General features: G+C 60.5%; 110 protein-coding genes, 2 tRNA genes and 10 pseudogenes (2 of these 122 cut by a window edge). 51 read left to right on the forward strand and 71 right to left on the reverse strand.

Annotation, left to right across the window (positions count from 1 at the left end; genetic code table 11):
* The 4 genes from H2O14_RS10385 to H2O14_RS10395 form a co-directional block, all read right to left on the reverse strand.
* Positions 1-350, reverse strand: the 5' portion of a protein-coding gene (locus tag H2O14_RS10385; RefSeq protein ID WP_182827591.1) for a pseudoazurin. Its footprint begins 97 nt before the window's first position; only the first 350 of its 447 coding nucleotides appear in the window; its start codon is at positions 348-350; the stop codon falls past the left edge of the window.
* A gap of 97 nt (positions 351-447) precedes the next feature.
* Positions 448-2,370: a PAS domain-containing sensor histidine kinase gene (locus tag H2O14_RS10390; RefSeq protein WP_182827592.1), complete on the reverse strand. Its 1,923-nt coding sequence runs from the start codon at positions 2,368-2,370 to the stop codon at positions 448-450.
* 17 nt (positions 2,371-2,387) lie between these two features.
* The gene (locus H2O14_RS27335; protein ID WP_246697576.1) at positions 2,388-2,609 is read right to left on the reverse strand and encodes a helix-turn-helix domain-containing protein; all 222 of its coding nucleotides are present in this window, start codon (positions 2,607-2,609) and stop codon (positions 2,388-2,390) included.
* A 17-nt stretch (positions 2,610-2,626) separates the two neighbouring features.
* Positions 2,627-3,133, reverse strand: a complete 507-nt coding sequence (locus tag H2O14_RS10395; protein ID WP_246697351.1) for a Crp/Fnr family transcriptional regulator — start codon at positions 3,131-3,133, stop codon at positions 2,627-2,629.
* Positions 3,134-3,262: 129 nt separating this feature from the next.
* On the opposite strand from H2O14_RS10395, the gene H2O14_RS10400 reads away from it, so the two are divergent.
* Positions 3,263-3,991, forward strand: coding sequence for a response regulator (locus H2O14_RS10400; protein ID WP_182827593.1), 729 nt, complete (start codon positions 3,263-3,265; stop codon positions 3,989-3,991).
* Positions 3,992-3,996: 5 nt separating this feature from the next.
* Here the strand turns inward: H2O14_RS10400 and H2O14_RS10405 are convergent, their stop codons facing one another.
* From H2O14_RS10405 to H2O14_RS10415, 3 genes are all read right to left on the reverse strand, one after another.
* Positions 3,997-4,446, reverse strand: coding sequence for a hypothetical protein (locus H2O14_RS10405; RefSeq protein WP_182827594.1), 450 nt, complete (start codon positions 4,444-4,446; stop codon positions 3,997-3,999).
* Positions 4,447-4,561: 115 nt separating this feature from the next.
* Positions 4,562-6,298, reverse strand: coding sequence for an EAL domain-containing protein (locus H2O14_RS10410; protein ID WP_182827595.1), 1,737 nt, complete (start codon positions 6,296-6,298; stop codon positions 4,562-4,564).
* A 72-nt stretch (positions 6,299-6,370) separates the two neighbouring features.
* On the reverse strand, positions 6,371-7,417 hold the full coding sequence (locus tag H2O14_RS10415; protein WP_182827596.1) for a zinc-dependent alcohol dehydrogenase family protein: 1,047 nt from the start codon (positions 7,415-7,417) through the stop codon (positions 6,371-6,373).
* A gap of 151 nt (positions 7,418-7,568) precedes the next feature.
* Between H2O14_RS10415 and H2O14_RS10420 the strand changes: the two genes are divergently transcribed.
* From H2O14_RS10420 to H2O14_RS10430, 3 genes are all read left to right on the forward strand, one after another.
* On the forward strand, positions 7,569-7,742 hold the full coding sequence (locus H2O14_RS10420) for a hypothetical protein (RefSeq protein WP_182827597.1): 174 nt from the start codon (positions 7,569-7,571) through the stop codon (positions 7,740-7,742).
* A gap of 10 nt (positions 7,743-7,752) precedes the next feature.
* On the forward strand, positions 7,753-7,944 hold the full coding sequence (locus H2O14_RS10425; RefSeq protein ID WP_182827598.1) for a hypothetical protein: 192 nt from the start codon (positions 7,753-7,755) through the stop codon (positions 7,942-7,944).
* A 65-nt stretch (positions 7,945-8,009) separates the two neighbouring features.
* Entirely contained in the window at positions 8,010-8,270 is a 261-nt protein-coding gene (locus H2O14_RS10430; protein WP_182827599.1) for a hypothetical protein, read from the forward strand.
* Between the two features lie 60 nt (positions 8,271-8,330).
* Here the strand turns inward: H2O14_RS10430 and H2O14_RS10435 are convergent, their stop codons facing one another.
* Entirely contained in the window at positions 8,331-9,668 is a 1,338-nt protein-coding gene (locus H2O14_RS10435; RefSeq protein ID WP_182827600.1) for a dicarboxylate/amino acid:cation symporter, read from the reverse strand.
* Between the two features lie 244 nt (positions 9,669-9,912).
* On the opposite strand from H2O14_RS10435, the gene H2O14_RS10440 reads away from it, so the two are divergent.
* Both H2O14_RS10440 and H2O14_RS10445 read left to right on the forward strand, forming a co-directional pair.
* A complete protein-coding gene (locus H2O14_RS10440) occupies positions 9,913-11,769 on the forward strand; it encodes an ATP-binding protein (protein ID WP_182827601.1) in 1,857 nt (618 codons plus the stop codon).
* Entirely contained in the window at positions 11,766-13,106 is a 1,341-nt protein-coding gene (locus H2O14_RS10445; RefSeq protein WP_182827602.1) for a sigma-54 dependent transcriptional regulator, read from the forward strand. Before H2O14_RS10440 ends, H2O14_RS10445 begins: the two co-directional genes overlap by 4 nt.
* A gap of 3 nt (positions 13,107-13,109) precedes the next feature.
* On the opposite strand, the gene H2O14_RS10450 is transcribed toward H2O14_RS10445, so the two are convergent.
* The 3 genes and pseudogenes from H2O14_RS10450 to H2O14_RS10460 all read right to left on the reverse strand — a co-directional run bounded on the left by H2O14_RS10450 (position 13,110) and on the right by H2O14_RS10460 (position 15,405).
* Entirely contained in the window at positions 13,110-13,871 is a 762-nt protein-coding gene (locus tag H2O14_RS10450; RefSeq protein WP_182827603.1) for an amino acid ABC transporter ATP-binding protein, read from the reverse strand.
* A pseudogene (locus tag H2O14_RS10455) lies at positions 13,868-14,547 on the reverse strand (amino acid ABC transporter permease). The gene H2O14_RS10450 and the pseudogene H2O14_RS10455 overlap by 4 nt, the downstream one beginning before the upstream one ends.
* Positions 14,548-14,631: 84 nt before the next feature.
* Positions 14,632-15,405 (reverse strand): amino acid ABC transporter substrate-binding protein, encoded by a 774-nt coding sequence (locus H2O14_RS10460; protein WP_182827604.1) that lies wholly within the window; start codon positions 15,403-15,405, stop codon positions 14,632-14,634.
* A 320-nt stretch (positions 15,406-15,725) separates the two neighbouring features.
* On the opposite strand from H2O14_RS10460, the gene H2O14_RS10465 reads away from it, so the two are divergent.
* The 5 genes from H2O14_RS10465 (at position 15,726) to H2O14_RS10485 (ending at position 20,993) form a co-directional block, all read left to right on the forward strand.
* Positions 15,726-16,487: an SDR family NAD(P)-dependent oxidoreductase gene (locus H2O14_RS10465; RefSeq protein ID WP_182827605.1), complete on the forward strand. Its 762-nt coding sequence runs from the start codon at positions 15,726-15,728 to the stop codon at positions 16,485-16,487.
* 97 nt (positions 16,488-16,584) lie between these two features.
* Positions 16,585-17,907, forward strand: coding sequence for a histidinol dehydrogenase (hisD, locus tag H2O14_RS10470; RefSeq protein ID WP_182827606.1), 1,323 nt, complete (start codon positions 16,585-16,587; stop codon positions 17,905-17,907).
* A 7-nt stretch (positions 17,908-17,914) separates the two neighbouring features.
* Positions 17,915-18,943 (forward strand): zinc-binding dehydrogenase, encoded by a 1,029-nt coding sequence (locus H2O14_RS10475; RefSeq protein WP_182827607.1) that lies wholly within the window; start codon positions 17,915-17,917, stop codon positions 18,941-18,943.
* Positions 18,936-19,664 carry a histidine utilization repressor gene (gene hutC / locus H2O14_RS10480; protein WP_182827608.1) on the forward strand — a complete coding sequence of 243 codons (729 nt, stop codon included), beginning with the start codon at positions 18,936-18,938 and terminating at the stop codon, positions 19,662-19,664. The genes H2O14_RS10475 and hutC overlap by 8 nt, the downstream gene beginning before the upstream one ends.
* 39 nt (positions 19,665-19,703) lie before the next feature.
* Positions 19,704-20,993, forward strand: coding sequence for a hypothetical protein (locus H2O14_RS10485; RefSeq protein ID WP_182829333.1), 1,290 nt, complete (start codon positions 19,704-19,706; stop codon positions 20,991-20,993).
* Positions 20,994-21,016: 23 nt separating this feature from the next.
* Here the strand turns inward: H2O14_RS10485 and H2O14_RS10490 are convergent, their stop codons facing one another.
* Entirely contained in the window at positions 21,017-21,283 is a 267-nt protein-coding gene (locus H2O14_RS10490; RefSeq protein WP_182827609.1) for a PilZ domain-containing protein, read from the reverse strand.
* A gap of 367 nt (positions 21,284-21,650) precedes the next feature.
* Here H2O14_RS10490 and H2O14_RS10495 point away from each other — a divergent pair, with 367 nt between their 5' ends.
* The 5 genes from H2O14_RS10495 (at position 21,651) to H2O14_RS10515 (ending at position 25,643) form a co-directional block, all read left to right on the forward strand.
* Entirely contained in the window at positions 21,651-21,941 is a 291-nt protein-coding gene (locus H2O14_RS10495) for an Arm DNA-binding domain-containing protein (RefSeq protein WP_182827610.1), read from the forward strand.
* Between the two features lie 282 nt (positions 21,942-22,223).
* Positions 22,224-22,853 carry a site-specific integrase gene (locus H2O14_RS10500; protein ID WP_182827611.1) on the forward strand — a complete coding sequence of 210 codons (630 nt, stop codon included), beginning with the start codon at positions 22,224-22,226 and terminating at the stop codon, positions 22,851-22,853.
* A gap of 437 nt (positions 22,854-23,290) precedes the next feature.
* Complete coding sequence (locus H2O14_RS29380; protein WP_182827612.1) at positions 23,291-23,635, forward strand: helix-turn-helix domain-containing protein; 345 nt, start codon at positions 23,291-23,293, stop codon at positions 23,633-23,635.
* Positions 23,636-23,647: 12 nt separating this feature from the next.
* Positions 23,648-24,649: a hypothetical protein gene (locus H2O14_RS10510; protein ID WP_182827613.1), complete on the forward strand. Its 1,002-nt coding sequence runs from the start codon at positions 23,648-23,650 to the stop codon at positions 24,647-24,649.
* A 124-nt stretch (positions 24,650-24,773) separates the two neighbouring features.
* Positions 24,774-25,643, forward strand: a complete 870-nt coding sequence (locus tag H2O14_RS10515; protein ID WP_182827614.1) for a hypothetical protein — start codon at positions 24,774-24,776, stop codon at positions 25,641-25,643.
* A gap of 186 nt (positions 25,644-25,829) precedes the next feature.
* On the opposite strand, the pseudogene H2O14_RS10520 reads toward H2O14_RS10515, so the two are convergent.
* A pseudogene (locus H2O14_RS10520) lies at positions 25,830-26,265 on the reverse strand (transposase); the annotation flags it as partial.
* Between the two features lie 192 nt (positions 26,266-26,457).
* On the opposite strand from H2O14_RS10520, the gene H2O14_RS10525 reads away from it, so the two are divergent.
* Entirely contained in the window at positions 26,458-26,688 is a 231-nt protein-coding gene (locus H2O14_RS10525; protein ID WP_182827615.1) for a hypothetical protein, read from the forward strand.
* 21 nt (positions 26,689-26,709) lie between these two features.
* Here H2O14_RS10525 and H2O14_RS10530 read toward each other — a convergent pair whose 3' ends face one another.
* Both H2O14_RS10530 and H2O14_RS10535 read right to left on the reverse strand, forming a co-directional pair.
* Positions 26,710-27,051, reverse strand: a complete 342-nt coding sequence (locus tag H2O14_RS10530; protein ID WP_182827616.1) for a hypothetical protein — start codon at positions 27,049-27,051, stop codon at positions 26,710-26,712.
* 69 nt (positions 27,052-27,120) lie between these two features.
* Positions 27,121-27,687: a hypothetical protein gene (locus H2O14_RS10535; protein WP_182827617.1), complete on the reverse strand. Its 567-nt coding sequence runs from the start codon at positions 27,685-27,687 to the stop codon at positions 27,121-27,123.
* A 149-nt stretch (positions 27,688-27,836) separates the two neighbouring features.
* On the opposite strand from H2O14_RS10535, the gene H2O14_RS10540 reads away from it, so the two are divergent.
* The 4 genes and pseudogenes from H2O14_RS10540 (at position 27,837) to H2O14_RS10555 (ending at position 30,682) form a co-directional block, all read left to right on the forward strand.
* Entirely contained in the window at positions 27,837-28,121 is a 285-nt protein-coding gene (locus H2O14_RS10540; protein ID WP_182827618.1) for a helix-turn-helix domain-containing protein, read from the forward strand.
* Positions 28,122-28,220: 99 nt separating this feature from the next.
* A pseudogene (locus H2O14_RS10545) lies at positions 28,221-28,316 on the forward strand (IS5/IS1182 family transposase); the annotation flags it as partial.
* Positions 28,317-28,740: 424 nt separating this feature from the next.
* On the forward strand, positions 28,741-30,111 hold the full coding sequence (locus H2O14_RS10550) for a calcium-binding protein (RefSeq protein WP_182827619.1): 1,371 nt from the start codon (positions 28,741-28,743) through the stop codon (positions 30,109-30,111).
* Between the two features lie 67 nt (positions 30,112-30,178).
* Positions 30,179-30,682 carry a hypothetical protein gene (locus H2O14_RS10555; RefSeq protein WP_182827620.1) on the forward strand — a complete coding sequence of 168 codons (504 nt, stop codon included), beginning with the start codon at positions 30,179-30,181 and terminating at the stop codon, positions 30,680-30,682.
* Between the two features lie 510 nt (positions 30,683-31,192).
* Here the strand turns inward: H2O14_RS10555 and H2O14_RS10565 are convergent.
* A pseudogene (locus H2O14_RS10565) lies at positions 31,193-31,411 on the reverse strand (IS630 family transposase); the annotation flags it as partial.
* A gap of 208 nt (positions 31,412-31,619) precedes the next feature.
* On the opposite strand from H2O14_RS10565, the gene H2O14_RS10570 reads away from it, so the two are divergent.
* Together H2O14_RS10570 and H2O14_RS10575 are read left to right on the forward strand one after the other, a co-directional pair.
* Positions 31,620-32,513: a DUF262 domain-containing protein gene (locus H2O14_RS10570; RefSeq protein WP_182827621.1), complete on the forward strand. Its 894-nt coding sequence runs from the start codon at positions 31,620-31,622 to the stop codon at positions 32,511-32,513.
* Positions 32,514-32,545: 32 nt separating this feature from the next.
* A complete protein-coding gene (locus tag H2O14_RS10575; RefSeq protein ID WP_182827622.1) occupies positions 32,546-33,937 on the forward strand; it encodes an HNH endonuclease family protein in 1,392 nt (463 codons plus the stop codon).
* Here H2O14_RS10575 and H2O14_RS10580 read toward each other — a convergent pair whose 3' ends face one another.
* The 10 genes from H2O14_RS10580 to H2O14_RS10620 form a co-directional block, all read right to left on the reverse strand.
* Entirely contained in the window at positions 33,938-34,783 is an 846-nt protein-coding gene (locus tag H2O14_RS10580; RefSeq protein ID WP_182827623.1) for a phosphoadenosine phosphosulfate reductase family protein, read from the reverse strand. It abuts the gene before it with no gap.
* Positions 34,780-38,115: an ATP-binding protein gene (locus H2O14_RS10585; protein ID WP_182827624.1), complete on the reverse strand. Its 3,336-nt coding sequence runs from the start codon at positions 38,113-38,115 to the stop codon at positions 34,780-34,782. Before H2O14_RS10585 ends, H2O14_RS10580 begins: the two co-directional genes overlap by 4 nt.
* A complete protein-coding gene (locus tag H2O14_RS28450) occupies positions 38,112-38,606 on the reverse strand; it encodes a DUF4007 family protein (RefSeq protein WP_210275439.1) in 495 nt (164 codons plus the stop codon). The genes H2O14_RS10585 and H2O14_RS28450 overlap by 4 nt, the downstream gene beginning before the upstream one ends.
* Positions 38,548-39,039, reverse strand: coding sequence for a DUF4007 family protein (locus H2O14_RS28455; protein ID WP_210275440.1), 492 nt, complete (start codon positions 39,037-39,039; stop codon positions 38,548-38,550). Before H2O14_RS28455 ends, H2O14_RS28450 begins: the two co-directional genes overlap by 59 nt.
* Positions 39,040-39,078: 39 nt before the next feature.
* Complete coding sequence (locus tag H2O14_RS10595; RefSeq protein ID WP_182827625.1) at positions 39,079-40,233, reverse strand: cysteine desulfurase family protein; 1,155 nt, start codon at positions 40,231-40,233, stop codon at positions 39,079-39,081.
* 111 nt (positions 40,234-40,344) lie between these two features.
* A complete protein-coding gene (locus tag H2O14_RS10600; RefSeq protein WP_182827626.1) occupies positions 40,345-40,923 on the reverse strand; it encodes a hypothetical protein in 579 nt (192 codons plus the stop codon).
* Positions 40,924-40,933: 10 nt separating this feature from the next.
* On the reverse strand, positions 40,934-41,314 hold the full coding sequence (locus H2O14_RS10605) for a DUF3768 domain-containing protein (protein WP_182827627.1): 381 nt from the start codon (positions 41,312-41,314) through the stop codon (positions 40,934-40,936).
* 15 nt (positions 41,315-41,329) lie between these two features.
* The gene (locus tag H2O14_RS10610; RefSeq protein WP_182827628.1) at positions 41,330-41,953 is read right to left on the reverse strand and encodes a tyrosine-type recombinase/integrase; all 624 of its coding nucleotides are present in this window, start codon (positions 41,951-41,953) and stop codon (positions 41,330-41,332) included.
* Positions 41,954-42,291: 338 nt separating this feature from the next.
* A tRNA-Thr gene (locus tag H2O14_RS10615) sits at positions 42,292-42,367 on the reverse strand.
* A gap of 109 nt (positions 42,368-42,476) precedes the next feature.
* Complete coding sequence (locus H2O14_RS10620; RefSeq protein WP_182827629.1) at positions 42,477-43,436, reverse strand: nitronate monooxygenase family protein; 960 nt, start codon at positions 43,434-43,436, stop codon at positions 42,477-42,479.
* A 214-nt stretch (positions 43,437-43,650) separates the two neighbouring features.
* Between H2O14_RS10620 and H2O14_RS29385 the strand changes: the two genes are divergently transcribed.
* Positions 43,651-44,340, forward strand: a complete 690-nt coding sequence (locus H2O14_RS29385; protein WP_182827630.1) for a hypothetical protein — start codon at positions 43,651-43,653, stop codon at positions 44,338-44,340.
* Entirely contained in the window at positions 44,337-44,900 is a 564-nt protein-coding gene (locus H2O14_RS10630) for a hypothetical protein (protein WP_182827631.1), read from the forward strand. The genes H2O14_RS29385 and H2O14_RS10630 overlap by 4 nt, the downstream gene beginning before the upstream one ends.
* Before the next feature lie 71 nt (positions 44,901-44,971).
* Here H2O14_RS10630 and phoB read toward each other — a convergent pair whose 3' ends face one another.
* The 7 genes from phoB to phoR form a co-directional block, all read right to left on the reverse strand.
* Complete coding sequence (gene phoB / locus H2O14_RS10635; protein ID WP_137155448.1) at positions 44,972-45,655, reverse strand: phosphate regulon transcriptional regulator PhoB; 684 nt, start codon at positions 45,653-45,655, stop codon at positions 44,972-44,974.
* A gap of 63 nt (positions 45,656-45,718) precedes the next feature.
* Positions 45,719-46,435: a phosphate signaling complex protein PhoU gene (phoU, locus tag H2O14_RS10640; protein WP_182827632.1), complete on the reverse strand. Its 717-nt coding sequence runs from the start codon at positions 46,433-46,435 to the stop codon at positions 45,719-45,721.
* A 39-nt stretch (positions 46,436-46,474) separates the two neighbouring features.
* On the reverse strand, positions 46,475-47,293 hold the full coding sequence (gene pstB / locus H2O14_RS10645; protein WP_182827633.1) for a phosphate ABC transporter ATP-binding protein PstB: 819 nt from the start codon (positions 47,291-47,293) through the stop codon (positions 46,475-46,477).
* 77 nt (positions 47,294-47,370) lie between these two features.
* Positions 47,371-48,627, reverse strand: a complete 1,257-nt coding sequence (locus tag H2O14_RS10650) for a PstA family ABC transporter permease (RefSeq protein ID WP_409526915.1) — start codon at positions 48,625-48,627, stop codon at positions 47,371-47,373.
* On the reverse strand, positions 48,624-50,108 hold the full coding sequence (gene pstC / locus H2O14_RS10655; protein WP_182827634.1) for a phosphate ABC transporter permease subunit PstC: 1,485 nt from the start codon (positions 50,106-50,108) through the stop codon (positions 48,624-48,626). The genes H2O14_RS10650 and pstC overlap by 4 nt, the downstream gene beginning before the upstream one ends.
* An 86-nt stretch (positions 50,109-50,194) precedes the next feature.
* Entirely contained in the window at positions 50,195-51,208 is a 1,014-nt protein-coding gene (locus tag H2O14_RS10660) for a PstS family phosphate ABC transporter substrate-binding protein (RefSeq protein ID WP_409526951.1), read from the reverse strand.
* A 214-nt stretch (positions 51,209-51,422) separates the two neighbouring features.
* Positions 51,423-52,658: a phosphate regulon sensor histidine kinase PhoR gene (gene phoR / locus H2O14_RS10665; protein ID WP_409526916.1), complete on the reverse strand. Its 1,236-nt coding sequence runs from the start codon at positions 52,656-52,658 to the stop codon at positions 51,423-51,425.
* A gap of 224 nt (positions 52,659-52,882) precedes the next feature.
* Between phoR and ppk2 the strand changes: the two genes are divergently transcribed.
* Positions 52,883-53,761 (forward strand): polyphosphate kinase 2, encoded by an 879-nt coding sequence (gene ppk2, locus H2O14_RS10670; RefSeq protein ID WP_182827636.1) that lies wholly within the window; start codon positions 52,883-52,885, stop codon positions 53,759-53,761.
* A gap of 66 nt (positions 53,762-53,827) precedes the next feature.
* Here the strand turns inward: ppk2 and H2O14_RS10675 are convergent, their stop codons facing one another.
* The gene (locus H2O14_RS10675; RefSeq protein WP_182827637.1) at positions 53,828-54,376 is read right to left on the reverse strand and encodes a GcrA family cell cycle regulator; all 549 of its coding nucleotides are present in this window, start codon (positions 54,374-54,376) and stop codon (positions 53,828-53,830) included.
* 400 nt (positions 54,377-54,776) lie between these two features.
* Between H2O14_RS10675 and H2O14_RS10680 the strand changes: the two genes are divergently transcribed.
* From H2O14_RS10680 to H2O14_RS10690, 3 genes are all read left to right on the forward strand, one after another.
* The gene (locus tag H2O14_RS10680; protein ID WP_182827638.1) at positions 54,777-55,964 is read left to right on the forward strand and encodes an aspartate aminotransferase family protein; all 1,188 of its coding nucleotides are present in this window, start codon (positions 54,777-54,779) and stop codon (positions 55,962-55,964) included.
* Between the two features lie 63 nt (positions 55,965-56,027).
* Positions 56,028-56,945 carry an ornithine carbamoyltransferase gene (argF, locus tag H2O14_RS10685; RefSeq protein ID WP_182827639.1) on the forward strand — a complete coding sequence of 306 codons (918 nt, stop codon included), beginning with the start codon at positions 56,028-56,030 and terminating at the stop codon, positions 56,943-56,945.
* Between the two features lie 104 nt (positions 56,946-57,049).
* Positions 57,050-58,021, forward strand: coding sequence for an Hsp33 family molecular chaperone (locus tag H2O14_RS10690; protein WP_182829335.1), 972 nt, complete (start codon positions 57,050-57,052; stop codon positions 58,019-58,021).
* Between the two features lie 51 nt (positions 58,022-58,072).
* Here the strand turns inward: H2O14_RS10690 and apaG are convergent, their stop codons facing one another.
* The 9 genes and pseudogenes from apaG to H2O14_RS10735 all read right to left on the reverse strand — a co-directional run bounded on the left by apaG (position 58,073) and on the right by H2O14_RS10735 (position 67,239).
* Positions 58,073-58,465 (reverse strand): Co2+/Mg2+ efflux protein ApaG, encoded by a 393-nt coding sequence (gene apaG, locus H2O14_RS10695; protein ID WP_182827640.1) that lies wholly within the window; start codon positions 58,463-58,465, stop codon positions 58,073-58,075.
* Between the two features lie 125 nt (positions 58,466-58,590).
* Positions 58,591-59,287 (reverse strand): annotated as a pseudogene (locus H2O14_RS10700) (orotate phosphoribosyltransferase).
* A 70-nt stretch (positions 59,288-59,357) separates the two neighbouring features.
* Positions 59,358-60,239 (reverse strand): LysR substrate-binding domain-containing protein, encoded by an 882-nt coding sequence (locus H2O14_RS10705; protein ID WP_182827641.1) that lies wholly within the window; start codon positions 60,237-60,239, stop codon positions 59,358-59,360.
* A gap of 187 nt (positions 60,240-60,426) precedes the next feature.
* Positions 60,427-60,783 (reverse strand): DUF805 domain-containing protein, encoded by a 357-nt coding sequence (locus tag H2O14_RS10710; protein ID WP_182827642.1) that lies wholly within the window; start codon positions 60,781-60,783, stop codon positions 60,427-60,429.
* Positions 60,784-60,897: 114 nt separating this feature from the next.
* Positions 60,898-62,318 (reverse strand): annotated as a pseudogene (sthA, locus tag H2O14_RS10715) (Si-specific NAD(P)(+) transhydrogenase).
* Between the two features lie 208 nt (positions 62,319-62,526).
* Complete coding sequence (locus tag H2O14_RS10720; protein WP_246697352.1) at positions 62,527-63,543, reverse strand: esterase-like activity of phytase family protein; 1,017 nt, start codon at positions 63,541-63,543, stop codon at positions 62,527-62,529.
* A gap of 36 nt (positions 63,544-63,579) precedes the next feature.
* Entirely contained in the window at positions 63,580-65,478 is a 1,899-nt protein-coding gene (cobT, locus tag H2O14_RS10725; protein WP_182827643.1) for a cobaltochelatase subunit CobT, read from the reverse strand.
* Positions 65,479-65,488: 10 nt separating this feature from the next.
* A pseudogene (cobS, locus tag H2O14_RS10730) lies at positions 65,489-66,477 on the reverse strand (cobaltochelatase subunit CobS).
* 147 nt (positions 66,478-66,624) lie between these two features.
* Positions 66,625-67,239 carry a J domain-containing protein gene (locus H2O14_RS10735; RefSeq protein ID WP_182827644.1) on the reverse strand — a complete coding sequence of 205 codons (615 nt, stop codon included), beginning with the start codon at positions 67,237-67,239 and terminating at the stop codon, positions 66,625-66,627.
* A 92-nt stretch (positions 67,240-67,331) separates the two neighbouring features.
* On the opposite strand from H2O14_RS10735, the gene H2O14_RS10740 reads away from it, so the two are divergent.
* From H2O14_RS10740 to H2O14_RS10750, 3 genes are read left to right on the forward strand one after another with little or no spacing between them, the layout of a single operon-like run.
* Positions 67,332-67,595, forward strand: a complete 264-nt coding sequence (locus H2O14_RS10740) for a BolA family protein (protein WP_182827645.1) — start codon at positions 67,332-67,334, stop codon at positions 67,593-67,595.
* Positions 67,596-67,654: 59 nt separating this feature from the next.
* A complete protein-coding gene (locus tag H2O14_RS10745; RefSeq protein WP_182827646.1) occupies positions 67,655-67,894 on the forward strand; it encodes a type II toxin-antitoxin system VapB family antitoxin in 240 nt (79 codons plus the stop codon).
* Between the two features lie 3 nt (positions 67,895-67,897).
* A complete protein-coding gene (locus H2O14_RS10750) occupies positions 67,898-68,299 on the forward strand; it encodes a type II toxin-antitoxin system VapC family toxin (protein WP_246697353.1) in 402 nt (133 codons plus the stop codon).
* A gap of 8 nt (positions 68,300-68,307) precedes the next feature.
* On the opposite strand, the gene H2O14_RS10755 is transcribed toward H2O14_RS10750, so the two are convergent.
* The 6 genes from H2O14_RS10755 to H2O14_RS10780 form a co-directional block, all read right to left on the reverse strand.
* Positions 68,308-68,718, reverse strand: a complete 411-nt coding sequence (locus H2O14_RS10755; RefSeq protein ID WP_182827647.1) for a DUF2442 domain-containing protein — start codon at positions 68,716-68,718, stop codon at positions 68,308-68,310.
* Positions 68,711-68,938, reverse strand: coding sequence for a DUF4160 domain-containing protein (locus tag H2O14_RS10760; protein ID WP_182827648.1), 228 nt, complete (start codon positions 68,936-68,938; stop codon positions 68,711-68,713). Before H2O14_RS10760 ends, H2O14_RS10755 begins: the two co-directional genes overlap by 8 nt.
* Before the next feature lie 64 nt (positions 68,939-69,002).
* On the reverse strand, positions 69,003-70,043 hold the full coding sequence (gene pyrC / locus H2O14_RS10765; protein WP_182827649.1) for a dihydroorotase: 1,041 nt from the start codon (positions 70,041-70,043) through the stop codon (positions 69,003-69,005).
* Between the two features lie 144 nt (positions 70,044-70,187).
* Complete coding sequence (locus H2O14_RS10770) at positions 70,188-70,970, reverse strand: ATP-binding cassette domain-containing protein (protein WP_182827650.1); 783 nt, start codon at positions 70,968-70,970, stop codon at positions 70,188-70,190.
* On the reverse strand, positions 70,970-72,052 hold the full coding sequence (locus H2O14_RS10775) for an ABC transporter permease (protein ID WP_182827651.1): 1,083 nt from the start codon (positions 72,050-72,052) through the stop codon (positions 70,970-70,972). Before H2O14_RS10775 ends, H2O14_RS10770 begins: the two co-directional genes overlap by 1 nt.
* Positions 72,053-72,307: 255 nt before the next feature.
* Entirely contained in the window at positions 72,308-73,333 is a 1,026-nt protein-coding gene (locus H2O14_RS10780; RefSeq protein ID WP_182827652.1) for a sugar ABC transporter substrate-binding protein, read from the reverse strand.
* 226 nt (positions 73,334-73,559) lie between these two features.
* On the opposite strand from H2O14_RS10780, the gene H2O14_RS10785 reads away from it, so the two are divergent.
* The 3 genes from H2O14_RS10785 to H2O14_RS10795 all read left to right on the forward strand — a co-directional run bounded on the left by H2O14_RS10785 (position 73,560) and on the right by H2O14_RS10795 (position 75,879).
* On the forward strand, positions 73,560-74,792 hold the full coding sequence (locus H2O14_RS10785) for an ROK family transcriptional regulator (protein WP_182827653.1): 1,233 nt from the start codon (positions 73,560-73,562) through the stop codon (positions 74,790-74,792).
* Positions 74,792-75,220 carry an RbsD/FucU family protein gene (locus H2O14_RS10790; protein ID WP_182827654.1) on the forward strand — a complete coding sequence of 143 codons (429 nt, stop codon included), beginning with the start codon at positions 74,792-74,794 and terminating at the stop codon, positions 75,218-75,220. The genes H2O14_RS10785 and H2O14_RS10790 overlap by 1 nt, the downstream gene beginning before the upstream one ends.
* Positions 75,221-75,615: 395 nt before the next feature.
* Positions 75,616-75,879, forward strand: a complete 264-nt coding sequence (locus H2O14_RS10795; protein WP_182827655.1) for a hypothetical protein — start codon at positions 75,616-75,618, stop codon at positions 75,877-75,879.
* 120 nt (positions 75,880-75,999) lie between these two features.
* Here the strand turns inward: H2O14_RS10795 and H2O14_RS10800 are convergent, their stop codons facing one another.
* The 3 genes from H2O14_RS10800 to H2O14_RS10810 form a co-directional block, all read right to left on the reverse strand.
* On the reverse strand, positions 76,000-76,326 hold the full coding sequence (locus H2O14_RS10800) for a hypothetical protein (protein WP_182827656.1): 327 nt from the start codon (positions 76,324-76,326) through the stop codon (positions 76,000-76,002).
* Complete coding sequence (locus H2O14_RS10805) at positions 76,323-76,595, reverse strand: hypothetical protein (RefSeq protein ID WP_182827657.1); 273 nt, start codon at positions 76,593-76,595, stop codon at positions 76,323-76,325. The genes H2O14_RS10800 and H2O14_RS10805 overlap by 4 nt, the downstream gene beginning before the upstream one ends.
* 68 nt (positions 76,596-76,663) lie before the next feature.
* Positions 76,664-77,095, reverse strand: coding sequence for a MarR family winged helix-turn-helix transcriptional regulator (locus H2O14_RS10810; RefSeq protein ID WP_182827658.1), 432 nt, complete (start codon positions 77,093-77,095; stop codon positions 76,664-76,666).
* 287 nt (positions 77,096-77,382) lie between these two features.
* Between H2O14_RS10810 and H2O14_RS10815 the strand changes: the two genes are divergently transcribed.
* The 3 genes from H2O14_RS10815 (at position 77,383) to H2O14_RS10825 (ending at position 80,256) form a co-directional block, all read left to right on the forward strand.
* Positions 77,383-77,775 (forward strand): hypothetical protein, encoded by a 393-nt coding sequence (locus tag H2O14_RS10815; protein ID WP_182827659.1) that lies wholly within the window; start codon positions 77,383-77,385, stop codon positions 77,773-77,775.
* A 5-nt stretch (positions 77,776-77,780) separates the two neighbouring features.
* On the forward strand, positions 77,781-78,569 hold the full coding sequence (locus H2O14_RS10820; RefSeq protein ID WP_312858665.1) for a polysaccharide biosynthesis/export family protein: 789 nt from the start codon (positions 77,781-77,783) through the stop codon (positions 78,567-78,569).
* An 85-nt stretch (positions 78,570-78,654) separates the two neighbouring features.
* Positions 78,655-80,256: an MFS transporter gene (locus H2O14_RS10825; RefSeq protein ID WP_246697354.1), complete on the forward strand. Its 1,602-nt coding sequence runs from the start codon at positions 78,655-78,657 to the stop codon at positions 80,254-80,256.
* Here H2O14_RS10825 and betI read toward each other — a convergent pair.
* Positions 80,220-80,808 (reverse strand): annotated as a pseudogene (betI, locus tag H2O14_RS10830) (choline-responsive transcriptional repressor BetI). The gene H2O14_RS10825 and the pseudogene betI sit on opposite strands and share 37 nt — an antisense overlap.
* A gap of 99 nt (positions 80,809-80,907) precedes the next feature.
* Here betI and choX point away from each other — a divergent pair.
* On the forward strand, positions 80,908-81,846 hold the full coding sequence (gene choX / locus H2O14_RS10835) for a choline ABC transporter substrate-binding protein (protein ID WP_182827662.1): 939 nt from the start codon (positions 80,908-80,910) through the stop codon (positions 81,844-81,846).
* Positions 81,843-82,673: an alpha/beta hydrolase gene (locus H2O14_RS10840; RefSeq protein WP_312858587.1), complete on the forward strand. Its 831-nt coding sequence runs from the start codon at positions 81,843-81,845 to the stop codon at positions 82,671-82,673. The genes choX and H2O14_RS10840 overlap by 4 nt, the downstream gene beginning before the upstream one ends.
* 27 nt (positions 82,674-82,700) lie before the next feature.
* Here H2O14_RS10840 and H2O14_RS10845 read toward each other — a convergent pair whose 3' ends face one another.
* Both H2O14_RS10845 and argB read right to left on the reverse strand, forming a co-directional pair.
* Positions 82,701-83,435 (reverse strand): glycoside hydrolase family 16 protein, encoded by a 735-nt coding sequence (locus H2O14_RS10845; protein ID WP_182827663.1) that lies wholly within the window; start codon positions 83,433-83,435, stop codon positions 82,701-82,703.
* 60 nt (positions 83,436-83,495) lie between these two features.
* Positions 83,496-84,383, reverse strand: a complete 888-nt coding sequence (gene argB / locus H2O14_RS10850; protein WP_182827664.1) for an acetylglutamate kinase — start codon at positions 84,381-84,383, stop codon at positions 83,496-83,498.
* 144 nt (positions 84,384-84,527) lie between these two features.
* Here argB and H2O14_RS10855 point away from each other — a divergent pair, with 144 nt between their 5' ends.
* The 3 genes from H2O14_RS10855 to H2O14_RS29395 are packed head-to-tail and all read left to right on the forward strand — an operon-like array spanning position 84,528 to position 85,746.
* Complete coding sequence (locus tag H2O14_RS10855) at positions 84,528-85,061, forward strand: sigma-70 family RNA polymerase sigma factor (RefSeq protein ID WP_246697355.1); 534 nt, start codon at positions 84,528-84,530, stop codon at positions 85,059-85,061.
* Positions 85,058-85,462: a hypothetical protein gene (locus tag H2O14_RS29390; RefSeq protein ID WP_409526917.1), complete on the forward strand. Its 405-nt coding sequence runs from the start codon at positions 85,058-85,060 to the stop codon at positions 85,460-85,462. Before H2O14_RS10855 ends, H2O14_RS29390 begins: the two co-directional genes overlap by 4 nt.
* Positions 85,450-85,746: an anti-sigma factor domain-containing protein gene (locus tag H2O14_RS29395; protein WP_409526918.1), complete on the forward strand. Its 297-nt coding sequence runs from the start codon at positions 85,450-85,452 to the stop codon at positions 85,744-85,746. Before H2O14_RS29390 ends, H2O14_RS29395 begins: the two co-directional genes overlap by 13 nt.
* Before the next feature lie 18 nt (positions 85,747-85,764).
* Here H2O14_RS29395 and H2O14_RS10865 read toward each other — a convergent pair whose 3' ends face one another.
* Positions 85,765-86,991 carry an EAL domain-containing protein gene (locus H2O14_RS10865; RefSeq protein WP_182827666.1) on the reverse strand — a complete coding sequence of 409 codons (1,227 nt, stop codon included), beginning with the start codon at positions 86,989-86,991 and terminating at the stop codon, positions 85,765-85,767.
* Between the two features lie 394 nt (positions 86,992-87,385).
* Here H2O14_RS10865 and H2O14_RS10870 point away from each other — a divergent pair, with 394 nt between their 5' ends.
* Entirely contained in the window at positions 87,386-87,946 is a 561-nt protein-coding gene (locus H2O14_RS10870) for a fasciclin domain-containing protein (protein WP_182827667.1), read from the forward strand.
* A gap of 100 nt (positions 87,947-88,046) precedes the next feature.
* On the opposite strand, the pseudogene yihA reads toward H2O14_RS10870, so the two are convergent.
* From yihA to rpmH, 5 genes and pseudogenes are all read right to left on the reverse strand, one after another.
* Positions 88,047-88,702, reverse strand: a pseudogene (gene yihA / locus H2O14_RS10875) (ribosome biogenesis GTP-binding protein YihA/YsxC).
* A gap of 55 nt (positions 88,703-88,757) precedes the next feature.
* A complete protein-coding gene (locus H2O14_RS10880) occupies positions 88,758-89,714 on the reverse strand; it encodes a DMT family transporter (RefSeq protein WP_246697356.1) in 957 nt (318 codons plus the stop codon).
* 118 nt (positions 89,715-89,832) lie between these two features.
* Positions 89,833-91,616: pseudogene (gene yidC, locus H2O14_RS10885) on the reverse strand (membrane protein insertase YidC).
* Positions 91,600-91,995 carry a ribonuclease P protein component gene (gene rnpA, locus H2O14_RS10890; protein WP_182827669.1) on the reverse strand — a complete coding sequence of 132 codons (396 nt, stop codon included), beginning with the start codon at positions 91,993-91,995 and terminating at the stop codon, positions 91,600-91,602. The pseudogene yidC and the gene rnpA overlap by 17 nt, the downstream one beginning before the upstream one ends.
* A 21-nt stretch (positions 91,996-92,016) precedes the next feature.
* Positions 92,017-92,157 carry a 50S ribosomal protein L34 gene (gene rpmH, locus H2O14_RS10895; RefSeq protein WP_182827670.1) on the reverse strand — a complete coding sequence of 47 codons (141 nt, stop codon included), beginning with the start codon at positions 92,155-92,157 and terminating at the stop codon, positions 92,017-92,019.
* A gap of 381 nt (positions 92,158-92,538) precedes the next feature.
* On the opposite strand from rpmH, the gene H2O14_RS10900 reads away from it, so the two are divergent.
* The 3 genes from H2O14_RS10900 to H2O14_RS10910 all read left to right on the forward strand — a co-directional run bounded on the left by H2O14_RS10900 (position 92,539) and on the right by H2O14_RS10910 (position 95,997).
* Complete coding sequence (locus H2O14_RS10900) at positions 92,539-93,873, forward strand: sensor histidine kinase (RefSeq protein WP_182829340.1); 1,335 nt, start codon at positions 92,539-92,541, stop codon at positions 93,871-93,873.
* Between the two features lie 143 nt (positions 93,874-94,016).
* Positions 94,017-94,093, forward strand: a tRNA-Arg gene (locus H2O14_RS10905).
* A 101-nt stretch (positions 94,094-94,194) separates the two neighbouring features.
* Positions 94,195-95,997: a site-specific integrase gene (locus tag H2O14_RS10910; RefSeq protein ID WP_182827671.1), complete on the forward strand. Its 1,803-nt coding sequence runs from the start codon at positions 94,195-94,197 to the stop codon at positions 95,995-95,997.
* Between the two features lie 951 nt (positions 95,998-96,948).
* Here H2O14_RS10910 and H2O14_RS10915 read toward each other — a convergent pair.
* Complete coding sequence (locus H2O14_RS10915; protein ID WP_182827672.1) at positions 96,949-97,596, reverse strand: recombinase family protein; 648 nt, start codon at positions 97,594-97,596, stop codon at positions 96,949-96,951.
* An 869-nt stretch (positions 97,597-98,465) separates the two neighbouring features.
* Between H2O14_RS10915 and H2O14_RS10920 the strand changes: the two genes are divergently transcribed.
* The 3 genes from H2O14_RS10920 (at position 98,466) to H2O14_RS10930 (ending at position 100,251) form a co-directional block, all read left to right on the forward strand.
* Positions 98,466-98,714 carry a hypothetical protein gene (locus H2O14_RS10920; protein ID WP_182827673.1) on the forward strand — a complete coding sequence of 83 codons (249 nt, stop codon included), beginning with the start codon at positions 98,466-98,468 and terminating at the stop codon, positions 98,712-98,714.
* A 640-nt stretch (positions 98,715-99,354) separates the two neighbouring features.
* Positions 99,355-99,882, forward strand: a complete 528-nt coding sequence (locus tag H2O14_RS10925; RefSeq protein ID WP_182827674.1) for a hypothetical protein — start codon at positions 99,355-99,357, stop codon at positions 99,880-99,882.
* 21 nt (positions 99,883-99,903) lie between these two features.
* Complete coding sequence (locus tag H2O14_RS10930) at positions 99,904-100,251, forward strand: hypothetical protein (protein WP_182827675.1); 348 nt, start codon at positions 99,904-99,906, stop codon at positions 100,249-100,251.
* A 1,049-nt stretch (positions 100,252-101,300) separates the two neighbouring features.
* Here H2O14_RS10930 and H2O14_RS10935 read toward each other — a convergent pair.
* Positions 101,301-103,394 (reverse strand): hypothetical protein, encoded by a 2,094-nt coding sequence (locus H2O14_RS10935; protein WP_182827676.1) that lies wholly within the window; start codon positions 103,392-103,394, stop codon positions 101,301-101,303.
* A 422-nt stretch (positions 103,395-103,816) separates the two neighbouring features.
* On the opposite strand from H2O14_RS10935, the gene H2O14_RS10940 reads away from it, so the two are divergent.
* On the forward strand, positions 103,817-104,134 hold the full coding sequence (locus H2O14_RS10940; protein WP_182827677.1) for a hypothetical protein: 318 nt from the start codon (positions 103,817-103,819) through the stop codon (positions 104,132-104,134).
* Here the strand turns inward: H2O14_RS10940 and H2O14_RS10945 are convergent.
* The 8 genes from H2O14_RS10945 to H2O14_RS10980 all read right to left on the reverse strand — a co-directional run.
* Positions 104,115-105,008, reverse strand: a complete 894-nt coding sequence (locus H2O14_RS10945) for a hypothetical protein (RefSeq protein WP_182827678.1) — start codon at positions 105,006-105,008, stop codon at positions 104,115-104,117. The genes H2O14_RS10940 and H2O14_RS10945 overlap by 20 nt on opposite strands.
* 127 nt (positions 105,009-105,135) lie before the next feature.
* Positions 105,136-105,942, reverse strand: coding sequence for a hypothetical protein (locus tag H2O14_RS10950; protein WP_182827679.1), 807 nt, complete (start codon positions 105,940-105,942; stop codon positions 105,136-105,138).
* Positions 105,936-107,537 (reverse strand): hypothetical protein, encoded by a 1,602-nt coding sequence (locus tag H2O14_RS10955; RefSeq protein ID WP_182827680.1) that lies wholly within the window; start codon positions 107,535-107,537, stop codon positions 105,936-105,938. The genes H2O14_RS10950 and H2O14_RS10955 overlap by 7 nt, the downstream gene beginning before the upstream one ends.
* Positions 107,537-108,022: a hypothetical protein gene (locus H2O14_RS10960; RefSeq protein WP_182827681.1), complete on the reverse strand. Its 486-nt coding sequence runs from the start codon at positions 108,020-108,022 to the stop codon at positions 107,537-107,539. Before H2O14_RS10960 ends, H2O14_RS10955 begins: the two co-directional genes overlap by 1 nt.
* Before the next feature lie 502 nt (positions 108,023-108,524).
* Positions 108,525-109,442: a hypothetical protein gene (locus H2O14_RS10965; RefSeq protein ID WP_182827682.1), complete on the reverse strand. Its 918-nt coding sequence runs from the start codon at positions 109,440-109,442 to the stop codon at positions 108,525-108,527.
* 395 nt (positions 109,443-109,837) lie between these two features.
* A complete protein-coding gene (locus tag H2O14_RS10970; protein ID WP_182827683.1) occupies positions 109,838-110,407 on the reverse strand; it encodes a hypothetical protein in 570 nt (189 codons plus the stop codon).
* A gap of 422 nt (positions 110,408-110,829) precedes the next feature.
* On the reverse strand, positions 110,830-111,483 hold the full coding sequence (locus tag H2O14_RS10975) for a hypothetical protein (protein ID WP_182827684.1): 654 nt from the start codon (positions 111,481-111,483) through the stop codon (positions 110,830-110,832).
* Positions 111,480-111,986 carry the 3' portion of a hypothetical protein gene (locus H2O14_RS10980; RefSeq protein ID WP_182827685.1) on the reverse strand. The gene runs 66 nt beyond the window's last position, so the window shows 507 of its 573 coding nt (coding positions 67-573); the start codon falls outside the window, past its right edge — the gene reads right to left on this strand; it ends in the stop codon at positions 111,480-111,482. Before H2O14_RS10980 ends, H2O14_RS10975 begins: the two co-directional genes overlap by 4 nt.

The following is a 111,986-nucleotide window of genomic DNA, read 5'->3' on the forward strand; positions in this document are numbered from 1 at the left end:
CCGACGACCACCAAAGCCACCATGCCCATCCCGACATGCGGCATGCATTTGACGGCATAGGCGCCGGGTGCGGTGAAGGTCACCGTGATGGGCTGGTTGGTCTTGCCCTTGAACGGTTCGGCTCCGACCGGGATCATGTCCTTGATGCTCTCGGCATTGTGGCTCTTGTCGGTCGGTACGAAGGTGATGCTGTCGCCGGGCGCGACTTTCACGAAGCCGGGCTCGAACACCATGGCGCCGTCCTTGCCCTTGTTGAGCATATGGACCTCGACATCGGCGGCGAGAGCGGAGCCCGCCATCAAAGCGGCGAACATGGCCGCGCCGGCGGCGGCTTTGACGAATGCATGCATTTCCAGTTCCTTTCAGCAGATTGTCAAGGCACTGACTATGCAGGAGAACCAGGCTGCGCCTTGACATGGCGCAAAGGGCCGCCGGCGGCTGAGACGATCAATCGAGGAGCTGGCGCAGGCGAAGGGCGAGTTCCGTGGCGGTGTAGGGCTTCTTGAGCCAGGTCTCTTCGTTGACCATTTCGCGCCCCGCGATGCTGGGCTCGGCGTAACCGGAGGTGAACAGCACCTTCAGGTCCGGGCGAAGCTTGCGCGCCACATCGGCGAGTTCGCCGCCATGCATGCCGCCGGGCATGACGATGTCGGTGAACAGCAGATTGATGTCCGGATGTGTTTCGAGGATCTCTATGGCCTCGGGGCCGTTGCCGGCTTCGACCACGTCATAGCCGGCCGACACCAGGCGGCCGACGGTCACCCGCCGGACCCGCGGATCGTCCTCCACCACCAGGATCGTCTCATAGCCGCGCGGCGCGGCCTGAGGCTCGTCGTCGTGCGGGCGTTCATCCTCGACCGGCCCTTCGGCCGCCACGCCCACCACCGGCAGAAACAGCCTGACGCTCGCGCCGAGACCCGGTTCGCTGTAGATCTGAATATGGCCGCCCGATTGTTTGACGAAACCGTAGACCATGCTGAGGCCGAGGCCGGAGCCGGAGCCGACCTGCTTGGTGGTGAAGAAGGGTTCGAAGGCCTTGGCCTTGACCTCTTCGCTCATGCCGACGCCGTTGTCGGTCACCGAGATCGCGACATAATCGCCGGTGCGCACTTCCGGATACATCTGGGCGTAATCGACGTCCAGCCGCAAGCGGGCGATTTCGAGCGTCAGCAGGCCGCCGCGCGGCATGGCGTCGCGCGCATTGAGCGCCAGATTGAGCAGCGCGTTTTGAAGTTGCGAGCCGTCGACCAGCGTCTGGTTCGGGCCGCCCTTGATGACCAGCCGCAGCTCGACGCTTTCGCCCACCGCACGGCGTAGGAGATCGGCGAAACCTGAGACGAGCTGGCCGATATCGGCGAGTTTGGGGCTGAGCGGCTGGCGGCGCCCGAAGGCCAGAAGCTGGCCGGTGAGCTTGGCGCCGTCCTCGGCCGCCTCCTGCGCCTCTCTCAACAGGCTGCGCTGGCCGGGATCGGACAGTCGCGCATCGAGCATTTCGAGATTGCCGCTGATCACCGTCAAGAGATTGTTGAAATCGTGGGCGATACCGCCGGTCAATTGTCCGACCGCCTCCATCTTCTGCGCCTGGCGAAGTTCTTCCTCGATCTTGTGACGGCTGGTGAGGTCGCGGATGAAACCGGTGAAGATGCGGCGATCATTGGCGAGCGCCTCGCCGATGGCCAGCTCCATCGGGAAGGTGGTGCCATCCTTGCGCTGGCCGGTGACCACCCGTCCGAAGCCGATGATGCGGCGTTCGCCCGTCCTGAGATAATTGGAAATATAGCCGTCATGGGCGTCGCGATGCGGATTGGGCATCAGCATGCGAACGTTCCGCCCCTCGACCTCCTCGGCCGCATAGCCGAACAGGCGCTCCGCGGCGGAACTGAAGGAGGTGATGCGGCCGACCTCGTCGATCACCACCATGGCTTCCGGCACGGTGTCGAGGATCGAGCGCAGATGCGCCTCGCGCGCGGCGAGATCGACCTGAATGTCCTTGATCTCGTTGATTTCTGTGTTGATCTGGATGACGAGCGGTTCGCTTTCGCCGTCGACGCTGATCGCGATCAGCTGGCTCGACACCGGCGCCTGCGACTTGTCCCGACGCCTGTGGACCAGCTCGCCGGCCCAGACGCCGTTCTCCTGGAGAGCGGCGCGGATGACGTCGCGCGGTTTGGACAGGACGGTTTGGAGCAAGGTCTGGACTTCCAGGCCGATCGCATCCTGCTCGGTCCAGCCGAACAGGCGCTCGGCGCCCGACGACCAGCGCCGGATTACCCCCTGCATCGTATGGACGATGACGCTCGATTGATCGAGCAGCCGCATCATTTCTTCCAATGCCGCCTCGGTGGTGGGCGAATGCGGGGCTGGCGACATCGACGTCCTTTCAGGCTTCAGGCGGGCCAAACGGCCTGGCGCGCATAGGATTCGCCAGTTCCGTTGCCCCTCATGTCATCGCCGTCGCCGGCCAGGCGCGCGAGCATGGAATATTTGTTGATGCGCATATCGTGCCGACCGCGCTGGGAGATGACGCCACGACCGATCAGGCTGGTGATCGTGCGCGACACGGTCTCGATGGTTAGGCCGAGATAGTCGGCCATGTCCAGCCGCGTCATGGGCACGTCGATCTCCATTATGTCGGAGCGCCCCCCGGCCTCCTGTCCGCCAGGCGCATCAGGAAGGTGCAAATGCGCTCTTCGGCGTTCTTGCGCGATAACATCACCATTTGTTCCTGCGCGCCAGCCATTTCGTCGCAGAGCTTGGCAAAAAATTGCGGTCTCAGCTCAGGCGACAGATTGATGGCCTGCTGGAAGGAGGCTGCGGAGAAACGGCGCACTTTCACCGAGTTGACGGCTTCGGCGCTGTAGAGATAGCGATCGCGAATGGATACGCCCAGGATGTCGCCGGGATAGAGAAAGCCGGTGATGGCGCGCCGGCCATCGCCGATGATGCGGAACACCCGCAGAACGCCTTCGACGACCTCGAACACGTGACTGGCGGGATCGCCCTCCCAGACCAGGCCGCATCCCGCCGCGAAGGATTCGGCCGGGCGATCGGAAAAGATCGACGACAAGGTGACTTCGGGCGCCATGGACGCGGCGTTCAGGGGACGGCAAAAGGAAGCGGCTTCCGACAACATGTGAATTCTCCTCGTCTGTTGTCGTCAATATCCACTCGCCGCGTTACACACGGACGATTTGTCTGTTATGAAACGTGCAATCGTGTGACAGTTTGTAACAAGCCGAATCCAGCGGAAAGTGATGACAGAATGACCGGGGCGTCCAGTCAGAAGGAGCACATTCTCGTTGTCGACGACGACCAGCGCATCCGACAGATGCTGGCGCGCTATTTCGAGGATGAGGGCTATCGCGTGACCGCCGTCGCCGATGGCGCCGCCATGCGCGACGCGCTGAGAAGCGACGCTTTCGACATCGTCCTGCTTGACCTGATGCTGCCCGGCGAAAGCGGGCTCGAGCTGGCGCGGGATATCAGGGCGCGATTCGAGACTCCCATCATCATGCTGACGGGCAAGGACGACGTGCTCGACCGCATCGTCGGACTCGAACTCGGCGCCGACGATTATATGAGCAAGCCCTTCCATCTCCGGGAAGTGCTGGCGCGGATCCGCACCGTGCTGCGCCGGCGCGCGCCGCCGCGTCAGGAAGCGCCGGTCGAGGCCGATCAGGTGATCTTCGAAGGCTGGACGCTGGATCTGTCCCGGCGCTCGCTCACCCGCGCCGACGGGCAGATGGTGGATCTCACCACCGGCGAATTCGACATGCTCGCAGTGATGGCGCGCAATGCCGGCCGCGTGCTGAGCCGGGACCGGCTGATGGACCTGACCCGGGGCCGCAACCTGGAGGCTTTCGACCGCACCATCGACGCCCAGATCGCCCGCTTGAGAAAGAAGATCGAAGACGATCCGGGCAATCCGCAGATCATCAAATCGGTTCGCGGAATAGGCTATGTCTTCACGTCGCGGCTGGAGCCTTCCTGACGCGGTCAGACAATGACATTGACGCAGAGACCGGCGAAGGTGATCGCGCCCTCGGCTTTTTCGGCGACGCGTCGCCACGCTTCGCCTCCCGGCGACCAGATCCGCATCTGTCTGCAGTTCGAGACACGGGCGCGCTCGGACAATTTGCCGAGGAGGGCTGCGATCACGCCGTCCTCATCGGCGGCGCTGGCGGTCAGGAACACCGGCGCATCGAGCGTGCGGCCGAAAAGCATGCTCTGGATGGCCTGCGACACGACGAGGCCCTTGACGACGCCGCGTTGATCCACGGCCACATGCACCTCGTCATGCAGGCCGGTGGCGCCGCGCCATTCGATGATTCGGCGCACGAAGACACGCCACTCCTCGGCGGCGATCCCGACGCCGCCGCCCTCGACAAGCACCTGGCATGGGAGGATGTCGGCTTCCATGATGGGTCGAACTGAATAGGCTTCCATGCCTGCTCCCGAACATAGGCTGAAGACATCAACGGCCGCAGACGATGCGCGACGTCACGGCATTTTGAGGCGCCATGACGCTTTCTTGTTTGATCAATCTCAAATACAGCAAAAATCAGGCATGGAAAAAGGAGGATTTCGGCACGGTCGTCAGGATGTCGGTCTGGCGGCGCGAGACGAGTTCGGGCAGATGCTCGGCCGCGACCGGACGGCCATAGAGGAATCCCTGGCCCACAGCGCATCCCATTTCGGTCAGCATATCGTGCTGTCCCGGCGTTTCTATGCCCTCGGCCACGCTTTCGAGGCCGAGATCGCGGGCGAGCGCGATCATGGATTTGGTGATCACGGCGTCGCTGTGGTTGCTCTGGATATTCTGGATGAAACTGCGATCCAGCTTGAGCGTCGTCAGCGGAAATTGCTGCAGCGAGCTGAGCGAGGCGTAACCGGTGCCGAAATCGTCGAAGGCGATTCGGACGCCGAGATCGGCCAGACAGCGCAGCGAGCGCAGGCCGCATTCGTCGTTGAGCAACGCGATGGTTTCGGTGACTTCGAGCTCGATCATCTCGGGGGCGAGATTGTTGACCGACAAGGCGTGCAACACGCGCCGCACCAGCGCGTCGGAACGATACTGGGCGGTGAAGAGGTTGACGCTGACCCGTTCGAGCGGCACGCCCTGGCGGCGCCACGCGGCGAGCTGGCCCGCCGCCTCGTCGAGAATCCACCAGCCGAGCGGCAGGGCGAAGCCGTTTTCCTCGACGTCGATCAGGAAGGACTTCGGCAGCAAAAGCCCCCGTTGCGGATCGCTCCAGCGCACGAGAGCCTCCACGGCATGCGCCTTGCCGGTGTCCATCGACACCTGCGGCTGATAATGCAGCAGGAATTCGCCGCGATCGAGCGCGCGCGCCAGATCCGCCTGGGTATTGCGGCCAGCGGCCGGCCGCACGAAGGACATCGTGTCGGACGGCGCAGCGAGGACCGAAGCGGGCTGAAGAAAGGCGATCATGCCGGCGCCGTCCGGGGCGGCCCAGGACTGAACGGATATTTCGACCGCCCGTTCGCCGCCGCCGCCGAGATTGGCGGTGCGGAACAGCGGCTTGCTGACATGGGAATCGCGCCCATGCGCGTAGACCGACATCAATGTTTCGCAACCGGCGTTGAGCGGTCCCGGCGCAATCACCGTATCGAAGGCCAGTCCGCAGATCTCGGCCTGTTCGCGCCCGAGAAGTCCGGCGGCCGAGACATTGGCGTATTCGATGGCGCCGGCGGCGTTGACCGCCAGCATGGGCCGCGTCTCCGTCTCGAAACAATCCAGGGCGCTCGCGCGGCTCCAGGCGTCGCGCAAGGCGCAGATCCGGTCCATCGCCAAGGTCGCCAGAGCTCGGAGCGCGGCCTTTTGATGATCCGTGATGTCCGCGCGCGGCTTGGGGTCGAGCACGCAGAGCGCGCCGACGCGATGTCCTTCGGGGCTCACCAGAGGCGCGCCGGCGTAAAAGCGCATGCGCGGCTGGGCGTCGACGATCGGGCGATCGGCGAAACGAAGATCGGCGGCGCCGTCGGGAACGACCAGGACATCGTCGGAGAGAATGGTCGTCGCGCAGAACGATCCTCTGCGCGGCATGTCCTGCCGGCGCAGACCATGCTGCACGATGAAAATCACACGATCGCGATCGACGAGCGTCAACGCGGCGACCGTGACATCGAACAAGGCCGCAAGCGCGGTGACGACGCCCTGGAGGGCGACATCGTCGCGAAGGCCGAGCGAGAGCAAGCCCCGGACGCCCTCGACCCGCTTCGCTTCGTCCTCGGCGCTCATCGGCGGCGTCATCTGCTGGAACTCAAGCAACTTGCCCATCACTCCCACCCAAATCGGATCATGTCTCACATAAGCATGCCGCCGGTCCCGGTCTTTGCTCTATGTCAATTTTCATAGCTCGAAACGCTCGATGACCTGAATGCCCCTGTCGGCGAAGCGGTCCATCCCGACCAGCGCGGGGACGGCTTCGCTCAGCGACAGGCGGGCGCCGATCAGCGCCGAGGGATCGAGCCGGCCGGACAGGATCATTTCCAGCATATCCTCATAGCGCCAGGCTTGCATGCCATGGCTGCCGTAGATCTCCAGTTCATGCGAAATCACCTGCGCCATCGGGATCATCGGGAGGGCGTGATCGGCCAGCATCAGACCGACCTGGACGTGGCGGCCGCGACGACGGAGATTGGAAATCGAATTGAAGCAGGTCTGCGGATGGCCGAGCGCGTCGATCGAGACATGCGCGCCGCCTTGAGTCAGATCCTTCACGGCCGAGGGGATATCGTCGATCTCCCGGCTGTTCAGCGTCACCGATGCGCCGAGGCGGCGGGCATAATCTAGCTTATCCTTGGCGATGTCGATGGCGACGACATTGGCGCCCATCGCCGCGCCGATCATGATGGCGGACAGGCCGACGCCGCCGCTGCCATGCACTGCCAGCCATTCGCCGCCCCGGATGCGGCCCTGATCGACCACGGCGCGGAAGGAGGTGGCGAAACGGCAGCCGAGGCTGGCGGCCGTGGCGAAATCGATGCGATCGTCGAGGCGAACCAGATTGCTCTCGGCGTAATCGATCGCCACATATTCGGCGAAGCATCCCCAATGGGTGAAGCCGGGCTGGAACTGCTCCTCGCAGACCTGCTGATTGCCGGACCGGCATTCCCGGCAACGGCCGCAGCCGGAGACGAAGGGAACGGTGACGCGGTCGCCGGGGCTGAAGGCCTTCACATCCGCGCCGACGGCGGCGACGACGCCGGCGAATTCGTGGCCGGGCACATGCGGCAGACGGATGTCCGGGTCATGGCCTTTCCAGCCGTGCCAGTCGCTGCGACAGAGGCCGGCGGCCTTGACGTCTATCACGACGCCCGATCGCGACGGGGCGGGATCGGCGACCGCCCGGATTTCGGGCGTCTCGCCGAAGCGTTCGTAATACATTGCGCGCATGCAGTTTCAAATCCTGGAACTTACGAAGCAGTCGTAACACAACGCCGCCGCATTCCAAAGTCTTTCGGACGACGAGAACGCGCCGCAGAAAGATACTGGGAACGCCAGGGCGTCTCGCGGGTTAGTTGGCGACAGATAAAAGGAGCGAGCGATGCAGAATGAACGTGGATCAAACCGGGCATTATGGTTTTTTTTCGCCGCCGTGGTGGTGGTTGTCGTGCTGGTCGCACTGTTTTCGAGCAACGATCTCTTCCATTCGCAAAATGCGGCCCCGACGCAGCCCACCCCGCACGCAATCGACCAAAGCCCCGGCGACGCGACTTGAGGATGCGAATATGTTGTTGAAGATACGAGGATTTTTCAAGCAGTTCGCGGCCGAGATCGTCGGAAGCCAGCCTCTGCAGGAAGAGGGCCGGCGCGAGGTGATGACCGACCGGCTGGCTGAGCGCGGCATTCCGCCCGTCGACAAACAAACCGAAGAGGTCGTTCATATCGAGCGATCGCCGGACGCCAGGACGGATCTCTGACGGCGGCGAGCGCGGCGCAAGCTCGCTTTCGCAAGATGCCCCTTTCACGACCATGCGAGGGGCGCATGCATTTCCAGATCATTCAGGGCGGGCTAGCCGGCCGACCGCAACAGACCTCTTCCCGAACCATCGTCGAAGAGGCGCGCCGGCGCATTTCGGCGCTCGGCTACGACGTCTACAGGGCGCGAATGCTGGCGACCGGCGAACCCATTCCTAAAACCATCGAACGGCTCAGGTTGCAGATCGAATTCGTCGCGCTGAAGCTGTCTGCGCTTTCCGCGCCGCCTCCGGATTTCACCGACGACGGCTATTGGCCGCAGCCCTGAACAAGGAAGGCGGCCTCCGGGGAGACCGCCTTCGGCTGCCGCGTCTTGGGAGAGTTGAGATCACTCGGCAGGAACGGGGCGCGCGTCGATGAAGTCATGCGCCGGCTGCGGGTTGCCAGCGAGGGCCGCGTTGAACGTCTCGACGTCGAGCTCGTTTTCCCAGCGCGCCACCACGACGGTGGCCACCGCATTGCCGATGAAGTTGGTGATCGCGCGGCATTCCGACATGAAGCGGTCGATGCCGAGGATCAGCGCCATGCCGGCCACCGGCACGGTCGGGACGACCGACAGCGTGGCGGCGAGCGTGATGAAGCCCGCGCCGGTGATGCCGGCCGCGCCCTTGGAGCTCAGCATCGCCACCAGCAGCAGCAACACCTGGTCGCCGAGCGACAGAGGCGTGTCGGTCGCCTGGGCGATGAACAGGGCGGCCAGCGTCATGTAGATGTTGGTGCCGTCGAGATTGAAGGAATAGCCCGTCGGAATGACCAGGCCCACGACCGAGCGCTTGCAGCCGGCGCGCTCCATCTTGTTCATCAGGCCCGGCAGCGCCGCTTCCGACGAGGATGTGCCGAGCACCAGCAACAGTTCTTCCTTGATGTAGCGCAGCAGCGCCAGGAGCGAGAAGCCGTTATAGCGGGCGACCGCGCCAAGGATCACCGCCACGAACAGGAAAGACGTGACGTAGAAAGTACCCATCAGCATCGCGAGATTGGCGATCGAGCCGATGCCGTATTTGCCGATGGTGAAGGCCATGGCGCCGAAGGCGCCGATCGGGGCCGCCTTCATCAGGATCGCCACCAGCTTGAACATCGGCGCCATGACGGCCTGCAGGAAATCGGTGACGGGCTTGGCCTTGTCGCCGACCATGGCGAGCGAAACGCCGAACAGGATGGAGAAGAACAGAACCTGCAGGATGTCGCCTTCGGCGAAGGCGCCGACAATGGTCTTGGGAATGACGCCCATCAGGAAGCCGATAATCGTCTGGTCATGGGCCTTCTCCGTGTAATCATGCACCGCCTTGGCGTCGAGCGAGGCTGGATCGATATGCATGCCCGAGCCCGGCTGGACGATATTGGAGACGATCAAGCCGACGATCAGCGCCAGCGTCGAAAAGGTCAGGAAGTAGATCATCGCCTTGCCCGCGACGCGTCCGACCTTCTTCAGATCCGACATGCCGGCGATTCCGGTGGCGACGGTCAGGAAGATCACCGGGGCGATGATCATCTTCACCAGCTTGATGAAGGCGTCGCCCAGCGGCTTCAGGCTGGCGCCGAGCTCCGGGTAGAAATGACCGAGCAGGATGCCGGCGGCGATGGCCGCGAGAACCTGGACATAGAGTTGGCGATAGAACGGCCGCTTGGCGACCGGCTCTTCAGCCGATGCGAAAGATGCATGCATGTGCGTATCCTCCAGCGCGCCCCAACCGCTTCGAGCGGCCTCCCGGGGCGGAGACGTTGACGGGTCGACGGCCTTCCGGGCGTCCGTCGGAGGTTTTGCAAGGGTCGTGCCATACGGCGCATCCTTCATTACATCATTGTTTTATATAATTTATTTTTCCGTCTGCGTGTCAGGGTCGGCTTCGAAGTGTGAAAACTCGCACAGGCAAGGTTGATTTTCGTGTGGATTTACGCACAAATCGGCCATGGCAGAGAAGGACCCGGACATCGATCGTCAGCCGCGGGCAGAGGCGCGCGCCGCCCGGCGGGCGCTGAGCCTGCTGGCCATAGCCGGCCTGATCGCGCTGATCGGCGCCATATATGCGGCCGGCGTCTATGGGCGGTTCACCGCGACCCAGGACTTGAAGCGCCAGGGAATGACGGAAGCCAATCTGAAGGTGGCGTTGTTGCGGGCCGTGCTCGAACGTCCGCGCGCGCTGCCGCTGGTGCTCTCGCAGGATCGAGACATTTTGGACATGCTCGTCGCGCCCGCCCCGCCCGCCATCGACCGGGTCAATCGCAAGCTCGAAAGCCTGGTGGGCGGCAGCCAGGTGTCGGTGATCTATGTCATCGCGCCATCGGGACAGACGATCGCGTCGAGCAACTGGCGCCAGCCCGATTCCTTCGTCGGCAGCAATTACGCATTCCGCGATTACTTCCGCGAGGCGATGGCGACGGGCGTGGCCGAGCAATTCGCGCTCGGCAATGTGTCGCGACGACCGGGTCTCTATATTTCGCGTCGGGTCGACGGGGCGGGGCGGTCGCTCGGCGTGGTCGTGGTCAAGATGGAGTTCGACCGGCTGGAAGCCGACTGGCGCGACAGCGGCCGGCCGGCGCTGGTGGTCGACAATCGCGGCGTGGCGCTGATCACCACCGTCGCCGACTGGCGCTTCCACACCATGGCGCGCCTGCCGGAGAACCGCATCGCCGCCATTCGCGAAAGCCTGCAATTCGGCGACGCGCCGCTGACGCCCCTGCCCTTCCGCCAGGACGACGACGTCACCGGCGACGACGCCGAGATCCGCGTAGACTTGCCGGACGGGCGCCAAGGCTCGTTTCTCAGGCTGAGGGCGCAGGCTCCGACGACGCCCTGGGTGCTGGAATATCTGGTGTCGACCGATCCCGTGCCGGCTGCGGCGCGGCAGAATATGCTGGCCGCCTTCGCGCTGTTTGCGCCGCTGATCGCGCTGGCGGCCGTGGTTTTGGAACGCCGGCGCCGGATCGCGGCGCGGCTTGCGGCGGCGCAGGCGCAGCAAGCCGCGCTCGAGGCGCGGGTCGAAGCCCGCACCCGCGACTTGACCTTGGCGCGCGACCGGCTGGAGGCCGAGATCACCGGACATCGCGACACCGAAAAGCGGCTGCAGGTGGTGCAGCAGGATCTGGTGGCCGCCAACCGGCTGGCGATCCTGGGACAGGTCGCGGCCGGCGTGGCGCATGAGATCAACCAGCCCGTCGCCACGATCCGCGCTTACGCGGACAATGCCCGCGTCTTCCTCGACCGCGGCAATCTGGAGAAAGCCAACGGCAATATGGAGGCGATCGCCGGCCTGACCGAACGCATCGGCGCGATTACCGAGGATCTCAAGGCGCTGGCGCGCAAGGGGCGCGGGCCGGCAGAGGCGGTGAGCCTGAGCGAGGCGATGGAGGGCGCGCTGATGCTGCTGAAGAGCCGCTTTTCCCACCGGCTGGACGCGCTGACGCTGGAAAGGCCCGAGCCCGACATCCGCCTCAAGGTGGACCGCATACGGCTCGAACAGGTGCTGATCAACCTGATGCAGAATGCGCTCGAGGCGATCGAACATACGCCCGCGCCGCGCGTCGCCGTGCGGGCGGAAGATCGCGGCGAACGCGTCGCCGTCCTGGTGTCCGACAACGGGCCCGGCGTCGCGCCCGACATTCTCGAACAGCTGTTCACGCCCTTCAACACGTCGAAGCCGCGCGGACTGGGACTGGGACTGGTGATCTCCAAGGAGATCCTCGGTGATTATAGCGGCGAGATCTCCGTTCAGACTGGCCCGACGGGAAGCTGCTTCACCATATTGCTGCCGAAGGATCAGCCATGACTGCGACCCGCTCCGTCATCCTCTGCGACGACGACGCCGATTTGCGCGCGGCGCTGACGCAGACGCTCGAACTGGCCGGTCTCGACATATCGGCTTTTGCAGCAGCCGCGCCGGCGCTCGCCGCGATCGGTCCCGATTTCGCCGGCGTGGTGGTCAGCGACATCCGCATGCCCGGCATGGACGGGTTGCAACTGCACGCCGCGATCAAGGCGCGCGATCCCGATCTGCCGGTGATCCTGATGACCGGGCATGGCGACATCCCGATGGCGGTGGCGGCGCTGCAGAACGGCGTCTACGATTTCATCGCCAAGCCTTTTGCGGCGGACAGGCTGGTGCAGAGCCTGATGCGGGCGCTGGAAAAACGGGCGCTCATTCTGGAAAATCGCGCGCTGCGACGCAGCCTCGACGACAGCGCCGACGACCTGCCGCTGATCGGCCAGACGCCGGCCATGGAGCGATTGCGCGGAACCATCCGCCAGATCGCCGACACCGATGTCGACGTGCTGGTGCGCGGCGAGACCGGCAGCGGCAAGGAAGTGGTGGCGAGCCTGCTGCATCGCTGGAGCAAGCGCCGGCGCGGCCAGTTTGTGGCGCTGAATTGCGGCGCGCTGCCGGACAGCGTGATCGAGAGCGAATTGTTCGGCCATGAGCCCGGCGCCTTCACCGGCGCGCAGAAGCGCCGCGTCGGGCGGATCGAATATTCGAGCGGCGGCACGCTGTTTCTCGACGAAATCGAAAGCATGCCTTTGGCCACCCAGGTGAAGATGCTGCGCGTTCTGGAAATGCGGGAAATCTCGCCGCTCGGCGTCAACGAGGTCAGGCCGGTGGATCTGCGCGTGGTGGCGGCGGCGAAGGTGGATCTCGGCGATCCCGCCGCGCGCAGGGATTTTCGCGAGGATCTCTATTATCGGCTGAATGTGGTGACGTTGTCGATCCCGCCGCTGCGCGAACGCGCCGAGGACATTCCGCTGCTGTTTTCGCATTTCGTCGCCAAGGCGGCGGCTCGCTTCGGGCGGGAGACGCCGGAAGTCCCCGCCGGGCTGACGGCCGATCTCAAGACGCGTCCCTGGCCGGGCAATGTCCGCGAGCTTCATCACTTTGCGGAGCGCTTCGTGCTGGGGCTGGAGCCGGCGCAGCCCATGATCGTCGCAGCGCCGCCTCGGGAGGCGCGCAGCCTGCCGGAACGGCTGGAACGATTTGAGGCGGAGCAGTTGCGCCAGGCGCTCGCCGATCACGACGGCGATGTCCGGCGAACCATCGAGGCGCTCGGCATCCCCCGAAAGACCTTCTACGACAAGCTGACGCGGCACGGGATCAACCGCGCCGACTATGCCTGAACTTCAGATCGAATAGTCGCCGCCGCCGATAATGGCGGAGACGAAGCGACGGGTGCGCTCATGGCTCGCCGCATCGAAGATCGTCCGGGCGTCGCCGGTTTCCACGACATTGCCCGCTTCCAGGAACACGACCTTGTCGGCGATCTTGGAGGCGAGGCGGAGATCATGGGTCGCCATGACCATGGTCGTGCCTTCCTTGGCGAGCCGTCCCAGCACATCCACCACTTCGGCGGCGAGTTCGGGATCGAGCGCCGAGGTCGGCTCGTCGCAGAGCAGGACTTTCGGCGAGGGCGCGAGCGCGCGGGCGATGGCGACGCGCTGCTGCTGGCCGCCCGAGAGCGTGGCCGGCCAGGCGTCGGCTTTCGCCGCCATGCCGACCTTGGCGAGCAGCTCAGCGGCGCGGGCGCGAGCCTTTTCTTTCGGCCATTTCAGCACCGTCATCAGCCCTTCCATGACATTCTCGATCGCGGTTCGATGCGGAAACAGCTGGAAATTCTGAAACACCATGCCGGTCTGGCGACGGATCTTCTGGATGTCCTGGCGGCTCGGGCGCTTGTCGGGCGCAAAAGTGATTTCGTCCGAGCCGATCCGCACCGAGCCGGATGTCGGCTGCTCGAGCAGATTGATCGAGCGCAGCAGCGTGCTCTTGCCGCCGCCCGAAGGGCCGATCAGCGCGGTCACCCCGCCTTCCGGCGCGCTCAGACTGACATTCTTCAGGATGACGGCGTCGCCGAAGCGCTTTTCGATGTTGCGGAGCTCGATCATCGGGCGGCCTCCATCATGCCGCCATAGCGGGCGAATCGTGTTTCGAGCCGCGCCTGCAACGCCGACAAAGCCGAGCTCAGCACGAGATAGATCAGCGCCGCCTCGATATAGAGGATCAGCGGCTCGTAGGTGGCGGCGACGATGCGCTGGGCGGCCTGGAACATTTCCGGCACGGTGATGGCGGCGGCGAGCGAGGTGTCCTTGACCAGCGAAATGAAGGTGTTAGAGAGCGGCGGCACGGCGACGCGGGACGCCTGCGGCAGGATGGTGCGGGTCATCGCCTGGCGCCAGCTCATGCCGATCGAATAGGCCGCCTCCCATTGTCCCTTGGGCACCGAGGAGATGGCGGCGCGGATGATCTCGGAGCTGTAGGCGCCGATGTTGAGCGTGAAGCCGATCAGCGCCGCCGGAAAGGCGTCGAGCAGGATGCCGACGCTGGGCAGTCCGTAGAAGATCACGAAGAGCTGGACGAGCAGCGGCGTGCCGCGGATGATCCAGACATAGAAACGGGCGACGGCTCGAGCGGCGCGGGCCCGAACAGCCGCGCCACCGCCGTGGCCAGCCCCAGCGTCAGGCCGAACGCGAAGGACAGAAGCGTGAGCGGGATGGTGAAGATCAGGCCGGCCCAGAGCAGGGTCGGCAGCGATTCGGCCATCAGTTGCAGCCAGTGCGGCACGGTCTCATCCTCGTGAAACAGCGCCCGGCGGGATGGCCGGGGGCTTCTTGACTATATTGCGTTCGCAGAATGCGTCTAAAGGAATTACTTCGACACGTCCTGGCCGAAATAGGTGTCGGCAATCTTCTGATAAGTGCCGTCGGCCTTGATGTCGGCCAGCGCCTTGTTGATCGCCGCGAGCAGTTCCGGTTCGCCCTTGCGGATGATGACGCCCGAATAATCGGCGTCCTTCTGCTCGGCGACGACGGTCACCGGCGCATCGGGCTTGTGCTTCTTGAAGTCGAGGAAGGACAGGCTGTCATTGATGGTGGCGTCGGCGCGGCCGGTCAGCACGAGCTGGATCGACTGGTCGAAACCATCGGTGCCGACGAGTTCGGCGCCGTTCTGCTCGGCGATCTTGCCGAAATTCGAGGTCAGCGACTGCGCCGACTTCTTGCCCTTGAGGTCGGCGAAGCCCTTGATGTCTGCATTGCCGTCCTTGACGATCAGCACCGCCTTGGAGGCGATGTAGGGCTCGGAGAAATCATACTTCTGCTTGCGGGCTTCGGTGATGCCGACCTGGTTGATGACGGCGTCGTAGCGGTTGGCGTCGAGGCCGGCGATCAGGCCGTCCCACTTGCCTTCGACGAATTCGGCCTTCACGCCGAGCTTTTCGGCGATGGCCTGGCCGATTTCGACGTCGAAGCCGACGAGCTTGTTGCTCGCGTCATGATAGGTGAAGGGCGCATAGGTGCCTTCGGTGCCGATGCGGAGTACGCCTGCGGATTTCACGGCGTCGAGATTCTCCCCGGCCTGCGCGCCCGCAAAAAGAGCAGCCTGCAAGAGGGCCGCCGTGGCGATTGTTTTCAACCAGTTCATCTCATGCTCCAGAAATTGCGTTACGGCGACGTTGTCGCATGGACGAGGGAAAAAGAGAGCGGATGATCCCGCTGCATTTCTGGGCAAATGCAAAATATTTTATCACTTTTACCAGAGAATGCGGTCTTTCCATCCGTCCGATCAGAAAACACGCGTGCGAGCCAAAGGTTTCCCCCGTCGCTGCGCGACCGCGTGAACACAGGTTGCGCGAGCGGCGCCGCATCATTTTCACAACGGCGCTTGTATAGACATGTACGGCGCACGCTTGCAGAATGGCGCACGCTGATCTAGCCTGATCGTCGTCCAGACAGGAGCCCGCGATGACGCTGAAGCAATTCGATCTCTCCGGCCGCAAGGCAGTCGTGACAGGCGCCAGTCGCGGCATCGGCCAAGCCATTGCGATCGGTCTCGCCGAAGCGGGGGCCGATGTTGCAGTCACCGCCCGCGACATCCAATCGCTTGCCGCGACCGTGGCGGCCGTCGAGGCGGCCGGGCGCAGGGCTGCGGCGGTGGCGCTCGACGTGCGGGACACTTCCGCCTGCGCCCGCGCCGTCGATACTGCGGTGGAGGCGTTGGATGGGCTCGACATCCTCGTCAACAATGCCGGCTATGAGGAAATCCGCCCCTCGCTCGATGTCGACGAGGCGCTGTGGGACAGGATCGTCGACACCAATCTCAAAGGCGCTTTCTTCATGGCCCAGGCAGCGGCGCGACGCATGGACAAAGGCGGGGCGATCGTCAATCTCTGCTCGCTCACCTCCTATGTCGGCGTGCCCACAGCCATACCCTATGGCTCGTCGAAATCGGGGCTGATGGGCATGACGCATGCGCTCGCAACGGAATGGGCCGGGCTCGGCATCCGCGTCAACGCCATCGCGCCCGGCTATTTCCGCACCGCCATGACCGACGTTTTCTATGAAAACGACGACTGGGCCGCGTCCATGCTGCAGAAGATCCCGCAGCGCCGCTTCGGCGCGATGGAGGATGTGGCCGGCAGCGTCGTCTTCCTCGCCAGCGACGCATCGCGTTATGTGACGGGCGTCTGCATTCCCATCGACGGCGGCTACCTCGCCTCGATCTGATCAATCCGCAGGCAGGGTGCAATATTAGGCATTTCGTTTGACGCCCTGCCGGCACATGTATAGACATCTTACTCGAAACGTCTGCAAGAGCGCTCCCATGACCAAGGTTTCCTTCCACGAACTCGCCACACTCGACGCCAGCCAGCGCGCCGCTCTCCTCCGCCGCTCCGAAACCGATCTCTCCAGCTTCATGGACAGAGCGCGGCCGATCATCGAAGCCGTCCGCACGGAAGGCGACGCGGCGCTCGCCCGTTTCGGCCGCGAACTCGATCGCGCTGATATCACTGAAGACCGCCTCAAGGCCACCGAGGCCGAATTCGACGCCGCCTTCGATCTCGTCGACAAGGACGTGATCGGGGCGATCCGCTTCGGCATCGACAATATCCGCCGCTTCCACGAGGAGCAGAAGCCCGAGGCGATGTGGCTCAAAGAAATGCGGCCCGGCGCCTTCGCCGGCGACCGCTTCACGCCGATCAAGTCGGTGGCGCTCTATATTCCGCGCGGCAAGGGCGCGTTTCCCTCCGTGACAATGATGACCGCCGTGCCGGCCGTGGTGGCGGGCGTGCCGGATCTCGCAATCTTCACGCCGCCCTCGCCCGACGGCTCCGTGGATGCCGCCACGCTGGTCGCCGCCCGGCTCGCCGGCGTCGAAACTATCTATAAATGCGGCGGCGCCCAGGCCGTGGCCGCAGCCGCCTATGGCACCGAGACCATCAAGCCGGCGCTCAAGATCGTCGGACCGGGCAGCCCCTGGGTGGTGGCCGCCAAGCGCCTGCTCTCCGGCGTCATCGATCCCGGCCTGCCGGCCGGCCCGTCCGAAGCCGTCATCTTCGCCGACGACACTGTGCATGGCGGTCTCGCCGCGCTCGACCTGCTGATCGAGGCGGAACATGGCCCGGACTCCTCCGCCTATCTCGTCACCCATTCGCGCCGCGTGGCCGAAGAAGCGCTGGCGGCGCTGCCCGAGCATTGGGCGCGCATGACCGAACAGCGCGTGGCCTTTTCCTCCGCCGTGCTCGGCGGCGCCTATGGCGGCGTGGTGCTGACGCCGTCGCTGGAAGAGAGCTATCGCTTCGTCAATGATTACGCGCCGGAACATCTGGAAATCCTGTCGACCGATCCCTTCGCCCATCTCGGCAAGATCACCGAAGCGGCCGAAATCCTGATGGGGCCGCATACGCCGGTCTCGATCGGCAATTTCGGTCTCGGCCCCAACGCTGTTCTTCCCACCAGCCGCTGGGCGCGCACCTATGGGCCGCTGTCGGTGACGGACTTCGTCAAGCGCTCGTCGATCGGCTATGTCACGGCCTCCGCCTATCCGGAATTCGCCCATAACGCCCGGCTGCTGGCGCGGTACGAAGGCTTCTCCTCACACGAGCATGCGGTGTCTTCCGTCCGCGACGCCTATCTGCCGAAGTGAGGCCGACATGAAGACGGTCAGGCTCCATCAAGCAGGCGACCTGCGCGTCGAAGATATCGCGACGCCCGGGCCGCTCGCGTCAGGCTCGGTGCGGATCGCAGTGAAGGCCGCCGGCATCTGCGGCTCAGACCTGCACAATTATCGCACCGGCCAATGGATCAGCCGATCGCCTTCGGTGGCCGGCCATGAATTTGCGGGCGTGATCACCGAAATCGCATCCGATGTCGTGGGCCTCGAACCCGGCGATCTCGTCGCCGCCGACAGCCGCTACTGGTGCGGCGACTGCGCCGCCTGTCGCTCCGGCCGCCGCAATGTCTGCGAAAAGCTCGGCTTTGTCGGCGAAGTCTGCGACGGCGGTTTCGCCGAGGAATGCGTGCTGCCAGCCCGACTGGTGACGCTTTGCCCTGGCGATCTCTCGCCCGAGATCGCCGCCATGGCCGAACCGCTCGCGGTGGCGCTGCACGCCATCAAGCGCCTGCGCCCGCCCGCCGGCGAGCCGGTGCTGGTGGCGGGCTGCGGCCCGATCGGCGGGCTTGCGGCGCTGCTGCTGTCCCGGCTGCATGACGGGCCGATCCTGATCGCCGAGCGCAATGCGGCGCGGGCGGCCCTCGTCAGCGATGTCGCGGGCGCCCGGCGCGTCGATCTCGACGCCGGCTCCCTCGCGGCGGCGCTGGATGGACAGCCTCTGCGCCATGCGCTGGACGCCACGGGCAGTATCGACGCACTGGAAGCGCTGGTTGACTTGCTCTCCGGCGGCGGCGCGCTGGCGCTGGTCGGCATTTCGCATGGCAAGCTGTCGCTCGATCCCAACCTGCTGGTCGAACGCGAGATCGCCTTGATCGGCTGCCACGCTTTCGAAGACGAACTGCCGGAGGCGGTGGCGATGATGCCGGCGCTGTCCGAGAAACTCGGCAGGCTGATCGAGGCGCGCATCACGCTCGACGACACGCCCGCCGCCTATGAGAGGTTGCTGGAGGGTCGCGCCGCCGGCCTGAAAACCATCATCGTCCCACAACAGGGAGGCGGTCATGGCTAACCTGCCCGAAACGGCCGGGCCGCTCTACGAGAAGGTCAAGGATTATATTCTCGACCATATCGGCAGCGGCGCCTGGGGCAAGGATCAGCGCGTTCCCTCCGAACACGAGCTGGTTTCGATGCTCGGCGTGTCGCGCATGACCGTGCATCGGGCGCTGCGCGAACTCACGAGTGACGGCCATCTCGTGCGCATCCAGGGGGTCGGCACCTTCGTCGCCCCGCCGAAACCCTATTCGACGCTGATCGAGATCGTCGATATCGCCAGCGAGATCCGCGCACGCGGCGCGCGCTACAGGGCCGATATCCTGCTGCTCGAAAGCCTGCAGCCGAGCCAGGAACTGCTGGCCGCCTTCGACTTCGCCACCCGCAGGCCGGTCGGCCATTCGGTGATCCTGCATCATGAAAACGACATGCCTGTCATGATCGAAGAGCGTTTCGTCAATTCCGACCTCGCGCCCGATTACGACAAGCAGGATTTCTCCGCCGTGACCACCTACGACTTCCTGCAGAAGAGCACGCCGCTCACCGAAGTCGAACAGGTGATCGCCGCCATCACCGCCGACGAGGAGACCGCCCGCATGCTGGCGCTGGAGGCCGGGGCGCCGTGTCTGCTTCTGCATCGCCGCACCTGGACCGGCTCGACCGTCGCCACCGTCAACCGCTTCACTTATAGCAGCCGCTATACACTCGGCAGCCGCTATACGCCCGGCTCCATCCGTTGAGCCGTCGCTGTCCACACATGCCCGAAGGAGCGGATCATGATTGAAACGCCGAAGAGCCGCACCGCCGAAATCCGCGCGCTGGCCCGCACGGACGAGCCCCGCGCCCTTGCTCAACTCTCGACGCTCCTGTCCGAGCTGTTCTCTATTTCGCCCAAAAATCTCGCCATCAATCACGACCAATACAGCCTGAATTCGCTGAACGGCTTCTTCGAGGCGGATGGCAAGGCTTACTTCTTCAAATTCCATCAGGAAGAGGGCGAGGAGGCGATGACCGGCGAATATTATCGCGCCGACATTCTCGCCCGCGCCGGATTGCCGGTCGATCAGCCGGTGATGATGTCGGTTCTGCCGGGCGAGCAGATCCTGGTCTATGCCCGGCGCTCCGATCCGCGTTTTTCCGACGTGCTGCGCGGCTTGGATCTCCAATCCGACGCCGAAGCCCAAGCGGAGGCCGTGGCGGCCGAAGCCGAGTTGAACGACCGTCTTCTGGCCGTCTATCGCGAGACCCTGCATCCGATCACCGCCGATCAGGCCCGGGCCGAGCCGATCAACCGGCTGTTCTTCGAGCGAATGATCGAGCCCGCCACGCGCCGGCCGCCCGGCGGGCGCTATCGCGATTTCTATATCGGCCAGAGTTTCCGGTTCCCCGGCGTCAGCCTCGACTGGGAGAGGTTCTCGACCGCACGGGTGAGCATCAACGGCCAGGCCTATCGCGACACGTTCGGCGCGCTGTTCACCCGCGCCGCGGAACGGCTGAACCCGATCCATCTCGCGTCCGCCGGCGGCGTGGTCGCCCATGGCGACGCGCACAACGCCAATGTGTGGTTCGCGCGGCGGGCGGAGGGCGGCGCGGCGCTGTCCTTCTTCGACCCGGCCTTTGCAGGCGAGCATGTGCCGGCGCTGCTCGCCGAAGCCAAGGCGACGTTCCACAACATCTTCGCACACCCTTTCTGGCTCTACGATCCAAGGGAGGCTGCGCAGCGTTACTCGGCGAGCGCCGTCTATCGCGACGGCGTGCTCTTGCTCGAGACCGATTGGGACCTGAGCCCCGTCCGGCAGGCGCTGCTGGAGACCAAGGCCGAACGGCTGTGGCGGCCGCTTCTGGCGCTGCTAAAGAGCCGGAACATGCTGCCGGAGGACTGGCGCGAGACGCTGAAACTGGCGCTCTCCCTCTGCCCCACACTGGTGATGAATCTCCGCGCCGGCGCCGCCTCGCACAACGAGATCTCCTCGGCCATCGCTTTTTCCGTCGCCATGCAGATGGGCTCGGAGCCGCTCGGAGACGGCGACCGGTTGAGCCGTTTTCTCGATGCGGTCACGCCTGGCTGAGGCGATCTGCGCGCCTTCAGGGTTTAGGCGTCGTCGAAACTGACGCCCAATTCCGTCAGCTTGCGCCAACGCACGGTGCAGGGCCGTATCGCGCCATCCTGAAACTGCAGGCCGAACGTGTCAGGCGCGAGCAGCGCCTGCTCCATCGCAAGCTTTGCGCCGGTCTCCGAAAGATTGCGGATCATGCAGTCGAGCGTCGATCCGCCATGATGAAACACGATCCGCCCCGCCTTCAGCGAGCGTAATCTCGGCGCGATACGTTTGTTCTCACCCTGCACCGGATCCACCATCGCATTCCCTATCAACCGCGCTGCGCATAGCGCAGTAAAGAGGTTGTAGCGGCATAAAATTAAGGTAACTTGAGAAATTGGGTGCAAATTTGCGCGATTGGGGAGCGCAAGCGTGACGAGGCAGGTTCTGCGACCTTCCTGTTTCTATTGATGCTCAGCAGAGAGGAAAAATGGTGCCGCTTACGTGACTCGAACACGTGACCCCATCATTACGAATGTTACGGTCTAGTATCTCTGCCGATCTCTTTCGACACAATTTCCACTGATTTTAAACGATATTTTTTGAGCGACCGGTTTCAAGACTTGTGATTTCTCGCAATTCTGAGTACTGTTTGAGTACTGCATAATTGCCCGAGACGCCATCGACATGAAAATTACCAAGCGTTTTCTCGACCAACTCGCACCCTCGTCAAGAGACAACTTCTACTTCGACGAAGGTTTGACCGGGTTCGGCGTTAAGGTGACGAAAGGCGGCAAGAAGAACTTTATTGTCCAAGCGCGCATTGAGGGAGTTGCGAGACGGTTTACCATTGGCGAGTATGGCCGGCCGTGGTCTTTGGATCAGGCTAAGGACGCAGCGGTCCAACTGCTTGCCGAGGTGAGTAAAGGTAATGATCCGCGAACCGCCAAAAAGCCCGGCAAGAAGCGATCCTCCTGAACCATCTCATTGAAGACTATCTCGAGCGGGGCACTTCACAAAAAAGCAATCAACGATCGATTTTGAAAACGGCCTCATAAAACGGCATATTGCCCCCTCTTAGGTAAATCAAAGGTTATCGACCTCACTCGGGCAGATATCCAGAAATTTCAGGTTTCCATCGCAAAGGGAAAGACCGCAGCAGATGTAAAGACGCGGCCTCGAGGGCGGGCAATCGTCACAGGGGGCAAAGGGGCTGCAAACCGCACCCTAGCATTGTTGTCGTCCATTCTAACGTTTGCGGTGAACGAGGGACATCGAACGGACAATCCCGCCAAGGGCATTAAGCACTACAAGCTTGAGAAGCACGAACGCTACCTTACCGCCTCTGAATTGGATCGTCTCGGAACTGCTCTCTCGAATGCAGAAAAAGCCGGTGTAAGTCCATACGTCGTGGCTGCTATTCGGTTTCTGATTTTGACCGGATGCAGGCGTCATGAAGCACTGACTCTGCGTTGGGAATGGCTCGACTTCGATCACAACCTAGCAAAATTGCCAGATAGCAAGACCGGCAAGAAGGTTCTTCTCCTAGGATCCGCAGCCATGGAACTTCTGAAGCTGTTGCCCAAAGTGTCTGGCTCCGAGTTGGTCTTTCCATCGGCCGCCGGGGGGATGACACCCATTAGCATCCAGAAGGCATGGGCCAAGATAAGGGAGGCAGCGGAACTGACTGATCTCCGGCTGCACGACCTCCGCCATAATTTCGCCAGCTCTGCTGTTTCGTCGGGAAACAGTCTCTATATCGTGGGCAAATTGTTAGGTCATACACAAACGCAGACCACCCAACGCTATGCCCATTTGGCGGCCGACCCGCTGCATGATACCGCCGATTCTGTGTCATCAAAACTGAATGAACATCTGAAAAAGCCTTAAACGGCTCGCCTATCTTTACAACCGTCCGACTTGGTAAATTCACTCGGCAGCAGCGATTCGGCGTTTTTTCCGCAAAGTTCTATATTCGTGTATAGGCTGTGAACTTTTTTTGGCACGCATATGTACACCATTGTTTTTATTGATTTTTTTAGCTCGCCCGTTCTCATTTTTTTCTGGCACAAGTAATTGTTTTAAGTTGGAAAACAGCTGCGTTGAAAAAAGGCCCTTATAAGCCTTTGAATCTCATTTCCTTTCTTTTCGATTTTACGACGTTTGAGATTTGGAAAAATCGAGACATCTCGCGAATGACAGAAGTCGCGAAATTTGCTATAACTTTTCTGCACTAAACAACTGAATAACAAAAGAAAATCTAAGATCCGGAGAAAAAATACTCACTTCCGGAGAGGCCGATCTGTGACCAAAAAAGGAGAACTTACATGAAAAAACTAAGAGGGAAGGCGTCCCTACGACGGCGCCAGAAAGTGGTGCAAGCATTACTCCGGATAGCAAGCTCTCTGGATCTCGAACTAGATGACCCGGTTCTGACGGACGTCCTGATCAGCCGCCTACCGAATGGCACCGCCGAACAAGTCGTATTCGGGGCAAATGATGCAGCGAAATACCTCGGCGTCGCGCCCAAAACTTTGGCGATGTGGAGATGGAAGGGCACTGGTGGCCCTCCGTTTCAGAAACATGGTTCCAAGGTGGTCTACCGTCGCTCGGATTTGACCTCTTTTCTGCAAGCCACCCAAAGAACATCCACCTCTCAGCGACCCGCCTGATTGGAGTAATTCATGAATAGCATCTATCCGCGAAACCGATCGGTCGAAGTCCTCGACAATACGGGCCGTCTGGTTCACACTTTAGATCTGGAAGCGCCTACGAGAAGCCATCTATTCACACGCCATCATCAGTTGTTTAAACCGCGCGAGGCGGTCCGGTTGCACCCGGCGCTATTGCGCACAATTCAACTTCACGGCCTACCAGACCATGTTTCCGACGCGAACGCGGCCGCATGGGCAGGCGACGTCATGTCGTTCTTGGACGACTTCTGTATCCCCTGCCCTTCAGGATACCTGTCGGAATACCTTCCACATGTTGGCCCTTCAGATGGAGCTTTGGAATCACAATTGGCGACCCTCATGAGCGAGGCCCTGACGTTCCCAACAGTTCAGCACATCAGAAACTTCGCAGACACCGTGGATACTGGCTATCGGACTTCGATCTACGTCATTCTTCAAAAGCTCTACACCATCGCTGAAGCGTGGCGGGTTGATGAGATTCAATGGGGATTGTTCACATCAGCCCCAGACTGGGAAGGCAGAAAGAATCCTCCAAGCTATGAAAACCCTGAACGAGCCCTGCACTACCTAATCAGGTTCGTTTACGGCATGGTCACAACTGAAGGCAACCAACGTGCTAACAAATACTCAAGGGCCTTGAGTCCGCTATTCAACGCGCACGTGCCGGCAGCGAGCTTAATCGCTCAGATTGAGGCGCGTGGTGGGCTTGAGGCGATGTCTAGACACCGGCCTGAAGATTTTGATGCGGCACCGCCAGACGACAATGCCGCTGGTCCCTTGGACCACACGACGGATCGTGAAGTTAGCTCATCTATCTCACATGGTCATCGGCGTGATGAAGAAGGCCCGTTCCTAGCAACAAGCATGGCTGTCCCACGCCATCTGATCGATAAGCTTTCTTCACTGATTGGAAGGAACGCCGTTGCAGAAATCAGCGTAGATGGCTCAGTTGGGCTTGGAATACAAATCAAGCTTATCGAAGTTTCAGGATGATGTTTTTATCCTTAAATACATAATATCCCTCCTGATACCTAACATATCCCATACTCAATACCCCACTACACTCATAACCACATACTTTTCTAACATAGGTATGTGGTTATGACATGGAGAAACTATGTCCAAGAGAAAACCAATTCGAGATATCAATGAGTATATACGCATTCACAATAACTTCCGTGCTATGATGATCGCCTATTTTCACACGAAACGAGGAAGAACGGTGGATCGTAGCGTTAAGTCGATCGTATTCGACAATCGACCATCGTTGCTTTACGCAACGAACATGGCGGCACGTAAAGCCGTCGCAATAGCCTCCACCGAGGTTCTTAAACCGATATTTGTACCGAAAAAGCAAGCTTGCTATTTCGTGACAGTCGCGTTTTCAAACCACGTTACGAGTATAAAAGATGGCCCGGAATTTGACACTAAACGCATCCGAGATTGGGCGGCAGACACTTTCTCGTGTTTCGATTTTCTTGGAACCATCGAAGCCGGCTACTTTACCAACATGCGAGCCATCAACGCGGCAGATTCCAACATGCTGTCTTGGCACTGCCACGCTATTGTTTGGGGTATCGGGCGTGACGCCTTACGTGACATCAGAGCTGCAACGAACGGACATCACACTACGTTGCGCCCCGACGGTAAGCCATTCCATTTCAAGAAAGTCGGGGGCGAAACGATCATTGAACAGGTTGTGTATATGTTGAAGCACGCAGTCAATAGCTATCGCATAGTCCCATGTAAGGCTGATGTCGTCGACAGCGAAACTGGCGAAATTGGCCGGCTTCCCACTGGAAAGACGTTGGTCAAGAAGCGGGCCGTTCGGCAAGGTGAAGCTGTCGAGATTCACAAAGCATTCGGCGAGAGGACCATTGACGAATTGATGATCGCAGGGGGCCGAGGCAAAAAGCTAAGAAAGGCGATCCTAAAGCGAGCACGCAACTTGCTCACGGCAAACGATTTGATGCCAACTGGTGTATAGGTGGCGGTACGGCTGCGGAATTGGCGATACCGCCCGGCCTCGCTGGAATACGCAGCCCGAAGGTTAGCGGTGACCGTCCGATAGTCACTGCAAGAGTTTTGCCTTGATGCGCGCGATGAGTTCTTCAGAGGTGGCTCGGTTTGTCTAAAAGTTCGGAGCGTTTTGCTAAGTGGATTTCCGCCTCGATTATGCCGCCACCCTCATTGGTGGCAGCGCGTTCAATTAGCGCCTGATCCGGCGTCTGCCGGTCAAGCGATGAATGCGGGTGTCTGGTGTTGTAAAAGGTTAGATAGCGCCCGATGCTTGTGCGGGCCTCGGACACGGTTTGGTAGCCGTGAAGGTAGATCTCCTCGTATTTGCTCGACCGCCAGAGCCGCTAGACGAAGACATAGCCCCGCTATGCACCCTTGCCGTCCATTGAGATGTTGCGCAGCCGTCTTTAGCACGGTCGTGAAGTCAATGGAGTTGAACTGTGAGCCCTGATCGGTGTTGAAGATCTCGGGTTTGCAATAGCAAGCCAGAGCGTCCTCGACCGCCTCGATGCAGAAAGTCGCCTCCATCGCGATCGAGAGCCGCACGACAAGACCCGACGGCTGAACCAGTCCACGACAGCGAAGAGATACCGCCGATATCAGCGACCTGCTGCCCTTCAACTTCGCCAAAGAAAACGCTGGCTGATATAAGCGACCTCAAGAAAAGCCCATCCGGTCAAGCCGACCGCGTCAAGGCGCATGGAAATGAGCACTTACGATAATCCAATGTTTAGTGCTGAGTCAAAAAGGCGATACTTCTTCGTCCGCGATACGGTGCTCGTTTGCCGTCGGCAAAAGATATTGCGGTTGCGGTGCTGCCGATGCAGTCTACTCCGCGTGGGCGGATTTGCTTAATAGATGAAGTCTCCGGCGACGGAGACACCAAACTGCTCAATCATGGCGCGATCAGTTTCGTGTTCGCTCATAACGACAGCGACGATGCCGCCCTAAGGCAAAAAGAGACTTCTTCAACAGCCTGCTGGTCGGTCAGGATGACCATCAAAAAAGTATGAGAGAGACCATCACGTGAACGATCAACTCTCTGGCGGTTCTTTCTTGTTGGTGTCCGCATTTTCAGCCAACGTTTGAGAACTTGGTGTGATCCAGTCCAACACCATTACTGTGGCGAACAACGCGGCAAAAGTTGGCAGGTAAACAAGGACTTCATACAAGCCCCGCCACGATGCTGGATTATCGAGCCACAATGCGAATGAGCCTCTTGTGTGCGGACTTCCTCTCATCACCCTTTTCAAAACGTCAATGACAGAGAGATACGTCCAAACTCCGTTTTGGAGATACCAGACAATCTGCAGCACCAACACCATAGCGCCGCCAACAAGTAACAAACCCTTCAGTAGCTTTACCATACCCGTCATTCCGGCACGCCTTTTGTAACTCAGATGAGTCTGCAATGTATTGGAATGAAAAAGCCAGACTATCTGAACCTACTCCTCCAAAATTTCGTTCGCGCATTGAAACCGCAGGACTGTCGTATGATAGACCAATATCGCTTCTGCGGTTATGGGAGGGAGTTCTTCATTATTTTGATTTCCTTGAGACAGACCTTGAAATAACATTCCAATGGTCAGCATTTTAAACGCCCTAGGACCTTGTGTTCGGATACTCCGCTCCACGTCAAAGCATATTTTCTCTCGTTCAAGACCATCCTTTAACATAAATGCCATTTTATCTAATACGATCGCACCGTCGGCCTTTGATATCGGATAATCCCGATAATTATCAGCTGGAATTTCATCCAATTTATCTAGATAAACTTTCAACATGTCAATTGCTTTTGCTTCTGTTGGATCGGTTGGAGGATACGACTTTCCGGAAATTTGAGCCATCCGAACTAGTTCTTCAAAAACGACACTATCGGCCTTTGCAGGCATCGCCAAAGAGAGGGTCACCAACATCGACACCCAAACAAGATAGCGATGCCTGTATTGCGACCACCTAAAACGGGGAGAAAACTGAGCTATGCTCCGCTTTGCGTTGAGATAGGCACTCAAAATAGACCTCCTAAATTTCACCATCAGTAAACCTACACGTTGTTACGCCGAATAAACCCAGAGTAATTCCCGCGCCCGATCATGCTCTCAATTTAATATGGGCGTATTGCACGGTCGATTGTCAAGGCTGCAATACGTTTCTTGGCGGCATGGATGCCAAGAAAATCATTGGGTGGAATCTACGGAAACTGAGGGTGCCAAAAGGGTGGTCGCAGGAGCGGCTAGCTTTGGAAGCGAACGTTGACCGGACATATATCGGCAAGGTCGAACGTGGGTCGGAGAATGTGACGATCTCAACGTTGGAGATTATTGCCAAAGCCCTCGGAGTGCCGTTAGCCACCCTTTTGATAGAACCCGAGAAAGATGAACCACCGCCACCGCCGATGAGGGCGGGACGAAAGTGGAAGCACCGAAATTCGCTTGACAAGGAATGACAGTAGGGACCGGTCATAATTGACTTCGCGAAGTCTAAGAGGCTGCCCCAAAAAGAAATCGGTAATTTAAAGAGGTTTGGATTACTTCGGATCTGCAGAGACGTCGAGCGATCCATCGCATCAGCCGAAGCGTGGATCATGATCGCCCATATTCGCCTCATCACCAGAAGGCTCGCAAGATATCTATATCGTTGACGTCCTTTCGAATCAGTCTTTAAGTGCTCGACTCGAAACTCAAAGGCGTTGAAAAACTGGCGATTTCGGCTCGAAAAATTGGGCGCATGAAATCTCAATAGAATCGTAAAATTGCGTGACGAAGACTATCTCGGCGATATGACGGCAATTTATTGTATAATTTCTATGACATATTCTCGGTCAGGCTCTAATTCCGAAGTCGAACGACATGTTTGGGCGGCGCGGTGTATCACCTGTGTTTAATTTTTGTCGGTCTTAAATTAGGTATTGAACTGTTCATGGGGCGCCGGTCCAAAGATCGGCGAGGATGGCGGAACGGACCGAAATGCAATTGATTGATAAACCTAATTTGCAGACCAAACTTAAACATTGAGTTTTCAAACCATTGCGTTAATTTTCGACCGGGGCAACGGAGAGAATTTTTATGTCTTTGACTGGAGAACTGAAGCAGAACTTTAAGGAAATGCTTTCGAACATTGAATTTAGAGGATATTCATCGGCGGAGCAAAAATACATAATAAAAGAAATGGAAGTATGCTACGAAAAATCCACCACTGCGCGAGCGATGCTGGATACCATATGGAGCCGCTCGCAACCAGTTAAGATTGTTAACTCTGAAGACATGGCCGTGAAGAATGGTGTACTTCGGGTAGGGGTAGATTACCTGAAGAAATATGTCGAGATTGACAATACTGGAAAGGCGGTCGAAATCAGCTTCCGCGTCGCTCTTCTGCACGAGTTTTCGCACTTGTTGAACCGTCTTAAGGATCGTGACGAGGCGTCAGTTTCTGTAGGCGACTATTTGGGAGATAATGTCCGTGCAGAAAATCAGTTTCGGTTGGAGTTGGGTGTGGATGCCCGCGTGTCCTACGATAGCATCGTCACGAGAAAGTTTGCCAACGAGTTCGGTAACATTTTCAGTCGGGACTCGCAGTTTGACTTGATACTTGCGATTGGCGAGAAGCCTAGTTATCTCCACGACGTCGATACGCAACAGATGGGCAACTCTCGCGAACTAATTATTGACGGGGCTAACAAGAACAATACTTATCACACCGGTGGTGGGAATGACGTTATCCAAGCTCGTGGCGGAAAAGACACGGTGTTTGGTGGTGACGGTGACGATAAGGTCTACGCCGGCAGGGATGTCGACAGAATTTATGGCGGTTCAGGGAATGACAGGCTCTACGGCGCTGAAGGTGGCGACTTTATCTGGGCTGGTACGAAGTTCAACGACAGCCAAGACACAGGTTCAAACTTTGCTGACGGTAACGTAGGGAACGACTTTCTCTACGGCAGCTACGCGGCTGACACTTTAATCGGAAGCCAAGGCTCTGATACTATTCAGGGCGGGAATGGTGATGACTGGATCTACGGTGACTATAATGTCAGCCAATGGGTTGCGGGAAATGACCAAGCGTGGCGGTGGGTTTTTCACACCAAATACTATATTCGCGATGGAGACTACGGCTATGCCTACCTGCGTGATGGAAAATGGAAAGATAGTGAGTATTTCAAAGCCGCCGACGGTGGAGGCGATTACCTCAGGGGTGATGCCGGAAATGACATATTGTACGGAGACTTCGGGAGCGACACGCTTTACGGCGGCGGAGATAACGATAATCTAGTAGGCGGCTCTGGTAACGATTACCTTGATGGTGGTGATGGCATTGACATCATGTATGGCGGCACTGGCCGTGATACGCTGGTTGGCGGAGCAGGCGGGGACCGCTACGTAGACTTCGGCACAAAGGGCGAAGATCGGATCATGAGAGACGGCCGAAGGTGGAGGTGACAGTCTTATCACCGCCAGAAAAGGCAGATTCGATAACATCAAAGACTATGCGAACATTGAGAGCTTCATGTTTCTGGGACTCGATACGTTCAACTTCACATACCAAGTTTCCGATATGAGTCGGAACAGTATTGCGGTCGGAGGCGCTGACGCGACTATCCGTATAACAACGTTGGACGCGAGCGGTAGATACTACATACCCGATATCCGCCTTGGAGCTGGCAAAGACCTATTGATATACGACGTTGTCCCAGAAGGTCGTGACATATACGGATTTGGCATCTACGATGTCGATCGAACCCGCGACAAAGTAGACCTTAAATCATTAGACGTCGATTTGACCTTTGACACACTCGAAGAGTTTGAGGCTTGGCGCGATTCCCCTACCGGAACGGACCGACAGCAGGTTTTATATTACGGAGAATACGGCGGCGTTAGCTTTGCTGATGTAAGTTTTTATACGGATGGCGATGAGATACGCTCCACGACGGAAGCATCGGCCCACATAGGTACGTTTTACGACAAAGGTCTGAACCAGATAAAAAGTGACTTCAGTTTCTTTGTTCTGTGAGGGGTTTTATGCTTAAGCGCCGTTTTGACCCCACCTTCCGGATCAGCGTGCGATTGTTGATGTTGTGGCCGAACGAGGATCCGACATATGACGATTACAGGGTTTACGCATAGTACCAGTGTGGACGTGCCGGTGCAACGGTTTGAGGTCTTCCACGGGAGCGGGCCGGCGGTGCGACTGGAGCGACGAGGAGAAGGACCAAATCCTCGCCGAGAGCTATAGCGGCGAGATGTCGGTGAGTGCCGTTGCGCGGCGGCGAGCTCGAAGAAGCGCCTGCGCACATGGCTCCAGCAAAATGCCAAATACACGCCGTTGCCCGCGGCGCTTTGCTCTGACATGGCGGTTGCACCTGCTTGTCGAGGCGGTGCCATGGCTCGGCTGATCGACGCTTTTGCCGCGGCGACCTCTACAGAAGGGGTTTGTCGGTACTTCATGAAGAGTCTCATCCTGATTGACGCTGAATCTCGCCTTGATTGTCGCTGCGCACCATTTCGATGGGATTGAAATTGGGGCGGCCGTAAAGGTGGTCGTCTTCCAATGCCCATGCGGCAGGGACGCCCGGTATCGATCGCCATTCGGGCTGCGGCCACGAAGCCGTGCCATCTTCGTCGAGGCAGCCGTTTCATCGATGAAGATCAGTTTGGCGGGGTCGAGGTCAGGCTGGTTATCGAACCAGTCGCTGCGGGCACGCAGGACATCACCGCGTTGCTGCTCGCTGGCATGCGCGGTATGTGCGTTGCATCGGCAAACTCATGGCATTTGGCGAATTTTGTCACGAGTGCGGCTCCGGAACCCTAATCTTTTGAATGAACTTGGGATAATTGTTAAGGCGCAAAAGGCCGTGGACTGCATCGTTGTCTATGCAGCCGTTTCGACTAACATCAGTGCTTGTGAACGAATCGGTGTCTGGAATGAGCAGCGCCAAGGGAAGAAGTGAATGACCGTCCAGATCGACCAGATTTTTACAGCTCGTGCCGAGAGCGTTTGGCAATTTTTGCATGCTGCTGGGCAGGGTTGCTACATCCCCGCCTATCAGCGCCCATATGCTTGGGACGACGAAAACGTTGATCGCTTGATCGATGATGTCCTCAACGGACTCAATCATCTTGAAGACCGTAGCAGTGCTATTAGTTTCCTCGGAACAATTATTGCAATTCACGATACGAATCTCGTAACTGTGAAGCCGGTTTACCAGTCAGAAGTCGCGCAAAGGGTGATGACGCTGATAGATGGCCAGCAGCGAATTAGCACTTCGGTGATGATGAACATTGCTCTTCATCACCATCTCAGTAGCTTGCTGCGCCGGATTGAAAAGTCAGCAGGTGAAGCATTCGAATGGATGCGTGAGCAGGCGCAGCGGTCGCTGGCGGATCTCTGGACAACATTCGCACTCGATCAAACTATTGGTAATCCGCCGGTCTATCGCTATTACCCTCGCGTAATCCGGGCCTTTGATGACGTATGGTCTAAGAAAGGGACTCAAGCACTTTACCAATCGCCCATATCGCGACTGATATGGAACTATATTAATTATGTGGAAGAAAAGAAGGTTGAGCCTTTCAAATATCGCGTTGTGGATGAAGATGGCGCGGCTGATCCAAGACACGAATCGATAGTCAGCGTCTTTCAATACATCCAAAGTGAGATTAATTCTCTTACTGGCAAGAAAGTAGATCAGTACCACATCCCGGATGTCCAGCAAGTTATCCAAAACGACGAATTCATGAAGGCATTATGGGCTTTTGTTCCGCCGGAATCGGTCGTCACTTTCGTGACGACGCAGTCAGATCAGAAGAACTACAACTTTTTTGCGCCCTTCTCCGGACCTTGATATTTCAGAAGTACTTCAATACACGAATGGCGTTGACCATCGTAACGACTCGGTCGGAAGATGACGCTTTCGATATGTTTGAAGCGCTAAATACTACAGGCGAGCCGCTGACAGCCTTCGAGACCTTTAAGCCAAAGGTCATCGAGGCAGAAGGCTTGGACAATTACCAAGCCTCTTCGTCTTACAAAGGTGTTATCCGAATTGAGGACTATCTTGACACTTTCAAGAAAGCGGATGATCGGCAGCGCGCCACCTCTGAGCTGCTTATACCGTTTGCTCTCGCCGAGACTGGTGACAAGTTGCAGAAAAATCTGAGTGATCAACGTCGGTATCTGCGCGACTATTTCGACAAGCTTCCGTCGCTCGATGATAAGCGTGCCGTTGTTAGCTCGCTCGCCAATCTTTCTGCTTTTGTTCGCACCGGTTGGATGGCGCAGGACGATGAACCTAGCTTGGAGGGTTTCGGAAAGTTCGACGACGAGACTGGGTTTTGCTTTCAATCACTACGCGCACTTAAACATAGCGTCGCGGTCGGTGCGCTGTCTCGATTTTACGATGAGTTTCGTCGCAGTGACGAGCCAGAACGCCAACAGCGTAAGAAGGATTTGATCGACGCCGTGAAGGCATCGACGGCGTTTTCTATGCTCTGGCGAGGAGGTTTCGGGGGCACCGAGAACATCGACACCATTTATCGTAATGTAATGCGAGATGGATCGCCGGCTGACTCGATCTTGCCTTTGGCGAAGCGTCCAAAGGGTGCTTTGGGCGCTGTATCGCTGAGCGGTTACAAACGAATGCTTTGGTCCAAGTTGATCGAGAAGTTTCCGGACAAAGACGCTTGGGTCAAGGCTGCCGCCCGCGTACCCATCTATAGTCATTCATCGACAGTGGCGAAGTTCTTGCTTCTGGCCGCAAGCGATGATGCCACTCTCGACACCCAGTATGAAGGGCTAATTATTCGCGGTAGCAAGGGCCTATCTCCTACTGTGAAGGCAAGCGCATGGGGCGCTGACGTCCACTTTTCCGTAGAGCATATTGCCCCGCAGGCCAGCAAAGCTAACGGTTGGAGCGAAGACCTGTACGAAGATCCACAAACTGTCGACAGGCTTGGCAATCTGACTCTCTTGCCGTCGGCGGCAAACAGCTACGTGGGCAAGCGTCCTTGGTTGCAAAAGCGCCTTGTGTACAAGTATTTTTGCTCCGAGACGCCAGCTGAAGCAGACGCAACCTATAACTCATTTGCTACAGCTGGCCTGACAGTTAGCGCAAGCGGCGAAGCTGTGTTGGGAAAAGCGACCTACATGCCGATGTGCAAAGCGCTCAGCCGTTTTCAAAACGACTGGGGAATTGATATAGTAGATCGGCGATCAACTCGCATAGCTGAGCTTGCTTATGAACGCATAGTCGGTTGGCTGAAGCCTTAGCTATTTGTGACACACAACGCAGCCGGCAGAAGCCTCGTCGATGCCGTAGTAGTCATCAACGGTTAGGGTTTTCTCGCCAGCCAAAGGATTGACGCGACGACGAGCTAGGAGGCGCGCCCGCCGTTGCTCAAACTCCCGTTCGACGGCGTCAACGCGCTCGGGCTGCTCCAGATCAATAAGGCTTTCGCCCTGACTCCACGTAAAGGGTGAGCCGTGCTCTATTGCTGTCTTCTCATATCGTTTAGCATCCTCATAAGCGTCGGGATGTTCTCGCTTCAGTCTTACCCATTCGATCTTTTGCTGGAAGAAGCAAAATGTGCAGCCAGAACGCGTTCGCCATTGATAATACTCTGGCTCGCCAACGCCGGCGCTGTCGAGTAAATCGATAACACCCGCGCGATCGATTCCGGCTTCGCGGAGCGGAAAGTGAACTACCATGTTTCCGTTTGTTGACTGGTAGCCCTCACGGCTCGGTTCATCGGCTCGGATCGCAACGTAGGAGTGAACGACAACGCCGGCCTCGAGGTCATCCTTAAGCCAATGCTCTAAAGGACGCAATTTGAGCTGACGCGTACACCATCGAGTGCGAGGGGATGGAAGAAAGTGCTTGTATTCTTTAAGCCAGAAATCAAAATCGCGATCAGGATTCAACCGCGTGATCGGGCGGCCAAGAAAACCCTCAAGACGATCGAGGAATACATAGACCTCTGCCAACTCCTTGCCGGTATCCGTAAAGAAGTACTCCAAATCTAGATCGGGACGTGTTTGACGCATATGAACAGCCAAGGCGGCACTGTCTCTGCCGCCCGAAATGCCCAGAATATGACGCTCGCGCTTTGTGCTCATATTACCTCCACCGACTCTTCGGTTGAGAGACGTTCAACGATTCTCGCCAGTGCAGCAAGCTCGACAGTCGATCGCAAATTACGTCCACGCATGCTTAGCATGAATTCGTCAGCTAATTTTTCTGCCTGCTCGAGTTCCTTATCTGTAACTTCAAACGTGTGGAAAACCGGCTGTTCTTTTGGATTTAGGCCGACCATTACCGAAATGGCCTGCGAGGTTGGCGCTCTGCCCTTCACCCCCGCAAAGGTCTCTGCTTCTCGGAAACGGCGCGAGAGCTTGGCAAGTTCGAACAGCGCCTGCTCGTGCTCTCGATCCGACCAACTACGCGGTGGCTTATGTACCAATAAGCTTGCCAAACCCTCGATGTCCCCTGCTTCGCCTTCAAAGGCACCTGCTCGCATAGCGAATGCATCTAAACGAAGGTCGGCTGTCACGCCCGCAGCTGTGACAGCCCTGCTGCCCAATCCCTCAAACGTCTCCTTATCAACGCCAAGGTGATCGGCAACAGCACACTTAAGTGTCTCAAGCATTGCTGGATATGCTGTCTCACAGGTTGCAAGTGCCTTAGCGACCGTGGCAGCGGGATCGATGTCGTCTTTTAGAATCTCAACTAGGTCGGAGAATAGCAACGCTTCCGGATCCTTGGCTCTCAAAATAGCGTCCCGTACTCTTGTAACGCCGAGCGGCAATTTCAGGGTCCTCTGGCTCCAAAGAGGAAGTGCGTGAAAGCGCTGGTAAAGTGCTGAAGCCACTGGCAGTGCTTCGGCTTCTACCTTTACCGAATCTTGTGATAGTAACGTGGCAAGTCTCAGTACGAATGCGTCGTCTTTCTTTGACCGCACAACACGGCGGAATTCAACTGCCTTAGGTTCCTGCAGCATTCGATCCACAAACACATCGTCAATCAGAGCCTCGTACAGGCCATCCACATAAACAGCAATCGTGGCACGGTGTGTGATGAGAAATGCCAAAGCCAAGATCGGCATAACACCGCGCTTCATACCATATGGACGTTTGCTCCATTTGTCGTAGAGTTCATCGAGTGCCAGCCGACGGGCGGTGGATGGTACCTTCCATGCGGAGTGGAGGCTCTTTCCAGCAGTGTCGTCATTCGGATCATGGAAGCGCCACGCTCCGGATGCATCCTGACGATGGAGACTCAATGCCCTCAAAATTGTTAGATAGAGGCCTCGTTCCGCAGGAAATCCGGTTATGCCAAGGTCGGCTTCTGTGGTCCGCTGAACCATAGCGTGCATCAAGGCGCGCAGGCCAGCCATAGCACTGCTTGATGGCCGGTCCCGGTTCAGCAATTCACTTTGGATAACAGGAGCGTCATAAAAGGCGGCGTTCGATACTACTGAAGCCACGACGCTTAGAGAACGACCGTCCAAATCTTTATCACGCTCACCAAGCTGCCACCATTTCGCTGTAGAAAATGCATCGAGCAACTCTTTCCGAACAGCATCTGTTATCATCGATCGTCGCGCCGACAGCTCGCGGCGAGCAATTCGGTCACCCTCCAACTGGGGATGAGACGCTTCTATTCGATCGACTGCATAAAGATCAGTAGCGTGTTCTCTTAACATAAAAATGTTCTTTGCAATAGCTACGGCAGCGAGAACCCCAGCATCTTCAAGTGCTTTTCCAAGGACTTGCGCTGCGTGTTCTGGCTTGGCTTCAAAAGTATAAGCATCTGGCAACAATAATATCAGTGCGCCGCTTGTACGCTGCTTTCTCTTTGATAATGCATTTGCGATCGATCTTGCCCAGTCTTCACACTCCTTCGGAACATGCTCGCCGAATTGCAAGAGTACATCAAAGGTTCGAAGTGCACCCGTCTGAAAATAATGTCGTTTTGCGGCAATTGGTCCGATACCCAGTCGACCCGGTAAATCTGTTAGGGCATCGGCTTCGAGCTTCTCACTAGCCAAGCGCATAGCTTCATCAAGATCAAAGTCACTACCGGCAAAGAGAGCGTAACCGCCCAACCGAGGCTGTTTGATCAAGATCGCTCGCGAGACTAGTTCCGATAGGGCGGCATCAACTTCGAGCGCAGAGGTAGTAGGCATACACAAACGTAGAAAATCGTCCGAAACTGCAAGACCGGAGCCATTTCGGAAGAATTCGATAAGTGCAGCGGCTTTTGTTAATCTAGCGCATAGCTCATTTCGAAGTGCAGCACGTTCGATGGCTTCCATGGCGAGCGTCATTCGCGCGCCATCTGGGCCAACTGACAATGCCGAGCCGAAGTTGGCAACTAGATAATCCCATAACTGATCGGGACGGAACAATGTTTCCGCTGCTCCAAGCTCGGTTGCCATCAAATGCGCTTGAAAGCCGTAGGGCTCTGCCGACGAAAGGAAGCCGAATACGCTCCGCTCGTTTTGTGCAAAACGTTGCCGAGACACCGGCCCAAGGAGAAGCGCTGTGATGGGATGAAGAGGCCACGCCTGTCGTAAAGTGTCGGCCAAACTATCGGGATCTACAGGACGGCGAGCCGCCACTGCTTCCGCCGTCTTTCGGGCCAAATCATCCGCGAAAGACGGAATTTTGTCAACGGTGATAGCGCGTGCCAATAGGGCCGCGACTTCGTCTGCTTGGGCGACGAAAGGAACATTCTGAAAGCGACCCTGCACTTTCGCCCATTCGTCCCGAGCGGTGCGATTGAGCTTGCTAGCGTATTGCTCGAATGATTGGTGCAATACGCCAATGATTACGAGCTTACCGCCTGACCGGTTGGCGCGCTCAGCCAAATCTTGTAGCATATGAAGATCGCCCGCTTCGGCGATTGCATGCTCGAAGAATTTACCCAATTCATCAATGATCAGCAGAAGGCCGCCACGTCTTTTCGCTTCGGTTTCAAGCTGGGAGATCAAAGAACGATCGTCTGACTCAGCTTCCGAGCGTGTGGCCTTCGGCCAATTGAAAGCATTTGCGGCGGCCATTGCCAAGTCTTTAGCGAGATTAGCTCGCCGGCCTGTCAAAGCCAGAACGGCCCAATTTCCATCTTCTTCGGTAAAGGCACGACCGAATTGTGAGGTAAGTTCCGGGCCAGCGATCGTGCGAGCGATAACACGTTGCTCAGGCGCCCCTGCCACTAGATTGGCAACAAGAAGTGCGGCGCACGATTTGCCACCGCCATACGGGCCAGTCCAAGTGAATGCCCGCTGTCCGCCGTCATAGATACTGGCAACCATAGTCTCCAGCGACTTTCTAACGCTCGGCTGAAGGACATATCCAGTCAAAGGCGGGGTGCCTGACAAGTCGGAATCGAGGCGAGCGGACAGAGCGAACCGGCGCTCGACACGAACAACATCCGCAAGTGTCTTCATGCGACCCTCCGGTAGGGGTAGCTATTGGTGATAAGCGCCACTTCATCTATTGTTGAAAGTTGACGGGCCAAAGAGACCTGACGGAGTCCGGCGGTGTCTGTCCACACAATGGCGCCACTCGTCGCTTCGCCGATCTTAGCCAAGCGCGCCATTACACTGTCCTCATCAAGCTTAAAGACTTGGCCGGGCGAGCCAGCGCCGTAACTCGCCTGTTCCGCCGACAGCGTTGGAGCATTAGGGTGCCATCGCTCCCAGAATCGCTTGAGTACCAGCGCAAAGACGCCATTCTGAAGGCTGGGTTTTGGACCCCGCACAAATTCAAACTGTCCCGAAAGTCGAGATTCGCGAATTAGGGCAAGTTCGGCCAACAAAGGCTCGGCCGCATCTTCTCCGAGATCGCCGTGGCGTGGGGCATAACTGCGAAGGAAGACCTCAACGTCTCGCTTTACGGTTTCTACCGTCCCACGCGCGCCGCACCGTCGCAAGATCATAGATCGCCTCTACCAGAAGTCCGCGATCGAAAATTGATTGGTTCAACATGCTGAACGCGAAGAAAAAAGTTGTCGACAGTTCGGGTGTCGCCGCTAAGGCTGCATGAACAAGCCATAGCGTGCTCGGATCCTCCAAGAAGGGATCCAATCCTCTCTCGTTGTCCAAAAGCAACCAAGCCATGGAAGTTGGGACCATAACACCTTCCCTGTCCTCCAATATGCCGGCCGCATATGCCCAATGACGCATAGACAGCGCCATGTTTTTCCCGACACCAAATTGAGCGATCGCTGACTGTTCTTGAAATGTTCTACGTTCTGCGCCATAATACGCAACGGCGTCGAATGCCTTCTTCAGCCACAAGAGACGAAGCGGGAAAGTTTCGTGACCTGCGAATTGCAGGCGCAGGTCGGGATCATTGAGGGCATCTTTCATGCCGCTACCTTACTGGAGGAGCTGTCCAGTGCGCAAGACCTATTTTTTGCACGCTTCCGCAATCGCATTCACCGCGTAATCAATTTCTGCGATGCTATTGTATCTTCCGCAATATATACGGACAGTTTCATCAATCTCAGATTTCGATAAACCAATTGATGAAAGAACATATGATGGCTGTATTTGCCCACTTGAGCATGCGGATCCTTCCGAGATGCAAACGTCATTAGAAATAACATTGACAAAGGAGGCGGAATCTATGCCATCAAAGCCTAAGCTCAAACTTCCCGGCAACTGATTCAAATTTTCAACATTTCTCCTGAAGCGAACCTGATGCGCCTCCAGTCCTGCGACTAAGCGATCTGCTAGTGTACGGCAATGGACTTCGTCCTGTCCCAATCTTCCAACTGCAAGTTTGGCCGCAGCACCAAAGCCCGCAATCAACGGAGTCGGCAAAGTTCCCGGACGGAGACCAGCCTCCTGCCCGCCTCCATAAAAAAGGGGTCTAGGCCGGTATTGAGCGGCTGCAGATACAAAAAGGGCGCCGATACCCATCGGGCCATAGAGCTTATGAGATGACACGCTTGCGTAGTCGTAATCAGCAAATTCAACCGGCAACTTTCCGGCGATTTGGGCTGCGTCAACATGAATCATGGCGCCCACAGTGCGGATAATCGGTAATAACGCAGCAATTGGCTGGACAGTCCCGATCTCATTGTTCGCTGCCATAACGGAAACGAGGAGTGTTCGCTCTGATAGCATTTGTTCAAAGGTTGAGACATCGATTAGTCCGTCGCGCCTGACCGGACAAACATGAATGCTGAAACCCCGCGCCTTAAGGCTTTTTGCGGCGCTGAATACGCTCTTGTGTTCAATGGCGGAAATAATGAGTTCCCGACGCGGGTCATGCGCGGCTTCGGCTGCTGCGGCCACACCTAGAATGGCGATGTTGTTGGATTCTGTCGCCCCGGAGGTGAACACAAACTCCTGCGGTGATGCACCAAATAAGGTTGCGAGATTGGCGCGTGCCTCTTCTACTGAGGCAGCGGCAGCAATTCCACGGCGGTGAGGAGAATTGGGGTTGGCCGCATTGCGATGCCACCAAGGGGACATTGCATCCTCTGCCTCTGGCGCAAGTGGCGTTGTAGCATGGCCGTCCAGATAAATAGGTAGATTAAAACTGCCGTCCGACATCGGAAAAAGTCCACTGGCTTCACAAAGAATCGCGCGCTTGGCTGGACGTTATAGTGACTACATCGAAGTAGGTCTGCATCAAAGGAAGTTAGTCAACGCCAAATCGGAGTCCTATCGGGACATACCCGGATGCCACTGCACAGGGCATCGAGCAATCGCTAGGTGAGGTTGGCATTGCACAATCTTTGCCGACTTCATCTGATCGCTATCAAAGAGCACCAAGCGGTTGCCTTTGGTGCAACTCAATACCGACCAATGGCTCTGAACGTTTTTATCGATGTGGAGAATGACTGCAATTGATGTCACTGCTGCCGCGTCAGCGAACCATTTTGCGGGGTCTCGGCTAAGCGGCCCTAGCCCAAGCCGGCTTGGCCGGACCAGTCGAAAGTTATGACCGATGCGGCGCATATGGCGAATTGCGGCTTTGGCGACGTAGTCGAGTTCAACGCCGTCCATTCCCTCGTGAACGAGTTCTTCCGGAGCACAGATGCGCGCAGCAGTCCTCATCATCGTGCGGACAAGGCGTAGAGTGCCTTCCGCATCATCGAAGGCTTCAGGTTTGATCTTAAGCATGGCATTGGCGATGGAGTAAAAGCCGCAATATGCGTCGAGCGATCCCTGCCGAAACGGGCGGGCGGACCGGCTTACGGCGGCCGTTTCAACGACTTCCGGGTGTTTTCCCAACGTCACTACATTGCCCTCAGTATTCGTCAGAAAGCATAATAGTCATGATCCGCGTCGTAACCGCAGGGTCGGCAGGATTGGGCGAGCTAAAGCTCTCAGAGAGATCGTAGTAATCGATCTTGAACATGATACTGGTGGTGTCGATCTCGACCTCTCCGAAGTCATGCTCGCCATAGGGGTCGTTGTCCGGAGTGAAGGCAGAGTAGCTTTTTATGGCGTCAAATAACTGTTGCCGACGCTCGTCGGAAAGCGATTGCACGCCTGCCGTGAACAGTATTCGACCACCGCTCCCATGAATGCGAAGACGATCATTCAGCTCGCTGATACGGGCGCGCTCGGGCACATCGACGGCAAAATTGTTCTTGTTTTGTTCTTCCGCAAAATTCGCTGATCGCATAGTCAGTCTCCCTCTTCACATCATTCGGATTAGCCGGCGCTGGATGTCGTGATCGCCGTCGATGTAGGCTTGTGTGGTCTCAATCGACCGGTGACCAGCAAGCTGTTGTACGTCACGGAGCGAGCCACCCGCTTTCGAGATCAAGCGCACGGCTCGTGTCACAAACGTTCGCCGTCCCGAATGAGACGAACAACCTTCCAAATTGGCTTTGCGGCATGCTTGCGTGAACCAATTCACGATCGATTTCGGCGTCATTGGGAGTGGCGCTATAGGCTCACTCACCAATCCGTCAAATTGTGTTTCAACAGGCCCTCTTTCGCTGACAATCACCGGACCCTTCCGCATGTTCCGGCTTCTGAGTTTGGCAAGTGAGCGCTTCAGCTCGCTATGTATGGGGAGGCGGCGTGCGAGGCCGTACTTGGTGACCACACCGGGAAGCGTGATTACATTTGCCACATTGCCTCTCCCGTCCGTAACCATGGACCAGTCCAGCAATGCGATTTCGGAGGCGCGCAATCCCGCGCGGACACTCAATTGGACGATTGCCGAATTGCGAAGGGGATGCCGCGATTCAGTGGCGACCTTCAGGAGTCGCCTGATATCCGCGTCGGATAGGATTTTTGCCTGACCGCCGGCCATTTGATCCTCGGATGGGGGTGTGTTTGCACACCCATTGAATCACAGCAAAGCCATGCTCTCAAGTATAAAAAAACAACAATATCAGATATTTATGAAATTTTCCGGTCGCGGTTTTATCCGCGCCGCGAGTAACTCCTCCCCCACCGGCATAATCTCTATGAGGGCCGCGAGTTGCCCCCCGGCGGCACGGATAAACCATGACCGGAAAATAAGGAAGCACACAGGAAGTTCTCTGCAGTTCTCTCCCAAGTGAGTACTGCGTGAGTACTGGCAAAAACTCACCGAGAAATGCCTTCAGAGTGTTTCTCGTCCAAACCCCTGAATATATTTGGGAAAAATGGTGCCGCTTACGTGACTCGAACACGTGACCCCATCATTACGAATGATGTGCTCTACCGACTGAGCTAAAGCGGCCCGGCGAAGCGCCGTCATCGCCTGTTCGGGCGATGACGGGCTGATACAATCAAAGTTTCAGGAATGCAAGACGCGAGGGTCCGCTTTTCGCGGAAAAAGCGAGGGCGTCTCAGCCGCAGATCCGCGCGCGGGCGGCCTTGTATTCGCGTTCGAAGCGATCGACGAGCTCGGCGACGGGAACGACGGATTTCACCGCGCTGATGCCCTGGCCGCAGCCCCAGATCTCCTTCCAAGCCTTGGGGCCTTCTGTCGCCTTCTCGAAATCCATCTTGGAGGGCTCGGCGTCCGGCAGATGATCGGGGTCCAGGCCGACGGCGCGGACCGAGCCCTTGAGATAGTTGCCGTGGATGCCGGTAAAATAGTTGGAATAGACGATGTCGTCGGCCGCACTTTCGACGATCATCTGCTTGTAGGCGTCGACGGCGCGGGCCTCGGGCGTGGCGATGAAGGGCGAACCGATATAGGCCATGTCGGCCCCCATGGCCTGGGCGGCGAGGATGGCGCCGCCATTGGCGATCGCGCCCGACAACAGCAGAGGCCCGTCGAACCATTCGCGGATTTCCTGGACCAGCGCGAAGGGCGACAGCTTGCCGGCATGCCCTCCCGCCCCGGTCGCCACCGCGATCAGCCCATCGGCGCCCTTGCGGATGGCGGAATTGGCGTGGCGATTGTTGATCACGTCATGCAGCACCACGCCGCCATAGGAATGGATCGCCTGGTTGACCTCGGGCACCGCGCCCAGCGAGGAAATGACGATCGGAACCTTGTATTTCACGCACATCGTCAGGTCGTGTTCCAGCCGCTTGTTGGTCGTATGCACGATCTGGTTCACCGCAAAGGGCGCTGCCTTGCGGGTGGGATTGGCGGCGTCATGGGCGGCGAGCGTTTCGGTGATTTCGGCCAGCCATTCGTCGAGTTGGCTTGCGGGACGGGCGTTCAGCGCCGGAAAGGAACCGACGACGCCCGCCTTGCATTGGGCGATCACCAGCTCGGGATGGGAAATGATGAACAATGGCGAGGCGACGACCGGCAAACGGAGATTGTCGGTGAGAATGGACGGCAGGCTCATAGTCACTCCCAGGATGGACCAATTTCGCCGCCATGATAAACAAAGCCGGCGGAATTGTTCAACCTTGAATTTTCTACGGGACGGCCGCGTCGCCCTTTTTGGCTGCATTGCCGGTGTTTGCCGGGGATCGCACCCTCATGCGCGCTTGCAAGTGTGGCGGGGAATGTTTACCGAAATGCACGGTTTTTGAAACGAGCACGGGATTGAAACGACAGTGAGCGGTCTCGAACACGCTATCCGCAACGCGCTCGAACGCGCCGATCGCGCCGACCCGGAGATCCGCGCCCGGATCTATCAATCCGCACGGCACGCGCTCGACGCCGGCCTCGCCAAGCAGGAAGTCGAGGACGAGGAGGTGATCGCCCGGCAGCGCCAGCGGCTCGACGCCACGATCCAGGCGATCGAGGAGGAAGAGCGCGAAAGGCTGCGGTCCATGGCGCGGCTGGAAAAAGTGCTGATCGAGCGCGAGCCGGAGCCCGAACCGGCCGTCGCGCCGGAACCGCGTCTCGCCGCGCCGGATCGGGACGAGGATTTTTCCGTGACTGCGCCCGTTCGCGACAACGCCCATGGCGACGCGCGGACAGCCCCGAGCATCGAACTCGATCGCGGTGATCGGGCCGGCGGGGCGCGAAATGGCGCTGGATCGCTGGACGACATCGCTCCGCGCAACGACGAGGCTCTGGCGCGGCTCGTGGCGGACGATCGCCGCGCGCCCGCAGCCGCGCCGACGGCTGCGCCTATGGGTGAGATCCGAAAGACCAAAGGCGCCAGGCGCAAGTCCCGAGCCGAAAAGCCCCCAGAAAACGGCGCGGCTTCGTCTCCTTCCTCGTATCGCTGTTCGTCTATGCATGCTTTCTCGGGGCGGTCGGCTTCGGGATCTGGTGGGTCTACGCCACCGGCATGATCGATGTCGCACTCAAAGGCGAAGGCAATTTCGACCTCGTGCCCAAGGAATTGCAGACCGCCGCGCCGGCTGCGGCGCAATCCGAACCGCTCGATCCGCTGCGCCGCTTCTCCGGCGATTGGGTCAGCGTCTATAACGGCAAGGAGCCGAATGCGGTGTCGCCGCGCGGCCAGGCCCTGGTGACGCCCTTCAGCGACAGCGACGGCGAAGGCGCGACGATCGCCTCCAACGCGCCCGGCAAAGACGGCGAGGCGACGGTCGAGACACCCGAAGAGCTGTTGCAGACGCTCGCCGGCAAGACCGCGACGATCGCGTTGACCGTCAAGGCCGATGGCGATGTCCCGACGCAGATCTATGTTGAATGCGCCTTCGGCGCGATGGGCGGATGCGGTCGTCACCGCTTCACCGTCGGCAACGAGCGCAGCGACGAACTGATCCATGTGACGTTCGACGGCAAGATGGCCCCGTCCGAGGCGGGGCAGATCGTCATCAACAGCGACGTCATGGGCAAAGGCCGCAAGCTCAAGCTCTACGGCGTCCGCGTCCTGCCGGGATCCTGATTTCCCGAGCCCTCAAATAGAAAAGCGCCGGTTGCCGCCGGCGCTTCGACAGATCTTCGAGCCAGAATTGATCAGGCTTCCATCGCATAGCCCGCGCCGCGCACGGTGCGAATGACATCCGGCATGTTGGTGAGGTTCAGCGCCTTGCGCAGGCGTCCGACATGGACGTCGACGGTGCGTTCGTCGACATAGATGTCGTGGCCCCAGACGCCGTCGAGCAGTTGCGAGCGCGAAAACACCCGGCCCGGCGAAGACATGAAGAATTCCAAAAGCTTGAATTCGGTCGGCCCGAGCCGGACTTCGCGCGAGCGGCGGTGAACGCGATAGGTCTCGCGATCGAGTTCGACGTCGCCGCATTTCAGCACGGAGGAAATGGCGTTGGGCCGCACGCGGCGGAGCATGGCCTTGACGCGGGCCATCAGCTCCGGCGTGGAGAAGGGCTTGACGACATAGTCGTCGGCGCCGGTCGACAGTCCCCGCACGCGCTCGCTTTCCTCGCCGCGCGCGGTCAGCATGATCACCGGCAGACGCTCGGTTTCGGGCCGCATGCGCAGGCGGCGACACAGCTCGATGCCGGACACGCCGGGCAGCATCCAGTCGAGCAGCAGAAGATCGGGCACGCGCTCCTGAAGGCGGATGTCGGCTTCGTCGCCGCGGGCGATGACCTCCACGTCATAGCCTTCGGCTTCGAGATTGTAGCTAAGCAGGGTGCCGAGCGCTTCTTCGTCTTCGACCACCATGATACGGGGCTGCATGCGTTCTTACTCCATTCGCAAGCGAGCGGCGCCCGGCTCGACGCCGGGCGCTCAAGTCTCAGGTCACCCGGCGGGCTGCTGCACGACGGTGGCGGTGTTGTCGTCCTTGGGACGTTCGCCGACCGGCTGGGCGCCCGTGGTCATGTAGTAGATCGATTCCGCGATATTGGTCGCGTGATCGCCGATACGCTCGATGTTCTTGGCGCAGAACAACAGATGCGTGCAGGGCGTGATGTTGCGCGGATCTTCCATCATGTAAGTCAGCATCTCGCGGAAGAGCGAAGTGTACATCGCATCGATCTCCTCGTCGCGGAGACGGATGGCTTCGGCCTTTTCGGCCGACCGCGTCGCATAGACGTCGAGCACGTCCTGGAGCTGGGTCAGCGCCAGTTCGGAAAGATGCTCGATGCCGCGGGCGAGCGTGCGGGGAATGCCAGTGCTCTGCACCGCGATGACGCGCTTGGCGTTGGACTTGCCGAGATCGCCGACGCGTTCGAGATCGGAGGCGATGCGGAGCGAGCCGATGATTTCGCGCAGGTCGGCTGCGACCGGCTGGCGCTTGGCGATCATCAGCACGGCGCGTTCGCCGATCTCACGCTCGGCCTCGTCCATCACCACGTCCTGGGAGATGACGCGCTGGGCCAACGCCGCATCGGCGTTGACCAGGGCGCGGACGGCGTCGGACACCATCTGTTCGGCCATGCCGCCCATTTCCGCGATGCGGCGGGCGAGATATTTCAGCTCTTCGTCGAAGACGGAGTAGATATGGGATGCGCCCATGAATTTTTCCTCCAGCCGGCTATGCCAGCGTCACAAGTATCAGCCGAAGCGGCCCATGATGTAATCCTGGGTGCGCTGGTCATCCGGATTGGTGAAGATCTTGTCCGTATCGTTCTCCTCGACCAGATAGCCGAGATGGAACATGGCGGTGCGTTGCGACACGCGGGCGGCCTGCTGCATCGAGTGCGTCACGATCACGATGGTGAAGTTCTCGCGCAGTTCGTGGATCAGCTCCTCGACCTTGGCGGTGGCGATCGGGTCGAGCGCCGAGCAGGGCTCGTCCATCAGGATGACTTCCGGGCTGACGGCGACGGCGCGGGCGATGCAGAGACGCTGCTGCTGGCCGCCCGACAGGCCCGTGCCGGCTTCCAGCAGGCGATCCTTGACTTCGGTCCACAGGCCGGCGCGCTGCAGGCTCTGTTCGACGATCGTGTCGAGCTGCTGCTTGGTGCGGGCCAGGCCGTGGATGCGCGGGCCGTAGGCGACGTTTTCATAGATCGACTTCGGGAAGGGGTTCGGCTTCTGGAACACCATGCCGACGCGGGCGCGCAGCTCGACCACGTCGAGATGCGGGGCGTAGACGTCCTGACCGTCGAGCGTGATCTTGCCGGTGACGCGGCAACCGTCGATCGTGTCGTTCATGCGGTTGAGCGAACGCAGGAAGGTGGACTTGCCGCAACCGGAAGGGCCGATCAGCGCCGTCACCGTATTCTTGCGGATGTTGAGGTTGACGTCGAACAGGGCCCGCTTCTCGCCGTAATAGACGGAAACATCCTTACCGATCATCTTGAGGTCAGGCGTATCGCTCATCGGTTTTACCAGCGCTTTTTCAACTTCGATATCTGTCAGCATATTCATGGTCTCGGCTCCTCACCAGCGGCGTTCAAAGCGCCGACGCAACAGAATTGCGCCCAGATTCATCAGGATCAGGAAGATCAGCAGGATGATGATCGCCCCGGAGGTGCGCTCCACGAAGGCGCGCTCGGCTTCATTGGCCCACATATAAATCTGCACCGGCAGAGCCGTCGCGGGATCGAAGGGGTGGCGGGGAAATCCACCACGAAGGCGACCATGCCGATCAAGAGCAGCGGCGCAGTTTCGCCGAGCGCGTTGGCCAGGCCGATGATGGTGCCGGTCAGGATGCCGGGCATGGCGAGCGGCAGGACGTGATGGAACACGGTCTGCATCTTGGAGGCGCCGAGGCCGAGCGCCGCGGCGCGGATGGACGGCGGCACCGCCTTCAGCGCGGCGCGCGTGGCAATGATGATGGTCGGCAGTGTCATTAGCGCCAGCACCAGGCCGCCGACGACCGAAGCCGAACGCGGCATGCCGAGCATGTTGATGAAGATGGCCAGGCCGAGCAGACCGTAGACGATCGACGGCACGGCGGCGAGATTGTTGATGTTGACCTCGATGAGGTCTGTCCAGCGATTCTTAGGCGCGAATTCCTCGAGATAGATCGAGGCGGCGACGCCGATGGGCAGCGCCAGCGCCAGCACGATCACCATGGTGAAGATCGAGCCGATGATCGCCACGCCGAGACCGGCGGCCTCGGGACGCGAGGAGGCGCCCGTGGTGAAGAAATCGGGATTGAACTTCAGCTGCATAGCGCCGTCGGCCTTCAGCTTGTCCATGATGGCGATCTGGCTGTCCTTCACCTTGCGGTCGGCTTCCGGCACCGTCAGATCGATCTGGCCCTTATAGGCGGAGTCGATATCGGCGGCGGCGAGGAAGGTGACCGGCACGGTCTTGCCGATGACCTGCGGATTGGCGGCGACGACGTCGCGAAGCTGCACGCGCACGCTGTCGGACACCAGCGCCTTGATCGCCGACATCGCCTTGCGATCGGTCGTATCGACGCCTGCGACCTTGGCGACCGCATTGCGGGCGAGCAAGGGATAATTGGCCGTCACCAGAACCTGCGGATTCGTCGCGCGCTCATTGCTCGGGTCGATGACCTTTTCGGAGAATTCGACCGGCACGGTGATCATGGTCTGGAAGAAGGATGTATAGCCCTTCGACACGATGCTGACCAGCAGCATGACCAGGAAGAACAGGCCGAGCGAGATGGCGATGACGCCGTAGGCGCGGAAGCGGGCTTCGGCTGCGCGGCGCTTCTTGATGCCGATGTCGCGCGGGCCGGAGGCGACGGCGGCGCTGGCGCCGCCCTGGGTCAGGATCGCGTCGGTCATTCGTACTGCTCCCGGTATTTGCGCACGATGTAGAGCGCGTAGACATTGAGCGCCAGCGTCAGCACGAACAGCGTGATGCCGAGCGCGAAGGCCACCAGCGTCTGCGGCGAGGTGAATTCGAGGTCGCCCGTCAGCTGGTTGACGATCTTGACGGTGATGGTGGTCATCGGCTGGAAGGGCGAGAACTGCAGGTTGGCGGCGACGCCTGCGGCCAGCACCACAATCATGGTTTCACCGATGGCGCGGGAAGAGGTCAGCAGCAGGGCGCCGACGATGCCCGGCAGCGCCGCCGGCAGGATGACCTTCTTCATCGTCTCGGAACGGGTGGCGCCGAGGCCGAGCGAACCGTCGCGCATGGCGCGGGGCACGGCGGTGATGATGTCGTCGGACAACGAGGAGACGAAGGGGATGAGGCGGATGCTCATCACGAAACCCGCGGTCAGCACGCTCTGCGCCTCGATGAACGGCACGTCATTGCCGGTCAGCGCGCCCCACAGGGCGGCCGAGAAGTCGCGCAGGCCGGGACCCACCGACACCAGCGCGAAGAAGCCGTAGACGATGGTCGGGATGCCGGCCAGGATTTCCAACAGCGGCTTGACGGTGGAGCGCACCCGGTTGGACGCATATTCCGCCATGTAGATGGCGGCGAAGAGGCCGATCGGCACGGCGATCAGCATGGCGACCAGCGCGATGTAGAGCGTGCCGAGCAGCAGCGGGATCAGGCCGAACTGGCCGGCGGAATTGGCGTCGCCGGCGGCGGAGAAGCGCGGATCCCACACGGTGCCGAAGAAGAAATCCATCGGCGGCACGACGGTGAAGAAGTGGATGGTCTCGGTGATCAGCGAGCCGATGATGCCGAAGGTCGTCAGGATGGCGATCATCGACGACAGGATCAACGCGCCCAACACCACCATTTCGACCTGGTTGCGCGCGCGGAAGGCCAGCGACACGCGAGACAGGAAAAAAGCGGCGCCGGCGACCGAGGCGAGAATGGCGAGAAGCCCGACGATCGTCGCAGTCCGGCCGGCCGAAGCCCCATAGGCATAGGCCGCGTCGATCATGTAGGGCTGCGGAGCCTGGGCGAGCGGAACGCCCTTGGAGCCGAGGATCTGCTTGGCGCTGTCGATATTCGCGGTGATCTGCGCGGCTTCCTCGGGCGTCAGGCGCGACAGGCCGCCGGCGATGCCGGTGATCATGTGATACACGACATTCTGTTCCGGGGCCGTCAGGGCCTGAACGTCGGACGGCAAGGCGGCGTAAGTGGAGCGCTCGACGATATTGCCGCCGATCACGACGCCTGCGACATAAATCAACAAAGCCGGCAAAATAGCGAAAATCGCGGCATGGGCGCCGAAATAGCCCGGCCGCGAGTGCAATTTGGATTCATCACCCGCAGCAATGGTCAGCGCGCGGGACCTGCCCAGAAAATACGCGGCTGCACCGATGAGCAGGATGATCAGGAGAGTTAAGGCGCTACCCATTGTCATTCCTAACCGAGTTCAGGGCCTTATGCCCCCGTGACTTCAGGCGGAACGACCGGCGGCTTTCGCCGCCGGTCGAAACTCGATTACATGTTCTTCCATTCCTTGACGATGGCGCGAACGGCTTCGCGCTCGGCGTCCGGAGCCGGGATCAGGCCGTATTCGGCGAGCGGCGAGTCCGGGCCGATCATCTGGTCGGAGGTGAAGAATTCGACATATTCCTTCAGGCCCGGGACGGAGTCGAGGTGAGCCTTCTTCACGTAGAAGAACAGCGGACGCGACACCGGATATTCGCCCTTGGCGACGGTTTCGACGGTCGGCTGAACGCCGTTGATCGTGGAAACCTTCAGCTTGTCGGCGTTGTTTTCATAGAAGGACAGGCCGAACACGCCGACGGCGGTCTTGTTGGCGTCGATGCGGGCCAACGTTTCGGTGTAGTCGCCGTCGATGTCGACGGCCTTGCCATCCTTACGAACGGCCTTGCACTTCTTCTCGGCGTCCTTTTCGTCCATGCCGCCCTTCACCATCGCTTCGAGAGCGCCGGCTTCCTTGCAGCCTGCGATCAGAACCTTCTCTTCGAAGACTTCGCGGGTGCCGTGCTTTTCGCCGGGGATGAAAGCCTGAACGGCGGCGTCGGAGAAGGAGGCGTTGACCTGCTTCCACGTGGTGTTCGTGTTGGCGGCCAGCTTGCCGTCGACCGGAATTTCAGCGGCGAGAGCGAGGTAGACGTCCTTGGGGGTCAGGGGCATGTCGGCGGCCGACTTGTCGGTGGCGAAGACGATGCCGTCATAACCGATGCGAACTTCGGTGATGTCCTTGACGCCGTTGGCGGCGCAGGTCTCGATTTCGGACTTCTTGATCGCGCGCGACGCGTTGGCGATGTCGATGGTCTCCGGGCCGGCGCCCTTGCAGAATTCCTTCAGGCCTGCGGAGGAACCGCCGGACTCGACGACCGGAGCCTTGAAGTCGGGATAGGTTTCGGCGAAGTTTTCAGCGACGATCTTCGCATAGGGAAGAACGGTCGAAGAGCCGGCGACGTGGATCTGGTCGGCGGCGAAAGACGCGCCTGCGAAAGCGACGGAGGCGACCAGCGCCGCCATGGTGGTGTGTGCGAGTTTCATAGTGGTTCTCCCGTTCGGGCTTGATGGATCGCGCCTGGCGCGGCGCCCTCGGCCTTTTCGTGTCCGGCCGAGTTCTGATTAGACCCCGGACACCACCGCTTTTATGTCAATTCGGTGAAAGATTTATGACAGCGCAACCCACTGTAAAACAATGATAATATCGACCCCGGGCGTCAACGCTCCGGCTATTGTGTCAAAAGCGCACGGTAAAGGCGCTGCCTTTGCCCAATTCCGACTTGATCACCAGGCGGGCGCGATGGCGGGTGAGAATATGCTTGACGATCGCCAATCCCAGACCCGTGCCTTTTTTGGAGCGACTGCTTTCGACATTGGCGCGGTAGAAGCGCTCCGTCAGGCGCGGCACATGCTCTTCGGCGATGCCGGGCCCATAGTCGGCCACCGTGACATGGGCCGCCTGCCCCTTGGCCGCCGGCTCCAGCTTGATATCGACGGCCTTGCCTTCCTGTCCGTATTTGCAGGCGTTTTCGATGAGGTTCTCGAACACCTGGGTGAGTTCGTCTCGATCGCCCATCACCAGCACGGGCTCCTCGGGAAGATGGAGCCTGATCTCGACTCCGAGATCGCCGGCCAGCGGCGCCAGAGCATCGGCCACCGAGCCCAAAAGCGGAACCAGATCCACCTCGTCGCCGGGAGCCAGCCGGGCCTTGAGCTCCAGCCGGGACAGCGACATGAGATCGTCGACCAGCCGGCTCATGCGGGTCACCTGCTCGAGCATGATGTTGAGGAAGCGCTCCTGCGCCTTGACGTCGTTCTTGGCGGGGCCGAGCAGCGTTTCGATGAAGCCGCGCAGCGAGGCGAGCGGCGTGCGCAATTCATGCGAGGCGTTGGCGACGAAATCGGAACGCATGCGGTCGATGCGGCGCGCCTCGGAGATATCGCGGAAGATCAAGACGTAGAAGGCTCCCGCGCCGTCGATCGGTTCGGCCCGGACCATGCGCACGAGATACACGCTTTCGGACGGCACGGTCGCGGCGAATTCCACTTGCCCGTTGCGGCCGCTCGCCAGTGCATCGCGGATCATGTCGGCCACGACCGGCATCCGCACTTTCACCGAAATATGCTGCCCCGGATCGACGGGGCCGAAAATATGCTGGGCGGAAGGGTTCTGGTAGAGGACGTTGGCCTTGAGATCGAGAACATAGACGGGGCTGTCGAAACCGGCGAAGGCGGCCTTGACCTCACGGAGCGGATCGATGGCGGCCGGCGTTTCGTCCGCCGCCGGCGCGGGCGCCGGGACGGGAGCGCGCGCGGCCAGGCTCGGCAAGACGGCGAGCGTCATCACGGCGACCGCCACCCAGGAATTTGTTCCGGCCGCAATCAGCGCCGCAACGCCGGCGGCGGCCATCAACAGACTGAAAAAGTGGCGCGCCATCCATTCTCTCACCGCTTTTCCCACCTGTCTTGCCATGCCGTGATCTCATCCTCCCGAGGCGGTGCATTGCGTCGAACCGACGACCGCATGCATCATGCGCGTCGCCGCCGCGTCGAGCGCTGACCAGAATCGCCACCTGGCTTAGAGCCGGTCTCCCTTCCTAACGCTGGATTGTGACAGGTTTTTTCATGGCGAACTTGAAATCGCAAGTCGCTTATGTCCAGTTTGATATTTCAGGCGCTTTGCATGGAGGAAGCCGCATGGCCGAAGACGAAGTACATACGCCCGTCCCGCTCGATATAGGCGGGGAAAGACGCGTATTCGATATCGAAAACCCGACTTTGCCCGATTGGATCGAGGCGGAAGCGCTATCGTCGGGCGGCTATCCCTACAAGAAGAAGCTGGACGAGGTCGAATACGCCAAGACGCTCGAGGAGTTGCAGGAGGAACTGGTCAAGGTTCAGTTCTGGCAGCAGGACACGGGCGCCCGGGTGAGCTGCCTGTTCGAAGGCCGCGACGCCGCCGGCAAAGGCGGCGCGATCCAGGCGCTGATGTCCTATATGAACCCCCGCAATGCGCGCGTGGTGGCGCTGACCAAGCCGACCGAGACCGAAAAAGGCCAGTGGTATTTCCAGCGCTACATTTCGACGTTCCCGACCCGCGGTGAATTCGTGAATTTCGACCGCTCCTGGTACAATCGCGCCGGCGTCGAGCCGGTCATGGGCTTCTGCTCGCCTGAAGACTACGAGCATTTTCTCGAAAGCGCGCCGCGGCTCGAAAAGTTGATCACCGGCGACGGCATCCATTTCTTCAAATTCTACATCGACATCGGCCGAGAGATGCAGCTCAAGCGCTTCCACGACCGCCGGCACAGCAAGCTGAAATGCTGGAAACTGTCGCCGATGGATATCGCCGCGCTGAGCAAATGGGACGATTACACGCAAAAGCGCGATCGCATGCTCAAGGAGACGCATACCGATCACGCGCCATGGACGGTGGTGCGCGGCAACGACAAGCGGCGGGCGCGGCTCAACATCATCCGCTCGGTGCTGGGCGCGCTCGATTACAAAGGCAAGGACAAGAAGGCGATCGGCGAGATCGACGACAAGATTCTCGGCGGCCCCAAGATCCTGAAGTGACGGCGGCCCGAAACGACGAAAGCGGCCCCCGGGCCGCTTTCTCATATCTGTCTCCGCCCTATCCGTTCAGCGAACGCGGCGACGCTCCGCAGAAGGCTGGTAAGCCAGCCGCTGGTGGAAGGTGCAGTAGGGTGAGGTGTCCGGGGAGTCGTTGCCGCAGAAGCAGAAGTCTTCCTTCAGCGGATCGCCGAGCGGCCATTTGCAGGTCCGCTCGGTGAGACGGATGAGCGGCACGCGACGGAAGATCGGCACGACCACATTGTCCGACGAGGTCTCGACGACCTCCATCGCATCCATTTCGACTTCTTCCTTCAGCATGGTCGCGCCGGCGGGGCGCGCCACGGTGCGGGTGACCGGACGTTGCTGCGCGAAGGTGGCCTGCGCAGGACGCGCCGCCGTCGGCTGCGCGGCAGCCGGACGCTTGGGAGCGCGCGACGGAGCGGCGCCGCCCGACTTGGCGCGACCGGGCAGATTGAGACGGTGAACCTTGCCGATGACCGCATTGCGGCTGACGCCGCCCAACTGGGCTGCGATCTGGCTGGCGCTCAGTCCTTCGGACCAAAGCTTTTTCAGCCTCTCGACGCGTTCGTCAGTCCAGTTTACGCTATTTTCCATTGGGGCGTTCCTTCTGCGGAATCCCTCACCGAGGCCCGGCGTCGCCGAAGCTCGAAACGCTCTACATTTCCGGTGACTAGTTCCGCCGCATGCAGGTCTAGTAATCTGTTCTTAAGGTAGTGACCCGGTGACTCCGTGACAAGGCCATGGCGATTCCGGGGGAATCGTTTTTCGAGTTATCCCCAAGATTGATTTGTCAATCAGATTCGCGATGGCCCGTTTCGAGACGTTCCGGCGCCGTTCGGCGCCGCTCCGATCTCTCCCAATTGAGGGTTTTTGTTGACGGAACCACGGGAAATGTGCAATTTGCCCGCGCCGCCCTATAGGGCGGCATTTTTCGTTTTCGCTTGTGGAAAACACGAGCGCCGCCTGCCTGAAACATGACGGAAGGATGACTGCCATGGCCGCTACCTCGCCCCTTTACGAGACATACGCCCGCGCGCCCCTCCGTTTCGAGCGAGGCGAAGGCGTCTGGCTGATCACCGAAGGCGGCGAGCGCTATCTCGATTTCGCCGCAGGCGTCGCGGTCAACGTGCTCGGCCATAGCCATCCGCATCTGGTCGAGGCGTTGAAGGCCCAGGCCGAGAAATTGTGGCATACCTCCAATCTCTACCAGGCCCCGGGGCAGGAAAAGCTCGGCGAGCGCTTGATCGAGAACACCTTCGCCGACAAGGTGTTCTTCACCAATTCCGGCGCCGAAGCGTTGGAATGCGCGATCAAGACGGCGCGCCGCTATCACTATTCAAAGGGACAGCCCGACCGCTACCACATCATCACCTTCGAAGGCGCCTTCCATGGCCGCACCATCGCGACCATCGCCGCCGGCGGCCAGCAGAAATATATCGACGGCTTCGGCCCCAAGGCGCCCGGCTTCGACCAAGTCCCCTTCGAGGATCTCGACGCCGTCAAGGCCGCGATCACCGACGCCACCGCCGGCATTCTGCTCGAGCCCGTGCAGGGCGAAGGCGGCCTTCGCACCTTCTCGCCGGAATTCCTCAAAGAGATACGCGCGCTGTGCGACGAGCACGGCATCCTGCTGATCTTCGACGAAGTGCAATGCGGCGTGGGGCGCACCGGCACGCTGTTCGCCTATATGCAGATGGGCGTGACGCCCGACATCATGGCGGTCGCCAAGGGCATCGGCGGCGGCTTTCCGATGGGCGCCTGCCTGGCTACCGCGGACGCCGCGTCCGGCATGGTCGCCGGCACGCATGGTTCCACCTATGGCGGCAATCCGCTCGCCATGGCGGTCGGCAACGCCGTGCTCGACGTCGTGCTGTCGGACGGTTTCCTGCAGCATGTGAAAGATCTCGGCCTACAGTTTCGCCAGGGGCTCGAAGGGCTGAAGGACCGTTTCCCCGACGTGATCGAAGAGATCCGCGGCCGCGGGCTGATGATCGGCGTCAAGGCCAAGGTTCCCGCCGCTGATCTTCTGCAGGCGCTTCGGTCCGAACATGTGCTGACGGTGATGGCGGGCGACAATGTCGTGCGCGTGTTGCCGCCGCTGATCACCACGGCGGAGGAAGCCCGCGAGGGCCTGGCGCGGCTGGAAAAGGCTGCCGAGACGCTGCGCGCGGAAAAGCTGTGATGAGGCTTGGTCGCCTCCCGCTTTCCCGCTAGTCTCTCACTTCAGCAGTCCAAGGAACTTATGATGACGTCCCATCGGCATTTTCTCGATCTTTCCGCAGTGTCCGCCGACGATCTCCGGCATATCCTCGACGACGCCAAGACCCGCAAGGCTTCGACGCGCGACGGCACGGCCGGCAAGCCGCTGGCCGGCAAGATGCTGGCGATGATCTTCGAGAAGCCGTCCACCCGCACCCGCGTGTCCTTCGATGTCGGCATGCGCCAGCTCGGCGGCGAAACGCTGTTTCTGTCGGGCACCGAAATGCAACTCGGCCGCGCCGAAACGATCGGCGACACCGCCAAGGTGCTGTCGCGCTATGTCGACGCCATCATGATCCGCACCACGGATCACAACCGGCTGCTCGAACTCGCCGAGCACGCCACGGTGCCCGTCATCAACGGCCTGACCGACGCGACGCATCCCTGCCAGATCATGGCCGACATCCTCACTTACGAAGAGCATCGCGGCTCCGTGAAGGGCAAGACGATCGCCTGGACGGGCGACGGCAACAATGTGCTGCATTCGCTCGTCGAGGGCTCGGCCCGCTTCGGCTACCGCATGAACATGGCCGTTCCGCTCGGCTCGGAGCCCGACGACAAATATCTCAACTGGGCGCGCAACAACGGCGGCGAGATCATGCTCTGCCATGACGCCGACCGGGCCGTGGACGGCGTCGACTGCGTGGTCACCGACACCTGGGTGTCGATGAACCAGGAGCACAAGGCGCGCGGCCACAATGTCTTCATGCCGTTCCAGGTCAATGCCGAGCTGATGAAGAAGGCCGATCCCAAGGCGCTGTTCATGCATTGCCTGCCGGCCCATCGCGGCGAAGAGGTGACCGACGAGGTGATCGACGGGCCGCAGTCGGTGGTGTTCGACGAAGCCGAAAACCGCCTTCATGCGCAGAAGTCGGTCCTGGCCTGGTGCCTCGGCGCCATCTGAACACCTTGAATCGGCCTGGTGATCGCCTATTTACCTCCCTTCAAACGAAGGGCATGACATCGCATGCCGCAAGACCGAGACCATCATGACAGTGGACATTACCAATCCCGGGGCCACGCCCCTTCGCCGGCGATGACCGGGTCGTGCCGTTCCAGGTGGAAGGGCTCGATGTGCGCGGCCGCGCCGTCACGCTCGGCCCGCTGACCGACGCCATCCTGTCGCGCCACAATTACCCCGCCCCCGTCGCCCGGCTTCTCTCCGAGACGATCGCGCTGACGGTGCTGCTCGGCACCTCGCTGAAATTCGAGGGCAAGCTGATCGTGCAGACCCAGACGGACGGACCGGTGAATTTCCTCGTTGCGGATTTCGCCGCGCCCGACGCCGTGCGCGCCTATGCCCGCTTCGACGACGACGCGCTCGCCGCAGCCGTCAAGGCCGGGCAGACGGAACCGCATCAATTGTTGGGCAAGGGCGTGCTCGCCTTCACCATCGATCAGGGTGAGCACACGCAGCGCTATCAGGGCATCGTGGCTCTGGACGGCGAAACGCTGGAGGAAGCGGCTGCCGCCTATTTCCGCCAGTCCGAGCAGATCCCGACCAAGGTGAAGCTCGCCTCAGCCGAACTGTTCGATCGCGACGCCGACGGAAAGATGCGCCACAGCTATCGCGCCGGCGGTCTCGTCGTGCAGTTCCTGCCCGAAGCGCCCGAGCGCATGCGGCAACGCGATCTTCATGGCGGCGACGGCGACAACGGCCATGACTTCGAGGAAGACGACACCTGGTCGGAAGCCCAGATGCTGGCCTCCACGGCCGGGCCCGAAGAATTGACGGACCCCGATCTCGGCGTCGAGCGGCTGTTGTTCCGGCTGTTTCACGAACGCGGCGTGCGCGTCTACGACGCCCAACCGGTGTTTGACCGTTGCAGCTGTTCGGAAGACAAGATCCGCGGCGTGCTGCAGGGGTTTACGGCCGAAGAGATCGCCTCGACCATCGAGGACGGCGAGATCCAGGTGACCTGCGAATTCTGCTCGACGCGCTATCGTTTCAAGCAGGAAGAGTTCATCGTCCCCAATTGATCAGGAACGCGCGTCGCGAAACAAGGCGCGCGTTTTTCGTGACGTCGAGGTTCAGTTCAGCGTGCGCTGCAGGCCCGGCGCATCCAATGAGAAGGCCGGAATGGCCACGTCGAACATTTCGCCCGTATCCGCCAGCATCTGGTAGTGGCCGAACATCATCCCCGAGGGCGTGTCGAGCGGGCAGCCGGAATTATATTCATAGGTGTCGCCCGGACCGAGCACGGGCTGTTCGCCGACCACGCCGGGACCGGTGACCTCGTCGATCTGGCCGTTTTCGTCGGTGATGTGCCAGTATCTGTTCATCAACTTGACGCCCGTCGCCGAGTTGTTGGCGATGACGATCCTGTAACCCCAAACATAACGGCTGTCGGCCGGATCCGATTGCTCGGCCAGATAATAAGGCTCGACAGTGACTTCAATGCCCCTGGTCGTCGCTTGATACATACCGCTCATCCGAGTTCTGCAAATTTCATGGTATAAATTTCCTAACGTCTTTGTCCGGCAAAGGTCAATATTCGGTGGGGCCATCTCGGCCCCGTCCATTACGAATGCAGAGAAATGCGGCAAATTCAGGCGGTTGGCAATTCGGAAACGCCGCCATGGGCCGCCGACCAGGACAAGGGGTCGTTGAGGAAGGTTTCGACGGAAGCGAGTGTGTCTTTATCGAACAGGTCCTGCTCCCGCGCCGCCGCCAGCACGTCCCGCCAGGTGGCGATATGGTGCAGTTGCACGCCGCCATTGGAAAAGCGGGCTTCGGCCTCCCCGAAGATGCCGTAGAAGAACAGCGCCATGCCGTGATCGACCACGCCGCCCGCCTTGCGCACCGCCTCGATGAAGGTGAACATCGAGCCCCCGGCGGTGGTCAGATCCTCAATCACCAGCACGCGCGCGCCGGGCTTCATCTCGCCCTCGATCTGCGATGTGCGGCCATGGCCCTTGGGCTGCTTGCGGACATAGATCATCGGCAGCGACAGCCGGTCGGCGAGGAGGGCCGCGAAGGGAATGCCCGCCGTCTCGCCGCCCGCGATGCAATCGAAGGCCTCGAAGCCGGCCTCGGCGGTGATCGTCCGCGGCGAAATCCATGATCGCCGAGCGGATGCGCGGATAGGAGAGAAGCTTGCGACAATCGATATAGACCGGGCTGCGCATGCCCGAAGCGAGCTTGTAAGGATCGTCCGCCCGGAAATGCACCGCCTTGATTTCCCAGAGCATCCGCGCCATCAGGCGGGCATTGACGGACTTGTCGTTGAAGGCGTTGGAAAACATCGGCGGACTCCTGCGCGGGTGGACTGATCGCGCTTAGCAGGAACGACGGCGCGATGGAAGCCGAACCGGGTCAATCTACGGCAAAGGCCGCCTCGATCCAGTCGGAGAAGGCGCGCGCGGCGGGAGACGGTGCTCCGAAAGACCGCGCAACGAGGAAGTAGCACCCGCAATCGACTTCGGCGCCGAACGGCGCGACGAGTGCGCCCGAGGCCAGTTCGCCGTCGATCATCCGGGGATCGAAGAGCGCCGCGCCATGACCGCGCAGCGCCGCCTGAAGCGCCAGGCCGCCATCTGCAAACACCGTGCCCTTCTCCGCCGGCGGCTCGACGCCGACGCTTCTGAACCAATCGCTCCAGCCGCTGCGGTTTTCCTCATGCAGCAATGGAACATTCGCGAGATCCCCCGCACAGGCCAGGCGATGGTCCGCGGCGAAGGCCGGGCTCATTACCGGCCGACAATGGGTTCGCAACAGCAACCGCGCCTCCACCCGAGGCCAGGACGTCGCTCCCCGGCTGTGGCGAACAGCGAGATCGACGGCGCCGCCGCGAAATTCAACGAGACGAGGATCGGCGTCGATTTCCACGTCGATCTCGGGCCGCAGATGCCTAAACTCCTGGATATGGGGCGCAAGCCAGAGCGCGGCGAAACCGGGTTCGGCGCTGACTTTCACCGCGCCCGACGGCTGCCGGCCGGCTTCGCCCAGCGCCGCGTCGATCCGGTCGAAACTCAGCGTCGCCTCGGCGAGCAGCGCCCGGCCCTTCTCCGTCAGTTCGACGCCGCGATGCACGCGAGTGAAGAGCGGTTTGCCGACCAGGCTTTCGAGCTCGCGGATCTGTCGGCTGATCGCCGCCTGCGACACATGGAGCTCTTCGGCGGCCTTGGAGAAGCCGCCGAGCCGGCCGGCGGCTTCGAAGGCGCGCAAAGCGGTCAGAGGCAGGCGGGCGCGCTTCATTTCTTTTATAACCTCAGGTTATCCGAAGGCCCGACTATAGTCGTTTGAACCCGCGCCGCAACCGGCGGATAACACTGGCGAAAGGAGAACCGCCATGTCGAACGCCATTTACGAGGTTCTGATGGAGACGATGCGCCTGCTCACCTTCACCGCTTGCCCGCCGCAAGACCGGAGGCGCGAGCAGACGTCACGCCAGGGGTTCCGGCCCAAAGCGGTTTTCCCCGCTCGCACCGGGCGTCGCGAACAGATAGATCAGGATCAGCCAGCCGACCAGCGGCACGAAGCCGATCAGCAGCCACCAGCCCGACATGTCGCGGTCGTGCAGACGGCGCACGCCGACCGCGATGCCGGGGATCAGGGTCGCGAGCGCGAAGACGCCGCCTAGAAGCCCCATGCCGATCACCATTTCATCGATCAGCCCGAGAACCAGAGACGCGATAAAGACGAACAGCACATACCACCAATATTCCGAACGCCGCGCGCGGCCGGAAAAATTGGCGTAGTTGGTGGTCAGAACAGATTTGACTGCGTCCTGAAATGTCATGGCGTCCCCCTGTGGCGCCGATTGCTATCGAGGCGATAAACGGATCGGCGGTCGCCATTATTCATATCCTGCGCGCCGAAACACGCAAGATTAGCGAGACTTGAAACGACAAGATCACTGCGCTGCTTCGACGATATGCTCGTGCAATTCGCCCATCCGGTTCCAGGCGTCGAGGCCGGAAATCTTGTAGGCTTCGGCGAGCGTCGGATAGTTGAAGGTGTTTTCGACGAAGTAGTCCACCGTGCCCTTCAGGTTCAGGACCGCCTGGCCGATATGGATCAGTTCGGTGGCTCCTTCGCCGACGATATGGACGCCGAGCAGGCGGCGCGTCTTCAGCGAGAAGATCATCTTTAGCATGCCGTTGTCGAGGCCCATGATATGGCCGCGCGAGGTCTCGCGGAAGCGGGCGATGCCGCATTCATAGGGAATGTGGCGCGCCTTGACCTCTTCCTCGGTCAGGCCGCAGGTCGAAATTTCCGGCACGGCGTAGATGCCATAGGGAAAGAATTGCGGCGGATCCGACGCCGGCGCGCCGACCGCGTGACGGGCGGCGATGCGGCCCTGCTCCATCGAGGTGGAGGCGAGGCTCGGAAAACCGACGATGTCGCCGGCGGCGTAGATGTTCGGCACGTCGGTCTGGAAGGTTTCCGGATTGACCTTGATGCGGCCGCGCGAATCCGGCTTCAGGCCGACCGCATCGAGATTGAGCTGAGCGGTTGCGCCGGAGCGACCGGCGGCGTAGAGCACCATGTCGGCATGCAGCGAGCGACCGCTCGCCAGCGTCACCTTGCATTTGCCGTTCGGCTCGCGCTCGACCTTCTCGGCGGTCTCGCCGAACAACAGTTTCATGTTGCGGTCGCGGAGTTGGTAGGAGAAATCCTCGACGATTTCCTTGTCGATGAAATCCAGCATGCTGGCGCGCGGCTCGATCACGGTGACCATCGTATCGAGCGTGCTGTAAATCGTGGCGTATTCGATGCCGATGACGCCGGCGCCGATGACGATCATCGAACGGGGATCTCCTGGATTTCCAGCAATTCGTCGCTGTCGATGATCTTCTCGCCGTCGAAGGGGATGCTGTCGGGACGATAGGGCCGCGTGCCGATGGCGAGCAGGATCGAGGTCGCCGTCACCCGCACCACTTCGCCGTCGTTCTTTTCGATCGACAGCGTGTTGCGATCGACGAATTCGGCGCGGCCGCGCAGGTGATGGACGCGGTTGCGGGCGAATTGATGCTCCAGCACCTCGACTTCATGATCGAGCGTGATGAGCAGTCGGCGGCGCAGATCGTCGGCGCTGATCTCCTGCTTGACGCGATAGGAGCGGCCATAGAAGCCGCGTTCGCGCCAGCCGGTGAGGTTGAGCGCGGTCTCGCGCAGGGTCTTGGAGGGGATGGTGCCGGTATGGACGGAGACGCCGCCGACGCGGCTGCCCTTCTCGACGACCAGAACCTTCTTGCCGAGTTTCGCCGCCTGGATCGCCGCCCGGCGTCCCGCCGGTCCGCTGCCGATCACGATCAGGTCATAATTCATCATCTTGCCGCCCCGATTTTTCGAATCTTGCTGCGCTGCGAGAGCGCAGGCCGTTGTGCAAGCTTAGCAACGCAATGTTACCGAATGATAGACGCGCGCCGGAGCGCGGGCCTTACGCTGCAGGCGAAGCGCCTGCGGAGGTCAGCATAGACCTTTTCCCGCAATGCGGCATCCAGAATTTCGCAAACGCAAAGAAACCGCTGGCCGCAGCTTATGGCATCAGCTTGAATTCCAGCATCAGATTGCGTTCGAGCAGATTGTGATTGTCGTCGGAGACGACGATCAGCCGGGTCGAACCATCTTCGGCCTTATAGGCGTCGATGCCTTCCATATTGTCGATCTGGGCGGGAAAGACGCCTTCCATCACGACATCGCCTTTCACCAGCGCGCCGGGCCTGACGTCGTCCAGCATGAAGCGCCGGATACGCATGCCGATGCCTGCCTGGAGCCCGAACTTTCGTTCGAGAAGCACGAAGCTGCCGTCGTCCAGCGCCACGCCGTCGGTCACATCATAAGGCGCGGCGCGTTCGACCGTAAAGTTTCCCTTACGCGGTCCGGATTGCACGCCGGCGATGAAATTGCCGGCGGCGTCGTAGCTGCGCTCCGCCACATAGAACAGCGCGCCGCCAAGGGCGCTGTCGTCGGGAGCCTTCAGCAAGGCCTCCATGCCGCCATTGTTCTTGAGCCGCTCTGCGGCGAGCACGGGACGTTCGGTCGAAACCGGCGTGGATGTTTCGAAACCGGGACGCGGATAGGCGTCGATCCGGTGATCGCCCTCATAGCTGACATAGACACGGCTCTCATCGAGCGCCATGCCTTCCGCATCCATATGGCGCTTGTCGCCGGGGCGGCCGTCGCGGCCGAGCATGTCGTAGATGCGGTAGTCGGAAATCCCCGAAAGAGCGCCGTCGGCGTCGCGCTCGATCGCGCCGGTCGCCCAGTGGCCGGTGTCCATCACCGAGATGAAACGTTTTCCGCCGTCGGTCAGGCGGATGGAGGAAACGGCGCCCATTTCGCCCTTGGGGGTCGCGAGCGACAATCCGCCCATGAATTCCAATCGACCGAACAGCCTGCCTGCGCCCGGGCGAAATTCCGAGATCGCCATGGCCTTGACCGGCAATTCGGCGCCGGCTTCGGCCGGGCGTCCGCCGAAGGCCATGGGAAAGCCCAGGCCGGCGACGACGAAGGGAAGATAAGCCACGAGCGAGAGCAGTTTTTTCGACGCCAAGGCGGCTTCCTATCCGTAAGGGTTCAGGGCCGGCTGTTACCGGCTCTTGCGCTTTGCGCCGCGCGCCTGTTCCGCCTCGTCGGCGAATAGCGCCGCCAATTGCTCGGTCATCGCGCCGGCCAGTTCATCCGCATCGATGATGGTGACCGCCTTGCGATAATAGCGGGTGACGTCGTGGCCGATGCCGATGGCCAGAAGCTCGACCGGCGATTTGGTCTCGATTTCCTCGATCACCGCGCGCAGATGCCGCTCGAGATAATTGCCCGGATTGACCGACAGAGTGGAATCGTCGACCGGGGCGCCATCGGAGATCATCATCATGATCTTGCGCTGTTCGGGCCGGCCGAGCAGTCGGTTATGCGCCCAGATCAGCGCTTCGCCGTCGATGTTTTCCTTGAGCAGGCCTTCGCGCATCATCAGGCCGAGATTGCGCTTGGCGCGGCGCCAGGGAGCGTCCGCCGATTTATAGACGATGTGACGGAGGTCGTTGAGGCGGCCGGGCTGCGGCGGCTTGCCGCTCGCGAGCCACTTCTCGCGGCTCTGGCCGCCCTTCCAGGCCTTGGTGGTGAAGCCGAGGATCTCGACCTTCACGCCGCAGCGCTCCAGCGTGCGGGCGAGAATATCGGCGCAGGTGGCGGCGACCGTGATCGGGCGGCCGCGCATCGAGCCGGAATTGTCGATGACCAGGCTGACGACCGTGTCGCGGAATTTGGTGTCGCGCTCCATCTTGAACGACAGCGGCTGCATCGGGTCGATGACCATGCGCACGAGACGGGCGCTGTCGAGATAGCCTTCTTCGAGATCGAAATCCCACGAGCGGTTCTGCTGCGCCATCAGCCGGCGCTGCAGCTTGTTGGCCAGACGGCCGACCGCGCCCTGGAGATGGGCGAGCTGCTTGTCGAGAAACGCCCGGAGACGATCGAGCTCGGCTTCGTCGCAGAGTTCGTCGGCCGAAATTTCCTCGTCGAATTCCTGGGTGAAAACGGTGTAGTCGACCTTTTCGTTAAGATCGGACAGCGGATTGTTGGGCCGCTTGACCTCGCCGGGCGTCTCGGAATCCTCGTCGGACTCCTCCATGAGGTCGTCTTCGGAAATCTCGGCGCCGTCGGTCTCGCCCTGTTCGAGCTGTTCGTCGGCGGCTTCGTTCTCCTCGGCGGGAGCCTCTTCGGTTCCGGCCTCGTCCTCGTTTTCTTCCTCGTTCTGCTCCTGGCTGCGCGGCTGTTCTTCCTCGGAGGTCGACTCATCCTCGTCGGGCTCGGCGGTCTCGTTGGAGATGTCTTCGGCGAGCTGCATCGAGGCCAGCATCGACCTGATGACGCGGGCGAAGCCTTCCTGGTCGTCGATGACGGTCTTCAGCGAGCCGACTTCGCGCTCGGCCGTCTCGTGGAAGAAGTCGCGCCAGAGATCGAGAACGGGGCCCGCGCTTTCCGGCGGCCTTTCGCCGGTCAGGGCCTCGCGGACATAGAGCGACATCGCCTCTTCGATCGGGGCGTCCTGGCGCTGGGAGACGCCGCGGAAATTGGCGCGGGCGTATTTGTCCGTCAGCATGGAGGAGAGATTGGCGGCCATGCCGGCCATGCGGCTCGCGCCGAGCGCTTCGACGCGCGCCTGCTCGACCGCGTCATAGATGGCGCGCGCGTCCTGCCCCTGCGGCGCAAACTGCGTGTGCAGCCGCTCGTCATGGCAGGCCTTGCGCAGCGCCATGGAATCGCCGAGGCCGCGCACGATTGCGAGTTCCTGCGCGGTCGGACGCTTGGAAAGCTCCGGCAGCCGCATGCGATCGCCGGCGAATCCCGGGCGGTCATTGGCGAAGGCCACCTCGACCTCGGCCGATTCCGCCACCGAGCGGATGCAGCCCGTCAGCGCCCGGCGGAAGGGTTCGAGATCGACGGCCGCGCCCGGCCTCGCCTTGGAATTGTCGCCCGGTCCAGCCATCGGATCGACCTCAGGCGCTCAGGACCAGATTGGCCGCGCTTTCCTTGAGCTCGACGCCGAAGACGCGCTGATACTGTTCGGCCACCAGCGCGCGTTCGAGATCGTCGCATTGTTGAGGAAGGTCACGCGGAAGGCGAAGGCCACGTCGCCGAAGATCGCGGCGTTCTCGGCCCAGCTGATCACGGTGCGCGGGCTCATGACGGTCGAGAGATCGCCATTGATGAAGGCGGCGCGGGTCAGTTCGGCGACGCGCACCATCTTGGCGATCGTGTCGCGGCCCTTGCCGGCTTCCAACTGCTTCACCTTGGCGGTGACGATGTTCACTTCATGCTCGAAGGGCAGATAGTTGAGCGTGGTGACGATCGACCAGCGGTCCATCTGCGCCTGATTGATCTGCTGCGTGCCATGATAGAGGCCGGTCGTGTCGCCGAGGCCGACGGTGTTGGCGGTGGCGAACAGGCGGAAGGCCGGGTGAGGACGGATGACGCGGCTCTGGTCGAGCAGCGTCAGGCGGCCGGAGGATTCCAGAACGCGCTGAATGACGAACATCACATCCGGGCGGCCGGCGTCATATTCGTCGAACACCAGCGCGACATTGTGCTGATAGGCCCAGGGCAGGATGCCGTCCTTGAATTCGGTGATCTGCTTGCCGTCCTTCAGCACGATCGCATCCTTGCCGACCAGATCGATGCGGCTGACGTGACTGTCGAGGTTGATGCGGATGCAGGGCCAGTTGAGGCGGGCGGCGACCTGTTCGATATGAGTCGACTTGCCGGTGCCGTGATAGCCCGAGACCATCACGCGGCGGTTATGGGCGAAGCCGGCCAGGATCGCCAGCGTCGTGTCGCGGTCGAACAGGTAATCCGGATCGAGATCCGGCACATGGGCGTCGGTTTCGCTATAGGCCGGCACGCGAATATCGGAATCGATGCCGAAAACGTCCCGCACGGAAACGGTGGTGTCGGGAAGCTTCACAATATCTACGTCAATCTTGCTCATCATCTCTCCAGCGCGGCCGTCGGGGAGTTCGGCCTGCAAAATTCCTCGGGCATTGTCCTAGGCCGAGGCGACGAATTAATCAATGCTCGCGCGCGCCTGAAAAAGCGTCGCGACGACGCCGCGCCTTATATGCGCCCGTCACCGAGGTCAGGAGCAGAAACCTGCCTGTTTGAGCAATTGATAGGCCTGAACGACCGACCGGAAGCGCTCTTCCGAGCCGCGATCGCCTCCATTTGCGTCAGGATGGTGTTTCTTCACCAGTTCCTTGTAGCGCGACTTGATGTCGCTCGACGTGGCGTTGCTGGCGAGCCCCAGCGTTTCGAAGGCCTTGCCTTCGAGCGGCTTCAGCTTGCGCTCGCGCGGCTCGGGCTTGCTCTGGCGCCAGGCGGAAAAGCCGAAGGGATCGCGCATCCGGGCGGCGCTGGCGCGCGCCTCGTTCGTGGTCGGAGACCATTTGGCGTTCTTGTTGACGCCGATGGTCCAGGTCGGGCGGTTTCCGGTCACCGCCTCCTTCTGATAGCGGGCGACCTCGCTGTCGGAGAGGCCCGAGAAGTAATTATAGCCCTTGTTGTATTCCTTGACGTGCTCGAAGCAGAACATGAAATACTTGCCCTCTGCGTTCCTGCCCACGGGGGCGCGATGCACGCCGGGCGCCTCGCAACCATCCCACTGACAGGTCGGCTTGTCGGGTTTTTCCTCGACCCGCGCACCCTTTGAGCGCTTGGACCGGATCGAGTCGAAGTATTTTGAGTCGAGTTTCATCCGCTCATTATGGGTCTTCGACCCATCCGCTTTCAAGAATTGACAAATCGGAAAGTTCTTGGCTTTGTGGGACTATTTTTCGCGAGTTCGCCATGACCCTCCAGGACAAGATCGAAGCGGCGCTTCAGGCCGAGTTTTCTCCCTCACAGTTGGAGGTCGTCAACGAGAGCCGCATGCATGCCGGCCACAACCCGGAAGCCGCCGCCACCGGCCAGACCCATTTCCGCATCCGCATCACCGCCGAGACGCTTACCGGCATGAGCCGCGTCGACCAGCACCGCGCCATCAACGCCGCCCTCGCCTTCGGATTTGACGAGGGGCTGCATGCGCTGGCGATCGAGGTCGGCAAGGGGTAATTCTTGGCCCACGCGTCGATATCTGCTAGCATCCTCGCAGCCCCCTGGAGATGCAGGCCATGACGCTCTTGCTCGAAGATGAAGACGTCGTTCAACTCGCAACGAGATTGGCCGAGCGGCGTCAGGTGAGCCCGACTCAGGTCCTTCGCGACGCTTTGAAGCGCGAATGGAGCCGCGAGATGGGCGACACGTCCATGATCGACGCCGTGAAAGTAATTCAGTCGAAGGTTCGGGCGCTGTCCGACCCGCAGAAAGCGCGTCCGGCCGACAAAGATTTCATCGACAGCCTCTACGAGTAGGCCATGTTTCTCGACGCCTCCGCGATTTGCGCGATCATGATCAAAGAGGATGACGCCGAGATCCTGCTGAACAAGATCCTATCGGCCGAGATGAAACTCACTTCTCCGATGGCGATCTGGGAAGCGACGCTCGCCGTCAGCCGCGCGTCGGGCATCGACATCGTCGAGACGGAACGCTTGGTGTCAGAGTTCTTGACCGCCATCGGCGCGGACAGCGTCTCCATCACCGCCGAACTCACCCCGGTCGCCATCGCCGCCCATCGCGATTTCGGCAAAGGGCGGCATCCGGCGGCGTTGAATTTCGGCGATTGCTTCGCCTTATGCCTGCGCGCGCCATCACGGTTTGCCGCTGCTGTTCAAGGGCGAGGATTTCAGCCGGACGGATATCGAGCGCGCCTGATCTAGAGCGTATCTCAGTTGATCTTGCGGGGACGGCCGCCCTTGGCGCCATTCGCCCGGCTCGCCTCAACCTTCGCCGCCGAGCGCGACTGGCCGCCGCGGCGTTGCGCCTCCATGAACTTGGCTGTCCCGAAGACGCCGTTCATCAGGCCCGCGATCGTGAAATCGACATCCAGGCTCTCCCAGTGCAGGCCCGTTTCGCCCAGAAGCTCGACCTCCGCCAATTGCGCATCCGTGGCCGTCTCGAGGCCTTGAAGGGCGCGCGCGGGAGCCATGAAGCAGGCGCCGTTGGAGAAATCGACGATGATGCGGCCAGACGCCGCATCGAAGCGGACCGAGGATGGTATGGGCGTGTTGGCGCGCTGCGCCTCGCCCGCGCGCGTCGCCTCGCGAAATTCTTGATCATCCGGAACGGCGTCAGCCATGAATGCGTCTCCATTGCGCGATCAGGTTGGCTTGATGATCCTCCACAAGAGCCAGCGCCCGGCTGAGCTCCCTCTTCGTCATCCCACGATTGGTCAGAACGCGAATAGTGAAAATGTCAATGCGCGCCTCGCCATCTCCATAAACATGCACATGGGCGGGCTCACGGTCATCCGTGTAGATGACAAAGCGTATGCCAGCTTCACGAAAAACAGTGACCATGCCGAAGCATAACCCAACTTGTTGGGTTATTCAAGCAGCGGACAATATATGCCTTTCACCCTGATCAGGGCGTCACTTCCCAGAAGAGGTCGAACATCGGGTCGAACACAGTCACCGGCCCAGCGCCCGTTTCGATCCTGGTGGGAAACTCTACCTTCTCGGCGCGCTTGACCATCGTGATGCGCTCCTCGTTGGGGGCCAGCCCGTACCAGGCCGGACCGTTGAGCGAGGCGAAGGCTTCGAGCCTGTCGAGCGCATTTTCCTGTTCGAAGACATGGGCGAGGCAACTCATCGTGTTGATCGATGTGAAGCAGCCGGCGCAGCCGCAGGCGCATTCCTTGAGCGGATCGACATGCGGGGCGGAATCGGTGCCCAGGAAGAACCTGGCGTCGCCGGAGGTCGCCGCCTTGCGCAGCGCCTGGCGATGGTTTTCGCGCTTGGCGACCGGCAGGCAGTAATAATGAGGCCGGATGCCGCCGGCGAGGATGGCGTTACGGTTGATGATCAGGTGGTGGGTGGTGATCGAGCCGGCCAGATTGGCCTTGGAGGCGGCGATATAGTCGACGCCGTCCTTGGTGGTCACATGCTCCATCGTCACTTTCAGCTCCGGCAGTCGGGCGCGCAGCGGATCGAGCACCGTTTCGATGAATACGGCTTCGCGGTCGAAAATATCGACATCCGAGGAGGTCACCTCGCCATGCACGCAGAGCGGCAGGCCGATCTTCGCCATGCGCTCGAACACCGGCATGGCCTTGTCCATGTCGCGCACGCCGGAATGGGAATTGGTGGTGGCGCCAGCCGGATAGAGCTTGGCGGCCGTGACGAGGCCGGAGCGATGCGCTTCTTCGAGATCGTCGGGATCGGTTCCCTCGGTGAGATAGAGCGTCATCAGCGGTTCGAAGTGGTGATGGTCCGGTTTGGCCGCCAGGATGCGGTCGCGATAGGCGCGGGCGTCAGCGGTGGTGACCACGGGCGGAACCAGATTGGGCATGATGATGGCGCGGGCGAAATGCCTGGACGTGTAAGGCAGCACGGCCTTCAGCATCTCGCCGTCGCGCAGGTGCAGATGCCAGTCGTCGGGGCGGCGCAGGGTGATCTCGGTCATCGATAGAGGTTCCGAACAAGAGAAGGGATGGACACGGCCATAACGCGACGCCGTAGAGCGCGCAACGCCTGAGACGACGAGAAGTTCGGCCCAAAAAGAAACGCCCGCTGTGGAGGCGGGCGTTCGAAACTCCTTGGAAGGAAATCAGGCGGCCATCGCGGCTTCCGGCGGCGCTTTCGCGCCGGTCATGAAGGCCACGGCGTCCGACATGGTGTAGTCTTTTGGGTTGATCACGCAGAGGCGTCTGCCGAGCCGATGAATATGAATGCGGTCCGCCACTTCGAAGACATGCGGCATATTGTGCGAGATGAGCACGATCGGCAGGCCCCGCGCCTTCACATCCTGGATCAGTTCCAGCACCCGACGCGATTCCTTGACGCCGAGCGCGGCCGTCGGCTCGTCGAGAATGATCACCTTGGAGCCGAAGGCTGCGGCGCGCGCCACCGCCACGCCCTGGCGCTGGCCGCCAGAGAGCGTTTCCACCGCCTGGTTGATGTTCTGGATGGTCAGCAGGCCGAGTTCGGAGAGCTTGTCGCGCGCCACTTTTTCCATCGCCTTGCGGTCGAGCATGCGAAACACGGAGCCGAGAGGGCCCGGTTTGCGGATCTCGCGGCCGAGGAACATGTTGTCGGCGATCGACAGCGCCGGCGACAGCGCAAGGTTCTGATAGACCGTTTCGATGCCGGATTTGCGCGCCTCGATCGGCGAACGGAAACGGACAGGCTGGCCGTCCAGGCGGATCTCGCCGTCGTCGGGGGTCACGGCGCCCGAAAGCGCCTTGATCAACGAAGACTTGCCGGCGCCGTTGTCGCCGATCACGGCGAGGATTTCGCCCGGATAGAGGTCGAAATCGGCATTGTCGAGAGCGGTCACCTTGCCATAGCGCTTGACGAGGCCGCGTGCGGTGAGAATGGGTTCGCGAGACATCAGCCGGCCACCTTTCTGATCCACTGGTCGATCGCAACGGCGGTGATGATCAACACGCCGATGAGGAGATAGGTCCATTGCGGGTCGGTGCCGATCAGGCGCAGGCCCAGCGAGAAGACGCCGACGATCAGGCCGCCGAACAGCATGCCCATGATCGAACCGCGTCCGCCGAACAGCGAGATGCCGCCGATCACCACCGCGGTGATGGATTCGATATTGGCGAACTGACCCGCAGTCGGCGAGACCGAGCCGATGCGGCCGATCAGCGCCCAGCCTGCGAAGGCGCAGATCAGGCCCGACAGCGTATAGACGGTGGTCAGCATGCGCTTGACGTTGACGCCGGCGAGTTCGGCCGCATCGGGATCGTCGCCCACCGCATAGAGATGGCGGCCCCAGGCGGTGCGGTTGAGCACATACCAGAGCAGCGCCGTCAGCAGCACCATGGCGATGACGCCATAGGTGAAGACCGCGCCGCCGAAGCGAATGTTTTCGCCGAAGAACTGCAGAATCGGCGCATTCTGCTCGATGTCCTGGCCGCGGATCGTCTCGTTGGCCGAATACAGGAAGTTCGAGGCGAGCACGATCTGCCACATGCCGAGCGTGACGATGAAGGGCGGCAGCTTCATGCGCGAGACCAGCAGGCCGTTGATGAAGCCGCAGGCCGCGCCGACGGCGAGGCCGCAGATCACGGCGAATGTCGGCGGCAGGCCGTAGCGAAAGGTGAACTGGCCCATGACCACCGAGGACAGGACCATGATCGCCCCGACTGACAGGTCGATGCCGGCGGTGAGGATGACCAGCGTCTGGGCCGCGCCGACGATGCCGACGATGGCCACCTGCTGGAGAATGAGGGTGAGCGAGAAGGCCGAGAAGAACTTGCCGCCGAGAATCGCTCCGAAAATGGCCAGCGACAGAACCAGCACGATCAGCGGCACGGCCGCCGGGCTCGAATGCAGGTAGTGCTGCAGTCTCTGCAGCGGCGTCTTGTCATGCGTGTCGAAACTCGCAAGCTGCGTGGAGCTTTGCGACAGGACTTTCTCGAATTCCTGAGACGGCTGTGAGGCAGCGCGCGGCTCACTCATCTTCCTTCCTCCCGTTGTTCTGGTTGCGCAACCTGTCCGACGGCGGCCGGACTTCGTTGCGATTCACATACGCCCTGAAGGCTTCCCACCGGCACCCCTCGCGTCCGGTCGGGAGAGCGGCGCCGACGGGCGCTGCTCGGATCATGTTTCGCCTCGCTTGTGGGCGTCGATGTCCGCGAAATCGATCGGATCGATCGGGAAACAGATCTTTTCGGAGGCGGTCCGGGCGCGAAGCCCGGACCGCCGGATGTCACATCAGCCCCAGCACTTGTCCATGCCGGTCTTGACGTCGATCGATTCCACGCCTGCAGCGGGCTTGTCCGTCACCAGCGCCACGCCGGTGTCGAAGAAGGTCTTGCCTTCGGTCGGCTTCGGCTTTTCGCCGGTGTCGGCGAACTTCTTGATCGCTTCGACGCCGAGAGCGGCCATCATCAGCGGATACTGCTGCGAGGTCGCGCCGATGATGCCGTCCTGAACGTTCTTCACGCCCGGGCAACCGCCGTCGACGGAAACGATCAACACGTCCTTCTCGCGGCCGACGGCCTTCAGCGCTTCATAGGCGCCGGCGGCGGCCGGTTCGTTGATGGTGTGGACGACGTTGATTTCCGGGTCCTTCTGGAGAAGGTTTTCCATGGCGGTGCGGCCGCCTTCTTCGTTGCCGTTGGTCACGTCATGGCCGACGATGCGGGCGTCGTCCTCGTCGCCGATCTTGTTGGGATCCTTCGGGTCGATGCCGAAGCCGATCATGAAGCCCTGGTCGCGCATCACGTCGACGGAGGGCTGCGACGGGGTCAGATCGAGGAAGGCGACCTTGGCGTCCTTGGCGGCGTCGCCGAGGGTGGCTGCGGCCCACTGGCCGATCAGCTTGCCGGCGAGCAGGTTGTCGGTTGCGAAGGTGGAGTCGGCGGCGTCGATCGGCTCGAGCGGCGTGTCGAGCGCGATGACCAGAAGGCCGGCGTCGCGGGCTTTCTTGACGGCCGGGACGATGCCCTTGGTGTCGGATGCGGCGATCAGGATGCCCTTGGCGCCGTCGGCGATGCAGGTTTCGATGGCGGCGACCTGGCTTTCGGAATCACCGTCGACCTTGCCGGCATAGGCCTTCAACGTCACGCCGATTTCCTTGGCTTTGGCTTCTGCGCCTTCCTTCATCTTGACGAAGAAGGGATTTGTGTCAGTCTTGGTGATGAGGCACGCAGACACGTCGGCAGCCTGCGCCGAGCCCGAGAAGGCGACGCCCAGCGCAAGCGCGCCGAAAGCTGCAGCAAGAATGGATGACTTCATGATTTCCTCCCACGGAAATTGACCTCCGGCGCCGGACTATCCGACGCCCTGTTCGAGCGCCGCACTATCGGGTACGACCCAAAGCTCCTCCCGCTTCGTGCGACCGCCGAGCATCAGATAAACACCAAACAAAACATGTGTCAATTAATAAATCGAGTTGATTTATTAATTAGATGTGGCATGGTCCGGGTCACTTGCTATAGTCACGCCCGGGAGGAGAATGGGCATGGCGGACATATATCCGACAGAAATCAGGACGGTCGAAAACACCGTCGTCGACCCCATGGGCGGGGCCAACCAGACACGCGTGCGCGCTTATAACGAACGCCTCGTGCTGTCGCTGGTGCGCCGCCATGGCAGCCTGTCCAAAGCGGAAATCGCCCGTCGCACCGGCCTGTCGGCGCAGACGGTGTCGGTGATCATGCGCGCGCTCGAAAAGGACGGCTTGCTGAGCCGCGGCCTGCCGCAACGCGGCCGCGTGGGCCAGCCGTCGATACCGATGAGCCTGAACGCCGACGGAGTGTTCTCCCTCGGCCTCAAGGTCGGTCGCCGCAGTTGCGAGCTCATCCTGATGGATTTCATCGGCGCGGTCCGCATGCGCCGCAGCGAGGCTTACCGCTATCCCACGCCGGCGCTGATCGTCGATTTCGTCACCCGATCCGTCGCCAGCATGCGCCGCGACCTCTCGGACAGCCTCTGGCGCAAGGTCTCGGGCCTCGGCGTCGCTCTGCCCTTCGAATTGTGGAACTGGGTCGAGGCGCTGGGGGCGCCCAAGGCGGATATGGACGCCTGGCGCAACACGGACGTCGCCGCCCTGCTGGCCGACGCGATGGACTTGCCGGTCGTGGTGCAGAACGACGCCACCGCCGCTTGCGCCGCCGAGCTGGCCTTCGGCCACGGGCCTCGCTACGCCGATTTCGCCTATTTCTTCATCGGCACCTTTATCGGCGGCGGCGTGGCGATCAATCACGCCCTCTATCCGGGACGCACGGGCAATGCCGGCGCCTTCGGCTCCATGCCGTTCCGGGCGGGGAGCGCCGAGCAGGACCAACTGATCGATCACGCTTCGATCATCCAGCTCGAGCGGAAGCTCGAAAAAGCCGGCCGCGACCCCTCCTCCATCTGGCTCGAACCGGATCGCTGGGAGGATTTCGGAGCGATCGAAACCGAATGGATCGAGGAAACGGCCGACGCGCTGGCGTTCGCCACGGCGTCGGTCTGTTCGGTCATCGATTTCGAGGCCGTCATCATCGACGGAGGCTTCAGCCCGTCGGTCAAGGGAAGGATCGTCGAGGCGACCCGCCAGGCGATGGGCTGCGCCAATCTGCAGGGCGTCTCCGCCCCCGTGATCGAAGCGGGATTGGTCGGAGCGTCCGCCCGCGCCATCGGCGCCGCCAGCCTGCCGCTGTTTTCCCGTTACCATATCGATCAAAGCGTGTTGTTCAAGGAGCTGGCCTGATGCTGAAAGGGGTCGATCCCGTATTGAGTCCGGATCTGCTTTCGACGTTGCGCGCCATGGGACATGGCGACGAAATCGCTTTGGTGGATGGCAACTATCCCGGACTCGAACATGCGCGTCGGCTTGTCCGGGCCGATGGCCACGGCGTCATCCGCATCCTGGACGCCATTCTTTCGCTGATGCCGGTCGATGATTTCGTCGATTGCGGCCTGTTCCGCGCCACCGTTCGCGGCGATCTCGAAGCGCTCGACCCCGTTCACGCCGAGATGATCGCGGTCTGCGCCCGATGGGAGCCGGAGAGGGTCGTGCTGCCGCTCGCTCCGCAGGACTTCTACGAACGGGTGCGCCGCGCCCATACGATCGTGCAGACATCCGAGCCGAGGCTCTACGGCAACATCATCCTCCGCAAGGGCGTGATCTACCCCTGATCGCGGACGGGCGGTCACGCCGACCTCACGGCAAGGTTACCGATTTTTAATCGGAGCCTTCCTTGAAAAGCCGCATTTCGAGACACAAATCAATGGCGTGGCGCTCATGACGAACGCCCGACAACCTGGTTGATTGGCTCGTCCCCCGCCTTGCCAGGTTCGACGGACAAAGGCTCCTTCCCCCTCTCCGAGCCTTTGTCCGCCCCCTTTTTTTCCGGACATGCGCATTCCCTTTCGCCGCTCGCAGGCGAAAATCGGCCGGCCCCCGGCTTGCCGCGATTGAGAGGCCGCCTCCTTGAGCGACGCCCGAGCGCAAAACCCTCAATCGTCGGCCGCAAGCTCCGGGCAAGCCTCGAAAGTTAACGTCGGTTAACGATTGATGGTGGGTCCGGACGATGGAAATCAACACGAATGTCGGCGGCTATGGTCGAACGCCGCGCGCTTACGAACTGCCCACGAAGCAGGAAAGTTCGGCGGAGACTCTCGCCGGGAGGATCGACCGTCGCGACAACGCCCTCACCGGCAGCAACGCCGTGCTGAGCGCCAATCTGGCCAACGCCCTGTGGGCGGCGCAGGAAAACCGCCAGTCCGACGACGCTTCGCTCGCGTCCGCTTCCCGCAACGCCATCGAAAGCAGCTATTTCGAGTTCATGAACTGATGAGACTGGGTCTCCGGACATCGGTCTGACGACGTGACGACTGATCCCGACAGTTGCGGCTCTTCAGCCGCACGTCCGTCTGCAGAAAACAAAACGAAGATGCGGATCTGACGAACCGCGCTATGTTTTATTCCCGGCGTCCTGATCCCTCACTTTCTCTTCGCCTTCGAACCTGACCTCACCGTCTGACCGCAATATGGGCTGGTCGCCGCCGCGAAGATCCGGCGCCGAGCGATGCCCTGCTTTATCCCGGCCCGCCTGGAAATTGACTCGCGCCAGTTCGTCGAGCCGTTCGGGATCCGAGCCGGATGCTACCGACGACGTCTCCTGCTCATAGCCGCCATGCGGATCGTTCGCGCTGCCTCCGCTGCGCCGCTGATGGGCGTCCCGATCGGACGCGCCGTTGACGATCGGCTCGGCTGAATGTTTGTCGTGATCACCGGTCATGTCCGCTCTCCCTGGCCAAGTCGATTTTTCGGATCTGGCTCGCTGGCCGCTGGCTCCGGCGCGGGACCGAGGCGCGGCGGGCGGGTGGCTGCCTCATCGGCGGGCGCATCGTCGAGACCCTGGGGTGGAACGCCGGTCGGCGCGCCGCCGATGGGCAGTTGCGCGGCGTCGGGGTCGAGCGGAGCACCGAGGCCGGGATCGCGTTCGGTCTGCGCGCCGCCGCTGACGGGCGTGGCGGCGTCTTTGATGAGAGATTTGGGATCTGCCATGGTTATCTCCTTTGCTTCGAGGAGAAACGCGCCGCATCCCCGGCTGTTCCGGCATCGATGCGGATCCGTCAGGCCTTGTCGGAATTGGCGAGCGCCCAACGCATATATTCGAGCAGCAACTCCTTTTCGAAACGCCTGAACCCTTTGAAGAGCTCGGCGTCGGCCGCCAGCGCGGCGGCAACCGCCTCGCCTTGGATCTCACGGCCGCGCTCGGTAAGGAAATTCTGCGTGGCGCGCCGGTCGCTCGGGTGAACCTGCCGGCGGATCAATCCGTCGCGCTCCATGCGCTGCAACGTGTTGGCGAGCGTCGCCTGCTCGATCGTCAGTCGGTCGAGGATCTGCCTCTGGGTCAGGCCGTCTTCATCCCAGAGCGCGCAAAGCACCGGAAACTGTCCGGGCGAGAAGCCCAATACGGCCGCCCTCTCCTGCAACGAACGCGAAAACGCCCGCGCCAGAAGGCTGGTCAGATAGGTTGCCGAGTCCGTCAGCTTGTAGTCCATGACCGTCGCCGTGAGAGAGTGCCGCCCTCTTCTAGATGTTTGCGGCTGCGCGAGGCTTTCGCGCTGGCATATCGCATGCATATTGATCCGGGACAGCGAGCGCCGATCGCGGGCGCGCATCGTCGTCGAAAATATATCTTGAAATTGCAGCGCAACTCTCTACACTTATTCCGTGAGCGTGATGTCGACGCCTGGTCGGGCAGCGCCCTTCGACGCGCATCCATGCCGCATTACTTTCATGATCTTCTAGCAGTTCTTTCAGTCAACTCGGTATCTGGAGCGCGGCCATGTGGCTCTGCGTGCGTTTTCCGTCTGCGCTTTTTATGCTTTTGATCCCTCTGTTCGTTGCAAGTTGCGGCAAGTTGCCCGGTTCGGGGCCTTCCTACCGGCAAATCGACGCCCAGGCCTCCAACCCTGTCCGTGCGGCCGTTCGGACGCCTTACGTGCTGACGAACCTGTCGCTGGACCTCGCGGACCGCCTCAACCACGCGCCTATGACCGCTTCCCGTGACGCGCCCCCAAGTCCCACAGCCCCGCAACAAACGCTCGGCGTCGGCGACCTCGTCGATGTGACGATCTTCGAATCGCAATCGGGGGCCTGTTCATTCCGGACGACGCCGGAAGCCGTCCCGGCAATTACATCACCCTCCCCCGACAGGCGGTCGATGGGCGCGGCTTGATCGTCGTGCCCTATGCAGGCGCGATCGTCGCCTCCGGGCGAACCGTTTCCGCCATCCAGCAGGATATCGAGACGAAGCTGTCGAACCGCGCCATCGAGCCGCAAGCCGTCGTCAGTCTCGTGGAAAGCCGCTCGAAACGGGTGTCCGTGCTCGGCGACGTCAGGCAGCCCGGCCGGCTCGATCTCAATCCCGCCGGCGAACGGGTTCTGGATCTGATCGCCCGCGCCGGAGGGGTGGATGGGCCGCAGCAAGAAGCCTGGGTCCGTATCGAGGGACATCGTCGTCATAGCGCGATGCGGCTCACAGAGTTGATCGACGAGCCGAACCGCAATGTCTTCGTCCGGCCCGGCGACGTCGTATCGGTCAGTCGCGACCGACGCAGCTATATCGTGCTCGGCGCGTCTTCGCAGCAGGGCCGGTTCGATTTCGCCGAGGACGCCCCGAGCCTGGGCGAAGCCATCGCCAGCGCGGGCGGCTTGCGCGACGACCGCGCCAATGCGGCCCGGATCTTTCTCTATCGCGACATGACGAAGGACGAACTCGCCTCGGCCGGTCTCCCGACCGCATCCACCGGCGAGCGGACCGCAGCCATACTGCGCGTCGATCTCTCCGATCCCGCCATGCTGTTCGCCGCGCAACGGCTGGCTCTGCGCGACAAGGATGTCGTCTATATCGCCAATGCCGACGCCGTCGAGCTGCAGAAATTTCTGGCCATGGTCACGGGCTCGACCGCCACAGGATCCTCGGCGCTGTCCGACGCCGCCGACATCGACCGCTCGCTGCGACGGCTTTGACGGCGGAGCCGGCCATACCCTCGCGAGCCTTGACCTCACCGGTATTCCCCTGTCTTCTGCCGGCGCAGAAGAGAGGATTTCCGCCATGAACGAAGCGATACGACCCGGCTCCGCCGGGACTGCGGAAGGCCGCGCCCATGAACGCCGCTGGATGGCGATGGCGGTGCTGCTGCTGGCCAGCTTCATGAATATGATCGACGTCACCATCGTCAATGTCGCGCTGCCCAGCATGCGCGCCGACCTCGGCGCGACCGAAAGCGGCATCGAATGGGTGGTGGCCGGCTATATCCTGTCCTTCGCGCTCGGCCTGCTGCCCTTCGGACGCTACGGCGACATCATCGGCAAGAAGCGGATGTTCATGCTGGGCGTCGGCGGCTTCACGCTCGCCTCGGCGGTCTGCGGCATGGCCGCCAATATCGAAATGCTGATTGCGGCCCGCATCATCCAGGGCGTCGGCGGCGCGGTGATGACGCCGCAGGTGCTGTCGATCGCCCAGGTGATGTTTCCGCCCAAAGAGCGGGCGATGGCCTTTTCGCTGTTCGGTCTCACCGCCGGCCTCGCCTCGGTGGCCGGGCCCGTCGCCGGCGGCTCGCTCATTCATGCCGATCTGTTCGATCTCGGCTGGCGGCCGATCTTCCTCATCAATCTGCCGATCGGGGCGTTCGCGCTCTGGGCGGGAGCGAGGATCATTCCGGACATTCCCGGCAATCCCGGCCTGCGCAACGATTGGGGCGGCATCGCGCTGGCGGGCGCGGCCATACTATGCCTGATCTTTCCGCTCATCGAGGGTCGGGGCTTCGGCTGGCCGTTCTGGATCTTCGTCGTGATGGCGTTCGCGCTTCCGCTCGCCGCCGCTTTCGTCTGGTGGGAAAAGCGACAGAATGCGACCGGCGCGGCCGAACTCGTGCCGCTCGGCCTGATGGCCAATCGCAATTTCGTCACGGCGTCGGTGGGCGCCATGGTGTTCTTCTCGGCGCTGCCCGGCTTCTTCTTCGTCCTGGCCGTCTTCCTGCAGAGCGGCTACGGGCTCGATCCTCTCTCCTCCGGCGTCACCACCATTCCCTTCCCCGTCGGCGTCTTGATCGCGTCGCTGATCTCGGGGCGATCGGGCGGAAAATTCGCGCGCAGCCGCATCATCCTCGGCGCCGCCTCGCTGATCGGGTCGATGACGCTTCTTCGAAGCGCGGTGGGAACGCTGGGCGACACGCTGGATCAGGCCAGTCTCATCCTGCCGCTGGCGCTGGGCGGACTGGGCACCGGCCTGGCCATTTCGCCCTTGTTCCAGACCGCGCTGGCAGGCGTGCCGCCGAAGGATGCGGGCTCCGGTTCCGGCGCGCTGCAATCGATCCAGCAGATCGGCGGCGCCTTCGGCGTGGCGATCATCTCGCAGATCTTCTTCGCCGTGCTGGGCGGAAGCCTGGCGAGCGGCGCAGGCCAACACGCCGCCTATCGCGCCGCGCTTTCCACCGCCGTTCTCTACAACATCGCCTGTTATGGCGTCGTTTCTCTGCTCGCGCTGTTTCTCAAGGCTCCCCGCAAGGGCGCAGGGAGCCGGGCGGGCCGGCAGAACGACATGGGTGACGCCGGCCCGGAGGTCGACAGTTTCGATGGGATACGAGCCGGCCGATCCAGAGCATGGGACGCCTCGCGTCATCGGTATGTCTGCGGCAGTCTGTGCGAGAGATAGTCTCGCATCTGACGCAGCGCATCGTCCCGGTTCAAGCCATTCGATTGCAATCCCAGCCGCAGCCAGAGGCCATCGATCAATGCGGTGATGGCCAGCGCGACCTCCTCGCATTCATCCCTCGGAAGGATGTCGGTCAGCGCCGACATCAGGTTCGAACGCATCCTCCCGTGGATGACTCGCTGAATGCGGGCCAATTGCGGCTCTCTCGGCACTTCCGCGCAGAGCGAGAGCCAGGCGTGACAGATGGAAGGTTGGAAAAAGCGCTCTTCGAAGTTTCCCTCGATGATGGCGTCGAGGCGCTGTCTCGGTGAGCGCGCCGCCGCCAGGCGCGCCGCCACCGCGTCCCTGAGTTCCGCATTGGCTTCACGCATGGCGTGCTCGAAAAGCTCCTGCTTGTTCGAGAAATAGTGCAGCACGATGCCTTTGGAGGCCCCCGCCTGAGCGGCGACCTTCTCCAGCGTCGCGCCGGCCATGCCCTCGCGCTTCAGAACCTCGAAGGCCGCGCGCCGCAGTTCTTTTTTTTCGAATGTCGCTGATTTTGGCAAGGCGCATCACAGAATCCCTTTTGCGGCGACATTGACAATTTTCCCGGAAAGATCAATTGTTGACCACTGGGTCAATTTTCATTCCAAATGGTCAAGAGGATTTCGCATGCACCGGACGTTGAAGGCAGCATTGGGCGCGGCGGCGCTCGTCATGGTCGCAGAAACCGCTCTCTGCGCCGATCAGGAAAGTTGCAAGACGGTCCGGATGGGCGAGCCCGGCTGGAATGATCTCGCTTTCACGACCGGCGTCGGCGCCACGCTCTTGAAAGCGCTCGGCTATGAAGCCAACAGCAAGCTTCTCGGCATCGACGTGATCTATACGAGCCTGAAGGCGAAGGATCTCGATGTCTTCCTCGGCTATTGGGATCCCGCGATGATTTCCTATTTCAAGCCCTATGGCGAAGACGGATCGGTCGAAACCGTGAGGACCAATCTCGAAGGGGCGAAATACACGTTCGCAGTTCCAGACTATGTCTGGGAGGCCGGCGTGAAGGACTTCTCGGATCTTCACAAATTCGCCGACCAGTTCGACCGCAAGCTCTACGGCATAGAGCCCGGATCGAACCAACTGATGCTGGACGCCGTCAATGACAAATCGCTCGAGATCGGGGATTGGCAGGTGGTTGAATCCAGTGAACAGGGCATGCTGTCGGAAGTCGCCCGCAAGACGAGCGACAACTCGTTCATCGTCTTTCAGGCCTGGGCGCCGCATCCGATGAATACGGCGTTCGCCATCAAATATCTGACGGGCGGCGACAAGTTCTATGGTCCGAATTTCGGAGCGGCCACCGTCTCCACTCAGGTGCGCAAAGGTTACCTGCAGGAGTGCCCGAACATTGCGCGGCTTCTGAAAAATCTCGCTTTCGACATCGACTTCGAAAACAAGGGAATGTCATTGCTCATGAACGACGGTTTGTCTCCGGAAGAAGCCGCGCTCAAGGCGATCAAGCAGGAGCCGCAAAGGCTGAAAGTCTGGCTCGAGGGCGTAACCACGTTCGACGGCCAGCCGGGTCTTGCGGCCGCGGAGGCGTCGTTGGGATTGTGACGCCCTCGCATGCCGACGCCTGGAACGCGCGCAAGCGGACGATCGACCTTCCGGCTGTCGGCCGCATGGCGTTCATCGACACAGGAGGAGCCGGTCCCACGCTTCTGCTTTTGCACGGCTTCTCCGACACCAGCCGAAGCTTTGCCTATCTCGAGCCGCTCCTTCGCGGGTATCGCCTGATCATGCCGGATATGCCGGGCCATGGCGGCTCGGCGCCGATGAACGAGATGCATGTCGCAGACTTCGCCACATCCATCGTTTCTCTCATGCATGGCATGGAGGTCACGCCCGCGGCGATCATTGGCCATTCGATGGGAGCGATGACGACCCTCGAAATCGCCGGCCGCAGCTTCGATGGTCCGATCGTGTTGTTGTCGGCGAGCCTGAATCCCGGCTTCGGCGACGACAACGACGTCGCTCTCGCCATCCGGTCTCTACGCGATCCGATCGATCCGGCCAGCGCGTTCTTGAGAGAATGGTATGCGTGTGCGTCACAGGTGAATGCGGAGTTCCTCGACACGATGCGGCGGGAAGCCGCCGCTATGCCGGCGAAGCTGTGGCGGGCGATCGCAGATGGATTTGAACAGACCGACCTGACCTCGACAGCCGCCAGGATTTCCAATCCGGCGCTTTCCATCAGCGGCCTGTGCGACACGTTGTTCGGTCGCTCTCACCGCCAAGACCTTTCCGAAACGCTGCGCTCGGCGGAATTCGTGGCGCTGGCGGAGGTCGGGCATAATCCGCATTGGGAAGCCCCGGATGTTGTCGCCGGGCGCATTCTCTCTTTCTTGCGCGAGCATGGCGTGGCGAACACGATCGACGCATGACGCGGCGCCGGCCACCGCGCGTCGCCGTCACTTTGCGGGGGTGAACTTGAACTTCGTGACGATCGCCTCGACCGGCTTGCCGTCGCTGGGCGGCTTGCCACGGAAGCCCCAGAGATTGAAGAAGATCGACATGGGTTTGGAGCCGATGCGGTCTTGATGATCGGTCGGCGCATAGCGCCAGCTCACCGTCTTCAGCGCGTCGCCGTCGCTATCGAGCAGCACGGAGGTGTAATCCACCGACTTGCGGCTCCAGACGAAGACGTGACGACTGCGGGAAACGCCGCGCGGCCAGGAAAAACTCTTGCCGGTCTGCTTGAGATCGTCCTTGGCGGGCCAGACCGTGAAGTTGAGCGGCTTGTTGGCGCGGTCGCCCCAGCGGGCGAATTCCACGTCGATCTCATTGGTGGTGTCGGGGCCGACCTCGGCGGAGGGGTAATTGAAGAAGCCGAACACGACATTCTTGTCCTGGCCGCCAATATCGCCCTCCCACTCCATTTCATAGGTTCCATAACCGAAGCGGCTGACGCTCTGGATTTCGCCTGATGTCCAGCGTCCTTCGTCATCCCTGGACAATCGCAGATGCAGCCGGCCCTGGCCGTCGACCCTGGCCTGGCTCGCCGCCCAGCGGTTGGGACCGGGGCCGAGGCCCTCGCCGATCTTGACGGTAAAATCATAGCCCGAAAAGCGGATGCGCTTGGCGGCTTCCACGGGCGTCGCCGCCAAAGCGGCAAGAAGGCAGGCGGCGAGAACGAGGCGCTTCATGACGTAACTCCAGCGGCGGAACCCGCCGCTGGATAGCGCAGCTCGCTGAAGCGAGGCTGATCAGGGCACCAGCAGCGTGCCGGCGCCGGTCTCCGTGAACAGTTCGAGCAGCACCGAATGCGCCGTCTTGCCGTTGAGGATGACCACGCCCTGCACGCCGGCCTGGATGGCTTCGATGCAGGTTTCGACCTTGGGGATCATGCCGCCGGAAATCGTGCCGTCCTCGATCAGCGCATGCGCCTCGGCGACCGACAATTCCTTGATGAGATTGCCGTTCTTGTCGAGCACGCCCGGAACGTCGGTGAGGAACAGCAGGCGCGAGGCGTTGAGCGCGCCGGCGATCGCGCCGGCGAAGGTGTCGGCGTTGATATTGTAGGTCGCGCCGTCGCGGCCAGGCGCGACGGGGGCGATGACCGGGATCATTTCCGAGCGTGCGAGAAGGTCGAGCAGCGTGCGGTCGACTTCGACCACTTCGCCGACGAAGCCGAGATCGAGGATGCGTTCGATATTGCTGTCCGGGTCCTTGACCTTCTTCTGCGCCTTTTCGGCGAAGACCATGTTGCCGTCCTTGCCGCAAAGGCCGATCGCCCATTCGCCGGTCTGGTTGATCAGCGCAACGATTTCCTTGTTGATCGAGCCGGCCAGCACCATTTCGACGATCTCGACCGTCTTCTGGTCGGTCACGCGCAGACCGTTCTCGAAGCGGGATTCGATGCCCATCTTGGCGAGCATCGCGCCGATCTGCGGGCCGCCGCCATGCACGACGATCGGATTGACGCCGGATTGCTTGAGAAGCGCGATATCGGCCGCGAAAGCCTTGCCCAGTTCCGGATTGCCCATGGCGTGGCCGCCATATTTCACCACGATGGTCTTGTTCTCGTAGCGCTGCATGAAGGGCAGCGCCTGGACCAGGAGCCGCGCCTGGATCTCGCTTTCGGTGTGGGACATGAAAGGCCTCGCATGGACTGAAATCGAGCCTCTTTAGCCCAACTTCGTGACAGATGGAATGATCCGTCTCCGGCATGAAGGCGTAATTTCGTCAGGCGTCGCGCGGGGGAGGCGCATCCTGCTCACCATCGAATGGACGAGACGATGCATGATCTGAACGGATTGCTCGGCCGGGTCGCCCTCGGCGACCGCAAGGCCTTTTCCGCGCTTTATGACCAAAGCGGCCCGAAACTTTTCGGGATACTCCTCCGTATCCTCAAAAACAGGCAGGAGGCCGAGGATGCGTTGCAGGATGTCTTCGTCAAGGTCTGGCGGCGCGCCGATCGGTTCAATCACGAGGCCGGCTCGGCCGAGGTCTGGCTCGCCGCTGTGGCGCGCAATCATGCGATCGACGCGCTCAGGGCGCGGCGTCCCGAAGCGAGTTCGATCGACGAAGCCTATGATCTGGCAGGGTCCGATCCAGACCCGGAAAAGCTTGCCATGTTGAGAAGCGAAGGGATGAGAATTCACAGATGCATGCAGACCCTCGAATCGGATAGGAGAGACGCCGTCCGGAAAGCCTATGTCGAAGGTCGGAGTTATCAGGAATTGGCGGATCTCTACCAGGTGCCGCTAAACACGATGCGAACCTGGCTGCGCCGCAGCCTGCTGAAATTGAGAGAGTGCCTCGGGCAATGAGCGAGAAGCCGCAGGATTGGGATCGTAGCCGGGATGAGATCATCTCGGGCGAATACGTGCTGGGCGTCCTGTCAGACGCCGATCGCCGGCGCGTCGAAGCCCGCATGGCCATCGATCCCAAATTCGCCATGCAGGTGCGCCGCTGGCAGACCAATCTCGCCGAATTCAACGACGACTATCAGGCGGAAGCTCCGCCGTCGCATGTTTTCCGCCGTATCGAAGCGCAGCTGTTCCAGCCCGAAGAGGCCAGGGACGGAGGCCTGTCGCGTTTGTGGAACTCGCTGACGCTGTGGCGCGGCCTGGCGGTGGCCGGGGCTGTCGCCGCCGCCTGGTTCGGCGTCGCTCACCGCCTTCCGCCGCTCGGGGTCGGACAGCCCGCCCGCCCCTGGTGGCCGAACTGACCGGCGAAAAGAACGGCTTCAATCTCGTCGCAACCTACGACTTCGGCACTGGCCGTCTCAGCGTCATCCCCGCGGCGCTTCGCCAGGACGGGCCGAAATCGCTGGAAGTGTGGGTGATCGAAGACGGCAAGCCGCCGCTTTCGGTCGGCGTTCTGCCCGACACGGGCCGCGGCGACATCGTCATTCCCACTTCGCTGCGCGCTTCGTTCACCGCCGGCCGCACCATCGCGATTACGGTCGAACCGCTCGGCGGTTCCCCGACGGCAAGCCGACGGGGCCGGTGATCGCCGCAGGGCGCGCGGTTACGTTGTGAGACCCGAGACAGCCGCTATATCGGACACCGGCGAAGGGCGGCCATAGAAATAGCCCTGGGCCTTGTCGACGCGGAGTTCGCGCAGGACCTTTTCTTCCTCCGGCGTTTCGACGCCCTCGGCGACGACAGTGGTCCCGGTTCGCCTGCTGTACTCCACCAGGGCTCCGACCATGGCGATGCGGTTGGGATCGGTGTCTATCCCGCGCGTCAGGCTGATATCGAACTTGATGATGTCGGGTTGCAGCCTGAGAACATGGAGAAGGCTCGAATAGCCGGCTCCGGCGTCGTCGATTGCGATACGCGCCCCCGCCCGACGAACCGCCCTCAACGCCGTCTCGACGCGTCCGTAATCGTCGATCGGAGCATGCTCGGTGATCTCGATCACCAGCCTTTCCGGGTCGATCAACGAGAGCAACGGCTCGAGGTCGCTGGTCACAATGGTCGCCGGCGACAGATTGATGTTGACCGTGAGCTCTGCGGGCAGCCGCCTGCTCTCGACGATCGCCTTTTGCGCGGCGATCAGTTCGACGCGCTTGCCGACGCCCGCGTCGGCGGCATCCGCGAACCATTTGTCCGGGCTTCGAGCAGGCTCGGCGGCGAAGCGGGACAATGCTTCATAGCCGGTGACGGCCCGCGATGCGAGGTCGACGATCGGCTGAAAGACGATGCGCGGATCGCCCTGGGCGAGAGCCGCATCGATCATCTTGCGCAACCGCCTGCGACGCTGATGCGCGGAGACATCGGCCGCCAGCATATTGGCCGTCAGGCCCGCCAGCTGGTGCAGCAGGTCGAGATCGCTCTGGCCGAGCGTCGGTCGCGGCAGATAGCTGAAACAGCAGAGCGTTCCGTAGACCCGGCCGTCGCCGAACCGCACCGGCACGCTCAGATGGGCTCCGATCGGGATCGAAGCGGTTTCGGGAATCATGGCGGCGACGGGAAAGTCGGCCGTGTCCGGAATCAATTCCGGCAGGATGCAGTCGACGATCTTCCGGCAATAGCCTGCGCCGATCGGGTGAACGTCGCCCGCCCGGATCGGCGGATTGTCGCGCCGCGCCGACACGCCCCGGAAAACGCGCGCCGCTTCGGAAAACTCGGCGAGGAAAGCCACATCCATGCGGAGATGGGTACGGATCATCTCGAGCACGATGTCGATATTCGCCGCCACCGTCGGAGACAGCGGCGTCGGCGAGGCGGCGGACTCGTGGATGCTGTTCAAGAACTCCCCCACCCCTCGGCGTTCAAACAATGCCGCATCGCACCGACTGCAATTCTTACGTTTTCGCTTTTCGTCGGGTTTGGAGCGCCGGCGCGCGAACACGACGATCTTAAAAGGCGACGCAGCGTAAGTTTACAATCTCTCATATACTTATTCAATGCTGATTTGGGCGGCTTTCCGCCGATCTCCGGCGCTGGCGTGGCGGCCCCGGCAGCCGCTCCGGTCAGCGGTCACGTATTGGTGCGAGCATCAGACTGTGGCCTGCGGCATTTTCTTGAGAAAATTATCGCCCGTGCTGAAACTCTTTTTCGCCCTTCCGTAGATCGCTCCGTCCCCCAACGAGGACCATGCCGGCGGAACGCCCGGCGTGATGTTCAACAGGAAGGAAAGATCCATGCTCAAGACCACGCTTCGCACTGCAGCCCTCATCTCCGCCGTGATCGGGGTGGGCGCCGTGGCCTATGCCTCTTCCAACCCGGAAGTCGGCGGCGCGCCGATGTATGACAACAAGACGATTGTCGAAAACGCCGTCAACTCCAAGGATCACACCACGCTGGTCGCCGCCGTCAAGGCCGCCGGCCTGGTCGACACGCTGAACGGCGCGGGCCCCTTCACCGTCTTCGCCCCCACCAACGAAGCCTTCGCCGCACTGCCGGCGGGCACGGTCGACACGCTGCTGAAGCCCGAGAACAAGGATCAGCTGACCAAGGTGCTGACCTGCCATGTGGTGGCGGCCGACGCCATGTCCGCCGCGATCGACAAGATGATCAAGGACGACGGCGGTTCGCACGACGTCAAGACCGTGGGCGGCTGCACGCTGAAGGCCACGGAAATGGGCGGCAAGATCATGCTCACCGACGAGATGGGCAATATGGCCACCGTGACCATCGCCGACGTCAAGCAGAAGAACGGCGTCATCCACGTGATCGACAAGGTGCTGCTGCCGAAGGGCTGAAGCCCGAGCAGTCGCGCGCGGGTCCTCCCATCGGGGCTGCCGCCCCCGGACCCGCCTTTCTTGCCGCCCGAACCTCCCGGGCGGCTTTTTCATGGAAATTTCAGCCGAGCGACAGCAGATGCAGGATCGCCGCCCGCATCTCGTCGACGCCCACGCCTTTTTCCGAGGAGGTGGCGAGGATTTCCGGATAGGAGGCCGGATGCTTGGCGAGCTTGGCGAGCGTATCGACCTTGAGCGTCTCGAGTTCGGCCGCCTTGATCTTGTCGGTCTTGGTCAGCACGACCTGGTAGGAAACCGCCGCGAGGTCGAGCAGCTTCAGCACCTCTTCGTCGTTCTTCTTGATGCCGTGGCGGCTGTCGATCAGCACATAGACGCGCCGAAGCGTCGTGCGGCCGCGAAGGTAATCGAAGACCAGCTTGGTCCAGGCGTCCACCTGCGCCTTCGGCGCTTGCGCATAGCCATAGCCCGGCATGTCGACCAACGCGCAGGGCGGCAGATCGCCCGCCTCGCCCGTATAGCCGTCCGGCACGAAATAATTGAGCTCCTGGGTGCGGCCCGGCGTGTTGGACGTCCGGGCGAGCCCGCTCTGGCCGACCAGCGCATTGATGAGCGAGGATTTGCCGACATTGGATCGGCCGGCGAAAGCGATTTCGGCCGGGCCTTCCGGGGCAGGAACTTCATCGCCGGCACGCCGCGGATAAACACCCAGGGCCGCGTGAAGATGCGGCTGAGTTTGTCGGCTTGCGTGTCGGCCATGGGTCTATCCTGTCTTGCGGCTAAACCACGCCTTTTGGGCTATTCCCCGCATAAGTCAAGGCTTGGCGGCGATGGCCGGCGCCGGCGCCTGCCGTTTCAACGCCTTGGAGAGGTAGAAGATCAGCGCGGCGAGGATGATCAGGCCGCCGATGACGGTCTCGACGCCGGGGATCTCGCCATGGAAAATCGCCACCCAGACAGGTCCCAGCATGGTCTCGGCCGTGCCGAGCAGCGCCGCGAATGCCGAGGGGATCAGCCGGGCGCCGGTGACGAACAGGGCCATGCCCAGCCCGAGATTGAGCGCGCCGAACACGAAGAGCACGCCGAGCTCGCCCGGCGTCACGGCGAAGCCCGAGGCCTGCGTCGCGGCGAATGCCGAGGCGGCGAAACAACCGAGACTCGCTCCCGGCGTCTGCCGGACATTCGGAAAGCGTCTCGTGACCACCGTGGTCATGGCGAAGACGATGGCGATGGCCAGCGCCAGGAGATTGCCGAACCAGGCCATGGGATAATCGACGCCGGAGCCGGACGCCTGCGCCTCGTGGCCCGTGAGCGCGGCGAGCAGCGGACCGCCCGCCACCATGATGGCCACGCCGGCGATGACGGCTGCGATGGCGAGCCAGGTGGCGAACGTCACCCGCTCGCGAAACAGGATCCAGGCGATCAACGCCGCAAACAGCGGCACGCCGGCCTGGATCAGCACGACATTGGCGACGGTGGTGTAGGAGATGGCGATGACGAAACAGGAGGATGCGACGGCGAAGCCGAAGGCGACGAGAAGGCCGGGCGCGCCCATGTTGCGGTAGAGCGACAGGGTCTTGCGCGGTCCGTCGCGCAACAACAGGAAGCCGAGGAGAAAGAGGCCGGCGAACAGGCCGCGCCAGCACACGACGGTCCAACTGTCGTCGATATCGAGGTAGCGCGCGAGAGCGCCGCCGAAGCTCCAGGCCACGGCGGAGAGAAACACCAAAAGCGCGCCTGCGCCCTCCTGCGCGGCCGGCGAGGCCGTCATGCTCTTGTCCATCTGCCGTCCAGTCCCCTGCTCGCGTCGTCGTCAGTGTAAACGAAAGCAACCGGGGCGAAGCCCCGGTTGCGACATTTGCGATCGATCAATTCTTTTCAAGACGCATTCAGGCCGATGATGGCTTTCGCTTGAACAGTCCCTTGAGATTGTCGAACAGTTCGATCTTGGCGCCGTGACGCTTCATGATGACGCCCTGCTGCAACACCGACAGCGTGTTGTTCCAGGCCCAGTAAATGACGAGGCCGGCGGGGAACGAACCCAGCATGAAGGTGAAGATCAGCGGCATCCAGTTGAAGATCATCGCCTGGGTCGGATCGGGCGGCGTCGGGTTCATGCGCATCTGGATGAACATGGTGAAGCCATGATGATCGGCCAGACGCCCAGCATCAGCGCATGCGGCGGCGTCCAGGGGATCAGGCCGAACAGGTTGAAGATCGTGGTGGGATCCGGCGCCGAAAGGTCCTGGATCCAGCCGAAGAACGGCGCATGCCGCATTTCGATCGTCACATAGATGACCTTGTAGAGCGCGAAGAACACCGGGATCTGCAAGAGCACCGGCCAGCAGCCGGCCACCGGATTGACCTTCTCTTCCTTGTAAAGCTGCATCATGGCTTGCTGCAGCGCCATGCGGTCGTCGCCATGCTTGGCCTTCAGCTCCTCCATCTTCGGCTGCAGCGTCTTCATCTTGGCCATCGAGGCGTATTGCCGGTTGGCGATCGGGAAGAAGATCAGCTTGACGATGACGGTCGTGCCGAGGATGGCGAGGCCGAAATTGCCGAAATAGTGGAACAGCCAGTCCATGAGATAGAACATGGGCTTGGTGAGGAAGTAGAAATAGCCCCAGTCGATCAGCTTGTTGAAATCCTGGATGCCGTATTTCTCTTCGTAACCCTCGATCACGGGCACCTGCTTGGCGCCGGCGAACACCATGGTCGAGAAGCTCTTGGTCTCGCCCGCGGCCACGCTGGTGGCGGCGTTTTCGCGGTAATCCGCCTGGTAGAGCGGCTGTCCGGTCTCGACATGCGAAAATTGCGAGGTGAAGGAGGAGCTCTTCTGGGGCACGATGGTGGCGGCCCAGTATTTGTCGGTGATGCCGAACCAGCCGCCCTGCGGCGCCTCGAACTTGGCCGGCTCGCTTTCGGCGTTGCCGAAGGTCTCTTCCTTCAGGCTGCCGTCCATGACGCCGACATAACCCTCATGCAGCACCCAGGCGGAGGCGTGCGTCGGCTGATTGTAGCGCACGACGCGGCCGTAGGGCGTCAGCGACAGCGGCGCGGCGGAGCCGTTCTTCACGCTGTCCTCGATCTGGAACATGTATTTGTCGTCGACCGATATCTTGCGGGTGAAGGTGACGCCTTCGGGATTGGTGTAGGTCAGCGTCACCGGCGTGGACTGGGTCAGGCGATTGGCGCCCTCCACCGTCCAGTTGGTGGTCATGCCGGGCAGGTTCTGCGCGCCGAGGAAACCCAGTTCGACGAAATAGCCGTCCTTGGTGTTGCCCGGGCTGAACAGCGTGATGATCGGGCTGTCCTTGTCGATCGTCTCGCGGTAATTCTTGAGCCGGAGGTCGTCGAAGCGGGCGCCGGCCAGGCTGATCGAGCCGGTCAGGGCGGGCGTGTCGATGACGATGCGGTCGGTCTGGGAAAGCGCCTGCTCGCGCGTCACCACCGCCACGGCCTGGCCGTTGGCGGCCGGAATCGGCTGGCCGGACTGGTCGACGGCCGGCGCAGCGGCCGGGTTGGCCTTCTGCTGTTTGGCGAGTTCGGCCTGGCGCTGCTCCTCGGTCTTCTGCTGGGCTTCCATTTTCGGGCCCATGTAGAAGAACTGCCAGCCGAAGACGATCAGGACGGACAGAACGATCGCGAGATAATAATTACGGTTGTTTTCCATCACTCTTTCCCGGTGGCCGGCTTTTCTTGTCCTGCCGGCTGGAGATGCGCGCGATAAGGGTTTTGCTCAAATCATCGAAGGAGGCGGACATCGCCTCCCGATGGGCCACAATCACATAGTCGTGTCCCGGCTGCATTGCAAACTGCGCCTTCAGCCGGACCGCCTCTTTCAGGCGCCGGCGGATGCGGTTGCGCTCCACCGAATTGCCCTGCTTCTTGGTGACGGTGAAGCCGACGCGCGGCGCGTCTTCGGGAGACTTGCGATCCAGGACCTCGACGATGAACAAGCGGCCTCTGCGCCTCTCACCCTCGCGCGCACGCAAAAATTCCGGCCGGCTCTTCAGCCGACCGGCAGTACGAACATCTTTTCGGTTCGTCATCGGTCTTTCAGGCCCGTCCGCTTAAGCGGACAGGACCTTGCGGCCGCGATTGCGGCGAGCGCTGATGACCTTGCGGCCACCCTTGGTGGCGATGCGGGCGCGGAAGCCGTGACGACGCTTGCGAACGAGCTTGGACGGCTGGTAGGTACGCTTTGTTGCCATTTATTTAATTACCGCGGAGTGCGGCCCTTCTTGATGAGCGTTTTTTGGATGTCGCACGGCGCTGCCGCGGCCGCTTGCGCGGGCCCGGCTTCCCGAACGTGGCCGGGCTTATAGGGAGAGACGCCGAGGAAGTCAACCATTCGGCTCGATTTCGGGAGCGTCGCGGTCTTGCGCATTCCACCCAGACCTCTACATGATGAGCGCGAGCACGGACGGCCCGACGGCCCCGACAGGAAACGCCAGACAACGGAGCGGCGATTGGCCCGGGATGGAACGACAGCACAGGCGCCTGTCCGCAGCCTCGCCTTCGATGCGGCGGTGGAAACCCCGCCCACCGCCCGGCTTTCCACCCGGATCCTGCTGCTCACCGTCATCTTCGTCATGCTGGCGGAAATCATGATCTTCGTGCCGTCGGTCACCGATATGCGCCTGTCCTGGCTGCGCGACCGGCTGAACACCGCCGCCGCCGCCGCGATCGTCATCGACGGCCTGCCCGACATCAAGCTGCCGCGCTCGCTCGAGGATTCGACGCTGATGGCCACCGGCACCAAGGCCATCGCGCTGCACAAGGAAGAACTGACCCGGATGATCGTGGTCTCCGAAGTGCCGCCGGCGGTCAACGCGCAGTATGACCTGTCGACGAAGAGCTTCTTCGCCGACGCCTATGACGCCTTTTCGACGCTGGCCTGGGGCGGCGAACAGGTGGTGAGCGTGCGCGGCCCGATCGGCGCCTCCGGCATGGAGATCGAACTGGTCATGAGCGACCGGGCGCTGCGCCAGGCGATGCTGGTTTATTGCCGCGAAATCCTGTTCTTCTCCATCGTCATCTCGCTGACCACGGCGGCGTTGATCTTCTTCACCATCAACCGCATCCTGATCCGCCCGATCGGACGGATGACGGCGAGCATGCAGGGGTTCGCCGCCGATCCCGGCAATCCCGCGGCGATCATGAGCCCGCCCGAGGGGCGCGACGAACTCTCGGTCGCGGCCCGCCATCTCGCCGCCATGCAGACGGAATTGCAGCGGACGCTCAAGCAGCAGAAGAATCTCGCCGATCTCGGCCTCGCCGTCTCCAAGATCAATCACGACATGCGCAACATCCTGTCCTCGGCGCAATTGATGTCGGACCGCCTCACCGAACTCGGCGACCCCGTCGGCCGCGGCCTGTCGGCCAAGCTGGTGCGCACGCTCGGTCGCGCCATCAGCTATTCCTCCGACGTGCTGGCCTATGGCCGGGCGAGCGAGGCCGCGCCGCAGGTCAGCCGTTTCGCGCTGCGGCCGTTGATTGACGACGTCGGCGAAATCCTCGGCCTGGCGGCGGACGGGCAGATCCGATTCGTGACCGACGTCAAGCCGACGCTCGAGATCGAGGCCGATCCCGAACAGATGTTCCGGGTGATCTACAATCTCTGCCGCAACTCGCTGCAGGCGCTCGAGCCGCATGACGGCGGCGACAAGCAGATCCGGGTCGGCGTCGCCGTCATCGGCGATCGCCTGCGCCTCGATATCGACGACAACGGCCCCGGCATGCCCGAAAAAGCCCGCGCCCATCTCTTCTCCGCCTTCCGCGGCTCCACCCGCGCCGGCGGCGTCGGCCTCGGCCTGGTGATCGCCCGCGACATCGCGCTCGCCCATGGCGGCGCGATCACCCTTGTGGAAAAGTCCTCTCCCGGCTGCCTCTTCCGGGTGGAAATCCCGCATCGCGCAGGACTTTGAGCCCTCTCCGCAAGCCCGTTTGGCCCGCCCTGCGACCGACCTCCCACGGCTTTTGTTGCATTTTTTTGAAAAAGCCGCTTGCAATCCTCAAAGCCGCGCAGTAGTAGAGCCGCACACCGCCGGAAACGACGGCGGTCAGGCAAGCACCCGTAGCTCAGCTGGATAGAGCACCAGACTACGAATCTGGGGGTCAGGAGTTCGAATCTCTTCGGGTGCGCCACTTTTCTTCCATAGCATTCAACAAGTTAGCATTTTCAATGGCTTTCGTCAACGCGAACTGCTATGGAATGGTGCTCTGGAATGGTTGGAAGGCGCTGGCGTATGCGCGGACTGTCAAAGCGCAAAGGCTCCGAGGTTTGGCAAGGCCGCCTCTATATCCCGACCGACATTTGGAACCAGCGTGAACTCCTCCTCGCGGCCGGTGAACAGCTTCCCAAAAATCAAGACTGGCTTGTGTCTCTAGGCGAGCGTGACCAGCGTCGAGCCGAGACAGCGTATTCGAGTCGCCTTGAACAGCACCGCCGCCAGGTCTCCGCCTGGAGCGATACCTTGCGGGAGCTGGCGCGGATTGAGAAGGAGGGTGCAAGAGCCCTCTCTCATGAGGAGAAGGCTGGGGTGGTGCGAACCGCCATGGAGACCTTCCTCGCCCAACACCGCGAACAGCCGGACAAGCTACCACCCATTGAAGGATCGAGCAGCACCTCCGCTGAGGAAATCGCAAGGAAGGCAGGGCTCCTCTCACAGGAGGAACGCAAGAAGCTCCACGCTTGGCACACCCGCTTCAAGGCAAGCGAAGATGGGCAAAGGGACGCCATCCTCCGAGACCTGCTGGACGCCTACTACAGGGGCGAACGCTGGGCATTCATGGGCGAGATCGCTTGGCGGGACTTGGTGCAAAGCCCGGAGGTGGCGGCCGTGGTCGGAGCCGCTCGGCAGCACTCGGTACGCCTACCAGACACCCTCGACAGCGCCGAGTTTGTTCAGCGGGCGGCAAACGCGGTGGCGGACGTTCGGCAAGCGCTTGAAGATTACCGACAGTTCCGCCCCGAAAAACTACGCGAGGTAGAAGCCCGCATCGCCGCCCTACCGACCTTTGCTCTGGCGGAGCAGCCCTCACCATTTCGCTCCAGGCCCAAGAATCTCTTCGAGCTGCTGGAGGACAAGCTTGAGACTGAGAACCGCCGCCCCTCCACTGGCGTGGCATATAGAGGGTCTCTGACGCGCTTCAGCAAGTTCGCGGGCCACAAAGACCTCGCCAGGGTGACAAAAGACGACGTGCTGCGCTGGCGAGACTCCATGCGAAACGAGGGGATAGACAGCGCGACCATCAATCGAAAGCACTTGGCGGCACTCAAAGCGGTCCTGGAGTGGGGCGTCAGCGAGGGATACCTCCCCGATAACCCCGCGTCGGCCGTGCTAGATCGCACCGCTAAGGAGCCGCATCGCGAGACCAAAGGGCACACCCGAGAGCACGTCCAGGCGATACTTCAGGCCACCTTCACGAGCGGGGACTGGAAGCCGGGGCTCTCGCTCCCCTACCGCCGAGCAATCTTCTGGTTGCCCTGGCTTCTCACCTATACCGGCCTCCGCCCAGTTGAGCTTGCGCAGCTTCGCGGACAAGACGTGCGGATGGAGAAAGATGTGCCCTTCCTCTTCATCACCCCCGAGGCTGGCGGCACCAAAGGCAATAACGCATGGATCACCGGCATCCACGACCACATCATAGAGCTAGGCTTCATGCAGATGGTGAGGAGCGTGGGCACAGGTCCGCTATTCTACAGTCCGTATCCGCCAGAGGTTGACCTCCGGAAGGTCAAGTCGCCCCGTTCGGTTGAGGCCTACAGCGAGGCTTCGGACTGGATAAGGGATGGCCTGAAGTTAACCGCGTTCCGTGGCCGCCAGCTCCATGCCTTCCGCCACGCCTTTACGACCACCTCGCGAGGCGGCGGGAACGGAGAGGACGCATGGGAGAGGATGGACAAGGAGACGCGGGACTACATGCTGGGCAGTCGCCCAAAGACTGACGCCAGAGAAAGCTATGGGGATTGGCCGCCTGAGGTCGTCCATACAGAGATCAACAAGCTGCCGCGTCTTCAGGTGAAAGACTCAGGATGGAGACCATGATGGAATCACTTAATGAAATCGCCGCAAATGAGTATGTGACCAGTCCGTAGGTGTTCTTAGGGACAGTTGGCCCTGTCTGTTGGTACATTTGCAGAACATCACACCCCCAAAAGCATCGTAGAAAAACCACTTCCCCGTGGGATTCACGAGTTCACGCAGCGGAATCAGTTGCAATCTTTGGCGAGATGTCTAATAGATCAATGGAGCGTTAACCCTCTTTGGACGTCTCTGCCAATTGAAATCGATTGGGAGGAGCATCCGAGCTTCGGTGAAGTCGTCACTGGAGGGGCGGTAAGCCCGACTTGCTTTTCAAGTCAGGAGATTACCATGCGCGTAGCATGCTCGCTGATTAGTCCCGTATCAGTTACGGACTACTGGCGTTTCCGACTGGGCCAATGGGAGCATGTCTGCTCTCATTGCAGACGCAAGCCACGCTGCAACGTGGCGAAACGTCCATAACCCAGCCGTACGATAGGTGAAGGCCCTGCGATATGCGGGGCCTTTTTCGTTTCCCTTAACAGGAACAATTAAGTTAATATTCCACGTTGATTTGTTTAGCAAGGGCATTGACTCATTAAGTGAGGATTGATCTCACGCACCAGCCGAATCGTTTTCCGCCAAACATCATCAAATTCATCAACTTATAGCTATGCGAAAATCGCAACTTCCCTATGAGAATTTGGCGTCAATGGGCCTTGATGCAGTTTCGTGCCAAAAACTGGCCGCACGAGAAAATAAATTTAGCCATCAATTTGACGAGTGATACGCACCTTTAACCCCGACGCAGGGCACCGCTTTATCTCATAGACCCAAAGCCGTCCTTCAGCGTCCCAATGCATAGCCCTCTTGATTACCGGCAGGCGCTCCCACTGTTCTAAGGTGGAGAGCCCTGAAGGCGGATAGTAGGGAGGGGGACCATCCATAGCACCTAGCGCTTTGCCGAGCGCCCTCCTAAGCGACGACCACATGCTCTGCCTCCTGATCTCCGCGTAGACGCTTTGCCAGCCGCGACAGGGTAGCCATCGAGCAGCCCGTTGCGGCCGCTATGCTTCGCCAGCTCTGCCCTGCCTCCAGCAACTTTATGATGGCGGCGTTGCGTTCCTTGTCCTCTGGCCGCCCCTTGTACTCTCCACGCGCCTTGGCTTGCTCGATACCTTGAGCCTGCCGCCGCCGTCGATCATCGTAGTCTTTTCGCGCAATGGCGGCCAGCATGTCCAACATCATGCCGTTAATGGCCTCCAAGATGCGCGATTGCACATCATCTCGCTCTGCCGTTGCGAGCATCCATGAGGTCGGGAGGTCCAGGGCCACCACCCGAACCTGCCGCCCCGTGATCTCGGCTTTGAGCCGCTGCCAGTCGGCGGCATTGAGGCGACTTAAGCGGTCCACCTGTTCGACCAGGAGGATGTCTCCAGGTTCGGAGTCGGTGAGGAGGCGGAATAACTCTGGCCTCTTGAGAGAAGCGCCGCTCTCGTTCTCTGCGTAGTAGCCCGCGACCCGGAGGCCCCGCTCTTGGGCAAACTTGGCGAGGTCGGCTCTCGCTCGGCTGGCGTCCTGCTCTTTGGTGCTGGCGCGGAGGTATGCTCGCACTAGGGTCATGCTCAAAGCTCCCTTGCTTCGCTTTAGGTGCTTCGTTATGTCATGCTTCGTTATGAGTGGTCAAGGGCATTTTCGAAGCGCCCTACAGCGTTGGTCCGCCGCGCTTCTCTTCAAGCATACCTTATCGAAGCGCATGAGTGCGGGACCTTGAGACGGACTTGCGGCCTGTTGGTCCGGTGTCTTCCTGCCTGTTGGCCCCCTCGGCAACTGCCAAAAAGTAATAATCGGAGGAAATAATCCTGCTACAGTGCGCAATAGTAAATATTCGGCAATAAACGGTGATGACACATTGCGCAATAGTGATAGTGTGGCACAAATATAGTATTATCATATTCATCATCATCGTGAAAGTGGGAGCTTTTTCATGGCGATCATGGATAAATATTATTGAATTGACGATTTCAGCCGATTTTTTACATTATGTGCATCGCAGGTTGGCGATGGGTTCACAACGGTTTGAAAGAGGCACTCAATGTTTACTTGGCGGGAACGGCTTTTGACGGCTCTAGGGTTCAAAGACGCCTATATCGAAACTAACTGGCGCAAGCCTTCAGAATGGCGGCGTGATCGTTGGGAAGAGGGCGGCTGTCACTTTCTGGACTTCGGCCCTATTCATCTGGCCTACCAAGCCTAAAAGCTTTTCCTTCCAATTCAAACGCCAAGAGGCCGCCCGCAAGGCGGCCTTTTCGTTATGCCTAAGGCCTGAAGCGGCGGTAATGCACGGATGCACTACAGACCGCACCACAGCAGGTCTCGACCGCCCGCTCTAACCGGCTGATTTCATTGGGGATGGGCACGAGGTTTGAGTCACTCGCCCTGCCTCTAACCTTATGAGGACGCCGCGTCTGTCATCTGGAAAGTTCCGCAAGGTGAACATGGAAGTCAGCCAGCGCAAGAGCGTCCTTGAGTCGGCGAACCGCCCGACCGATCAGGATGAAAATCAATTCCTCACGGGCTTCACCGGGCCGCGCTATGGCGTCGATTGGCAGGGAACGCTTGGAAGCCCCGACGCCATGGCGCAAGGTCCAACCCCGCTTGGCTCCAATTGTAGATTGACCTGGAGCGGCCACAGTTCGGAGACAATGGCGACTTGCGGCGGGGCCAGCGCGATCCACTGACCCCCGATCCGTAACGCAATCTCTCCCTCATCCACCTCATAAGCCTCATCGACATAACGGGGCAGCTTTTGGGCAAGGACCATTTGAGCCGTTATGGTCTGGAGCATGAAGTTAAACCTATGGTTATTCCCGCCGCATGATTGGATCGGACTAACCCACGGTCAATTCAGAAATATTCACAATGGGATACGACAAGGTGCGGCAAGTGGCAACAATCCAAGAGGGGCATACGCTCCTACCGTAAAGCGCAACTTGCGGAATGTGGCAACATCTCTGGTACTGCCAGATAGGACATTGTGTGGAATATGGGGTACCCCCGGAGGGGGAATGCGCCGTCGCGTTGCCACGTGTCCCAGATGTCTCGTGATCCCTTTGTGGTGATCCGGGAGGCTCCGTTTTGATTTGAATAGCCTTGTGCGAACTTTCTGGTTTTGATTCACGCGCAACTAGGGTTACATGGTCAAACCAACGTGATCGAATACCATTGGGTGCTGTCCGTGTCAGAAGATATACTGAGAATTAGAAATAAAATCGAGGGTCTAGCAGACGCTGAGATCGCAACGGGAAAACCGTACCTGTTAAGCAGGCTCGGAAAGGATTTAGGAAATGACTTGCATAAAGTTAAACTTTTTCAAAAAGCTTGGCGGATTTTATAAAAGAAAACTTATCCGAAAAGTATGATATAATACAAACTGGTGAATACAATAACATTCAGTCCATTGTAAAAAAGACAACTGGCGCATCGAAATTCTCACGCTCTGATGCGGATGACGCAGACAAACCAGAACGTTTCAATTATAGATTTTGGGCGGCTTTTTCCGTTCCACTTTCTAAAGGCTCCCGCTTTTTAAATATGGAAGACTTCACATTTGAGGATTCCGACACTCGGCCCTCCACTCAACATGAAATCATTGATCCAGAGTTTATCGCGGAGGCAAATATACCGGGACGAGATAAAGTTATTCTAGAAAATATACGACAGTGGATCGAAGATCGGCAGTTTAATCGGGAAAAGTTCTTAGCTAGGCAACAGACAGTGAGAAGTCCGGCAGCCGTGCATGGCCGAACATTACTTCACGCAGTTGTGGATGCTCTCGATAAGAGGCAACTGTCTTCCACATCACTACCACTCGATGTTGTGGTAGCCCTCCTAAGCAAAAGTGCATGAACACCCAGGGCTGCATGTGAAATGACAGCATACTCTCTTGTTATTGCTGGGCTACCAGACGAAGTATTTGACAGAGTAAAGAAGGAATCAGAAAACAAGATCGCACCCGGCGGAAAACTATTTCTCATCCCAAATACCAACAAAAATTACGCAAAAAGTTATGTCGACAGACTTCTAAGAAGTCTTTTTGATTATTACATAAATATACCAGAAAATACGCAGGTCGTAACATTGCTTATTTATGTCGATTACGGCGACAGTAGCACGAAAGCATTTCTTGATAGGTTTTTTCCTTTTGCCCTCCCTCGTCGGATTGAACCTATCAATCTTGAGGCGGCACGCAATAAACAGGAAAAAATAAACTTCTAAACGATTTCGCGGAGGAAGTGATAGCAGCGAGTAGGAGTTTAAGGGCAACCTCGCGGATCATATCACACCGTACTAATGTACGTAACCTAAATCCATTGCTTTTACCTGTGCGCAATTTCCAAGGAGAAGAGCTGGATGATCTCCTTCGGAAGGTATACTCGAAGCCGCTTACAGCGATGACCCTGAAAAGCTATTAGACGACGAAATAGCCCGGTTTTTGGCAAAATTCCCTGGGCTACACCTCCAGACGAGCAAAGGCGAGCATTGAGCGATGGGGTTCTTTTTTTTAAAAGCCCAGGCAAAGACCGGCATGGCTTCTTAAGGAATAGCGTCGCCAAGAGTCATCCAATGGATTGCCTCTTTAATGCCAGAAGCCGCCTTGGCGGAGCATACGATTACTGTCTGCACTACGACTGCACCCCGGTGAAGGGGAAGCTAAAGTCTAGCTATGAAAACTGCCATGGCCACGATAGTGCGCCGAAGAAAACGCATGTAAATATCGCACCTAACGACTTTATCATATAAGTAAACGAAAAGGCCGATGTCGCTTGTAGCGCCATCGGCCCATTTCATGAGTCATATGCGTGAGAACAAATGACCGATATTTGTGCTTGCATTTCGAACAACGAGATTATGCGGTGCCTCCCGCAAGCTATCTCTCACACCTACGGATCGTAACAACCACCATGGAGGCACCCGGCCGGGCGAAGTCCAAGGTCTAGATGTTACAAACACGCTCAAATTAACCCGCAAGCAGGTAATCAGAGCTTCGAATGGCTTTCCAAAGTTCCCGTGGGAAAATCAGTCTGCTCATGTGTGCTCGTATTAATGTAACGCATATGCAGCAGAAAAGATCGCTATTGCAAGCGTTTTCTTCTCGGTGCCCTACAGAGAGATTAAATATGCCATTGGCATTAAAATCTCCTAAACACGCTATCCATATCCCATATGGGTAACGGCGGCCGCCATATCAACATCCTTTCTCACCTTGGCTGGAGATATCTAGGTACTTTTCATGCTCCCCTCCCGCTCAGAATGAGGGGCGGGGGTCACGGCGTCGCCGCCAAACCAAGAGCCTTGCGGAGCTGATCGCCAGCCGACTTCTGGCCCGTATTGTCGAGATACCCAGCGGCGGCTTTGTACTTGTGCTGGAGCATCTGGGTCCGAAGCTCAGGGTTCTCCTCCTGGAGCCTCTTGAAGCCAGCCGTGCGGTACTTCTGGACGATGCCCTGGATGGCGTTGAGCCTGCTCCCAGGTTGTCCCGTCTCGCCGTCTGGCATGTCCTCGTAGTCCTTGGTCCTGATGAGCTTCTCCAGGGACTCCTTGAGGCTCGGGCCGCCCTCCTCGGGTTTGGCCGCAAGCTCCTGATACCTGTCGTAGGCATTCTGTCCGGACTTCAGGGTGACATCACGCAAATCCATGCCGTTATGCGTCGGCTGGGGCATTGAGAGGCCCTCGTTGGTCTCCAGCATGATGCGGTTGACTTCGGCCTCCACCGAGTCCTCGCTCATGGTGGTCGTCACTCCGATCCGCCGCGCCACGGGCTCCCCGAAGACATCACGCCGGGGCGGGAGGCCCTTGGAGTAGCCGGGGATGTCCTTGAGCACTCGGTCGAGCAGTCCCCGAGCTTCCCTAAGGTAGGGGTCGGTGTTCGCATAGCCGCGCATGGCCGAGGACATCGGGATCATCGAGCTTCCCATGTTCCCCACGAACTTCTCCATCTTGTTCTCGGGGTCGCTGAGGGCGTCAACGAGCTGGTTCATGTTGAGGAGGAAGGTGCGGTCTGCGAAGTTCCTAGCGAGGGCGATCCCTGTGGCGGTCGCGACGTTGGAAATGTCCCGGTGCTCGGGGTCCATAGTGTAAAGCTCGTGGAGGTCCGCCATGATCCCCATCGGCAGGCCGACCGGATCGAACCTTCCGTAGGGCACATAGGTCTTGGAGCCGTCCGCGTTGGTCACGACCACCGAGTAGGGCTTCCAGCCTTGCTCGATGAGTTGCTTGCGGAGTTGGTCATCCGATGGGCCGCCGCCTGTGATGCGCCCGTTCGCGACCAGGAGGCCAGCGGACGCCATGAAGAGACTACCCAGCGCCATCTGCCCGATAGCTTGAGCCTGCCGCTCCATCCCCATCTTCCCCAGAAGCATCGCCCGATATTCGCCCTGGATGAGGTTGAGCCCCGGCGTATACTTGTGGGAGTATCGCAACACGTTGATCGGTGTCTTCACGAACGGCAGGACAAAGCCAATAGGCGGATAGTAGGTCCGCAGGTTTCTGATCCCCGCGCCCAACGTCCCAGGAAGAAGCTCCTGGTTAAACGTTGAGGTCTGAGCCTCAAGTAGCGCCTCGGGATCGACTGCTCGTCCCTCATCATCGAAGGCCTGATGGAGGCGGCTTTCCATGAAGTCCTTCAGGTCTTGACCCTTCAGGCCCATCTGCTCGCCAGCCACCGCAGCGCGAGACTGTACGACCGACCTGTACCGGAGCGTCTTGAAGAACTCGTCCTGTGCCCCCAGGAACCGTGTGGGAAAGCCAGTGACATTGCGGTAGAGGGAGGAGATGTGGAGGTTGTGCCACAAGTTCTCCCAGCTATCGAAGGGCCTGAAGTTCGGAACCCCGAGCGGCTGGTGGGCGGTGCTCTGTGAAGGAGCATCGAGCCAGTCCGTCATGTGCGGAGCCAGCTTGGAGTCGCCCTTCATGAACGCCTCGACGCCAGCCTTCCAGCCGTCCGTGATGGCCGCCGCCGTGTAATAGAACTCCTTGGCCGCCTGCTGACGAACCGCCTTGCCGCCGCTCAGCACGAGAGACCCCAGGCCCTTCTCCAGCGGCCTTGCGATCTGCATGTAGACGTTGGAGGTCAGGTTGACGACGTGAGTGGGGTAGAGCCAGAGGAGACCATTGCGCTGCGAGAATTGCAGCTCGTCCATCACCCGCTTCATCACCGTTGGCTTGGCGAGGTCCTTGAGTTTCTTGGGGTCGCCGCCAGTGGACTGCATGATGTCCATGAACTTCTGGTCGTCCAGAGAGGTCAGGGCCTTGAGCTGCTCTGGGTTGACGCCGAACTCCCCGCGCATCCGCCTGAGGGAGCGACCTGCGGCGGCCCTCATGCTCTGGGACGCTGCGTAGGTCTCCATGGCGACGGACATTCGGCGGCGAGCCTCAGCCAGGGCCTGGGCGCTGTCCCCACCGAACTCCGCGAGGTTCCCCAGCGGACCTTGTTGATGACATCGTAGGCGTCCATGAACATACGGGTGGAGACCAGATAGCCAGCCTCCATGTTCCGCACCATGCCTGCCGCCGCGTCCCCGGCCTGAGCGATCTCCCCACGACTGCCGCAGGGTCTTCGTTGAAGTAGCGGGCTGCGGCTCGGACCTGGCGTTCGACCTTGGCGTCAGACAGCACGGCACCGCCTTTGACGGCATCGAGTTCTGGCCTCAGGACCTTCTGGGCATTGGCGATGAGGGTTGACACGTCCTCGGGGGTCTGGAGCTTCTGCCAGGGGACGCCAGCCTGCGGGGCGGGCTTATAGCCTTGGCTGATGGCCTCCTCGCGGGAGCCCGCTTGGTCGATGGACCTGAGGTCCCAGTCGGTGCCGTCCAGGATCGCCTTCATCTGCTCATCGCTGACGGCCTCCGTGGGAAGCGTCTTTGCGGCGGACGGGGCGCTGTCTGGGAGCGGGGTGCTCTGGTCCACCGTGGTGGGAGCTGCCTCGCTGATCTGGTCTGGAGGCTGGATACCGTCACGAGCATCGCTCGTTAGTCGAACTCCGTTCTCGCTGGCCGCCTGGGAGCCCGCCTTGACGCGGACACGGGGTTTCTCGACTGGAGCCACTGGCGGAACCTCCACCGGACGCTCGGCCGCCGCCTTCATCTCCTCCGCCACCTGAGGCTGGGCAATCTCTTCGACCACCTTCTTGGCGGCTTCGGGGTTCCCACGGCGAGCGAACTTGATGGCCTTGAGCCCAGGGCAAAAGCCCCGGCGAACGCGAGGTCCACCCCAGCGCCTTCGAGCGCGTTCTTGAGGCGGCCCTCTGCGGCGCTGTCGTCGGGATTGGCCGCGAGGTACTCGGACACGGGGTTTTCCAGGGCGGGGAACTCCTGGATCATATTCGAGAGGCGGGCCTCATGGGGGTCCATCACGACCGCACCGGCCGCAGCGCCCCTAGCGATCTCATAGCCGACCTGAGCGGCCTTGCCTCCAGCGGCGAACGTCTGGGTGGCCTTGAGAGGAGCCATGAGTTTGCCAGCGCCGATGAGCCCAGTGACGAACTGCGAGATGCCGCCAGCCAAGGCGTTCGGGATGGAGCGCGATGTCACGTCCTTGTAGTCGGCCTCGATAGCATTACGCAGAGCCGTCCTGTCGGCGGGATCGGTGGTCTCCCCAGTCAGTCCTGCCATGAAGTCTCTGGTCTGGAGGACGGCACGGGCCGCCCCACCAATTACCGCCCTCGGTATCTCTGACTGGGCCTCAACGCTGGAGCCCAGGACCCGCGTGGCTGCGGACATGGTGCCTGCATCAGGTGCGGTTCCATAGTCTACCCCGGCAACCGGAGCAGTCTTCGGAGCGGTGACCTCGTTGTAGAGCCGCTGGAAGAAGCCAGGCTGCTCTTGGGACTGTGGGTCGGAGCCCTGAGGTTGAACAGGCGGCATCGCCCGAGCCCCGTCCTGCATGGTACCTGCGAGCTGGCGCTCTTTGGTCACCTCTTCGACGGCCTGGAGGAACTCGGGGTCCAGGGTGGAGGGTTGTTTGTTGTCTGACATGGTGTTGGTCCTTCATAGAAACTCACGTAACTCGGCGCTTTCACCCGGCGCAGACGCCGAGCGAGTTCTCATGGTGGGACGTAATGGAAAGCTGAAGCGACGACACGACCAGCGCAGTGGTGCGGGATCACCTCAGTGTTGCCTCATAGTGGTAGGCCGCCTGGACCCAACGCGAGGGGTAGACGGTGTCGTTGACGAGGGTGATGGTGCATTCCTCCGCCCGCTGATGGATGGGGAAGTCCGCCTCGCCATACTGCTTGGGCTGACGATTGTTGATGTCCGCAGAGATGGCCTTACGTCCGTCGTAGCGAAACTCACTGAGCAGCTCGCCGCGTGGGTTCTTGACCTGAACCTTGTACTCGGAGGTTTCCGCATGGGAGACGCGGAGCTTCTTGATGAGGATGTGGTCTGGAAGGAGCGTCTGGCCGTCCTGCTGGATATAGAGCGGACTCAGCCGCATCGCCGCCGTGTTCTTAGCCCCGAAGTAGAACTTGTGGTGGCCCGCTCGGCACTGGACCCGGATGGTGTTGCCGTCCACCCAGGCGACCTTGAGCTTCCTGCCCCGGACTTCGCCGTCTGACGGCTCATCATCCTCAATCGCAACGTAGTCACCGCGCAGATCGCTTGGCACCGTGTAGGGCAGGTCTAGGGTCGCCAGATGGCTGGAGTTGAAGGTGGCCCCCGTCTGATCGACGCGGTGGTCAAGCCGGATGTCCCGGAACTTCGGGTCTGCCGGATCGAGGGGGAAACGCTCGGTGACCAGCTTCGAGCCGATCTGGATGAGGAGGTAAAGGTTGCCGTCGTTAACCGCTCCTGTGACCACCTTGTCGGCCCCGTTGAAGGTCCACTTGTTCCAGGAGGACTGGAGGCGGTTTTCGCCCTGATTGAACCAACGGTAGACGAAGATGGTGGTGTCGTTGGTGGTGATCACCACGGTTGTCTTCGCCGCGTTGTTCGGCAGGATTTGACGCAGGGTCCCTCTGATGTAACGCGGGCAGTGTTCGTTGAGCGGGATTTCCCCACTGGGTTTCCACTGCGGTAGAGCACCTCCGTGAGGACGGAACCGTCGCCCACCTTGGTGCCGAAGATCACGCTGGACATGCCGTAGGCGATAGGACGACACCGGCCGTCATAGTCGTAGTTAGTCGAGGGGATAACGTCAGCCGTCTCCTCACTGAGGGCGCTGTCGCCGCTATCGAGGCGGAGCTGGTTGCCGTCGCCCCAGAAGAACAGCTTACCGCTCGCCGCCACGCTGGACCTGATGACCGTCACCGTGCCCGACTGAATATCGAAGATGATGGGGTCCGTGGCGAGGCGCGTCTGGGCGGAGTCTGGGAAGAAGCAGTAAGGGTTCCTCGCCGTGGACAGCGCGAAGGTCCCCTCGGTGTTCAACGCCAAGCGCCCAGAGATGAAGTTGATGGAGCGGATGCGCCTGTTCACGAAGTTCGGGGTCTTAGAGGAGTTCACCCCATCGCCGCTGATCCGGTTGGACCAGACGGCCCTGTCGATGGAGAAGGAGTTCTTCCCAACGTTCTTCAGGAGGTGCGGCATCGTGTCTGGATCAAGCTTGAACTTGATGTTCGGCTTGACGACTTCTTCCCATGAGCCTGTGATCTCGGGGCCGTCGAAGCGAACCCAGTAGTCGTCCCGCTGGTCTTGCTTTGAGCCTCTGATGCCGACCACGTAGCCGTTTGGAGCCCGCTGCGGCAGGTCCGAGAACTTGTCCACCCACTCACGGAACGCAATAAGCTGGGTGTCGCCCTGTCCGTCTACAGAGTCCAACTCGAAGTACGTGTCGATATTTGAGCAAGTAACGACAACGTTGGAACCACTGACTGTAAAGCTGAAGCTGTCCAGCGCAGGGGCGTAGGTTACCTTCGCCGCGTTGAACTTGTCACGAAACTCTGCGGCTAGCGTGTTAGTAGCGATATAGGCCGCATTTCCCGAGTCCGAGTTGTCTGGCGTCTCATACTGAGTGATATAGGTGACGCCCGCCACCTTGAGGATGCACTTGTAGGTCGTACTGTAGCTGCCGGACCTGAAATAGAAAATACCTCGGTTAGGCCGCTTGGGCGACGTATCGGCTGACATCTTGACCGTCTTCTGGCGGTTCACGATGAAGGTCGTGTCGTCCACGGTCACAGCGTCAAACGCGGTGCGGGCCGGACCGACATGCTTGAAGTAGGCTGAGCGCTTTGCGAACCCACGCTTGGAGCAAACCGTCCCGGTGATGAGGTTGATGATGATCATCTCCCCATCCTCGATCAACACCTTGTAGTGCTCAGAGGAGGAGCGCCTGATCTCATGGACGAATGGGTCCGAGAAGTCGTAGCTAGCCGATCCCAGTACCAGGCCGCCAGGACGGGCATGGACACCATTGAGCGGCGAGTTCACGCAGTTCTGCTGGTCTTCCATGAAGTGGCTGGGGCGATCCTGAGGGGACTGCTCTGAGACGCCTCCGATGAGACTGGACAGGGTGTAGACCGGCTGCTGCTTATCCGCTGGATGGTTGTCAGGAAGTTTGACCATTACCGGCCACCTCCCTGCGCCTGACGTGCCGCTTCGCGTTCTGCTGCGATAACACTCAAAGCGGCCTCTACTAGCTCCATCACGCTACCTTGCTCTTCCGCAGGTAAGTGACTGCTGGTCGCTTTTTTAACCGCTACGAGAAGGCAGTGAATTGTCTCTGGCGCTGGGGACCCCACGCCAAAGATAGAAAGAGTCTGTGGCCGGTAATCGCGATGCCCGGACACTCCATGAAACTCGATGGCGGCACGGGTCGCAGGGGCGCAAAGTAAATCGATTAGGTCAAACCTGATGTCGCCCAGGGTAATCGCAGGCAGTAGGCCCTCCTGCCGCTGCACGGGCCAGATACGGAGTTCGATTTCCGCCCCGATGCTTTTTAGGAGGTCTAATAGGGTGAGTTGTGCGGGAGTAACTGAAAATTCAACTCTGTCGAGAATGAGCGTGGTGTCGGCGCTGCCGGTTGACAAGGCAATTTCGGTAGTCGTCATGGTGTTGATCCTTCTTAATGGCGGAGAGGCGCTAGGGCGCGCGAGGTTGTCCGCAGCGGGAGGCTGGCGGCGTGGCTTCAGGGATTGCTGGGCTCTGCTGCGCAGGCGGGAGACACACTCATCTCCATCTCGCCCCACAAAGCTTCTGCTCGGGGGTCGGCGTGACAAGCGGCAGAGGGTTAGTGCTTAGTGTGGCCGTGAAGGCGACCTAATGTTCAAACCTCAGGCTCCTACCGCAGGATAGGCGGTGCGGCGGCGGAGGCATGAGGGAGGCGTCAGGTGACTTGTGGAGGCTTGGGGGAGACTTGGGGTTGGGGACATGAGGTCTGTGATGAAGATGATGGGCAGCACCTCATCCCCTTCCCTCTTCGTCCGGCATGTAGGTGGAGACCTTGAGCACTAAACGCAGAGGTACCGCCAAGTCCGATGATGATGGAGAAGATGTAGACCTGAGATACTAGAGGTCTTCCCCTTACTCCTTCCCCCTTGGTATCCAGTTGTTTCAGGGGCGCGTCGTAATCTGCCGTATGATCGGCTTCTCGACTACAGGGAGTGCCACTCCGAGCACTTCCTTAGAGCAGGCGGCCATGATGTCTGCCGCGAGGCCGCCCTTCGAGTGAGGCGTGAGGAGCCCGTCGTGCATTGGCAAGCCCGCCGCCCCCGCTGCGTTTAACCTAGTGAGAACGGCGGTGAGGATAGTGCTTTCCAGGTGCATCAACTCGATGCCGCAATCCCTCCCAAAGAGATGCGCTATAGGACGATGATGATGGGCGAAGGTCTCACTCACCCTCCGCGCATTCCACCCCTCTGGCAGTAACTCCCGCAGCTCTGGGCCGATCCTACGCATTGTGCCCGTGCGGCCAAGAAGGGAAAGGAACGCGAGCTTGGCGGCGGCGCGGTGGCCCTCCAGGCCAGGAATGGCATATGGGTCAATCTCTGCCGGAAGAGGTCGGCCGACCTTGCAGTAGGCTAGACGTACAAACATTCCCGAGAAATCGAAATCGGCAACAGGCTCCCCCTGCACGGCGATGAGATGCCGCTGATCCTTCCTGATGTTCATCCACCACCCATTGAACAGGCGGCCGTTAAGGTTGAAAGCGTGGGGGTCGGAGGTCCGTCTCAGAGTAAAAGTACGGCGAAGGGATACGGGAGCGAGACCCTGCCCGTTGAACCGCAAGTCCGCGTCATTAAGGAAGGCGTTGATGCTGTCCATCTGATCACGCAGGGCGTTGGTCTGCTCGGTATCGGCATAAGGCACCAGAACCTTATTCTCAGGTAGCCCCGGAAGGTTCCGCTTTCCCGTACGCGCTGTAAGCCAGATGGGTTCGGCCCCCGCGTATCGCCCGATGTCCAGCGCAGAAACGCCCTCGGCGTTGAACATTTCGATCAGCGTAGGAGTAGGCTCAATCTCCGTGGTCATCCGCTTGTAGATCGCCGGATGCTTGATGATGAGGCCCTCATGCTCTAGCGCCTGGAGGGTTTCTGCAAGTTGCCTGCGGGGAACGTGGGGTTGTCGTATCGGGTGATGGGGAGGCGGGAGGTTGGGACCGCGATACGTTTATTGACTTCTCTGGTCGGACGGGTGCGGGCATCGAGGATGTTAGACATCACGCCTGACACCACGGCCTGACGCCTGACCACGGCGTCCCTGCGGGTGAAGCTTTTCGCCTTTCGCTCAATGCTTGCCGCAATATCCTCGGCTAGGGGTGCTAACCTGTTCCGACTTACAAGCCATGGATCGAAGAAGGGTGTAGGCGAGAGCGGGTCACTGCCCTCGTGATCGGTCTCTTGCATTCGCCGCATCCTCCTCCTTCTTTAGCGTCTTCCAGTATTCAGCGCCCTCCAACTCAGGGAGCCTGATTTTGCCCCAGACTCTCGGAAAGGTGAGATCGGGTGTGGAAGCAAGTGATGCCTTTTGGCCGCCTCTATGCCGACCCTTGCGGCTCGCAGCGCCACGCCTTCCGCGTTCTGTTTGTAGGCAGGCACCGGCTGAACTTGACGCCAGCGTCGAGGCGAAGACGTGATGGCGGACTTGAGGTCCTTCACCCATTCGTGGCCGACGTAGCGCTCCTGCTTCTTGGCGTTCTTGATTCCGTCCTGTCCGACTATGGTAGCCAGTTGCGGCATCCCCGAGGACGAGATCAAGATGTCGGTTTCTGGCTGGTCATAGAGCCTGATGGCCTCAGCCAGTCCGCCCATCCGCATCCAGTCCTGCGTCGGCGCTAAGCCAAACATGGTGAAGACGTGATGCGGCCGATCATCCGACCGCTCTGCGATTGCGACACCTGCGGCCATGAGGAACGAACCTTGGGGCGCGATAAAGGATGTCTGGAGAGTTTCCACGCGAAGGTAGACGTGGAGCTGGGGCTTTGGGCCGTCCGTCATGAGGGACCTCGTGGGGTGAAGGGTGATTGAAACCCGTTACTGATTGGATATGGAGCGAGTGTAACCCTACCATCAACACAACCGAAGAAGGCAGTGGAATCTCGCCTTTGTTCGATACAAAGGGAATTGAAGACGCAGGCGGCTGAGGTGAGCCCCGCCCAAATCAAGCCTTTCTCCGTAAATTGGAAGACATGTTCGATAGGACGCCAATTACTGCCGAATTCCTTCGCCATAGATTGGAAGACACATGGCGCGGCTCCCAATTCCAATGAGGTTCCGTCCCCATTCTGTATTCCCTAAGCCGGATTCTGTGGCGGCATTGAAGGACATTATGCACGCCTCCCTGCTGGGGAAGCGCTCTGGAATTACGACCGCACCCTCAGGGTCGCTGAAGATGATCATGACGACGTAAAGCACCTTCATCAATCTGCCCCTTGTTCGATACCGTGGGAATAAATGCAATCACCGCCTTGCTGGGCGTCTTGAGAAATGAGCAATGCGCGGAGGTTGCTAACGTAATCCAGAAGCTCGTCACCGTGTCTCCCCTTCCTTGAGGCGTTCCACTCCGCGTAAGTCATCGCCTTCTCCCTCGCCTCGCCTGCCTGCCAAACCGAATGCAGCGGCACCATGCGTTTCTCGTAAACGTCAAACTTCAGGAGGACGTGACTGGCCCAGTGCGTGAAGTAGCCCCTCGTGCGACGTGCGAGTGGCTGGCCCGCATATGCGCGTTTCGTCTTCAGGTCTGCGGGCTCGGCGTCGTTCGTACCGAGGCGGAAGCTGTAGGTGTTTCCATCCCGATAGGGGTCAGCGATGACCGAGTGTCCGTAGCGCGTCAGTTCCAACATGGCGGCGAATTGCGGCGCGGTGAGCTTAAAGTTGCTGCGCTTTTCCGTGGTGCTGCCTTCTGGCCCCCGCTTGCCTATCACGATGCCAAACTCTGGCGCTCCTCCCTCCTCAGTGATGGTGACCCAGCGCCGGACATAGGTGGGCATGATGATTTGACGCGAGGGGAACTCGCCGGAGGCGATCAGAGCGGGCGTGATGAGGGGGTATGACCGAAACGAGATGTGCCTCACTTGCCCCTCCCCTCGACAAGTAGCGCCGCCTTCTGCTCACACTCCACTGCCCATAGCAGCGCCTCGAAGTTGCTCTTGTAGTCTGCGCCGGAGAAGCCCCAGGGCAGTGTGCCGCCGAGTTCGCGTTCGGCCAGCAGCCTCAGGACATGACGCCGGAACAGCGCTAGGGTCTCCGCCTCGATGCCCGCCTTTCCGATCCGCGCCAAGTTAGATGCTCGGAGGTCTGCGACCGCTCGAAGCGACTCTGTGCTCTGGTCGATCTCCACCTCCCCAAACAGCCAGTGAAGCGCCAGATTGTCCTGAGGCGCATCTCGGAAGGTGAACGTCGCGTAGACCTCAGGCATGGGCACGGCGTTGTTGCTGTGCGTGGCTATGGAGTGCCCTAGCAGGGTGGAGTGGATGAGGAGAGCTAGCTGCATGGAGGATAGGACGACGGCCTTGCGGTAACGCTTCCCCAAGACAACGGTGACTGACGGTGAGATGCCGCCATCTGGGTGCGCCCC

It is taken from the genome of Rhizobium sp. G21 (assembly GCF_014158035.1).
GTDB lineage: Bacteria > Pseudomonadota > Alphaproteobacteria > Rhizobiales > Rhizobiaceae > Rhizobium_E.

Bases quoted from the DNA above. Each gene is read 5' to 3' on its own strand.
- H2O14_RS10390 (WP_182827592.1), bottom strand. From the start codon at position 2,370: ATGTCGCCAGCCCCGCATTCGCCCACCACCGAGGCGGCATTGGAAGAA.
- H2O14_RS27335 (WP_246697576.1), bottom strand. From the start codon at position 2,609: ATGACGCGGCTGGACATGGCCGACTATCTCGGCCTAACCATCGAGACC.
- H2O14_RS10395 (WP_246697351.1), bottom strand. From the start codon at position 3,133: ATGTTGTCGGAAGCCGCTTCCTTTTGCCGTCCCCTGAACGCCGCGTCC.
- H2O14_RS10400 (WP_182827593.1), top strand. From the start codon at position 3,263: ATGACCGGGGCGTCCAGTCAGAAGGAGCACATTCTCGTTGTCGACGAC.
- H2O14_RS10405 (WP_182827594.1), bottom strand. From the start codon at position 4,446: ATGGAAGCCTATTCAGTTCGACCCATCATGGAAGCCGACATCCTCCCA.
- H2O14_RS10410 (WP_182827595.1), bottom strand. From the start codon at position 6,298: ATGGGCAAGTTGCTTGAGTTCCAGCAGATGACGCCGCCGATGAGCGCC.
- H2O14_RS10415 (WP_182827596.1), bottom strand. From the start codon at position 7,417: ATGCGCGCAATGTATTACGAACGCTTCGGCGAGACGCCCGAAATCCGG.
- H2O14_RS10420 (WP_182827597.1), top strand. From the start codon at position 7,569: ATGCAGAATGAACGTGGATCAAACCGGGCATTATGGTTTTTTTTCGCC.
- H2O14_RS10425 (WP_182827598.1), top strand. From the start codon at position 7,753: ATGTTGTTGAAGATACGAGGATTTTTCAAGCAGTTCGCGGCCGAGATC.
- H2O14_RS10430 (WP_182827599.1), top strand. From the start codon at position 8,010: ATGCATTTCCAGATCATTCAGGGCGGGCTAGCCGGCCGACCGCAACAG.
- H2O14_RS10435 (WP_182827600.1), bottom strand. From the start codon at position 9,668: ATGCATGCATCTTTCGCATCGGCTGAAGAGCCGGTCGCCAAGCGGCCG.
- H2O14_RS10440 (WP_182827601.1), top strand. From the start codon at position 9,913: ATGGCAGAGAAGGACCCGGACATCGATCGTCAGCCGCGGGCAGAGGCG.
- H2O14_RS10445 (WP_182827602.1), top strand. From the start codon at position 11,766: ATGACTGCGACCCGCTCCGTCATCCTCTGCGACGACGACGCCGATTTG.
- H2O14_RS10450 (WP_182827603.1), bottom strand. From the start codon at position 13,871: ATGATCGAGCTCCGCAACATCGAAAAGCGCTTCGGCGACGCCGTCATC.
- H2O14_RS10460 (WP_182827604.1), bottom strand. From the start codon at position 15,405: ATGAACTGGTTGAAAACAATCGCCACGGCGGCCCTCTTGCAGGCTGCT.
- H2O14_RS10465 (WP_182827605.1), top strand. From the start codon at position 15,726: ATGACGCTGAAGCAATTCGATCTCTCCGGCCGCAAGGCAGTCGTGACA.
- hisD (WP_182827606.1), top strand. From the start codon at position 16,585: ATGACCAAGGTTTCCTTCCACGAACTCGCCACACTCGACGCCAGCCAG.
- H2O14_RS10475 (WP_182827607.1), top strand. From the start codon at position 17,915: ATGAAGACGGTCAGGCTCCATCAAGCAGGCGACCTGCGCGTCGAAGAT.
- hutC (WP_182827608.1), top strand. From the start codon at position 18,936: ATGGCTAACCTGCCCGAAACGGCCGGGCCGCTCTACGAGAAGGTCAAG.
- H2O14_RS10490 (WP_182827609.1), bottom strand. From the start codon at position 21,283: ATGGTGGATCCGGTGCAGGGTGAGAACAAACGTATCGCGCCGAGATTA.
- H2O14_RS10495 (WP_182827610.1), top strand. From the start codon at position 21,651: ATGAAAATTACCAAGCGTTTTCTCGACCAACTCGCACCCTCGTCAAGA.
- H2O14_RS29380 (WP_182827612.1), top strand. From the start codon at position 23,291: ATGAAAAAACTAAGAGGGAAGGCGTCCCTACGACGGCGCCAGAAAGTG.
- H2O14_RS10510 (WP_182827613.1), top strand. From the start codon at position 23,648: ATGAATAGCATCTATCCGCGAAACCGATCGGTCGAAGTCCTCGACAAT.
- H2O14_RS10515 (WP_182827614.1), top strand. From the start codon at position 24,774: ATGTCCAAGAGAAAACCAATTCGAGATATCAATGAGTATATACGCATT.
- H2O14_RS10530 (WP_182827616.1), bottom strand. From the start codon at position 27,051: ATGACGGGTATGGTAAAGCTACTGAAGGGTTTGTTACTTGTTGGCGGC.
- H2O14_RS10540 (WP_182827618.1), top strand. From the start codon at position 27,837: ATGGATGCCAAGAAAATCATTGGGTGGAATCTACGGAAACTGAGGGTG.
- H2O14_RS10550 (WP_182827619.1), top strand. From the start codon at position 28,741: ATGTCTTTGACTGGAGAACTGAAGCAGAACTTTAAGGAAATGCTTTCG.
- H2O14_RS10555 (WP_182827620.1), top strand. From the start codon at position 30,179: ATGTTTCTGGGACTCGATACGTTCAACTTCACATACCAAGTTTCCGAT.
- H2O14_RS10570 (WP_182827621.1), top strand. From the start codon at position 31,620: ATGACCGTCCAGATCGACCAGATTTTTACAGCTCGTGCCGAGAGCGTT.
- H2O14_RS10580 (WP_182827623.1), bottom strand. From the start codon at position 34,783: ATGAGCACAAAGCGCGAGCGTCATATTCTGGGCATTTCGGGCGGCAGA.
- H2O14_RS10585 (WP_182827624.1), bottom strand. From the start codon at position 38,115: ATGAAGACACTTGCGGATGTTGTTCGTGTCGAGCGCCGGTTCGCTCTG.
- H2O14_RS28450 (WP_210275439.1), bottom strand. From the start codon at position 38,606: ATGATCTTGCGACGGTGCGGCGCGCGTGGGACGGTAGAAACCGTAAAG.
- H2O14_RS28455 (WP_210275440.1), bottom strand. From the start codon at position 39,039: ATGAAAGATGCCCTCAATGATCCCGACCTGCGCCTGCAATTCGCAGGT.
- H2O14_RS10595 (WP_182827625.1), bottom strand. From the start codon at position 40,233: ATGTCGGACGGCAGTTTTAATCTACCTATTTATCTGGACGGCCATGCT.
- H2O14_RS10605 (WP_182827627.1), bottom strand. From the start codon at position 41,314: ATGCGATCAGCGAATTTTGCGGAAGAACAAAACAAGAACAATTTTGCC.
- H2O14_RS10610 (WP_182827628.1), bottom strand. From the start codon at position 41,953: ATGGCCGGCGGTCAGGCAAAAATCCTATCCGACGCGGATATCAGGCGA.
- H2O14_RS10620 (WP_182827629.1), bottom strand. From the start codon at position 43,436: ATGAGCCTGCCGTCCATTCTCACCGACAATCTCCGTTTGCCGGTCGTC.
- H2O14_RS10630 (WP_182827631.1), top strand. From the start codon at position 44,337: ATGATCGATGTCGCACTCAAAGGCGAAGGCAATTTCGACCTCGTGCCC.
- phoB (WP_137155448.1), bottom strand. From the start codon at position 45,655: ATGCAGCCCCGTATCATGGTGGTCGAAGACGAAGAAGCGCTCGGCACC.
- phoU (WP_182827632.1), bottom strand. From the start codon at position 46,435: ATGGGCGCATCCCATATCTACTCCGTCTTCGACGAAGAGCTGAAATAT.
- pstB (WP_182827633.1), bottom strand. From the start codon at position 47,293: ATGAATATGCTGACAGATATCGAAGTTGAAAAAGCGCTGGTAAAACCG.
- H2O14_RS10650 (WP_409526915.1), bottom strand. From the start codon at position 48,627: ATGACCGACGCGATCCTGACCCAGGGCGGCGCCAGCGCCGCCGTCGCC.
- pstC (WP_182827634.1), bottom strand. From the start codon at position 50,108: ATGGGTAGCGCCTTAACTCTCCTGATCATCCTGCTCATCGGTGCAGCC.
- H2O14_RS10660 (WP_409526951.1), bottom strand. From the start codon at position 51,208: ATGGCGGCGCTGGTCGCCTCCGTCGCTTTCGCAGGCGCGTCTTTCGCC.
- phoR (WP_409526916.1), bottom strand. From the start codon at position 52,658: ATGGCAAGACAGGTGGGAAAAGCGGTGAGAGAATGGATGGCGCGCCAC.
- ppk2 (WP_182827636.1), top strand. From the start codon at position 52,883: ATGGCCGAAGACGAAGTACATACGCCCGTCCCGCTCGATATAGGCGGG.
- H2O14_RS10675 (WP_182827637.1), bottom strand. From the start codon at position 54,376: ATGGAAAATAGCGTAAACTGGACTGACGAACGCGTCGAGAGGCTGAAA.
- H2O14_RS10680 (WP_182827638.1), top strand. From the start codon at position 54,777: ATGGCCGCTACCTCGCCCCTTTACGAGACATACGCCCGCGCGCCCCTC.
- argF (WP_182827639.1), top strand. From the start codon at position 56,028: ATGACGTCCCATCGGCATTTTCTCGATCTTTCCGCAGTGTCCGCCGAC.
- apaG (WP_182827640.1), bottom strand. From the start codon at position 58,465: ATGTATCAAGCGACGACCAGGGGCATTGAAGTCACTGTCGAGCCTTAT.
- H2O14_RS10705 (WP_182827641.1), bottom strand. From the start codon at position 60,239: ATGAAGCGCGCCCGCCTGCCTCTGACCGCTTTGCGCGCCTTCGAAGCC.
- H2O14_RS10710 (WP_182827642.1), bottom strand. From the start codon at position 60,783: ATGACATTTCAGGACGCAGTCAAATCTGTTCTGACCACCAACTACGCC.
- cobT (WP_182827643.1), bottom strand. From the start codon at position 65,478: ATGGCTGGACCGGGCGACAATTCCAAGGCGAGGCCGGGCGCGGCCGTC.
- H2O14_RS10735 (WP_182827644.1), bottom strand. From the start codon at position 67,239: ATGAAACTCGACTCAAAATACTTCGACTCGATCCGGTCCAAGCGCTCA.
- H2O14_RS10740 (WP_182827645.1), top strand. From the start codon at position 67,332: ATGACCCTCCAGGACAAGATCGAAGCGGCGCTTCAGGCCGAGTTTTCT.
- H2O14_RS10745 (WP_182827646.1), top strand. From the start codon at position 67,655: ATGACGCTCTTGCTCGAAGATGAAGACGTCGTTCAACTCGCAACGAGA.
- H2O14_RS10750 (WP_246697353.1), top strand. From the start codon at position 67,898: ATGTTTCTCGACGCCTCCGCGATTTGCGCGATCATGATCAAAGAGGAT.
- H2O14_RS10755 (WP_182827647.1), bottom strand. From the start codon at position 68,718: ATGGCTGACGCCGTTCCGGATGATCAAGAATTTCGCGAGGCGACGCGC.
- H2O14_RS10760 (WP_182827648.1), bottom strand. From the start codon at position 68,938: ATGGTCACTGTTTTTCGTGAAGCTGGCATACGCTTTGTCATCTACACG.
- pyrC (WP_182827649.1), bottom strand. From the start codon at position 70,043: ATGACCGAGATCACCCTGCGCCGCCCCGACGACTGGCATCTGCACCTG.
- H2O14_RS10770 (WP_182827650.1), bottom strand. From the start codon at position 70,970: ATGTCTCGCGAACCCATTCTCACCGCACGCGGCCTCGTCAAGCGCTAT.
- H2O14_RS10775 (WP_182827651.1), bottom strand. From the start codon at position 72,052: ATGAGTGAGCCGCGCGCTGCCTCACAGCCGTCTCAGGAATTCGAGAAA.
- H2O14_RS10780 (WP_182827652.1), bottom strand. From the start codon at position 73,333: ATGAAGTCATCCATTCTTGCTGCAGCTTTCGGCGCGCTTGCGCTGGGC.
- H2O14_RS10785 (WP_182827653.1), top strand. From the start codon at position 73,560: ATGGCGGACATATATCCGACAGAAATCAGGACGGTCGAAAACACCGTC.
- H2O14_RS10790 (WP_182827654.1), top strand. From the start codon at position 74,792: ATGCTGAAAGGGGTCGATCCCGTATTGAGTCCGGATCTGCTTTCGACG.
- H2O14_RS10795 (WP_182827655.1), top strand. From the start codon at position 75,616: ATGGAAATCAACACGAATGTCGGCGGCTATGGTCGAACGCCGCGCGCT.
- H2O14_RS10800 (WP_182827656.1), bottom strand. From the start codon at position 76,326: ATGACCGGTGATCACGACAAACATTCAGCCGAGCCGATCGTCAACGGC.
- H2O14_RS10805 (WP_182827657.1), bottom strand. From the start codon at position 76,595: ATGGCAGATCCCAAATCTCTCATCAAAGACGCCGCCACGCCCGTCAGC.
- H2O14_RS10810 (WP_182827658.1), bottom strand. From the start codon at position 77,095: ATGGACTACAAGCTGACGGACTCGGCAACCTATCTGACCAGCCTTCTG.
- H2O14_RS10815 (WP_182827659.1), top strand. From the start codon at position 77,383: ATGTGGCTCTGCGTGCGTTTTCCGTCTGCGCTTTTTATGCTTTTGATC.
- H2O14_RS10825 (WP_246697354.1), top strand. From the start codon at position 78,655: ATGAACGAAGCGATACGACCCGGCTCCGCCGGGACTGCGGAAGGCCGC.
- choX (WP_182827662.1), top strand. From the start codon at position 80,908: ATGCACCGGACGTTGAAGGCAGCATTGGGCGCGGCGGCGCTCGTCATG.
- H2O14_RS10845 (WP_182827663.1), bottom strand. From the start codon at position 83,435: ATGAAGCGCCTCGTTCTCGCCGCCTGCCTTCTTGCCGCTTTGGCGGCG.
- argB (WP_182827664.1), bottom strand. From the start codon at position 84,383: ATGTCCCACACCGAAAGCGAGATCCAGGCGCGGCTCCTGGTCCAGGCG.
- H2O14_RS10855 (WP_246697355.1), top strand. From the start codon at position 84,528: ATGCATGATCTGAACGGATTGCTCGGCCGGGTCGCCCTCGGCGACCGC.
- H2O14_RS29390 (WP_409526917.1), top strand. From the start codon at position 85,058: ATGAGCGAGAAGCCGCAGGATTGGGATCGTAGCCGGGATGAGATCATC.
- H2O14_RS10870 (WP_182827667.1), top strand. From the start codon at position 87,386: ATGCTCAAGACCACGCTTCGCACTGCAGCCCTCATCTCCGCCGTGATC.
- H2O14_RS10880 (WP_246697356.1), bottom strand. From the start codon at position 89,714: ATGACGGCCTCGCCGGCCGCGCAGGAGGGCGCAGGCGCGCTTTTGGTG.
- rnpA (WP_182827669.1), bottom strand. From the start codon at position 91,995: ATGACGAACCGAAAAGATGTTCGTACTGCCGGTCGGCTGAAGAGCCGG.
- rpmH (WP_182827670.1), bottom strand. From the start codon at position 92,157: ATGGCAACAAAGCGTACCTACCAGCCGTCCAAGCTCGTTCGCAAGCGT.
- H2O14_RS10900 (WP_182829340.1), top strand. From the start codon at position 92,539: ATGCTGGCGGAAATCATGATCTTCGTGCCGTCGGTCACCGATATGCGC.
- H2O14_RS10910 (WP_182827671.1), top strand. From the start codon at position 94,195: ATGCGCGGACTGTCAAAGCGCAAAGGCTCCGAGGTTTGGCAAGGCCGC.
- H2O14_RS10915 (WP_182827672.1), bottom strand. From the start codon at position 97,596: ATGACCCTAGTGCGAGCATACCTCCGCGCCAGCACCAAAGAGCAGGAC.
- H2O14_RS10930 (WP_182827675.1), top strand. From the start codon at position 99,904: ATGACAGCATACTCTCTTGTTATTGCTGGGCTACCAGACGAAGTATTT.
- H2O14_RS10935 (WP_182827676.1), bottom strand. From the start codon at position 103,394: ATGTCCGTCGCCATGGAGACCTACGCAGCGTCCCAGAGCATGAGGGCC.
- H2O14_RS10940 (WP_182827677.1), top strand. From the start codon at position 103,817: ATGGACCTGAGGTCCCAGTCGGTGCCGTCCAGGATCGCCTTCATCTGC.
- H2O14_RS10945 (WP_182827678.1), bottom strand. From the start codon at position 105,008: ATGTCAGACAACAAACAACCCTCCACCCTGGACCCCGAGTTCCTCCAG.
- H2O14_RS10955 (WP_182827680.1), bottom strand. From the start codon at position 107,537: ATGGTCAAACTTCCTGACAACCATCCAGCGGATAAGCAGCAGCCGGTC.
- H2O14_RS10960 (WP_182827681.1), bottom strand. From the start codon at position 108,022: ATGACGACTACCGAAATTGCCTTGTCAACCGGCAGCGCCGACACCACG.
- H2O14_RS10965 (WP_182827682.1), bottom strand. From the start codon at position 109,442: ATGACCACGGAGATTGAGCCTACTCCTACGCTGATCGAAATGTTCAAC.
- H2O14_RS10970 (WP_182827683.1), bottom strand. From the start codon at position 110,407: ATGACGGACGGCCCAAAGCCCCAGCTCCACGTCTACCTTCGCGTGGAA.